Source organism: Diaphorobacter sp. B2A2W2 (genome assembly GCF_056730635.1).
This window is the reverse complement of record NZ_JBWZOR010000003.1, coordinates 1-110,131: the sequence shown is the minus strand read 5'-3', so window position 1 is coordinate 110,131 and position 110,131 is coordinate 1. Positions and strand designations below refer to the sequence as shown.

Here is a 110,131-nt window from a genome sequence, read left to right as displayed (position 1 = left end):
CACACACTGGCGCTGGCCGTCTGGGGCAACCATGGACCGACCATCGTGCACTGGGAGGAGGCACCACGCGCGCTCACGGCCAACCTGCGCCTGGGCGACGTGATGCCGCTGCTCAGCTCCGCCACGGGCCGCTGCTTTGCCGCTTACCTGCCACGCGAGAAGACCGCCGCGCTGATAGCCGAGGAGTTGGCCCTGGCCACCCGCCAGGGCCGCGCCGACCTGCCGCACGACGAGGCCGGCGTGCAGGCACTGCTGCGCGAAGTGCGCGAGCGCCGCTGCGCGCGGGTGCTGGACACGCTGCTGCCGGGCATCCACGCTTTCTGCGCACCCGTGTTCGACGCCGGCGGCCACCTGGCTCTGGCCATCACCACGCTGGGCCCCGCCGCTACGTTCGATGCCGCCTGGGGCGGTGCGATAGAGGCCCCGCTGCGCGCCGCGGCCGAGCAGCTCTCGCGCGACCTGGGTCACGCCGCCACACCCGGCTGAACGCATGCCGCGCCGCGCCCTGCTGCTGCTGACCGCCGTGGTACTGGCCCTGCACTGGCTGGTACTGGTCGGGTTGCCGCTGGGCGGCACGGACCAGGGCGCTCCGCAGCGGCTGGCCTTCCATACGCGGATGGTGGAGCCCCCGCCTCCACCGCCGCCTCCCCCGGAACCCCAGGCCGCGCCAGTGCCGCCGCCGGCCCCCAAGCCGCGCCCCCGTCCCGTGCGCAAGCCACCGCCGCCGCCCGTGGAGGCACCGCCCCCCACGCGGCACGCCGAGCCCGTACCTGTCATGGAAGCGCCTGCGCAAGCCGCACCCTCGCCCGCGGAGCCCCCTGCCGAGGTGCCGGCCGATTCCTCCACCCCAAACCCCGAAGTGTCGGCGGACGCCGCGGCGCCCCAGGCACCCTCCGCCCCCCTCTCCCCGGCCAGCGATCCGGCCATGCCCGCAATGGCCGAAGCCTCCAGCGCGTCCGCGCCAGCCGCCGCATCGCAGCCGGCGCAGGAAGCGCCCGCGTTGACCGCGGGCGTGGAAATCCTGCCCCCTGGCGCCGCGGGTGCCGTGGCCGGCACCGAACCGCCCCCGGTACGCCTGCCGCCCTCGGCGCGGCTGGCGTTCGACGTGACGGGCGAGGTGAAGAAGTTCCACTACAACGCCAGCGCCGAACTGCTGTGGCGCCAGGACGGTACGCAGTACGAGGCGCGCCAGCAGATCAAGGCCTTCCTGCTGGGAGCGCGCTCGCAAAGCAGCGTGGGCCAAATCACGCCGCAAGGACTGCGCCCCACGCGCTTCGGCGACAAGACGCGCAGCGAGCGCGCAGCGCATTTCGACTTCGAGCGCGGCGAGGTGATCTTCAGCGCCAACGCCCCGCGCGCGGCCATCGGCAGCGGCGCCCAGGACCGGCTGAGCGTGTTCATCCAGCTGGGCGCCCTGCTGGCCGCCGCTCCCGAACGCTATCCCCCCGGCACCCGGATCACGCTGACCACCGTGGGTGCGCGCAGCGCCGAGCGCTGGACCTTCACCGTGGAAGGGCCGCAAACGCTGGAGCTGCCCGCCGGCAGCACGCCCGCGCTCAAGCTGCAGCGCCTGCCCCGCCCCGACCAGCGCTACGACCAGAAGGCCGAACTCTGGCTGGGCACGGACATGGGCTATCTGCCGGTGCGCATCCGCCTCACGCAGGCCAACGGCGACTTCGCCGACCTGTCCCTGAGCCATCACGACACGCCCTGATGCCGGCATTTGCCGCGGGCGGCGGGCGCGTCCCGGCGTGGGACAAGGCCGCGACCGCGCACGAAGGCCGCCACGGCCCCTTTTCCGTGGAATACTGGTCACAGCAGCGGGGCGCGGGGGCTTGAACTCTGCCGATCCGCTGCAATCTGACAGGCATACCGATAGGGGGACACGCCATGAATATGCTCTACGACTCCGACTCCTTTGTGGTGGTCCACATGCTGGCAGACGCAACCCCCGACAGCGCCAGCGAAGCCGCCACGCCCGCCGTTCCACAACTGGTGCGCCACGGCTTCGAGATCGTGGACAAGCGCTCCGGCAAGGAGGTGTACCTGGATGGCTCCTGGGCCGAGATGTTCCAGCAGCAGATCCTGGCCTGGCAGCGCAACACGCCCACCCAGGAAGAGGTGGAGGACACGCTGGATGGCTACGTCGGGCTCGCGCAGAACCCGGTGATCGTGCACTGACGCGGCACCAGAGTTTCGGGGGCCAGGCCCCCGTTGCGGTCCGCCCCCGGCGGGTCGCCGCCCCGTGAGGGGCACAGCGCGCCGTGGCCTTGGCCACGGCGCCTTCTTTTGGGGGGGCCGCCCGCTGACGAACAGCGGCGCGCAGCCGCCCGTCAGATTCAGATGAAAAATGGCTCTATCGCTTATCCATCAAGCGGTAGAAGCTCATATTTCAATAGCAATCAACGCACGCCGCGGCGACGCGCCATCTCCTGCCCCATGGACTGCTGTGCGGGGTCGTCCAGCAGCGCGCGCGCGGCGGGATAGATGCGGTCGTCTTCATGGCGCAGGTGATCGTCGTAGCACTGCGCAAACCGGTCCAAGGCCGTCTCGTGCTGCGGCGTGAACGCCTGCACGGCCCCGTCGGCCAGCGCCTGCAACCCCACGCGCGCCGCAGCCCAGCGTTCGGCCATCAGCACATGGTCCCGCTGCAGCTGGCGCACCAGGTCCGTCAGCGCGTCGTCGCCACCGGCCAGCAGGGGCGGGAAGACGTGGAGTTCCTCGTCCTCGTGGTGCAGCGGGGCGGCGATGTCGAAATAGCGCAGCACATCGCACGCCGCCTGGCGGGCGGAGTCATCGCAGGCGTGCGTCTTGAGGTAGTCGCGCAGGCGCTGCAGCAGGTCCAGCGAGCGGCGGACGCGGTCATGGCAGGCGCCCAGCATCTCGAACGGCTCGTCAAAGCCCGCGCCTGGCGTGTGCAGACCGGGCAGGGACACACGGCTGGCCATGGCGTCAGCCCAGCCGCACGGGCTGGCCGTCGCGGTTGAAGGGCAGATAGGCGCTGAAAGCGCCCGTTTTCACGGCCTCCACCATGCGGCGCAGCACCTTGTCGGCGTCGTCGTCGGACGGCGCCTGCGCCGCCGTGCCCGACAGCGCCGCGGTGAACACCAGGCGCCAGGGCTGGCCCGGCTGCTCGAACTGCTGCGACTCGCGCACCAGCGCGTCAAACGACTCCAACTCCTCGGGCAGCTTGTCCACGCACATCAGCGGCACCAGCACCCCGCCCTCGCCCTGCGTGAAGCGCTCGCGCTGCTCCGGCGTGGCCTCGTCGGGCAGCTCTGCACCGGCAAACACGAACAGCAGGCGCTGGCGCTCGCGGTGGCTGCGCGCGGCGCGCAGCAGGTCGTCAAAACTGTTGATCTCGGTTTTCACTTGCATTCATTCCCCTTGTTGCGGCCAAGGCTGCACGCCCCGGCCGGGCACCAGCGTGCCCACATACTGCGCCGGCACGGGCCGCGCGCGCACGGGCTTGCGCGACACGACCGTTCCCACGCTCACGAAACACAGCGCGCGCTCGCCTTCGCTCAGCGCGAACAGCCCGCGCAGCGCCTGCGACTGCAGCGCCTTGCCGCTGGTGAGCGCGGAGCCAAAACCCAGCGCGGTCGCCATGAGCAGCAGGTTCTGCACCGCGCAACCCGCGGACACCAGCCGCTCACTGGGTGCGATCTCAGGATCGCCCCCGCATTCGTCCACCACCACCAGCAGCAACACGGGCGCGCGCAGGGCCTTCTCGCGCGCCTGCTCCTGCTGCTCGGGCGTGGCCTGCGCGTCGCGCTCGCGCAGCGCATCGGCAAACGCCTGGCCCAGCGCCGCGCGGGCCGCGTCGGGCACCACAACAAAACGCCAGGGCAGCAGACAGCCATGGTCCGGCGCATGCGCGGCCGCGGCCAAAATGGCCTGCAGCTGCGCGGCGTCCGGCCCCGGCGCGCCCAGCCGCTTGGGCAGGATGGTCTGGCGCGCCTGCAGCAGCGCGGCGGCCAGTTCCGCCGTGGCGGCTGCATTGTTCAAGGCCTGTGGAGGCACCGGTCTCTCCTGTTCCATGGCATTCACCCCGGCCGGCCATCGGCGCGCAGCCGGCCATACCAGCCGATGAGGCGCAGGCCCCATACCGCCATGATGCCAGCCCACAGCAGGGCCGCGACGGCCAACAGCACGGGCGACCAGGGCAATGGCGCGCTCGCCGCCAGCCGCACCACGGTCGCCAGTTGCAGCACCCAGAACAGCGTCCAGACCAGGCGGTCCGCCACCAGCGCGCGGCCGCCATGGCCACAGGACACGCGCGTGACCATGGCGAGCATGAGCGAGCCCAGGCACCCCATGGTGAGCGCATGCAGCGCGCCCAGTTCCCCGGCAGCGCTGCCGTAGAGACCCTGCACCCCGTGCGCCAGGCCGTGGCCCACGAAGGCCAGCCCCAGCCAGATGAAGCCGATGTGCAGCATGGCCAGCAGGCGCTGCGCCAAGCTCTGCAGCAGGCCCCAGCGGTAGGCCAGCCACAGCAGCACGGCCCCCACCGACAACTCCAGCGCGCCACGCACCAGCAGCCCGCCCGTGTCGAGCGCGGGCGCCCAGCCAAGCCACGGCAGCCAGACGGCGAGCGCCTCGGCCACCACCGCGGCAAGCATCAGCCACAGGACCCAGAAAGGGCGCCATGCCTGCACCATGGGCAGCACGGCCGAGGTGAAGAAAGGAATCATGCGGTGGGCCACCACCACGAAGACCGCGGCCACGAACCCCCACAGCCCGGTCAGCACCCAGGCACGCGCCAGGTCGCCACGGCCGCCGGCCAGGCTCAGCCCCAGCGCCGCGATGCACACGCAGCCCACCAGGCAGGCCGCGGCAATGGCGCGCGCATGCAAACGGTCCTGCAGCGTGCTGCGCTGGACCAGGCGGATGAAAAGCACTGTAATCCACCCCAACCCGAGGAATGCGGCAGCGCAGCCGGCGAGCGCAACCAATAGCCCCCAAGAACCGCCGGCGAGCCACACCAGCCAGCCGCCGGCCTGCAGCAGCAGGGGCGGCATGACGCGGGAAACCGGCCAGGGCTCGACATGCAGCCACTTGGGTCCCGCGGTGAAAAGAAAGCCGGCGAAAAACAGCGGCATGAAGCCAAACGTCATCACCGCCGCGTGCACCAGCGACGGCGCCACACCGTATGGCAATGCCAGCGCCCCGCTCACGCGGTCGATCTGCACCAGAGCCCACCACAGGCCCGAGGCCATGAGCAGCAGCATCGCCAGGACGAACCCCAGCCGGTGCGGCGCCAGCATGAGGTAGCGCGGCCGCCAGCGCCGGTCCAGCCGCGCCAGCGCCTCGGCTGAGGGCCGGCCCGGCGAGGCGGGCTCGCTGCGCAGGGGCACGGTGCGGCGCCGCGCTTCAGTCATGGGCGTGGGCCTCGCCCATGTGGCCAGCGTGCACCTCAGTCCACCAGCACTTGCCCATCATGTTCCACATACGGCGCATACGGGCCCGTGCCGCTGCTCTTGGCCTTGGACGCCGCCACGAAGCCGCCGGTGGCCACGTCGAACACGTGGACCTCGCCCTCCTCGATCACGTAGTGCCAGCCATGCAGCGCAATGCTGCCGTCCTCAACGCGGCGGCGCACCATGGGGTACTCCATGAGGCGTTCCAGTTGCAGCACCACGGCGCGCTGCTCGGTGCGGCGCAGGGCTTCGGGGCCGGGCTGCACGGGCAGCGCGGCCTCGCGGCCCAGGTCCAGCCAGCGCTGCAGGTTGCGCGCCTCGGGCGAGACCTCGCCATACAGCGCCTTGATGGCGCCGCAGTGGCTGTGGCCGCACACGACGATGCGGCTCACATGCAGTTCGAGCACCGCGAACTCGATGGCGGCGGCCGTGCCGTGGTGGCCGTAGGAGCCGTCGTAGGGCGGCACGAAGGCCCCCACGTTGCGCACCAGGAACAGCTCGCCCGGTCCTGCCCCCGTCAGCAGGTAGGGCAGCAGACGGGAATCCGAGCACCCGATGAACAGGGTCGTCGGGTGTTGCCCCTCGTCCACGAGCGTCTGGAATTGCTCGCGGTATTGGGGGAAGGCATCCAGATGGAAGCGGCGCAGCCGTTGCAGCAGCTCGTCGTCAGGCATGGGTGTCTCCCCTGCCTGGCGCTACTGCACCAGCGGCGTATCGGCCGCATCGAGGTGCACGCCCTCGACCTCGGCCTCGCCCGCCAGCAGCTGCAGGTACTGGCGCAATGCGTTGACCCAGGCCTGCTGGCGCAGCATGAGCGCCACGCTGGCGCGCACCTGCTCGAAGGGCAGCTCCTGGCCCGGCTGGCGCTCGCACACCTCGACCACGTGCAGGCCGAAGCGGCTGTGCACCAGGCGCGAGAGCACGCCCACTTCCTGCGTGCCGAACACCTCGCGCGCGAACTCGGGCGCGCAGTCCTCGGCCGACAGCCAGCCCAGATCGCCGCCCTCCTGCCCGCTGGGGCAGTTGGACCACTGGCCCGCCGCGGCGGCAAAGCGCGCGCCGTCATCGTCCGCGCAACGCAGGTCCAGCAACACGCCTTCGGCGCGCTGGCGCAGCAGCTTCACATCCACCCCCGGGGTGACCGCGAACAGCACGTGGCGCATCCGCACGCGCTCGCCCTGCCCGCCCAGCGTCGGGTGGGCGGCGTGGTAGCGGCGGCAGGCCTCTTCGGAGGGCTCGGGCACTTGCAGGGCCTGGTCGAGCAGGCGCTCGATGGCCTGCGATGCCTCGGCGCTGGTGGCGCCGTCCAGGCCCGGCGCGTCGTCTTGCGACAACAGCCCCTCGCGCTGCGCCTGCTGGCGCAGCAGCTCGGTGCAGGCGCGCTGGCGCAGTGCATCGGGCGGCAGGATCTCGCCGTCGGCGTGCAAAGGCACGCCATTGATGCGGGCCACCGGGGCGGCGTCTTCCTGTGGGAGGTTGTCGGTGCTGCCGGCGCAGCCGCAGCCGCCCGATCCGCAGGTGGTGTTGCTCATGGGGTTCTCCTGGAGGCTGGGAGGCCGAAAGCCGATTTCAAGCGAAATTGGCCTCCAGCCCGCTACCAGCAAGCGCTGGCAGCTATTTACTTCATAGCGCGTTGCGATTGCCCGGCTGGTTGTGGCCTGCGGGCAGGTTCATGCGGCGGGCGCGCACCAGTTGGTACGGGCGCGTGATGTAGGCCAGTGTGCCAAACCCGCTCCACACGTGCACCAGGCGGGTGAACGGGAAGATCAGGAACACGGTCATGCCCAGGAACATGTGCGCCTTGAATACCCAACCGGCATTGGCCAACAGTTCCACGGCGCCGCCGCGGAAGGTGACGATGCGTTGCGCCCATTCGGCCAGCAACATCATCATCGAGCCGTCCAGGTGCTGCGCCGACAGCGGAATGGTCGCCAGGCCCAGGGCCAACTGCACCCACAGCACCCACAGCAGCAGGATGTCGCTGGTCTTGGAGGTGGCGCGGATACGCGCATCCGTCAGGCGGCGGTGCAGCAGCAGCGTCACCCCGATGAAGCCCAGGGTGCCGGCGACGCCGCCCACAACCATGGCCATGATCTGCTTGGCGCCTGCGCTCATGAAGGGCTCGTACAGCGCGTGCGGCGTGAGCATGCCCACGAAGTGGCCGAAGAACAGGACCAGCACGCCCACGTGGAACAGGTTGCTGCCCCAGCGCAGGCTGCCGCGGCGCAGCAGCTGCGAGGAGTCGCTCTTCCATGTGTACTGGTCGCGGTCGAAGCGCGCCCAGCTGCCGATGAAGAAAACGGCCAGACAGATGTAGGGGTACAGGCCGAACAAGAGGTTGTCGATCCAGGCGGTCATACCGAGGCTCCTTGGGACGAGTTGGTGCGTGCGTTGCGCACGAAATGCAGGGGTTGGGGCCGGTCCGGGCGGTTCTGGCCGCGGGTGGCGCAGCCGTCGAATGCCTCGGGCTCAGCCCAGGCGTCGTCCAGGCCCGGCTCGGGCGCGATGGCGACGGCCTGCACGCGCTGGCCGGCGACTTCGAGCACCGCCGCGATCACGCAGGCGTAGGGGTTGCCCTTGCTGGTCAGCGCGGTGAACAGCGCATTGAGGATGTGCGCCATCTCGCCGAGGAATTCGCGCGCCACGGCCGGCGGCTGGGTGGAGGCGAACTCCAGCACCACCGCCAGATGGTCGGGCAGTTCCTGCGCGTCGAACTGCAGGCCGGCCTTCTCGTAGGTCTGCATCAGGTCGATGAGCGCGGGGCCGCGCTCGCGCGAGTCGCCGTGCACGTGCTCGAACAGGTGCAGCGAAGTCTGCCGGCCGCGGTCGAAGGTGTCGACGTAGCGCGCCTCGGCCTCGTAGGGCTCCATGGCACACAGTTGGCGGCACAGGGCTTCGATCTCCTGCATGCGCGCCTCGGGCAGGGCGCGCTCCAGCCGCAACGCGTCCAGCAGCGCCGGCGCGTTCGCACGCAGCGCGGCATCGGGATAGCCCAGCAGGTGCGCCAGCGCACGCAGCGTCAGGCGCAGGGATTCAGGCGTTTTCTGGAACATGGCAATTCTTCCTTTCGCCTCAGACCGTGGCCTTGATGGGGATGGTGCGTCGCTTCTTGCCACCGAACATGCTCACGTCCGTGGAGCCGTCGGAGCAGCCATTGCCGAACGAGAAGCCGCAGCCGCCGCGCAGGTCGAATGCGTTCTCGGCGTACTCGCGGTGCGCCGAGGGGATGACGAAGCGGTCTTCGTAATTGGCGATCGCCATGACCTGGTACATGTCTTCCACTTCATGCACCGTGAGCCCCACCTGCTGCAGCACGGCCAGGTTCTGCTGACGGTCCACATGCATGCCGCGCTGGTAGGCGCGCATGGCCAGCATGCGCTCCAGCGCCCGCACCACGGGGCCGGTGTCGCCGGCGGTGAGCAGGTTGGCCAGGTACTGCACGGGGATGCGCAGCTGCGACACGTCGGGAATCTCGCCATTCACGCCCAGGTGGCCGGCGTTGGCCGCCGAGGTGATCGGCGACAGCGGCGGCACATACCACACCATGGGCAGTGTGCGGTACTCGGGGTGCAGCGGCAGTGCGATCTTCCAGTCCACAGCCATCTTGTAGACGGGGCTGTTCTTGGCGGCTTCCAGCCAGGCGTCGGAGATGCCGTCGGCTTTGGCCTGGCGGATCACGTCCGGGTCGTTGGGGTCCAGGAAGATGTCCAGCTGCGCCTCGTACAGGTCGCGGTCGCGCTCCACGCTGGCGGCTTCCTGGATGCGGTCGGCGTCATACAGCAGCACACCCAGGTAGCGGATGCGGCCCACGCAGGTCTCGGAGCACACCGTGGGCTGGCCCGCCTCGATGCGCGGGTAGCAGAAGATGCACTTCTCGGCCTTGCCGGTCTGCCAGTTGTAGTAGATCTTCTTGTAGGGGCAGCCCGAGACGCACATGCGCCAGCCGCGGCACTTGTCCTGGTCGATCAGCACGATGCCGTCTTCCTCGCGCTTGTAGATCGAGCCCGAGGGGCACGATGCCACGCACGCCGGGTTCAGGCAGTGCTCGCACAGGCGCGGCAGGTACATCATGAAGGTGTTCTCGAACTGGCCGTACATGTCCTTCTGGACCTGCTCGAAGTTCACGTCGGCGCTGCGCTTGGAGAACTCGCCGCCCAGGATTTCCTCCCAGTTCGGGCCCCATTCGATCTTTTCCATGCGCTGGCCCGTGATCAGGCTGCGCGGGCGCGCCGTGGGCGCGGCCTTCATCTCGGGCGCCGACTGCAGGTGGTCGTAGTCGAAGGTGAAGGGCTCGTAGTAGTCGTCGATCTGCGGCAGGTTAGGGTTGGCGAAGATACGCATGAGCAGCTTCCACTTGCCGCCCTGGCGGGGGGCGATGGAGCCGTCCGGGTTGCGCACCCAGCCGCCGTTCCACTTGTCCTGGTTTTCCCATTCCTTGGGGTAGCCGATGCCGGGTTTGGTCTCGACGTTGTTGAACCAGGCGTATTCCACGCCGGGACGGCTGGTCCAGACGTTCTTGCAGGTGACGGAACAGGTGTGGCAACCAATGCACTTGTCCAGGTTCAGCACCATGCCGATTTGTGCGCGAATTTTCATCGTGTCTCTCCTTGTCGCTCAGGCGTGGGCGGCGCTGGTGGATGCCTCGTCGTCCATCCAGTCGACGCGGCGCATCTTGCGCACCAGCACGAACTCGTCGCGGTTGGTGCCGATGGTCCCGTAATAGTTGAAGCCGTAGCTGTACTGCGCGTACCCGCCGATCATGTGCGTGGGCTTCAGCACCACGCGCGTGACGGAGTTGTGGATGCCGCCGCGCGTGCCCGTGATCTCCGAGCCCGGGGTGTTGATGATCTTTTCCTGCGCGTGGTACATGAGCACCATGCCCGGGTTCACGCGCTGGCTGACCACCGCACGTGCCGCAATGGCGCCGTTGGCGTTGAACAGCTCCACCCAGTCGTTGTCCACGATGCCGCCGCGCTTGGCGTCGTCCTCGCTGAGCCAGATCACCGGGCCGCCGCGGTTGAGCGTGAGCATGTGCAGGTTGTCGCTGTACGTGCTGTGGATGCCCCACTTCTGGTGCGGCGTGATGAAGTTCAGCGCGATCTCGGGATTGCCGTTGGGCATCTTGCCCTCGACCTCGTGCAGTGCCTTCAGGTGCACCGGCGGACGGTAGCTCACGAAGCCCTCGCCAAAGTCGCGCATCCAGGGGTGGTCCTGGTAGAACTGCTGGCGACCGGTGAGGGTGCGCCATGGGATCAGCTCATGCACGTTGGTGTAGCCGGCGTTGTAGCTGACCTTCTCGCTCTCCAGCCCGCTCCAGGTGGGCGAGCTGATGATCTTGCGCGGCTGCGCCTGGATGTCGCGGAAACGGATCTTCTCGTCCTCGCGGTGCAGCGCCAGGTGCACGTGGTCGCGCCCGGTCTGCTTGCCCAGAGCCTCCCAGGCCTTGCAGGCCACGTGGCCGTTGGTCTCGGGGGCGAGCATCATCACCACTTCGGTGGCGTCAATATCGCTCACGATGCGCGGACGGCCCTGCGTGACGCCTTCCTCGCGCACGCGGCCGTTGAGGTCGCCCAGCTGCGCCACTTCGGTCTCGGTGTTCCAGGCAATGCCCTTGCCGCCGTTGCCGACCTTGTCCATCAGCGGGCCCAGGGCCGTGAAGCGCTTGTAGGTGTTGGGGTAGTCGCGCTCGACCACCGTCACCTGCGGAGCGGTCACGCCGGGGATCAGGTCGCACTCGCCGCGCTTCCAGTCCTTCACGCCGTAGGGCTGTGCCAGCTCGGCCGGGGTGTCGTGCATGATCGGCGTGAGTACGACTTCCTTTTCCACGCCCAGGTGGCCCACGCAGACTTCGCTGAAGGCCTTGGCGAAGCCCTTGTAGATCTCCCAGTCGCTGCGCGACTGCCACGCAGGGTCGACGGCTGCCGACAGCGGGTGGATGAAGGGGTGCATGTCGCTGGTGTTGAGGTCGTTCTTCTCGTACCACGTCGCCGTGGGCAGCACGATGTCCGAATACAGGCAAGTCGTGCTCATGCGGAAGTCCAACGTCACCAGCAGGTCCAGCTTGCCTTCGGGCGCCTGGGCATGCCACTTCACCTCGGTGGGCTTGGCCTCGTCCTTGCCCAGGTCCTTGCCCTGCACGCCGTTGGTGGTGCCCAGCAGGTGCTTGAGGAAGTACTCATGCCCCTTGCCCGACGAGCCCAGGATGTTGGAGCGCCACACAAACATGTTGCGCGGCCAGTTCATCGGGTTGTCGGGGTCCTCGCAGCTCAGCGTGAGCGAGCCGTTCTTGAGCGACTGCACCACGTAGTCCTTGGCGTCCAGCCCCTTGGCGGCGGCATCCCGCACCACTTGCAGCGGGTTGGTCTGCAGCTGCGGCGCGCTGGGCAACCAGCCCATGCGCTCGGAGCGCACGTTGAAATCAATCATCGAACCCTGGTAGGCCTTGGCATCCGCCAGGGGCGATAGCACTTCCTCGACGCCCAGTTTTTCGTAGCGCCACTGGTCGGTGTGGGCGTAGAAGAAGCTGGTGGAGTTCTGCTGGCGCGGCGGGCGGATCCAGTCCAGCGCGAAGGCCAGCGCGGTCCAGCCCGTCTGCGGCCGCAGCTTTTCCTGGCCCACGTAGTGCGACCAGCCGCCGCCGCTCTGGCCGATACAGCCGCACATCATCAGCATGTTGATGATGCCGCGGTAGTTCATGTCGCAGTGGTACCAGTGGTTCATGGCCGCGCCGATGATCACCATGGACTTGCCGTGGGTCTTGTCGGCGTTGTCGGCAAACTGGCGCGCGATGGCGATCACCTGGTCGCGCGGCACGCCGGTAATGCTCTCCTGCCACGCCGGGGTATAGGGGGCGTTGGCGTCATAGCCTCCGTCCTTCTCCTCGCCCTGCAGGCCGCGCAGGATGCCGTAGTTGGCCACCTGCAGGTCGAACACCGTGGCCACGGCCACGCGGCCCTGCACGCCCTCGCCCTGCAGGTCGAGGTGGGTGATGGGCACGCGGCGCACGATCACGTCGCCGCCCTGGTCGTTGGCCTCGAAGTTGGGTGTCTCGATGCCGCCGAAGTACGGGAAGGCGACATCGGTCACCTGGTGCTCTTGCGCCCCGTCTTCCAGCACCGACAGCTTCAGCTGCACGTCGTTGCCCGTGCGCGCCTCCTTGGACTCCAGGTTCCACAGGCCCTGGTCGTCACGGCCGTCCTTGCCCCAGCGGAAGCCGATGGAGCCATTGGGCAGCGCCACCTTGCCGTCGGTACCGTAGGCCACGGTCTTCCAGTCGGGGTGGTTGGTCTGGCCCAGCTTGTCGCCGAAGTCGCTGGCGCGCACATAGCGGTCGGGGACCATCACCGTGCGGCCATCCGGCAGCGTCTTCTCCTTGAGCACCACCAGCAGCGGCAGGTCGGTGTAGCGGCGCGCGTAGTCGTCGAAATACGCCGAGCGCTTGTCGAAGTAGAACTCCTTAAGGATCACGTGGCCCATGGCCATGGCCACGGCGGCGTCGGTGCCTTGCTTGGGGTGCAGCCACAGGTCCGCCAGCTTGGCCACCTCGGAGTAATCGGGCGTCACGGCCACGACCTTGGCGCCCTTGTAACGCACTTCGGTGAAGAAGTGCGCATCGGGTGTGCGCGTCTGGGGCACATTGGAACCCCAGGCGATGATGAAGTTGGAGTTGTACCAGTCGGCCGATTCGGGCACGTCGGTCTGCTCGCCCCACACCTGCGGGCTGGACGGCGGCAGGTCACAGTACCAGTCATAGAAGCTCATCGGCACGCCGCCGATCAGGTTCAGGTAGCGGCTGCCGGCAGCGTACGAGATCATAGACATGGCCGGGATCGGCGAGAAGCCGATGATGCGGTCCGGCCCGTGCTTCTTGATGGTGTAGACGTTCGCCGCAGCGATCATCTGGTTGACCTCGTCCCAGGTGCTGCGCACGAAGCCGCCCAGGCCGCGTTGCTTCTGCCATTCGCGGCGCGCGCTGTCGTTCTCGACGATGGCGGCCCAGGCGTCCACGGGGCTCTTGGCGATGGCCAGTGCGGCACGCCAGTGCTTGAGCAGGCGGCCACGCACCATGGGGTATTTCACGCGATTGGCGCTGTACAGGTACCAGCTGTAGCTGGCGCCGCGTGCGCAGCCGCGCGGCTCATGGTTGGGCAGATCGGGACGCGTGCGCGGGTAGTCGGTCTGCTGTGTTTCCCACGTGACGATGCCGCCCTTGACGTAGATCTTCCACGAGCAACTGCCCGTGCAGTTCACACCGTGGGTGGAGCGCACGATCTTGTCGTGCGCCCAGCGGTCGCGATAGGCGTCTTCCCATGTACGGTCTTCGCCGTTGGTCTGGCCGTGGCCCTGCGAGAAGGTTTCGCGCGGCTGCGCAAAGTACGAGAGACGGTCTAGGAAATGGCTCATCGTGGGACTCCTTGGAAATCGTTGTAGTGGCGTGGCTCAGCAGGGCATCTCTGCATGCTTGCGAGAGTAGTACCACCAAGTGATGATGATGCAGAGAACATAGAAAACGGCAAACATCCACAGCGCGAATTCGGGACCGCCCGTCGCGGCGATGGAGCTGCCATAGCTCTTGGGAATGAAAAAGCCCCCGTAGGCGCCCAGCGCTCCGGCGAAACCCACCGCGGCCGCGCCTTCGGTGTTGCCATCCTTGATGGCCTGGGCGCGCGATGCTTCGTCATCGGTGCGCAACTCGCGCAGCTTCTGGGCCAGAAAGATCACGGGGATCATGCGGAAGGTGGAGCCGTTGCCGATGCCGGTGGTGAAGAAGAGCACCAGGAACATCAGGAAGAAGCCCGTGAAGCTGCCTTCAGCCGGGCCAAAGGGCAGCGCAAAACCGCCCGAGCCCTTGGGCAGGAAAAACAGAACACCCACCACGGCCAGCGCCATGACGAGGAAGTTCCAGACCGTGACCCGGGCACCGCCCACCTTGTCGGCCAGCCAGCCGCCGAACGGACGCACCACGGCGCCCACCAGCGGACCCAGCCAGGCGTAGGCCAGGGGGTTGACTTCAGGGAAGAGCGCCTTGATCAGCAGCGGAAAGCCCGCGGCAAAACCGATGAACGAACCGAAGGTGCCCAGGTACAGCACGCACATGATCCAGTTGTGCTTGCGCTTGAAGATGGCCGCCTGCGCGGCGAAGCTGGCACGCGCATCGGCAATGTCGTTCATGCCGAACCAAGCCGCCACCGCGGCCAGTGCGATCCAGGGCACCCAGATGAAGGCGGCGTTCTGCGCCCACACCATTTGCTCCTGGCCATTCTTCACGATGGTCTGGGGCTCCCCGCCAAAGATACCGAAGATGCCTGCCGTAATGACCAGCGGGCTCAGGAACTGCACCACCGACACCCCCAGGTTGCCCAGGCCGGCATTCACACCCAGCGCGGAACCCTTGCGCTCCTTCGGGAAGAAGAAGCTGATGTTGGCCATGCTGGAGCTGAAGTTACCGCCGCCCAGGCCGCACAGCAGCGCCAACAAAAGCATGGTGGGGTAGCTGGTGGTGTTGTCCTGCACCGCATAGCCGATGCCGATGGCGGGGACCAGCAGCGACGCGGTGGACAGCGCAGTCCAGCGGCGGCCGCCGAAGATGGGCACCATGAAGGAATAGAAGATACGCAGCGTGGCGCCGGACAGCGCCGGGGCGGCAGCCAGCCAGAACAGCTGGTTGGTCGAATACTTGAAACCCAGTGCCGGCAAGTTCACGGCGACCACACTCCAGACCTGCCAGATGGCGAAGGCCAGGAACAGTGCGGGCACCGAGATCCAGAGATTGATCTTGGCGACAGCCTCGCCCTCTCGCGCCCAGAAGGACTTGTCCTCGGGGGTCCAGAGCGTGAGCACCCGGCCTTTGCGGCCGCTGCCTTGCGAAACGGTGTTGGTGGACATGTGGGATCTCCGGTGGGGATCAGTGGGCAGCCGGGGCGGCGTTGTGAGACTTCATCACGTCGGTGCGGCGCACCTCGGTGAAATACATCCAGATCAACGAAACCCATACCACGCCGTACATCAGCATGAAGGCACTGGAGCGGATGCCCGTCCAGTCCATGAGCATGCCGAACAGGATGGGCAGGATGAAGCCGCCCATGCCGCCCGCTAGGCCCACGATGCCGCTGATGGCGCCGATGTTCTTGGGGTAGTCGTCGCTGATGTACTTGAATACGCTGGCCTTGCCGAAAGCCCAGGCGATGCCCAGGACGAACATCAGCGCGGTGAACATGTATACGTTCAAGCCGACGTGCAGGGTGGTGGGTCCGTTGACGGTCTGGATGGTGAAGTCGGTCTGCGGGTAGGACAGCAGGAACAGGCAGATCCAGCTCACCCACATCACCCACCAGGTCACGGAGTGCGCCCCGAACTTGTCGGACAGCACGCCACCGATGGCGCGCAGCACGCCGCCCGGCAGCGAGAAGCAGGCCGCCAGCAGCGCCGCCACACGGATGTCAAGGCCGTACTCACCGACGTAGTACTGCACCATCCACAGGGAAAGCGCCACATAGCCACCGAACACGATGCTGTAGTACTGGCAGTACTTGAGCACCTTGGGGTCCTTCAGTGCCTTGAGCTGTTCGCCAAAGGACACGTTGCTGGGTACTAGGTGTGCCGGGTCGCTGTGGCTGAACAGCCAGAACAGCACCAGCGTACCGAGCATGATGGCGGCATACACATGCGGCACGGCCGCCCACCCGAAGGCCACCAGGATCACGGGCGCCACGAACTTGTTCACGGCCGCGCCCGAGTTGCCCGCGCCATACACGCCCATGGCCGTGCCCTGGCGGTGCTTAGGGAACCACCGGGCCACGTAGGGCGTACCGACCGAGAACGAACCGCCGGCCAAACCGACGAACAGGCCGATCACGAGGAAATGCCAGTATTCGGTGGCGTAACCCATCATCCAGATGGCGGGAACGGTGGCGGCCATGAGCAACGCCATCACGATGCGGCCGCCGTAGCGGTCGGTCCAGATACCCAGCGGCACGCGCACCAGCGAGCCCGTGAGCACGGGCATGGCCGTGAGCAGGCCGAACTGGGTGGAGCTGAGGTTCAGCATCTTCTTGATCGGGATCCCGATGACGCCGAACATCATCCAGACCATGAAGCAGACGGTGAAGGCGAGCGTGCTGACGATGAGCACTGACCAGGCTTTGCGGGTATGGCGTGGATCTTCGCCGACGGTTGAGGCGCTCGGCGCGGCGCGCTGGGGCAGTTGAGCCATTGCAGATGTCCTCTCTTGGGTACGGTGCAATGGTCCCGCAACTGGCCGTGCCTGCACATCCTTCGCTGGGACACCGCGGGCGGTGCAAAAGGACGAGGGCGGCCTATGCCGCCCTACTCCCTAAGAACTATGCCGGGCTCTGGGGGTTATTCCGTGAGGCGGTGGCGGTCCGAGGCGTAGACCGCCGCCTGCACGCGCGAGGACAGTCCCAGCTTGCGCAGAATGTGCTGCACATGGATCTTCACGGTGGTCTCGGCAATGTCGAGCGCACGTGCGATTTCCTTGTTGCTGAGACCGCGCGCAATCTCGCGCAACACGTCTTCTTCGCGCGGCGACAGCACCGACACGGGCTCTTCCTCTTCGGGCAGGGGCTCGGGCGTGGGCGCCCCCTGGGACTGGAACGCCGCCACCAGCTTGCCCATCATTTCGGGGCTGACCACCGGCTCGCCGCGTGCGGCCCGCCGTATCGCCTGCGCAAGCAGGTCACCGTCAATGGTCTTGAGCAGATACCCCTGCGCGCCGTTGCGCAAGGCGGCCGCCAGGTCCTGTCCATCCTCGCTCACCGTGAGCATCAACACGCGGCTGCCCTGCGACGCCTCGCGCAGGCCGGCGATGGCGTCCACGCCGCGCACACCGGGCAGGTGGTTGTCCAGCAGGATCACGTCGGGGCGCAGCGCAGGCAGCAGACGCAATGCCTCCGCGGCGTCCCCGGCCTCGCCCACCACGCGCAGGTCCGGCTGCTGGGACAGCAGCGCCACCAGTCCGCGGCGCAGCAAGGTGTGGTCATCGATCAGGAAAAGCGTGGTGGGAGCATTCATGCGGCGGCGGAAGAAACAAGGGAGAGGGGCAACGCAGGCTCCTCGCGGGTGGTTGGTGGCAGCTCCAGGATTACGCAGGTGCCACCGCCCCCGGGGCGCGAAACCAGCTCCAGATGCGCACCGATGCGCTGCGCGCGTTCACGCATGATGCCCAGGCCCACGTGCAGCGAATCGGGTGGCACGCTGTCCGGGTCGAACCCGCGGCCATCGTCCTGCACCTCGAAGCGCCAGCGGGGGTGGCGCTGCACCCGCAGCTCCACGCGGCGTGCATCGGCGTGCTTGCGCACGTTGGACAAGGCCTCCTGCAGGATGTGCAGCACCTGGATCTGCACGTCCTGCGCCAGCGGCAGGCCGTGCCCCGCCATGCTCAGCGCCGTGGCCGCGCCGGTCTGGTGTTCGAACTTCGAGAGCGTGGCGCGCAGCGCCGCTTCGATGTCCTCGTCCTGCGTGCGCGTGCGAAAGTGCACCAGCAGCTCACGCACGTCGGCATAGCATTCGCGCACACCGGTATCCAGCTCCGCCATGCTGCGGTCACGCGCCTCGGTGTTGCCCTTCGCCACCGCGTCGCGCAGCAGCTGGGTTTGGATCTTGAGAAAGGCCAGCGACTGCGCGATGGAGTCGTGCAATTCGCGCGCAATGAGGCTGCGCTCCTGCGCCACCGCTGCCTCGCGCTCCAGCGCCGAGGCGCGCAGGCTTTCCATGGAAGTGGCCAAGTGGTGCGCCATGGTGGACAGCAGTTCGCGCATCTCCGCCGACAGCTCCAGCGGACTGCGATACAGCAGCGTCACCTCGCCCAACAGGCGCTGGTGCATCTGCACCGGGATACTCACCACCGTCTCGAAGCCGGCCTCGCGGCAATGCGGCAACTGCAGGCCCCCGGCAGGCATGATCGGAATCACACGCATGCGCGCCTGGCCCTGCGCCTGTCCGCATTCGCAGGCGCCGGTGACCACGCAGTGCTCGTGTTCCACCAGCGACTGGGGCAGCCCGTCGGAGGCCAGCAGCACGTAGCGCTCGTTGGCTTCGTCCGACCAGCGCACGGCCGCCGCGTCGCACCCCGCCACGCGGCGGATCTGCTGCACGAAACCCTGGGTCAACTCTTCCAGGCTCCCCGCCTCCGCCGCAAGGGCGCTGACCGCATACAACGCCGCCAGGCGCTGGTTGCGCACTTCGATGGTGGCGGTCTTTTCGCGCACCTTGCGCTCCAGGTCCTCGTGCGAGGTCTGCAGCGCATGGGCCATGAGGTTGAAACCCGCCGTCAGCTGGCCGAACTCGTCGTCGGCTTCCACCTCCAGGCGCGTGCCCAGGTCGCCCTTGCGCAGCCGCGCCAGGGCCTGTTGCAGCCGCGTGACGGGGTTGAGTACGAGCAGGTAGCTCAACGCCATGAAGGCCACAGCCGAGCCGATGGCCAACGCCACCATGAACAGGTGGAACAGATGCAGCACCGCCGTGAGGCGCACGATCTGGATCTCGATGGCCTCGACGAAGCTGTCCAGGTCCAGCACGAAGGCATCGGCGCGCGCCACGGCCGCGGCGGTGCTTTCATAGCGCGCGGCGGCTTTCCAGTCGTTTTCGATGAGCAGCCACTGCCGCCGGATGTGTTCGTAGCGCTCGCGCGTGTCATCGCTCCAGGGCACGAACAGCGGCCGGGCGGGGTCACCCGTGCGCAGCAACTCCAGCCCTTCGTTGAAGCGCGTTTCCAGCCGCGCGAATTCCTGGGGCGACTCGTTCTGCTGGGCCAGCACCATGCGCAGCATGTTCATGCGCAGGCGACCCGCCTCGTTCACCGCAGCGGCGCCCCCCTCCAACTTCCAGGTCACCCACAGCGTGAAGCCGATGGATGCCAGCGCCACCAGCAGGAACACCGTGCCCATGGCCAGCAGCTTGGTGGACAGCGTGGACTTGTTGCGCATGGCGGCAGTGTAGGCACGCGCTTTTGAAATGTCTTGATGGAAGTCAAGTTTGCTCAAGCCTACGGCCGCGGCATACAAGCAAAACCATGCTTCCGCGCGCTACCATCAAGCGCAAACAGCTATCATATTGATAGTGAACGCCCTGATGTTGCCAGGGCGTTCCGGTCTGCTCAGCCGCAGCTGCCCAGGGCGCCGCACTGGGTGCAGTAGTCGCAGCCGTCCTTGCGGATCACGGCGTGGGCACCGCACTCATTGCACTTCTTGCCGGCCATGGCCGGAGGCATGCCGGTCGCGGGCGCTGCGGCGGGCTCGTCCAGCGGCAGCACCTGCTGCTGCGGCATGGCACGTTGGGCCAGGATGTTCTGCACGGCATACGCGATGGCGGCCACCTCGGAGTCGTGCCACAGCGGCACGTGGGTGCCGTCGGCCTTCTGGTGCGTGCCCAGGCGCACGGGGCCGCGGTCCCAGGCCACCTTGCGCATGTCGGACAGCGCGCGCTCCAGGAAGCCGCCGCGCGCGGCCAGCGACAGCAGGCGCATGCTGGAGGTGATCCACTGCTGCGATTCGCCGCTCTGCCCCACGGGCATGAAGAACTCGATGGCGCGGTCCACCGTGCCGCCGCGCCCGTCAGGCACGGGCAGGAAGGAGACGATCAGGTACAGCGTCTTGTGGCCTTCCTGCGTCCAGTACTCCAGCTTCTCCGCCACGGCCGACAGGCCGCCCGTGGGACGGCTCTCGATCATGGTGCGCATGGGGTCCACCACCGGGGCGGGCGCGGCCTCGGGTGCGGCGGCGGGGGCCGGCGCTGCGGCGGGCGTGACTTCCAGCACGGCGCCCAGGATGCTGTTGGGCCGGTAGGTGGCCAGGCCCTTCAGGCCCGAGTGCCAGGCCTGCATGTACAGGCCCTTGAAATCGGCGTAGGGGTAGTCCTCGGGCACGTTCACGGTCTTGGAGATCGCCGTGTCCACGAAGGGCTGCACGGCCTCCATCATGGCCACGTGGTCGGCGGCCGCCATGTCCATGGCGCTCACGAAGTACGCAGGCAGATGGTTCACGTCGCCGCCCAGCGTCTTGTACAGACGCCAGGCGTAGTCCTCCACCACGTACTCGCTCTTGCTGCCGTCGGCCTCGCGCTTGCGGCGCGTGTAGCTCCAGGAGAACGGCGGCTCGATGCCGTTGGAGGCGTTGTCGGCGAAAGCCAGACTCACCGTGCCCGTGGGCGCGATGGACAGCAGGTGGCTGTTGCGGATGCCGTGCTTGCGGATGGCCTTCTGGATGTCCGCGGGCAGGCGGCTGGCGAAGGTGCCCTTGGCCAGGTAGCCATCGGCATCGAACTTGGGGAATGCGCCCTTTTCCTTGGCCAGTTCCACCGACGCGCGGTAGGCCGCGTTGCGCATGCGCTCGGCGATCTGTACTGCCATGTCGCGCCCTTCCTGGCGGTCGTAGCGCTTGCACAGCATGGCGAGAGTGTTGCCCATGCCCGTGAAGCCCACGCCGATGCGGCGCTTGGCCGCCGACTCGGCCTGCTGCTGCGGCAGGGGCCAGAAGGTCACGTCCAGCACGTTGTCCAGCGCGCGCACCTGGGTGGCCACGGCCTGCTCGAAGGCATCGAAGTCGAACGACGCCTCGCCATGCAGCCCGAACGGGTTGCGCACGAAGCGTGTGAGGATGATCGGGCCCAGGTCGCAGCAGCCGTAGGGCGGCAGCGGCTGCTCGCCACACGGGTTGGTCGCCTGGATGGTCTCCGTGTAGTGCAGGTTGTTGTCGGTGTTGATCTGGTCCAGGAACAGGATGCCGGGCTCAGCGAAGTCGTAAGCCGACTTCATGATCGTGTCCCACAACTCGCGCGCGCGCACCGTGCGGTACACCCACTGGCCGTCGGCACGCTGGTGTGCGCCCTGGGCCTGCAACTCCGCACCGGGCGCGGCGCCATGCACCAGCTCCCAATCACGGTCCTGCTCCACCGCCTCCATGAAGGCATCGGGCACGCCCACGGACACATTGAAATTGTTCCAGCGGCCCGGCGTACGCTTGGCGGTGATGAAGTCCAGCACGTCCGGGTGGTCGATGCGCAGCACGCCCATCTGCGCGCCGCGGCGCGCGCCCGCACTCTCCACCGTGGAGCAGGACTGGTCGAAGACGTTGATGTAACTGCAGGGGCCCGAGGCCATGGAGGCCGTGCCCTTCACCAGCGCGCCGCGCGGGCGGATGCGCGAGAAGTCGTAGCCCACGCCGCCGCCGCGGCGCATGGTCTCGGCGGCCTCGCGCAAGGCCTCGTAGATGCCGGGGTAGCCCGCATCGTCCACGCCCTGGATGCAGTCGCCCACGGGCTGCACGAAGCAGTTGATGAGGGTGGCCTGGATGTCGGTGCCGGCAGCGCTCATGATGCGCCCCGCCCCGATGGCGCCGGCACGCAGGTTGTCCAGGAAGCGCGCCTCCAGGGCCTGGCGCATGTCCTCGCGCTCGACCGAGGCCAACGCCCGCGCCACGCGGCGGAACAGATCCTCGACATCGCTCTCGCCGTCTTTGAAGTATTTCTCCTTCAGCACATCCATGCTGATGGGTTGTGTAGACAGGGCGGGGGCAAGGTCGGTGATTTCACGCTGCATGGAAGGGGCTCCGAAAGGATCTAACTGACGTGCACGCCGCGACCCAAGCGCGGCGGCAATTCTCGATTTTCACACCGCGCGGGACGCTTCGCCGCGAACCTTACATGAAGACCCTGCGAAGTCGTTGTCGCCTCGGCGGTCACGCGGCCGTGCAGCCTAGTTGCGCTCTCCGTTTCCTGTAGCACGCCAGCCGCCCGTGGCGCGGCCCGCCGCAAATTACGGCCCAAAGCGCTCCTCATGCAAGTCACATTTACGCCCGGTTGCAATGCCGCCACGTCCTACCATTGGGCATGCCAATCCTACCGCTGTACCGCTTTCTGCTCGCCACGCTGGCTCTGGCATTCGCCGCCGGCTGTACCACACTTCTGGAGCAGTCGGCACCAACCACCGCGGGCAACGCCGCCTGGGACGCCCAACTGGAGCGCTGGCCGCCCGTGGACGCCCTGCTGCTGGGCGAGCAGCATGACGCCGCCGCCCACCAGCAGTGGCAGCGGCACACGGTCCAGTGGCTCGCCGCGCGCCAGCGCCTTGCGGCCCTGGTGTTGGAGATGGCGCCCGAAGGCGCGGGCACCGATGGCCTGCCGCCGGACGCGGACGCTGCCCAGGTGCGCGCCGCGCTGCAATGGGATGAACAGGCCTGGCCCTGGGACCGCTATGCGCCGGTGGTGATGGCTGCCGTGGCCGCGGGCGTGCCGGTGCGCGGCGGTAACCTGCCGCGCAGCCAGATGCCGCAAGCCATGCGCGACACCGCGCTGGACACGCACTTGCCTCCCGCCGCGCTGGCGCGCCAGCGCACCGCGATCGAGGAGGGCCACTGCGGCTTGGTGCCGGCGCAGCGGCTGATGCCCATGGTGCGCATTCAGTTGGCGCGGGACGCCCGCATGGCGCGCGCAGTGCAGGCCGCCCACCGCCCCGGCCGCACGGTATTGCTGGTGGCGGGCTTCGGCCATGTGCAGCGCAGCCTGGGCGTGCCCACGTGGCTGCCGAGTGATTTCACATCAAAAGTGGCAATAGCCCAAGCTGGACAAGCGCGAGTAGCTATTGAAAGTGAAGCGGATTACGTCCACCGCACACCGGCGCTGACGCCCCACGACCCGTGCGCGGAGCTGCGCGAGCGCTGGCCCGGCCCGCCGCCCGCGCCGTAGCGGACGCTGGCCCCAGCCCGCGCTCGCTCAGCCCGCCATGCCGTTGTGCGCCTTCAGCAGCCGGGCGAACTCCTCCGCCGGCAGGGGGCGGCTGCACAGGTGGCCCTGGTAGGCGTCGCAGCCGCGCTCGCGCAGGAACGCCAGCTGCTGCGGCGTCTCCACCCCCTCGGCCAGCACCGACAGCCCCAGGCTGTGCCCCATGGCAACGATGGCGGCGCTGATGGCCATGTCGTCGGCGCTGCGGGGAATGTCGCGGATGAAGCCCTGATCGATCTTGAGCACGTCGATGGGAAAGCGCTTGAGGTGCGCCAGGGACGAATAGCCGGTGCCGAAGTCGTCCACCGCCATGCGCACGCCCAGCTGCTGCAGGCGTTGCAGCACGGCGCGGATCTCGTCGGGCCGCTCGGCCAGCACGGACTCGGTCAGTTCCAGCTCCAGGCAGCGGGCCGGGAAGCCGCTGGCCTTGAGCGCCTCGGCGGCGCAGGCGGCCACGTCGGTCAACTGGAACTGGCGCGGCGAGAGGTTGATGGCCAGGCGGATCTCCGGCAGGCCGTCGGCGCGCCAGCGTTGGCCCTGCTCGCAGGCGGCGCGCATCACCCACTGGCCCAGCGGGCCGATCACGCCCGAGGTCTCGGCCACGGGGATGAAGCGCGCGGGCGAGATCATGCCCTCCTGCGGGTCCAGCCAGCGCACCAGCGCCTCGGCCCCCATGATCCGCCCGGTGGCGATGCATACCTGCGGCTGGTAGTACAGCCGCAGGTGCCCCTGCGCCAGGGCCACGCGCAGCCGCGCCTCGATCTCCAGGCGCTCGCGCGCGGCCTGAATCAGCGATTCGTCAAAGAAGCAATACGCGCCGCGCCCGCGGGCCTTGGCGCCGTACACCGAGGAATGCGCGCCCTGCAGCAGCGCCTCGGTGGTCCGCGCATGCCCAGGGAACATGCAGATGCCCACGCTCACGCCCACCACCACCTCAATGCCATCGGGCGTGCGCCAGGGCGTGCTGGCCGCGGCGATCAGGTGCCGCGCCACGGCTGCCGCGCCGTCCGCATGGCGCAGGTGGCGGGCCAGCACGGCGATCTCGTCGCCGGCCAGCCGCCCCAGCAGATCGCCCGGGCGCAGGCTCTGCTCCACCTGGCGGGTGATGTGCCTGAGCACCTCGTCGCCCACGGCGTGGCCGTAGCTGTCGTTCACGTCCTTGAAGCGGTCCAGGTTCAGGAGCAGCAGGGCCATCTGCTCGCCGCTGTCCTGGGCCTGGCGCACGGCGCTGTCGAGCTGCTCGCCGAACCAGGCGCGGTTGGGCAGGCCGGTCAGCGGGTCGCAGTGCGCCAGAAACTCCAGGCGCTGGTGCTGGGCCTTTTCCTCGGAGATGTCGGTGAACATGCACACGTAGTGCGTCACCGCGCCGTCCGCGCCGCGCACGGCCGAGAGCGACATGCGCTCCGGGAACACCTCGCCGTTCTTGCGCCGGTTCCAGATCTCCCCCTGCCAGTGGCCCGTCTGGCGCATGGTGTCCCACATGGCCTCGTAGAACACCGGTCCGTGCCGTCCCGACTTGAACACGCGCGGGTTCTGGCCCAGCAACTCTTCCTCGGTATAGCCCATGAGCCGCGTGACGGCCGGGTTGACCGAGAGGATGCGGCCGTCGGCATCGGTGACCACCACGCCTTCGATGGTGTTGTCCACCACCGTGGCCGCCAGGCGCCAGCGCTGCTCGCTGAGCGCCTGCGCGTCGCGCGCGGCATGCACTTCGCGCAGGGACTGCAGTACGCACACCAGGTGGTCGGGCTCGCTCTCCAGGGCCAGCACATGGCTCACGGTGCACAGCACGGGCAGCTGCGATCCATCGCGCTGGTTGCGGCACCAGCGCTCGCCCTGGTAATGGTCGATCTCGCCGGCGCGCAGCCGCTGCAGTTGCCGCTGTGCCCAATCGCTGTCGTGCGGGCGCACCAGCGTGCGGAAGTCGACCTGCGGCAGCGGCTCGTGCGGCGCCACGCCCAGCCATTCACGCAGGCGTTCATTGGCCCACACCAGGCGGCCGTCCATGCTCAGCCGCGCCATGCCGGCGGGCGCGTGGCGCAGCACCTGCTCCACCCGGCGCGCCAGGGTGCGCCGGCTCCCGCCCCGGCGCCAGCGCAGCAGGAGCCAGCCCAGCAGTGCGCCCGCCAGCACGGCGTCCAGCCCGCTCTTGTACTGCAGCAGGGTCTGCAGCGCCTGCGGCTCCAGGGGCAGGTACTGCAAGGCGGCCGCACCCGCCCAGGCCCAGGCCGCACCCATGGCAACAACGGCCAGCGCCAACATCCAGCGGCCCTGCAGGGGCCTCCACGAGGGCCTGCGGCCCGCGCCTTTACTCAGCAATCCACACTCCTGAAGGGGCCTCGCGTGCTGCGACAATCGCAGCATATGACCCATTCCTACATCCTGACACTGTCCTGCCCCGACCGGCTCGGGCTGGTGCACGCCGTCTCCGGCTTCCTGCTGGACCACGGCGGCAACATCGAGGAAGCCGCTCAGTACAACGACCAGGGCACCGGCCTTTTCTTCATGCGCGTGCAATTCGCATGCGAGTCCACCGACGAAGCCACCCTCAAGGCCGAACTGGCCACCTTTGCCGAAGAGCACAGCATGCGCTGGAGCCTGCATGCCACCAGCGCGGCCATGAAGACCGTGCTGATGGTCAGCAAGGAAGGCCACTGCCTCAACGACCTGCTGTTTCGCTACAAGAGCGGTCTGCTGCCCATCGACATCCGCGCCATCATCAGCAACCACCGCGACTTCTACCAGCTCGCGGCCAGCTACAACATCCCTTTCCACCACATCCCCGTCACCGCCGCCACCAAGGCGCAAGCCGAGGCCAAGCAGTACGAGATCATCCAGGCCGAGGGGGCCGAACTGGTGGTGCTGGCGCGCTACATGCAAGTGCTGTCCAACGACCTGTGCACCAAGCTATCGGGCCGCGCGATCAACATCCACCACAGCTTCCTGCCCAGCTTTAAGGGCGCCAAGCCCTATTACCAGGCGCATGACCGCGGGGTGAAGCTGATTGGCGCTACCGCCCACTACGTGACGGCCGACCTCGACGAGGGGCCGATTATCGAACAAGATGTTACAAGAGCAGATCACACGGATACCGTGGAAGATCTCACCGCCCGCGGGCGGGACACCGAAAGCCAGGTGTTGGCGCGCGCCGTGAAGTGGCACAGCGAGCACCGCGTGCTGCTCAACGGCCACAAGACCGTCGTCTTCCGCTGAACCCGCCCTGCCCCACACGCCGCCATGGCCACGCAATCCCTTTCCATCGCGGCCAAGGCGGCCCTGGACGCCGCCAGCCTGCGGCGCATCCCGCCCATCCAGTGCCTGCTGACCTTCGAGGCGCTGGCGCGCCTGCGCAGCGTGACGCAGACGGCCGATGAGCTGTGCGTCACCCCCAGCGCCGTAAGCCACCGCGTCAAGCAGCTGGAGCAGATCCTGGGCACGCGGCTGTTCGGGCGGGCCGACTTTTCCCTGACCACCGACGGCAGCGCCTATCTGGCCCATGTGCGCGAGGGGCTCACCGCGCTGCAGCGCTTCCCAGGCACGGCAGTGGCCCCGGGCAAGCGCCGGCTGAAGATCGCGGTCACCCCCACCTTCGCGCGCGCCTTGCTCATCCCGCGGCTGCGCCAGTTCACCGAAACCTACCCCGAGATCGACCTGGCCCTGCAGGTCTCCATCCCGCTGCTGGACGTGGTGGCGGAAGACGCGGACCTCGTCGTGCGCTACGGCCCCGGCCACTACGCCGACATGGAGCATGTGGAGATCGCACGTGACGTGCTCACGCCCCTGGCCTCGCCCGGCTTCGTGCGCGAGCACGGCCCCTTCGAGCGTCCCGAGGACCTGGAAGGCCTGCCCCTGCTGCGCAGCCCGCTGGAGCCCTGGCGCAGCTGGTTCGCAGCCGTGGGCCTGGCCTGGGCCGAACCCAACGAAGGCTCGCAATTCAACGACGTGGGCCTGATGTGCGACGCCGCCGCGGCGGGCATGGGCGTGGCCCCGGTACGGCTCAAGCTCGCCGCGCCCTGGCTGGACCAGGGCACGCTGGTACGCCTGTTCGACACCGACGCCCCCAGCCCCTACGCGCACTACCTGTGCTGGCGCACCGGCACCATGGACCGCTGGGAATGCGCGGCCTTCGCGGACTGGCTGCGCCGCACGCTGGGGTAACCCCGCAAGCGGCGCGGCCGTGCGCAAGCCAATTTCTACAAGCCAAATCAGGCTCTAGCGCTTATCCATCAAGCGCCAGTAGCTATTAATAACGCAGCAATTGGCGCAACACGGCTCACGCCCGCCTGCAAGAAAACTCACGCCGCGCGCGCACGCCATGGCCTACAGTCACGCCATGCCCAGCCCCACATCCACCGAACGCGCCCAGCGCCAGGCCGAGGTCGTGCAGGCCCTGTCGGCCTGCGTGCCACAGCATGCGCTGCTCTGGCAGCCCGAGGACACCACGCCTTACGAATGCGACGGCCTCACGGCCTACCGCCAGCGCCCGCTGGTCGTTTGCCTGCCCGAGACGGAAGGCGAAGTGCAGGCCGTGCTGAAGACCTGTCACCGCCTGGGCGTGCCCGTGGTGGCGCGCGGCGCTGGCACGGGCCTGTCGGGCGGCGCCATGCCGCATGCCATGGGCGTGACGCTGTCGCTGGCCAAGTTCAACCGCATCCTGGACCTGGACCCGGTCGCCCGCACGGCGCGCGTGCAGTGCGGCGTGCGCAACCTGGCCATCAGCGAGGCCGCCTCGCCCTACAACCTATATTACGCCCCTGACCCCAGCAGCCAGATCGCCTGCACCATCGGCGGCAACGTGGCCGAGAACTCCGGCGGCGTGCACTGCCTGAAGTACGGCCTGACGGTGCACAACGTGCTGCGCGTGCGCGGCTACACCATGGAGGGCGAGCCCATCACCTTCGGCAGCGAGGCGTTGGACGCACCCGGCTACGACCTGCTGGCCGCCGTGATCGGCAGCGAGGGCATGCTGGCCGTGGCATTGGAGGTCACCGTCAAGCTGGTGCCCAAGCCGCAGTTGGCGCGCTGCATCATGGCCAGCTTTGACGACGTGCGCAAAGCCGGCGACGCCGTGGCCGCGGTGATCGCCGCCGGCATCATCCCGGCCGGCCTGGAGATGATGGACAAGCCCATGACCGCCGCCGTGGAGGACTTCGTCAAGGCCGGCTACGACCTGACGGCCGAGGCCATCCTGCTGTGCGAGTCCGACGGCACGCCCGAGGAGGTGGAGGAAGAGATCGCGCGCATGAGCGAGGTGCTGCGCGGCTCGGGCGCCACGGCCATCTCGGTCAGCACCAGCGAGGAAGAGCGCATGCGCTTTTGGAGCGGGCGCAAGAACGCCTTCCCCGCCAGCGGCCGCATCAGTCCCGACTACATGTGCATGGACTCCACCATCCCACGCAAGCGCCTGGCGGACATCCTGCTCGCCATCCAGGAGATGGAGAAGAAATACCAGCTGCGCTGCTGCAACGTGTTCCACGCGGGCGACGGCAACCTGCACCCGCTGATCCTGTTCGATGCCAACGACCCCGACCAGCTGCACCGCTGCGAGCTGTTCGGCGCCGACATTCTGGAAACCAGCGTGGCCATGGGCGGCACCGTGACGGGTGAGCACGGCGTGGGGGTGGAAAAGCTCAACTCCATGTGCGCGCAGTTCACCGTGGAGGAGAACGCGCAGATGTTCGCGCTCAAGGAGGCGTTCGACCCGCAGGGCCTGCTCAACCCCGGCAAGGTGATCCCGACGCTGAACCGCTGCGCCGAGTACGGCAAGATGCTGGTGCGCAACGGCAAGATGAGCCACGCCAACCTGCCGCGCTTCTGACGGCCACCACGCGCGCTCGCGCCCTGGGCTGACAGCGCGGCGCGCAACGAGGTGCCAGCATGGCGCTTTTACCCCTGACAAGGAGGTGCGCCATGCCCGTGTTGTCCCCGCTCCCGTTTCGACTTCCCCGCCGTCTGGCGCCGCTGGGTCTGTGTGCCCTGCTGGCCAGCGGCGCCAGCGCCGTGCAGGCGCAGGCCGACAGCGCGCCCCGCCCGGCCGTGCTGCCGCCCGTGCAGACGGCCGGCGCGCTGCACTACCAGTGCGGCGGCATCGGCACCGACGAATCCACCGCCATGCGCGCAGCCATGAAGGACTACCCCCTGTCGCTGCTGTTCGCGCGTGCCGATGGCGCCTACGAGGCCAACGTCGACGTGCGCATCACCCCGCAAGGCGGGGGCGACGCGATGCAACTGCGCGCCGGCGGCCCCGTGTGCCTGCTGCAACTGCCTGCGGGCAGCTACCGTGTGGAGGTACAGGGCGCCGGCCAGAACCACAGCCGCACCGTGCAGGTGGGCCGGGCGCCGCAAACGCTGGATTTTCGGTTCTAAGCAAAATCGGGGATTAGCGCTTATCCAGAAAGCGCTAGCAGCTACTAATTAGATAGCATTCACAGCCCAGCCACCGCCGCCCACAACGCGCCCGCATGCGAGACGGCGAACAGCAGCAGCCCGATGCAGCCGCCCACCACGGTGCCGTTGATGCGGATGTACTGCAGGTCGCTGCCGATGTGCAGTTCCACCAGCCGCGCCATCTCCTGCGCGTCCCAGCGCTGCACCGTGGCGCGGATGTGTTCGGCCACCGACTGCGCCACATCGGGCGCAAAGGTGGCGGCCCACAGTTCCAGGCGCACGTTCAGGCGCACGCGCAGCGCCGCATCACCCGCGAGCGACAGCCCCAGCCACTGCCCCATGTCGGCCACGCGCGCGGACAATGCCGAGTCTTCGTTCATCAGATCGTCGCGCAGCTTCTGGCGCAGGTCGCTCCACAGATCGCGCACATAGCGGCCCAGCACCTCGTCGTTCTGCAGGTAGCCGCGCACCTCGTCGCCGCGGCGCGCCCAATCGGGGTCGGTCTGCAGGCGGGCGATGAGGCGCTGCACGGCGCCGTCCAACGCCTCGCGCAGCTCGTGCTGCGGGTCCTCGGCCACCGCCTTGAGCAGGGTGTCCACGGCGTGCGTGATGGCCGAGGCGCCCTTGCCCGAGAGCCAGTCGGTGGGCAGCACCTTCTGCTTGAGCGGATGCTCACGCTTGATCCACTGCAGCAGCGTGTCGGCCACGAAGGCGCGCGTGTCCTCCGACCGCACCATGCCGCCCAGGCGCTCCAGCAGGTCGTCCAGCAGCGCCTGGTGCCGGCCCTGGTAGGTGAGCGCGCCCAGCGCCGACGCCATGGAGCGCGACAGGTCGATCTTGCCCACCAGCGTGCGCGCGGCCTGGCTCAGGAAGGCCTGGATCTTCGCGTCCTCCACCGTGTCCAACGCGGTCAGCGCCAGCCTGGCCACCTGCCTGCCCAGCAGGCGCGCGTTGGCCGGTGCCGTGAGCCACTGCGCCAGCATGTTGGCCGGATCGTGGCGACGGATCATGGTCACGAGCGAAGGCGCGTCCAGGAATTTGTCGCGCACGAACACCGCCAGGTTGCCGCCGATGCGGTCCTTGTTGCGCGCAATGATGTCGGTGTGGCGCTGCACCAGCGGCAGCGGGATGCGCCGAAACAGCGCCGACACCGCAAACCAGTCGGCCAGGGCGCCCACCATGGCGGCCTCCGCCACGGCGCGCACGCAGGCCACGCCCAGACTGGGTGGAAAGAAATAGGTCAGCGCAAAGACGACGACCACTGCCAGCAGCAGGCCGGTGGCCTGGCGCTTGGCCCGGGACAGCTGGGAGGCACGGCCCGCGAGCGCGGCCGGCTCGGCCGAAGCCGCGGCCTGCGCACCAGGCTCCAGGGGGGAAGCATGCATGCGGGAAAGCATAGCCGCGCACCGCGGCCCACGCCACTCCGCGGTTGTAGGAGATGGACGCTTTTGCGCCGCCGGCCAGCAGTCAGCGCGCCGGCGCGACCTGGTCCAGCGCCGCGGCCAGGTGGCCCACCGTGCGGTCCACGTTGTGCCACTTCTCCAGGCCGAACAGGCCCAGGCGGAAGGTCTGGAAGTCCGCACCCTCGCCGCATTGCAGCGGCACGCCCGAGGCGGTCTGCAGCCCCGCCTCGGCGAACTTCTTGCCGCTCTGGATGCCGGGGTCGGTGGTGTAGCTCACCACCACGCCCGGTGCCTCGTAGCCCGCAGCCGCCACGCTGGGAAAGCCCCGCGCCTGCAGCAGCGCGCGCACCTTGGCGCCGAGTGCGATCTGCTCGTCGCGCACCTTGGCAAAGCCGTAGTCGCGCGTTTCCAGCATCACGTCGCGCAGGCGCACCAGCGCATCGGTGGGCATGGTGGTGTGGTAGGCGTGCTGGCCCTTCTCGTAGCCCTCGGCGATCTGCATCCACTTCTTGAGGTCGCACGAGAAGCTGGAGCTCTGCGTCTGCTCGATCGCCTCGCGCGCGCGGGCCGACAGCATCACCATGGCGCAGCAGGGCGATCCGCTCCAGCCCTTTTGCGGCGCAGAGATCAGCACGTCCACACCGGTCTTTTCCATGTCCACCCACATGGCACCGGAGGCCACACAGTCCAGCACGAACAGCGCGCCCACCTCGTGCGCGGCGTCGCTCACGGTGCGCAGGTAATCGTCGGGCAGCAGGATGCCACTGGCCGTCTCCACATGCGGGGCGAACACCACCTTCGGCCGCTCGGCGCGGATGGCGGCGGCCACCTCGCTCGCCGGGCAGGGCACCCAGGGCGCCTGTGGACCGTCGCCCTGGCGGCGCGCCTGGCAGACCACGGCACCACCGCCCAGCCCGCCGGCGTCGAAGATCTGGCTCCAGCGGTAGCTGAACCAGCCGTTGCGCACGATGAGCACCTTCTCGCGGTTGGCGAACTGGCGTGCCACGGCCTCCATGCCGAAGGTGCCGCTGCCGGGCACGAGCACCGCCGTGTGCGCGCGGTAGACCTCCTTGAGCGTCGCCAGGATGTCCTGCATTACGCCCACGAAGCGGCGCGACATGTGGTTGAGCGCACGGTCGGTATAGACCACCGAGAATTCGAGCAGGCCATCGGGATCGACATCGGGCAGCAAACCGGGCATGAGGGAATCTCCGTCAAAACTAGATGACGGCCAGCTTATCAGGCCGGGTAGTGGCGCGCACCGAAGATGCCGCTGCCCACGCGCACCATGGTGCTGCCGGCGCGCACCGCAGCCTCCAGGTCGCCGGTCATGCCCAGCGACAGGGTATCGACCGCCTCGAACCCCGGGCCGCCCTGCGCGCGCAGGGTGTCGAACACCTGGCGCACGCGCAGCAGCACGGCCAGTTGCGCGGCCTCGTCGGGCGCCGGGTCGGGGATGCTCATGACGCCGCGCAGCGTGAGCCGCGGCAGCGCTGCCACCGCCTGGGCCAGCGCCAATGCCTCCTCGGCCGGCACACCGGCCTTGGTGGCGCCACCATCCACGTTCACCTGGATACAGACCTGCAGCGCGGGCAGGTTGTCGGGACGTTGGTCGGACAGACGCTGCGCCGTCTTGGGGCGGTCCACCGTGTGCACCCAGTCGAAGTGCTGGGCCACCAGGCGGGTCTTGTTGCTCTGCACCGGGCCGATGCAGTGCCACTCCAGCGGCTGCGGCAGCCCGAGCGCCGCCACCAGAGCCATCTTTTCCACGGCTTCCTGAATGTAGTTTTCGCCAAACCGCCGCTGGCCCGCCAACGCCGCGTCACGCACGGCCTCGGGGCCGAAGGTCTTGGAAACCGCCAGCAGCGCCACGGCATCGGGTGGCCTGCCGGCCGCCGCGCAGGCGCACGCGATGCGCTCCCGCACATTCTGGAGGTTGCTGGCAATCGTCGTCATAATGTTCGCCCAAGCGTATCAAACGATAAGAGGGAATCCGTGGACATCACCCAATTGCTCGCCTTCAGCGTGAAGAACAAGGCGTCCGACCTGCACCTTTCCGCCGGCCTGCCGCCCATGATCCGGGTCCACGGGGACGTACGCCGCATCAACGTCGATGCACTGGACCACAAGACCGTCCACGCCATGGTGTACGACATCATGAGCGACGCCCAGCGCAAGACCTACGAAGAGTTCCTGGAAGTGGACTTTTCCTTCGAGATCGACGGCCTGGCGCGCTTTCGCGTCAACGCGTTCAACCAGAACCGCGGCGCGGCTGCGGTGTTCCGTACCATTCCGAGCAAGATCCTGACATTGGAGCAGCTCAACGCGCCCAAGATCTTTGCCGACCTGGCGCTCAAGCCGCGCGGCCTGGTGCTGGTGACGGGCCCCACAGGTTCGGGCAAGTCCACCACCCTGGCGGCCATGGTCAACTACCTCAACGAAAGCGAGTACGGCCACATCCTCACGGTGGAAGATCCGATCGAGTTCGTGCACGAATCCAAGAAGTGCCTGATCAACCAGCGTGAAGTCGGCCCGATGACGCTGTCGTTCGCGGCCGCGCTGAAGTCCGCCCTGCGCGAAGACCCGGACGCCATCCTGGTGGGCGAAATGCGCGACCTGGAAACCATCCGCCTGGCCATGACCGCCGCGGAAACGGGCCACTTGGTGTTCGGCACGCTGCACACGTCGAGCGCCGCCAAGACCATCGACCGGATCATCGACGTCTTCCCCGCCGAGGAAAAGGAAATGGTGCGCGCGATGTTGTCGGAGTCGCTGCAGGCGGTGATCTCGCAGACGCTGTGCAAGACCAAGGACGGTTCTGGCCGCGTGGCGGCGCACGAGATCATGCTGGGCACGAGCGCCATCCGCAACCTGATCCGCGAGGCCAAGGTGGCGCAGATGTACTCCACCATCCAGACCAGCAACAGCGTCGGCATGCAGACGCTGGACCAGAACCTCTCCGACCTGGTGCGCCGCAACATCATCAGCCCGGCCGAGGCGCGCAGCAAGGCCAAGATTCCCGAGAACTTCCCCGGCTGACCCCCCTCCAAGGCGGGCCCGCACACTTTTTCACTACCAGGCTCGTTGGTACACGAGCCCGCATCGGAGCCCCATCATGAAAGGCATTCTCGGCCTGCTCAAGTCCAAAAACCGCAAGTCCGGCGAGGAGAGCACCGACTCGGTGTTCTTCACCACCGCATTTGCCGGCCAGGGCGTGGAGCAATCACAACTGGTCCCCTGGGAGGCGCGCGCCGTCGAAGTCGATGCCAAGCGCCTGCCTCAAAGCCGTGGCGGCAGGCTGCTGCAATCGCTGTGGAGCAAGGACAAGTACATGGCGCACCTGGACCACGACGCCGTGGAACGCATGGAGCGCTTCTTCGAGTTCGCCTCCGTTGCGCCCAACCGCGACCTGATCCGCCAGGACGAATACGGCAACTTCATGGTCGTGCTGCTCACCGGCACCATCGCCGTGGACCGTGTCCAGCCCTGGGGAGAGCAACTGCGCCTGGCCGAGACGCGGCCCGGCGATATCCTGGGCGAGATGTCGCTGCTGGACAGCGGCATCCGTTTTTCGGCGTGCACCACGCTCACGGAATGCGAGATCGCGGTGCTCAGCGCCGAGGCGCTGGATGAGATGATGGCCCACGACCCGCAACTGGCCGCCAGCCTGGTGGCCCTGCTGGCGCGCAAGCTGTCGCAGCGCCTGCGCGTGGTGAGCGCGCGTCTGAGTGAAAATCAACGCTGAACAGCCCGGCACAACAACACAAGGCTGACGACCAAGGGGGTATGGGATGGAACGGGATCAGGCGAGTAAATTCATCAACGATCTGCTCAAACTGATGGTCAGCCGCGGGGGGAGCGACCTTTTCATCACGGCGGAGTTTCCGCCGGCGATCAAGGTCGACGGCAAGGTCACCAAGGTCTCTCCCCAGCCTCTGACGCCCAACCACACGCTCACGCTGGCGCGCGCCATCATGAGCGACAAGCAGGTGGCCGACTTCGAGCGCACCAAGGAGTGCAACTTTGCCATCTCGCCTGCGGGCGTGGGCCGGTTCCGCGTGAACGCCTTCGTGCAGCAGGGCCGCGTGGGCATGGTGCTGCGGACGATTCCGCTCACGCTGCCCACCATCGACGGCCTGGGCGTTCCGCAGGTGCTCAAGGAAGTCACCATGACCAAGCGCGGACTGTGCATCCTGGTCGGCGCGACGGGCTCGGGCAAGTCCACCACGCTGGCCGCCATGCTGGACTGGCGCAACGAGAACTCCTTCGGCCACATCATCACGGTGGAAGACCCGGTGGAATTCGTGCATCCGCACAAGAACTGCGTGATCACGCAGCGCGAGGTGGGCCTGGACACCGACAGCTGGGAGGCGGCCCTCAAGAACACCCTGCGCCAGGCGCCGGACGTGATCCTGATGGGCGAAATCCGCGACCGCGAGACCATGGAGCACGCCGTGGCGTTTGCCGAAACCGGCCACCTGTGCCTGGCCACGCTGCACGCCAACAGCGCCAACCAGGCGCTGGACCGGATCATCAACTTCTTCCCCGAGGAGCGGCGCGCCCAGTTGCTGATGGACCTGTCGCTGAACCTCAAGGCACTGATCTCGCAGCGCCTGATTCCCAAACAGGACGGCAAGGGGCGCGCGGCCGCCGTCGAGGTGATGCTGAACACGCCGCTGATCGCCGACCTCATCTTCAAGGGCGAGGTGGCCGAGATCAAGGAAATCATGAAGAAGAGCCGCAACCTGGGCATGCAGACCTTCGACCAGGCACTGTTCGACCTGTTCGAGGCCAACGTGATCAGCTATGAGGATGCCCTGCGCAACGCCGACTCGGTGAACGACCTGCGCCTGCAGATCAAGCTCAGCAGCCAGCGTGCCAAGACGACGGACCTGGCCTCGGGCACCGAGCATTTCGCCATCGTCTGATACCCACACACTCGCCCCCCCCGGCCCGCCCCTGCGGGCCTCTCTTTTTGACGGAGCCCAACCCATGAGCAGCAGCATCAATCCCCGCACCTACGATCCGGTCCCCGCACGCCGCGTGGCCTTCCTGGGCTTGGGCGTCATGGGCTACCCGATGGCGGGGCATTTGGCATCGGCGGGCCATACCGTGACGGTGTACAACCGTACCGCTACGAAATCAGAAGCATGGTGCGCTGAATTCAAGGGCGTTGCAACCGTAAAACATGCCAAGACGCCGCGCGAGGCCGCACAAGGCGCGGACATCGTGTTTTGCTGCGTGGGCAATGACGACGACCTGCGCTCCGTGGTGCTCGGGGCCGATGGCGCGTTCGCCGGCATGCAGCAGGGTGCGGTCTTCGTGGACCACACCACGGCATCCGCGGCGGTGGCGCGCGAACTCTATGGCGCCGCCCGCACGCTGGGCCTGCAGTTCATCGACGCGCCGGTCTCCGGCGGGCAGGCCGGCGCGCAAAACGGGCAACTGACCGTGATGTGCGGCGGCGACGCTGCAGCCTTCGATGCCGTACGCCCCACGGCGATGGCCTTCTCGCGCGCGTTCACCCGCATTGGCGACAGCGGCGCCGGCCAACTGGCCAAGATGGTCAACCAGATCTGCATTGCCGGCCTGGTGCAGGGTCTGTCCGAGGCGATCGCCTTCGGCCAGCACGCGGGCCTGGACATGCCGCTGGTGCTCGACGTGATCGGCAAGGGCGCTGCCCAGAGCTGGCAGATGGACAACCGCGGCAAGACCATGGTGGAGGGCCGTTTTGACTTCGGCTTTGCCGTGGACTGGATGCGCAAGGACCTGGGCCTGGTGCTCGACGAAGCCAAGCGCAACGGTGCGCGCCTGCCGGTCACGGCGCTGGTGGACCAGTTCTATGCCGACGTGCAGCGCGCCGGCGGCAACCGCTGGGACACGTCCAGCCTGATCACCCGCCTGGCGCCCAAAAAAGACTGAGGCCCCAGGCGCACTGCCCGCGCAGGGCGGGCAGTGGTTCAATCACCTGTCACAAGGCGCGGATGGTGCCGACTTGTTCGGCGCGAGCAGCCCGTGCTCAGGGCTTGACTGGCTGCGCCGCCGCGGCGGGGTCCTGCGAGACGGGCGCGGGCTGCTGCGCCGCGCCACCGCGGATCAGTTCCTCTTCGGAGATCACCTCGAACACGCGCACGACCTTGCGTACGCCATCCACGCCGCGCGCGATCTCCGCGGAGCGCTTGGCTTCGCGCTGCGTGACACGGCCCATCAGGTACACCACGTCGCGCTCGGTGACGACCTTGAACGCATTGGCAGACAGGTCCTTGGCGTCCACGAGGCTCGCGCGCACCTTGGTCGAGATGAAGGCGTCGCGCGAGCGCTGCGTCAGCGAGGACGCGGGCATCACGCCCAGGTCGTTGACCACCGAGCGCACGTTGTCCACGCCTTGCGCGATCTGCTCCACCTTCTGGCCGTCGGCGGCCGTGGGCACTTCGCCCGTCAGCAGCACCTGGCGGTTGTAGCTGGTCACGTTCACGTGCACGCGGTCGCCCAGGGTTTCACGGATGCGGCTGGCGGTGCGCATCTCGATGCCTTCGTCCTCCACCTGGGTGCCGGTGGTGCGCCGGTCGGTCGCCATCAGGGTGCCGACCACGGCACCGCCGCCGATGACCAGCGGCGCGCAGCCGGCGAGGCTGCCGGCCAGGGCCGCGGCCGCGAGCGCGGCGCTAGAAATTCGCAGCAGGGGAAATGTCATAGAGGAATCTCCTGTTCTCCAAGTAACTGAGCGTCCACGCCGTCGCACAGGCAGTGCAGCACCAGCGCATGCACCTCGCGTACACGGGCGGCTCGGTCGTGCGGCACGCAGATCTGGACATCGGTCTCGTGCAGCAGCGCGCCCAACGCCCCACCGTCGCGGCCACACAGGGCGACCACGGTCATGTCCCGCTCATGAGCGGCCTGCACGGCCTGCAGCAGGGCTGGCTCGTTGCCGCCGATGGTGATGACCAGCAGCAGATCTCCTGCCTGCCCCAGGGCACGCACCTGGCGCGCCAGCACGGCGCTGTCCGCTACGGCGCTGGTGCCGGTGGCCAGGGCATCGGGCACCAGGGCCAGCGCCGCCAGTTCGGGCCGATCGCGTTCGAAACCGGCCACGCAAAAGGCCGCGAACTGCAGGGCCTGCGCGGACGAAGGGCCGCTACCGCAGGCCAGCACCTTGGCGCCGTTGGTCACACAGGCCCAGATGGCCTGCACGGCTGCGCTGATGGGATGGCTGAGCGCCTGGGCCGACTGGTATTTCAGGTCGGCGCTGTCGATGAAATGCTGTTGGATGCGTTGCTCAAGCATGGGCCGTGAATGATACCTGCGGGTATCGCGGCGCCTGTAGCAAACGGTAGGCCGCGCGCTACGCGGCGTCGAATGCGCCGCGCAGCCACTGCAGCCGGTCGCCCTCGATGAGCACCGCATCGAAGCGGCACGGCGGCGGTGCGGGCCAGCGCAGCAGGTAGTGCTGCGCAGCAAAGACGATGCGCCGCTGCTTGGCCACGCCGATGCTGCCGCCCGCGCCGCCGTAGGCGCTGGCGCCGCGGCTGCGCACCTCCACGAACACCAGCGTGCCGTCGCGCTCGCGCAAGATCAGGTCGATCTCTCCGCCGCCGCGCCCCGGCGTCCGATAATTGCGCTCCACCAGCGCCAGGCCCGCCGCCGTGAGATGGGCCAGCGCGCGGTCTTCCCCCGCCTGCCCCGCGGCGCGCGTGGTGCGCGCGGGCGCACTGCCATTCACCTTCTTGCCGAGGAATCCCATTGAGCGCCTCTTTTGCCTCTGCCTTGAGCGCCGCGCGCGATGCGGCGGCCGCGCAGCATTATCCGCAGGGCGCCCTGTACGTGGTCGCCACGCCCATCGGCAACCTGGCCGACATCACACTGCGTGCGCTGCACGTGCTGCAACTGGCCGACACGCTGGCGTGCGAGGACACGCGCCACACCCAGTCGCTGCTGCGCGCCTACGGCATCGACAAGCCCTCCGACCGCCTGCTGGCGCTGCACCAGCACAACGAGGCGCAGGCCGCGCAGATGGTGGTGCAGCAACTGCAGGCCGGCCAGCGCGTGGCATACGTGAGCGACGCCGGCACGCCCGGGGTGAGTGATCCCGGCGCGCGCCTGGTGGCGGCCGTGCAGGCCGCGGGGCTGCGCTGCATTCCCTTGCCAGGGGCCAGCAGCGTGACGAGCGCGCTGAGCGTCGCGGGCGCGGTGGCCCCCACCGCCGACAGCGGCGGCTTCCTGTTCGCGGGCTTTCTTCCGCCCAAGGGCGCCGAACGCGCGGCCGCGGTGCAGCGCCTGGCGGCCGAGCCGCGCTGCGTGGTACTGCTGGAGGCGCCGCACCGCATCGCCGCGCTGGCCGACACGCTGGCGGACCTGGGCGAGCGGCCGGTGACGCTCGCACGCGAACTCACCAAACAGTTCGAGGAAGTCTCCACGCATCCCGCGCGGGAGCTGGCCGCCTGGCTGGCGGGCGCTCCCCAGCGGGTCAAGGGCGAGTTCGTGGTGCTGCTGCACCCGTTGGCGGCCACGCAGGGCGACGGCGCGGAGGCCGAGCGCGTGCTGCGCCTGCTGCTGGACGAGCTGCCGACCAAGACCGCTGTGAAACTGGCGGCCGACATCGCGCACGCCTCGCGCAACACGCTGTACGAGCGCGCGCTGCAGATCAAGCGGGACGCAGAGGCCGCGGGCGAACACGGCTGAATCGCGCCGGCGCCCCGGTGCCGGCAGCGCCAGCGCCCCATCCGACCGGCATGCACGGGCACGGCGCCGCTGCATGGTCGGCGCGGGCACGCCCTTCATTTCAAGCCCAATTGACCTCCAGCGCTTATCCATCAAGCGCAAGGTGCTATCAATTTGATAAAAGTACACCAATGATGGCCAGGCCATCGCGGGCCAGCGCCCGGGCCTACCGCCCCGCGCTGCGCGGCAGGCCGAACGCCAGCGCCCCCAGCGCGCCCTGCGCCAGGCCGTAGACGCCATAGACCACGCCCACGCCCACGGCGGCGGACGCGGCCACGCCGAAGGGGGCCAGCGCGGCCACGGCGGCCGCCTCGCGCGTGCCCCAGCCGCCCACGCTCACCGGCAGCGCCGCCATCAGGAACACGGGCGCGATCGCCCAGGCCCACACGCTGGCCGGCAGCGCCACACCCAGTGCCAGCCCGCCCCCCGCCAGCGCCGCGGCCGACAGCAGTTGCACCGCCGCCGATGCCCCGGCCTGCCAGACCAGTTGACGCGGGAAGTCGGGGCGCGTTGCGGCTTCACGCAGCGGCGCGAGCCAGCCGCCCGCAAACCGGCGGCTGCGCAGCAGCGCAGGCAGGCACCACGGCAGCGCCAGCCACAGCAGCGTGCCCACAAACATCAGCGCGATGAAAAGTCCCCTTGGCAACCGCAGCCAGGGCGCCAGCACGTCGGCACAGGTGGCAGCGCCCAGGCCGCCGATGGCGCACAGCATCCACAGGCCACTCAGCCGGTCCAGCACCACCGACCAACTGGAGGCCGCCGTGTCCTGACCGGTACCACGCAGTACCACGGCGCGGTACACGTCGCCCCCCACCACGGCCCCCGGCAGCAGCGCATTCAGGCCGATGGCCTGGAAGTACCAGCGGCAGGCATCGTGCGCGCTCGCGTTGGCGCCCAGCCACCGCGCCAATGCCCGCCAGCGCAGCGCCGAGACGAGGTTGGAAGCGATGCCCGCCAGCAGCCCCGCCAGCAGCCACACTGGCTGGGCCTGGCGCAGTTGGCCCCACACGCGGGACGGATCGGCCAGCGCCACCACCGCGCCCAGCAGGGCCAGGCCCACCAGGCCGCGCAGCAGGGCCTTGAACGGACGTTTCACGCTATCTTATTAGTAGCTGCTTGCGCTTGCTGGTCGAGCGCCGCAGGCATATTTACTCTTGAATCCGGCACATATTCCTGCGCATGGAACTGCGGTGCCCCGCCGGCCTCGTGGTAGATGCGCATCAGCAGCTCGCCGATCAGGCCCGCCACCACCATCTGCACGCCCATCAGCACCAGCATGACGCCGGCAAGCAGCAGCGGCCGGCCGCCGATGTCCTCGCCCAGCACTTTCTGCAGCAGCAGCCAGGCCAGGATCAGCACGCCCGGCGCAGCCAGCCACAGCCCCAGCCCGCCAAAGGCATGCAGCGGGCGCTGGCGGTAGCGCATGAAGAACACGATGAGGATCAGGTCCAGGATGACGCGGAAGGTGCGGTCGATGCCGTACTTGGACACGCCGCGCGTGCGCGCATGGTGGCGCACCGGCACTTCAGTGATGCGCGCGCCCGCCTCCTTGGCCAGCGACGGGATGAAGCGGTGCAGCTCACCGTAGAGGCGGATACGGTCGATGATGGGCCGGCGGTAGGCCTTGAGCGCGCAGCCGTAGTCGTGCAGGTGCACGCCCGTGGCGCTGGAGATCAGCCGGTTGGCGATGCGCGAGGGCAGCTTGCGCGACAGCTCCGCGTCCTGCCGGTCCTTGCGCCAGCCGCTGACCATGTCTACGCCGGGGTCGGTCTCCAGGCGCTCCAGCAGCAGCGGAATGTCGCCGGGTTCGTTCTGCAGGTCGGCATCCAGCGTCACCACATAGCGGCCGCGCACGCGATCGAAACCCGCCTGCAGGGCGCTCGACTGGCCGTAGTTGCGTGCCAGGAACACCGGGCGCAACCAGGGGCGCGTGGCCGCCAGTTCACGCAGCGTGTCGGCGCTGCCGTCGCGCGAGCCGTCGTCCACCGCCAGCAGTTCGAAGCTGAGCGGCTGTGCGGACATCGCCTGCGCGATGCGCTCCACGAGGTCGGGCAGGTTCTCGACCTCGTTGTAGATCGGCACCACGATGGAGACGTCGGGCGCTGGAGTAGGGGCGGTGTTCATCAAGGAAACAGTTGTAGCGGGATAATGGCTGCGATTGTGCCTCGCGCGCCCCGCGCGTTCGCGCCCGCCGGACGCACACAGTGCGCTACTTTCCCCTTGCCCCATGACCGCCTCCACCGCGCCCCGCGCGCTTTCGTCCCGCCTTCCCTGGACCCACCCGCTGTTCTGGTTCGCGGCCATCTCGCTGGCGCACGTGGCCATGCGCCTGCTTGCGTCGCCCGCGCTGAAGTGGGATGAGGCCGAGCAGATTCTGTGGACCCAGGAGCTGGCACTGGGCTACGGCCCGCAGCCGCCGCTGTACACCTGGCTGCAATGGGCGATGAACCAGGTGTTCGGCCCCAGCGTGCTGGCGCTGTCGCTGCTCAAGCATGGGCTGCTGGCACTAACGTATTCGCTCATGTACCTGGCCGGACGGGAACTGCTGGACGAGCGGGGGGCCTTCTGGGCGTCGGCCAGCATGGTGCTGATGCCCGCGCTGGGCTGGTATTCGGTCCGCGACCAGACCCATACCATCCTGGTCACGGCGATGGCCTGTGGCGCGTGGTGGCTGCTGCTGCGCATCGTGCAGCGCCCCCGGCCGCTGGACTTTGCCTTGCTGGGGCTGGTGTGCGGCTTCGGCATGCTGGGCAAGTACAGCTTCGCGCTGGTGGCGGGCGCCATGCTGCTGGCGGCACTGTCTGTACCCGAGGCGCGCCGCGCGCTGCTGTCGCGCGGCTGGTGGTGGGCACCCCTGGTGGGCCTGCTGGTCGTGCTGCCGCATGCGGCATGGCTGCTGTCACACCTCACCGAGGCGACGTCCGGCACCATTAGCAAGATGAACATCCAGCCTGAAAACGGGCTGGTCAAGGGCCTGCTGAGGCTGCTGGAGGGCGTGGTCCCCAGCACGCTGCTGTTGTGGGCGCTGTTCGCGTTGTGGGCTTTCCGTTCGGCCTGGTGGCAGCGGCCGCTGGCGCCGGTGTCGCCGCCGATGCACCGCGTGTTCGTGCGCTACCTAGGCCTGGTGTTGCTGGCGCTAGCCGGCATGGTGGTGTTTGCAGGCGTGAGCAACTTCAAGGGCCGCTGGATACTTCCACTACTGTGTATGGCACCCCTGGCCGCCTTCTCTGCGCGGCCCGAATTGCAACACCATCCGCGTGCACGGCGCTACACGATCGCCGTGGCCACGATGGCCGTCATCCTGCTGGTCGCTGCCGGCATACGCCCCTGGTTCAGCGGGCTGCGCGGCGAGGTGGATGAGCTGAACCACCCGTCCATCGAACTGGCGGACGCCCTGCGCGCCGCGGGCTATGACGGCACCAGCCCCATCGTCGCGTCCGACCATATGCTGGCCGGCATGCTGCGGGTGCGCTTTCCCGACGCGTTGGTGGACGCCTGTGCGCCGGGCGAAGACGAGATCCCGACCTGTGTCGCCGACCATTTGCGCCGCAGCGTGCAGCGGGGGCAAGGCCTGCTGTTGATTTCACGCACCGACTACGTTCCGTCGAGCTGGTGGGATCAGGCCCAGGCCCGCATCGCGCCGCGTGCGCTGCAGTCCATCCACCTGCCCTTCCACATGGTGCGCGCGGGCACACCCCAGGCCCATTACGAATACATCTGGAGCCCACGCGGCACACAACCATGAGCGTCACCCTGGTCACCGGCTGCGCCGGCTTCATCGGCATGCATTGCGCGCAGCGGCTGCTGGAGCGCGGCGAACGGGTGGTGGGCATCGATAACCTCAATGCCTACTATGACGTCGGCCTGAAGCACGCGCGCCTGGGCCGCTTGCACGGTCAGGGCGAATTCACTTTCGAGCAGATCGATGTCGCCGACCGCGACGCCATGCATGCGCTGTTTGCGCGGGTGCGTCCCCATCGGGTGTTGCATCTGGCGGCGCAGGCCGGCGTGCGCTACTCCATCGACCAACCCGACGATTACACCGACTCCAATCTGCTGGGCTTCGGCAACATCCTGCAGGGCTGCCGCGCACAGCAGGTGGAGCACCTGGTGTTTGCCAGCAGCTCCAGCGTGTACGGAGGCAACGCGAAGTTGCCGTTCTCCGAGCGCGACGCGGTGGACCATCCCGTCAGCTACTACGCGGCGACCAAGAAGGCCAATGAGGTCATGGCGCATGCCTACGCGCACCTGTACGGCATTCCGACCACGGGCCTGCGGTTTTTCACGGTGTATGGGCCATGGGGGCGGCCCGACATGGCGCTCTTCAAGTTCACCCGCGCCATGCTTGCGGGCGAGACGATCGACGTCTACGGCGAAGGTCAGTTGGTGCGTGACTTCACCTACATCGACGACATCGTCGAGGGCGTATTACGCGTACTCGACAAGCCCGCCACACCCGACGCCGCATTCGATCCACTGTCGCCGTCGCCCGGCTCGGGCCTCGCGCCCTACCGTATCTTCAATATCGGCAACAGCGCTCCTACGCTGCTCATGGACTACATCCATGCGCTGGAGGAGGCGTTGGGGATTGTCGCCCTCAAGCGCATGCTTCCACTACAACCCGGCGACATGCACAGCACGGCGGCCGACATGTCGGCGCTGGCTTCCTGGGTCGGCTTTGCCCCCCATACGCCCGTGCGGGACGGCGTGGCGCGCTTCGTCCACTGGTACAAGGACTTCTACCCATCATGAAAGTTACGGTTTTTGGCACTGGCTATGTCGGCCTGGTGCAGGGTGCAGTGCTGGCCGACGTCGGCCACGATGTGATCTGCGTGGACGTCGATGCCGCCAAGGTGGCTGCGCTGCAGGCGGGCCACATTCCCATCCACGAGCCGGGGCTGGAGCCCCTGGTGCGGGCCAACCAGGCGGCAGGCCGGCTGCGCTTCACTACTGACGCCGCTCAGGGCGTGGCCCATGGGGAGCTGATCTTTCTGGCCGTCGGCACCCCGCCCGATGAGGACGGCAGCGCTGATCTGCAGCATGTGTTGGCCGTCGCGCGCACCATCGCGACGCACATGACCGAGCCGAAGACCATCGTCAATAAATCCACCGTCCCCGTGGGCACGGCCGACAAGGTCGCCGATACCGTACGCAAGGTGCTGGAGACGCGGGGCGTGGCCTTGGCATTCGAGGTGGTGTCCAACCCCGAATTCCTCAAGGAAGGTGCTGCCGTCGCCGATTGCAAGCGGCCCGATCGTATCGTCATCGGTACACGCGCACCCCAGGCCGAGCGCCAATTGCGCGAGCTGTATGCGCCTTTCAATCGCAACCACGACCGCATCGTGATGATGGATGTGCGCAGCGCCGAACTGACGAAGTACGCCGCCAACGCCATGCTGGCCACCAAGATCAGCTTCATCAATGAAATGGCCAACCTGGCCGAGCAACTGGGTGCGGACATCGAAGACGTGCGCCGCGGGCTCGGAAGTGACCCGCGCATTGGCTACCACTTCATCTATCCCGGCGTGGGTTACGGCGGGAGCTGCTTTCCCAAGGACGTCAAGGCCCTCATCCACACGGCCCAGTCCATTGGCTTCACCCCCGATCTGCTGCTGGCGGTCGAAAGCCGCAATGACGCGCAGCGGCAGTTGCTGGCGCGGCGCATCATTGCGCACTACGGCGGCAACCTGCGCGGCAAGACCATCGCGGTCTGGGGGCTGGCCTTCAAGCCGGAAACCGATGACATGCGCGAAGCGCCCAGCCGTTACCTCCTGCAGAGCCTGTGGGCGGCAGGCGCCCAGGTGCGCGCCCACGACCCGGCCGCCATGGACGAGGCCCGGCGCATTTTCGGAGAGCGTGACGACCTGGTGCTGTGCGGCAGTCCCACCGAGGCATTGGAAGGAGCGGACGCGTTGGCCATCGTGACGGAATGGAAAATCTTCCGCGTGCCCGACTTTGCGCAGATGGCCCATGCGCTCCACGACCGTATGGTCTTTGACGGACGCAACCTCTATGACCCCGAGACCATTGCGCGCTTCGGCCTGGGGTACGTATCAATAGGACGCGCGCCAGTCGTCGGCATGTCCTGAAACACAACCACGTGGGGGCACTAAGACAACAGAGGGCCGTTTCCGTCCGCCCTCGGGTCCCGCGCGCCGCAGATTCAAGAAGCGGAGCAGCCTGAACAAAAACAAAAGGCCCACCGAAGTGGGCCTTTTTTTTGACTGCCAGAATTTGGTTGCGCGAGAAGGATTTGAACCTCCGACCTTTGGGTTATGAGCCCAAATCACTCCCCTCGCAAACAAACCAAAACATCAATCAAATCAACGGCTTACACTACCCTGCCCAACCTGATTTTACCCCGATATGCCGAACTAACTGCAGCAAAATTGCAGCACGATCTGCCCACAAGGGTAGCCGCTGGAAGAGACAAGTAAATTTGTTTCTCAAAAAAGCGCGTTTGTGCCTATACAAAATGCAGTCGCCTTGGCTGCGTTATTTCCACAAACGATGCAGCAACTTCTTGTGTCTCCAACAGAGCTCTCCAGGCTCCTGGGCCTAGCCCCTCAAACCATCTACAACCGCCTGTCTATCGGCGGTGACCTCCCTGCAGTAATACGCATAGGTCGCCTTCCTCGCTTCGCCATCGCGGACGTTCATGCTTGGCTGGATACAAAGCGGGCTGCCGCGACGCGCAAGCACCAGCTTGCCTTCTTCGTCCAGTCCGCCATAGCCAAACATCCTGGCCGACTCTGGCAAGTTGTCTTTGCTCTCACTCTTGCGCATGTACTTGAGCCACGCGGTCACTTTGCGACAGGCCTCTATCAATGTGCTTCCATGAGGCCACCAGCGCGCCAAATCGTCATGTTCCAGCCGATAACCGCGCGGCAGCCATAGGACAAGATGGTAGTGAAGGACGGAGGCGCGCTCCAATACCCAGATATAGCCCAACGAATGGCCCTGGCGCTTGAGCTTGGCACGCAGACAGTCGTTGAATCGCGTGATGTGCTTTTTCTCGAATTCGTCGCTTTCCGCGTAGGTGAGCGTAAGACACACGGCATAGAGCCACTTCGTCTTGCCCATTCTTCGCATCGCTTTTCCAATTTCTTTCATTTTTTTGGCTGCTATGCGCTTGCGCTTTTTGCGCTGCGTCGCACTTGTTCCGATCTTATTGACAAGCTCAGCTGGTTCATGGGGGGCCTTCAGTTCATGGACGGGGCGTTCGTCAATGAGAGGGCGGTGCTTGCGTTGCATTCAGTGCTCCAAGGAGCACTCGCTGCCGCGGGTCCAGTCTTACTGGTGATCGCCAGTTCCAAATTAATCTCTAGTCGCTGTATGCCTATAGGTCCAGCTCACGCCGGCTCAAAATCAGTTGCCCTGTCCTTGCTATTCCTCGTGCTGGCGGCCGTCAGAAACGACCTGCTTGCGAGTGCAGTGAGGGAATACGTCCACTTCCCGTGGAAGGGACGCGTTGAGGGGTCCGGCGGGAGCCAGACAGAAATCCATTGGCTTCCTGGCTGACCAGGAAAAGGGGGCGCTCAGGCAGCGCCTACGCCGCCTGTGGGCTGCGCTCCCACAGGTTGTAAAGCGTGGAACGCGAAACCCGGAACTGGCGGCAGATCTCGGTGACGCTCATGCTCTTGTCGTTCATGAGCGCAATAGCCGCCTTGATCTGCGAGGCGCTGAGAAGGGGCTTGCGCCCGCCCTGCCGTCCCCGTGCGCGTGCTGCGGCGATACCGGCGAACGTGCGCTCGCGCAGTAGCTCGCGCTCGAACTGTGCCAGCGCAGCAAAGAGGTGAAATACCAGCTTGCCGGAGGGCCCCTGCGTGTTGATCATTTCCGTGAGGGACTGGAAGGACACACCGCGTTCTTCCAGTTCCGACACGATGCGCACCAGGTCTCGCAGATTGCGTCCCAGCCGGTCCAGGCGCCAGACAACGAGCGTGTCGCCGGGTCGCAAGGCCTTGAGGCATTGCGTCAACTCCGGCCTATCGATTGTTCTGCCGCTGGCCTTGTCTTCGTAGACCTGCGCTACGTTTGCGCGCGCCAGTGCATCACGTTGCAGATCCAAGTTCTGCTCGTGCGTGCTGACCCGCGCGTACCCAATGTGTGCCATATCGAGACTCCTTTGTTGGACGTTGATAGTTGAATGGCTTGTTGCACATTTCGTATAGCGCGCGGAGGGCAAAAAGCGATCGCGCGAAGAGTGTCCAGAAATCCTAGGTTTTTTGGACTGTCCGGGTCCATTGATACAAAGAGGACAATTCACGAGCCAACGAATGGCTCATGCGGCGTACTATGGTACGCAGCCCCTCTATCGAGGAGGCTTCCCGGCAGGGGACTCACGCTGTGCGCACGAGCGCGACGAGTTCCTGTTCATTGGGGTTGTAGTACCGCATTGCCATTTGAATCGTCTTCCACCCCATGAGCTTCGCCAGGGTAGTCGCTGGCATACGCGGCGCGAAACGCGACGCTGCTTCGTGTCGAAGGTCATGAAAGTGCAGGTCTTCGATCTCTGCTCTTGCGCATGCCCGCACAAAGGCGGCACCCAGACCATTTGAATCATGGAACGAGAAAACTTTTCCATCGATGTTGCGCGGCAGCGCTCGTAGAGCAGCCTCGGCGGCCACCGACAACGGTACCATGCGCCTGCTACCGTTCTTGGTCAACTCCAGTCGCACAACCTTCGCAGCAAAGTCCACTTGCGTCCACGTAAGTCCGGCAATCTCACCACGCCGCATTCCCGTTTCAATTGCCAGCACCACCGAGCATTCGAGGCCGACGCTCTTGCTCGCCCTGCAAGCGACCAGCAGCCTTGCCTCCTCGTCAGCAGTCGGGCGCCGCTCCCGATGCTGGCCCGGAGCAGGTTTGCGCACATGCTGAACCCAGTTTTCGACCGGAATTGACCAATCTTTTCGTGCCGTGTTCAGTACGGCAGAGAGCAACAGCAACTCTTCACGTACTGTTTTGCCCGCCGCGTTTTCATCAAGGCGCTCATCACGGTACATGGAGAAATCCGCCGCGCAAAGCGATGCAAGACGCCGTAGCGCAAGTGGATGCGCCATCAAACGCCTTAGTCGGGATTCTTCAGGGCCACATCCCCGCTTCGTCGGCGTGACCTCATCCATGTACCGCATCAGTAGCTCGAGGAGCTCCATTCTCTGCAGATCGGAGCAGTCGATGAACAGTCCACGCCTCATCTCGGACTCAACGGTCATCGACCAGTCCGCTGCATCCCGCTTGCACTCAAACGTGCGCGTCTGGGTCGGGAAGCCGACTCTGCGAACAATGGCCTGCCACTGGAAGGGGCCACGCTTAGTGATTGATGCCATACCTTGCTACTCCAAGAAAGTTGAGACAAGGCGTATAGGCACAACTGCAGCAAAACTGCAGCAAAAACCCCCGCTAAAACGAAAAAAGGGTTACGACAACGTCGTAACCCTTTGATTTGATTGGTTGCGCGAGAAGGATTTGAACCTCCGACCTTTGGGTTATGAGCCCAACGAGCTACCAGACTGCTCCATCGCGCGGTAGACAGAAATTATAACCTATATTTAAGCTTCCGTGGAAGAAACTTCAGGCGTCTCAGCACGATCCACCAGTTCGACGTACGCCATAGGCGCGTTGTCGCCCACCCGGAAGCCCATCTTCAGAATGCGGGTGTAGCCGCCGGGGCGCGTCTTGAAACGCGGACCCAAATCGTTGAACAGCTTCGTCACGCTGTCACGATCACGCAGGCGATTGAAAGCCAGGCGGCGATTCGCAACGGAATCTTCCTTGGCCAGGGTGATCATGGGTTCGATCACGCGGCGCAGTTCCTTGGCCTTGGGCAATGTGGTCTTGATGGCCTCATGCTCGATGAGCGAGTTCATCATGTTCTGCAGCATCGCGAGGCGGTGCGAGCTGGTGCGATTGAGTTTACGGAGACCGTGTCCGTGGCGCATGGTGCTTTCCTTTGATGTAATTAAATCGGGCAGCCGTATCAGGTACTGCCCGAGGCACTGGCTCTTTTCAGAGAGCCTAAGATTATAACTTAACGCTTGTCGAGCCCTGCCGGAGGCCAGTTCTCGAGCTTCATACCGAGGGTCAGGCCGCGCGAAGCGAGCACTTCCTTGATCTCGTTGAGCGACTTGCGACCCAGGTTCGGCGTCTTCAGCAGTTCATTCTCGGTTCGCTGAATCAGATCACCGATGTAATAGATGTTCTCCGCCTTGAGGCAGTTGGCGGAGCGAACGGTGAGTTCCAGTTCGTCCACAGGACGCAGCAGGATCGGATCGAAGGTCGCAGCGCCGCGAGAGCTTGCCGGCGCATCGAAAGCTGCCAACTCACCGCCTTCCAGCTGCGCGAATACTGCCAACTGTTCCACCAGAATCTTGGCGGAAGCGCGGACCGCGTCCTCGGCAGTAATGGCGCCGTTGGTTTCGATCTCGACGACGAGCTTGTCCAGGTCCGTGCGCTGTTCCACACGCGCGCTCTCAACGGTGTAGCTCACGCGTTTCACCGGCGAGAAGGAAGCATCCAGCACGATACGGCCAATGGACTTCGTCGCCTCGTCCGCGTAGCGGCGCAGGTTGCCGGGCACGTAGCCGCGGCCCTTTTCCACCTTGATCTGCATGTCCAGCTTGCCGCCCGCAGACAGCGTGGCAATGACGTGCTCAGGGTTCACGATTTCAACGTCGTGCGGTGTCTGGATGTCGCGCGCCGTGACGACGCCTTCGCCATCCTTGCGCAGGCTCAGCGTGACTTCGTCACGGTTGTGCAGCTTGAACACCACCCCCTTGAGGTTCAGCAGGATGTTGACCACATCCTCCTGAACGCCGTCAATGGACGAGTATTCGTGCAAGACACCGGCAATCGTCACCTCCGTTGCTGCGTAACCCACCATGGAAGAGAGCAGTACACGGCGAATGGCATTGCCCAGCGTGTGCCCGTAACCGCGCTCAAAAGGCTCCAACGCCACCTTGGCACGGTTGGGGCCAAGTTGCTCGACATTGATTGCCTTGGGTTTCAGCAAATTGGTTTGCATGCAGACTTCCTCTCAATACCCCCAGCTCGTTACACCGGTAAGGCTGGTGAAGCGCCTAAACCGCGATGCCTCGCGGTTCAGGGACGATTTCGGCTAACTTAAAGCTATGGTTTAACGCGAGTACAACTCAACGATCAGGGATTCGTTGATGTCTGCACCGAATTCATCGCGATCCGGGACCTTCTTGAAAGTACCTTCTACCTTGTCGGCATTCACTTCGACCCAAACGGGCATGCCCACCTGCTGCGCCAATTGCAAGGCTTCAACAATACGTGCCTGCTTCTTGGATTTTTCGCGTACCGCAACCACGTCGCCGGCCTTGACCAGATAGGATGCGATGTTGACGCTTTGACCATTCACCGTGATGGCCTTGTGGGACACGAGCTGACGCGCTTCGGCACGGGTAGAGCCGAAGCCCATGCGGTAAACCACGTTATCCAGGCGGCACTCGAGCAGGCCGAGCAAATTAGCGCCCGTATTGCCCTTGAGGCGTTCAGCGGCCTCGAAATAGCGGCGGAACTGCTTTTCCAGCACGCCATACATGCGCTTGACTTTCTGCTTTTCGCGCAGTTGCAGACCATAGTCTGACGTACGCGCACCGGAAGTACGGCCATGCTGGCCTGGCTTCGAATCAAACTTGGCCTTGTCCGCGATAGAGCGGCGTGCGCTCTTCAGGAACAGGTCGGTGCCTTCGCGGCGGGAGAGTTTGGCCTTGGGGCCGAGATAACGTGCCACTTTTTATATCCTTGAATCGACTGCCGCAGCGGACTGCGGGAGCCACCATCGCACCAGGCGATCGGTGGCGGTGGGCTTATGAAACCAATTAAATACGGCGGCGTTTCTGAGGACGGCAACCGTTGTGGGGCACAGGCGTCACATCCGAGATAGAGGTGATGCGGATGCCGAGAGCGCCCAGCGCGCGCACCGAGGATTCGCGGCCAGGACCGGGACCCTTGATTTCGACATCGAGGTTCTTAATGCCTTGTTCAATGGCTGCGCGACCGGCCACTTCCGATGCCACCTGAGCAGCAAAAGGAGTCGACTTGCGCGAACCCTTGAAACCCTGGCCACCAGAAGAAGCCCAGGACAGAGCGTTGCCTTGGCGATCGGTGATCGTAATGATCGTGTTGTTGAAGGAGGCGTGCACGTGGGCGATGCCGTCCGAAATGTTCTTGCGAACCTTCTTGCGCACACGTTGCGCGGCATTATTGGCGGGAGATTTAGCCATAGTGATCTTTCAGAATCTTACTTCTTGAGTGCCGCTGCACCCTTGCGCGGGCCCTTGCGGGTGCGTGCGTTGGTGCGCGTGCGCTGACCACGCATCGGCAGACCGCGACGATGGCGGAAACCGCGATAGCAACCAATGTCCATCAGTCGCTTGATGTTCATCGTGGTCTCACGGCGCAGGTCACCTTCGATGGTGAACTGAGCGATCTGGTCGCGAATCTTCTCCAGATCGGCATCGGTCAATTCCTTGACCTTCTTGGAATAAGCAATTCCGCATGCCTCGCAAATCTTGCGAGCACGGGTACGCCCGATCCCGTAGATGGCCGTCAGGCCAATCTCGGTGTGCTGATGGGGCGGGATATTGATACCAGCAATACGTGCCATGTTCGTCCTCTAATACTTCCCAATCAACCTTGGCGCTGCTTGTGGCGCTGATCCGTGCAGATCACGCGCACAACGCCCTTGCGGCGGATGATTTTGCAGTTACGGCAAATTTTCTTGACCGAAGCCGAAACCCTCATTGCATTCTCCTAAACTTGTCCAATCGTTCCGGCCCAGTGCGCGGAACACAAAATAAGTGCCCGCGATGGATCGAAGGGCATCAATAAGCCGTTGCTTCTTGGCGAACCCGCGACTATAGCGCATTCGCCAAAGGCACACGGACATCAGGTACCTAATGTCGTCTTGAAGTTAGCCTTCTTCAGCAGCGATTCGTACTGCTGCGACATCATGTAGTTCTGTACCTGAGCCATGAAGTCCATCGTCACGACAACGATGATCAGCAACGACGTACCACCAAAATAGAACGGCACGTTGTACTTCAGGATCAGGAACTCGGGCAGCAAACACACGAATGTGATGTAAACAGCCCCGGCCAGCGTCAGCCGCACCAGGATCTTGTCGATGTAGCGCGCGGTATGTTCACCCGGGCGGATGCCTGGAATGAATGCTCCGCTCTTCTTCAGGTTGTCTGCCGTTTCGCGGCTGTTGAAAACCAGAGCCGTGTAGAAGAAACAGAAGAAGATGATCGCCGCGGCGTAGAACATCACATAAACCGGCTGGCCAGGCGTCAGTGCCGCAGAAATATCACGCAACCACCGCATCGACTCTCCCGCGCTGAACCAATTCACAATGGTTGCAGGCAGCAGGATGATGGACGATGCAAAGATTGGAGGAATCACACCGGCCATGTTGAGCTTCAAAGGCAGATGGGAGGATTGCCCACCATAGACCTTGTTGCCCACCTGGCGCCGCGCATAGTTCACCAGTATCTTGCGCTGACCACGTTCGACGAAGACGACGAAGTACGTCACCAGTCCCACGACGATCACGATGAAGATGGCTGCCAGGATGCTCATCGCCCCCGTGCGCACCAGCTCCAACAGACCACCGATAGAACTGGGCAGACCCGCGGCGATACCGGCAAAAATCAGGATCGAAATACCGTTGCCCAGGCCGCGCTCAGTGATCTGTTCACCCAGCCACATCAGGAACATCGTGCCGGCGGTCAGGCTGACCACTGCCGTGAGCCGGAAGCCGAAGCCCGGACTCAACACGAGACCTGCGGAGCTCTCCAGAGCCACCGCAATACCCAGCGATTGGAAAATCGCCAAGCCCAACGTTCCATAACGGGTGTACTGCGTGATCTTGCGGCGCCCGGCCTCCCCTTCCTTCTTCAACTGCTCGAATGTGGGCACCACATAGGTCATCAGCTGCATGATGATCGATGCCGAGATGTACGGCATGATCCCCAGCGCGAAGACCGTGAAGCGCGAGAGCGCTCCACCCGAAAACATATTGAAAAGGTTGAGAATGCCGCCCTGCTGGCCACTGAACAACTGCTGCAGCTGCGCCGGGTCAATCCCAGGAACGGGAATGTGCGCGCCGATGCGGTACACAACCAACGCGAGCAGCAGAAAGACCAGACGCCGGCGTAGATCGCCAAACTTACCGGTTTTTGCCAGTTGAGCTGCGTTAGTAGCCACAGATGCCTTTCGTCAGAACCAGATCAGGCCAGGCTACCGCCGGCCGCTTCGATGGCAGCCTTGGCGCCAGCAGTTGCGGTGATTCCCGACAGCTTCACAGCCTTGGAAATCTCGCCACTCTTGATCACCTTGACCACCTTGGCCAGCTCGCCCACCAGTCCTGCGTTCTTCAACGCCAGCACATCCACCTCAGCCAACCCCAGGTTTTCCAGGGCGGTCAAGGAGATTTCCGCATTGAACTTCAGCAGGTGCGATTTGAAGCCGCGCTTGGGCAGACGGCGCTGCAAAGGCATTTGACCGCCTTCGAAGCCCACCTTGTGGTACCCCCCGGAGCGGGACTTTTGTCCCTTGTGGCCACGGCCAGCGGTCTTGCCCAGGCCGGAACCAATGCCGCGACCAACGCGGCGCGCGGCGTGCTTGGCACCATCTGCGGGCTTGATGCTATTGAGTTCCATCATCAACCTCTCAGAGGACTTTGACCAGATAGCTGATCTTGTTAATCATGCCGCGCACTTCAGGCGTGTCCTTGAGTTCGCTGATGCTGTTGAGCTTGCGAAGACCCAGGCCACGAACGGTAGCGCGGTGCGATTCTTTGGTGCCAATCGGGCTGCGCACCAGTTGAATCTTGATGGTTTGTTGCGTTGTCATTGCACGCCTCCCTATCAGGCAGCGAAGAGGTCTTCGACCGTCTTACCGCGCTTAGCGGCCACTTCGGCCGGCGTAGTGGAATTGGTCAGGGCGTCAAACGTGGCGCGAACCATGTTGTAAGGGTTGGACGAACCGTGGCTCTTGGCCACGATATCGGTAATGCCCATCACCTCGAACACGGCGCGCATCGGGCCGCCAGCGATGATGCCGGTACCCTTGGGGGCCGGAGCCATCATCACCACGGCTGCGCCGTGGTGGCCCGTCACGTTGTGGTGAATGGTGCCGTTCTTCAGCGACACCTTCACCATGTTGCGACGTGCCTCTTCCATGGCCTTTTGCACGGCGGCGGGCACTTCCTTGGACTTGCCCTTACCCATGCCCACGCGGCCGTCACCATCGCCAACCACTGTCAGCGCAGCGAAGCCCAGAATGCGGCCACCCTTCACGACTTTGGTCACGCGGTTGACCGCGATCATTTTTTCGCGCAGACCGTCGTCCTGACCTTCGCTCTGTACCTTGGGTTGAAATTTAGCCATTTTGTATTCCGCTCCGCTTAGAACTGCAGGCCGGCTTCACGGGCTGCATCGGCCAGGGCCTTCACGCGGCCGTGGTATGCAAAACCTGCACGATCAAATGCAACCTTCTCGACACCGGCCGCCTTCGCCTTCTCGGCGATGCGCTTGCCGATGATCTGGGCTGCAGCGGCGTTGCCACCCTTGCCCGAGCCACCGAGCGACTTGCGCACATCGGCTTCGGCCGTGGATGCGCTGGCCAGCACCTTGCTGCCATCGCCGGAGATCACACTGGCGTAGATATGGAGATTCGTACGATTGACCGTCAGACGCGCGACACCTTGCTGGGCAATGCGGATGCGGGTCTGGCGGGCACGACGAAGACGCTGCTCTTTTTTGGTCAACATGCTGCAGCTCCTTACTTCTTCTTGGTCTCTTTGATCGTGACTTTTTCGTCCGCGTAGCGGATACCCTTGCCCTTATAGGGCTCGGGCGGACGAACGGCACGGATCTCGGCGGCCAGCTGGCCCACCACTTGGCGGTCAGCACCCTTGATCACGATTTCGGTGGGCGTCGGCGTGGCAACGGTGATGCCGGTGGGCATCTCGAAGTTCACGGGATGCGAAAAACCGATGGCCAGGTTCAGCTTGTTGCCGGAGGCTGCTGCCTTGAAGCCCACGCCAATCAGCGTCAACTTCTTCTCAAAGCCCTTGCTCACACCGACCACCATGTTGTTCACCAACTGGCGCACGGTGCCGCTCATGGCATTGGCTTCACGGGAGTCGTTGACCGGCTCAAAGCTCAGCTTGCCTTCGTTGTTAGACACCTTCACCAGCGCGTTCTGCGCCAGCGACAGCACGCCACCAGCACCCTTGACACTGATCTGGTCGTCCTTGATGGACACATCCACGCCTGCGGGGATGCTTACCGGGGATTTACCTACACGGGACATTTCAGTCTTCTCCTCAATGCCACGTTAAGCGACGTAGCAAAGCACCTCGCCACCGACACCGGTAGCGCGCGCCTTGCGGTCGGTCATCACACCCTTGGGCGTCGTGACAATTGCCACACCCAGGCCGTTCATGACTTGCGGAATGGAACCACAGCCCTTGTACACGCGCAGGCCGGGACGGCTCACGCGCTCGATGCGCTCGATCACCGGGCGACCGGCGTAGTACTTCAGGGTGATTTCGAGTTCAGTCTTGCCGCTCTCGGACTTCACTTCGAAGCCGTCGATATAACCCTCGTCCTTCAGCACCTGGGCGATGGCAACCTTCACTTTGGAAGAAGGCACCGACACGGTGGCCTTGGACACCATTTGTGCGTTGCGGATGCGGGTCAGCAAGTCAGCGATGGGATCACTCATGCTCATGTTGTATCTCTCCTGCCTGCTTACCAGCTGGCCTTGGTGACACCGGGGATGTCACCGGCAAATGCCAGTTCACGGATCTTTGCGCGACCCAGACCGAATTGACGGAAAGTGCCACGGGGACGACCGGTGATTTCGCAGCGGTTACGCTGGCGCGTGGGGTTGGCGTTGCGAGGCAGTTTCTGCAGGCCCAGGCGGGCCGCTTCGCGCTCTTCGTCGCTGCGCTTGGCATCGCCGGCAATCGCCTTCAGTTCCGCGTACTTGGCGGCGTACTTGGCGGCCAGTTTTTCGCGCTTCAGTTCGCGCTGGATCAAAGCTACTTTAGCCATACGCTGCCTTTAGTTCTTGAACGGGAAACGGAAAGCCGTGAGAAGCGCCTTGGCTTCTTCGTCGGTCTTGGCCGTCGTGGTGATGCTGATGTTGAGGCCGCGCAAGGCATCCACCTTGTCGTACTCGATCTCAGGGAAAATGATCTGCTCTTTGACGCCGATGTTGTAGTTGCCGCGGCCGTCGAATGCGCGACCGGAGATACCACGGAAGTCACGCACGCGGGGCAGCGCGATCGTCACGAAGCGATCCAGGAATTCGTACATCTGCGCACCGCGCAGCGTCACCATGCAGCCAATGGCCTGGCCTTCGCGGATCTTGAAACCGGCGATAGCCTTCTTAGCCTTGGTCACCACGGGCTTCTGACCAGCGATCTTGGTCAGGTCCGCCACGGCGTTGTCCATGATCTTCTTATCCGCCACGGCCTCGCTCACGCCCATGTTGAGCGTGATCTTGGTCAGACGGGGAACCTGCATGGGCGAGGTGTAACCGAACTGCTTGACCAGTTCGGGGGCGATCTTGTCGCGGTAGATTTCTTGCAGTCGTGCCATGTGGACTCCTTAGGCAGCCTTGATTTCGGCGCCGCTGGACTTGAACACGCGAACACGCGTGCCGTCGGCCTGCACCTTGATGCCCACGCGGTCAGCCTTGCCGGTAGCGGCATTGAAAATAGCCACGTTGGATTGGTGGATGGGCATGGCCTTTTCCACGATGCCGCCAGTCGTACCCTTCATGGGGTTCGGCTTGACATGCTTCTTGACCAGGTTAATGCCTTCGATGACCAGATGAGAGTCATCCTTGCGCAGCGACACCGTGCCGCGCTTACCCTTGTCGCGCCCGGTGAGCACGATGACTTCGTCGCCCTTGCGGATCTTGTTCATGGCGCGTCCTTTAGAGAACTTCGGGAGCCAGGGACACGATCTTCATGAAGCGCTCGGTACGCAGTTCACGCGTCACGGGGCCGAAGATGCGGGTGCCGATGGGCTCCAGCTTGGAATTGAGCAACACTGCTGCATTGCCGTCGAACTTCACGAGCGAACCGTCGCCGCGGCGGATACCCTTCGCCGTACGCACAACCACTGCGCTGTAGACCTCGCCCTTCTTGACGCGGCCACGCGGAGCAGCTTCCTTCACGCTCACCTTGATGATGTCGCCAACGCTGGCATAGCGACGCTTGGAACCGCCCAGCACCTTGATGCACAGGACGGACTTCGCGCCGGTATTGTCGGCAACGTCTAACCGAGATTCTGTTTGGATCATTTCAATATTCCCAACTTGCACCAGCGGTCGAATGCCCCGAAGCCTTTCAAGGCGGCCGACCTGCCAGTCAGTCTTGGGCCCGTCGTCCACGCCGCAAACCATTTGCGGCGCTTCCCGCTGGGCAGAAACCTCGCGCACTTAACGCGAAGCCCGGCAGTATCGCAAACTTAAAACCGGACGTCAAGCGCTTTTTATACCGGCGCCGTGGCGTAGTGTGCGGCCAACTCTAGGAACGCGGGCAGCTGCGGGTCCTGGCCGGGGATTTCCTCGCGCAGGATGTCCGCCACGCGCGGCGCCAGCGCGGCCGCCAGGCGCGCATCGAGAAACAGCACGCGCGAGCGCCGTGCGAGCACGTCCTCCACGGTGCGTGCGTACTCATGGCGCGCAGCAAAGCGCACCATGGCCTCGCTGAGCCCTTCGGCCAGTTGCACCTGCGAACCCGGAAGGGCTTGCACCCGCGCGGCCTCGTCACCGTAGGAATGCAGACCCTGGGGCGCGTTCATTCCCTGTCGCTCCCGGGTGGCACCGGCTCCTACCAGAGGCAGCGCAACGGTGATCCCGCCCGGGCGGCGCGGCAGCAGGTGTTCGTCCATGCACTTGAGTAGTACATCCTCGGCCATGGCGCGGTAGGTGGTCCACTTGCCGCCAGTCACGGTGACCAGCCCGCTGCGGCTGGCCAGCACGGTGTGTTCCCGGCTGATGCTCTTGGTGGCGGCGGCGTCTTCGTCCGAGGGCTTGACCAAGGGACGCAGGCCCACCCAGATGCTGCGCACATCGCTCGCCTGGGGGGCGCGCCGCAGGTAGCGCGCCGATTCCCCCAGGATGAAGGCCACTTCCTCCCGCATGGCCTGGGGTTCGCGCGCCAGATCCTGGCGTGGGCTGTCGGTCGTGCCCAAAATCACCTTGCCCAGCCAGGGCACCGCAAACAGCACCCGCCCGTCGGCCGTCTTGGGCACCATCAGCGCATGGTCGGAGGGCAAGAACTCGCGGTCCACCACGATGTGCACCCCCTGGCTGGGCGCCACCATGGGCTTGGCGGGCTGGCCGCTCACATCGCCATCGCGCTGGCGCAGGGCGTCCACCCACACGCCGGTGGCGTTGACCACGCAGCGCGCGCGCACCTCGTAGCGCTGCCCGGTCTCGGCATCCTGGCAAACCACGCCCGCCACCTTCCCCCCGTCGTACAACAGGTCGTCCACGGGGCAGTAGTTGAGAAGCAGAGCCCCCCGCTGCGCGGCGGTACGCGCCAGGGCCAGGGCCAGTCGGGCGTCGTCGAACTGCCCGTCCCAATACTTCACGCCGCCCTTGAGCCCGTCGGCCATGGCCGTGGGCAGGCAGCGCAGGGTCTCCATGCGCCCAAGGAATTCGGTAGGCCCCAGGCCCGCCTTGCCGGCCAGGGCGTCGTACATCTTCAGGCCCACACCGTAGAACGGCGTTTCCCACACCTTGTAAGAAGGCATGACGAATGCCAACGGCTGCGCCAGATGGGGGGCGTTGCGCAACAGCGTGGTGCGCTCGTGCAGCGCCTCGCGCACCAGGGCGATGTTGCCCTGCGCGAGGTAGCGCACGCCGCCGTGTACCAGCTTGGTGGCACGCGAGGAGGTGCCCTTGGCGAAGTCGTGCGATTCCAGCAGCACGACGGAAAAGCCGCGCGCCGCCGCATCCAGCGCCACCCCCAGGCCCGTCGCCCCACCTCCGACGACCGCCAGGTCGTAGGTCACGGGTTGAGCCAGGCGGGCCAGCAGGTCGGCCCGTACGGTTGCCAAAGGGGTGGAGGTGTCGCTAGTCATAAGGGGAATGGTCCGTAACCCTGGCAGAAAAATCAGGGTTTACCCTGAATTGTGACCGGATCCGCGGGGATGGGCCCGGCAAAGGGCCCATCCGCTGCGGCATCAACGCACCTTGCCGTCCTTCCAGGCCTGCAGCAGGGTGTTGTAGTTGATGGTTTCGCCCTTGGGCTTTTCATTGGCGAGCTTCTTCCAGGGCGCATGCTTATCGCTCAGCCACTTGGCTGGGTCACCCTTGGCGTTCAGCTTGGGCGCGCAGCGCTCCATGCCGGCGCGCTGCAGGCGGGCCATCACCTGGTCCATCTCGTCGGCCAGTGTGTCCATGGCGGCCTGCGGGGTCTTCTCACCCGTGACGGCCTGGGCCACGTTCTTCCACCACAGCTGCGCCAGCTTGGGGTAGTCGGGCACGTTGGTGCCGGTGGGAGACCAGGCCACGCGCGCAGGGCTGCGGTAGAACTCGACCAGGCCGCCCAGCTTGGGCGCCATGTCAGTCATGGCCTTGGAGCGGATGTCGGACTCGCGGATCGGCGTCAGGCCGACGACGGTCTTCTTCAGCGACGTGCTCTTGGCCGTCACGAACTGAGCGTAGAGCCACGCGGCGGCCAGGCGGTCGGGGTTGTGGTCCTTGAAGAAGGTCCAGCTGCCCACGTCCTGGTAGCCGTTCTGCATGCCTTGCTTCCAGTACGGGCCGTTGGGACCGGGGGCCATGCGCCACTTGGGCGTGCCGTCGGCATTCACCACGGGCAGGCCGGGTTTGGTCATGTCGGCGGTGAAGGCGGTGTACCAGAAGATCTGCTGGGCGATCTGGCCCTGGGCGGGCACGGGGCCGGCCTCGCCGAAGGTCATGCCCATGGCTTCCTTGGGCGCGTACTTCTTCATCCAGTCCACGTACTTGGTGAGCGCGTAGACGGCGGCCGGCGAGTTGGTCGCGCCGCCACGGGCCACGCTGGCGCCCACGGGGGTGCACTTGTCGTCGGCCACGCGAATGCCCCATTCGTCGATGGGCAGGCCGTTGGGCGTGCCGATGTCGGCGCTGCCGGCCATGGACAGCCAGGCGTCGGTGAAGCGCCAGCCCAGCGACGGGTCTTTCTTGCCGTAGTCCATGTGGCCGTAGATGGGCTTGCCGTCGATGTTTTTCACGTCGTTGGTGAAGAACTCGGCGATGTCCTCATAGGCGCTCCAGTTCAGCGGCACGCCCAGGTCGTAGCCGTACTTGGCCTTGAACTTGTCCTTCAAGTCCTTGCGGTCGAACAGGTCGGCGCGGAACCAGTACAGGTTGGCGAACTGCTGGTCGGGCAGCTGGTACAGCTTGCCGTCCGGGGCGGTGGTGAACTTGGTGCCGATGAAGTCCTGCAGGTCCAGGCCGGGGTTGGTGTAGTCCTTGCCCGGGCCGGCCATGTAGTCGGACAGGTTCAGGATCTTGCCGTAGCGGTAGTGGGTGCCGATGAGGTCGGAGTCGCTGATCCAGCCGTCATAGATGGACTTGCCCGACTGCATGGAGGTCTGCAGCTTCTCGACCACGTCGCCTTCCTGGATCAGGTCGTGCTTGACCTGGATGCCCGTGATCTCGCTGAACGCCTTGGCCAGGGTCTTGGACTCGTACTCGTGCGTGGTGATGGTCTCGGAGACCACCGCGATCTCCTTCACGCCCTTGGCCTGCAGCTTCTTGGCCGCGTCGATGAACCACTTCATCTCGGCCATCTGCTGGTCTTTGCTCAGCGTGGAGGGCTGGAACTCGCTGTCGATCCACTTCTTGGCCTCGGCCTCGCCGGCCCAGGCTGCCTGCCCCAGCGCCAGCGCCGCGGCGGCGAACGCGATCGCCTTGAACTGCATCTTCATTGCTGTCTCCTCACAAGAACGCTCCCCGGGGGTTGGATGGGCGCCGGTGCCGGGGGAGAGTCGGCTGGCCCCTTTTATAAAAATGTGAGCTACTGGCGCTTGTTGTTATTAGATTTCAGATAGTTTTCTATCTCAAACCTCCGTAGATCACTCGCAAGCAGCTATCTTTTTTGACTACCCTTTGCGCAGCACCAGCGCCAGCACCAGCATGGACAGCACGAAGCTGATCCACACCGAGGGCTCGGCCTCCAGCGAGAACCACTGGGCCATCTTCTCGCCCAGGCCCACCCAGGCCAGGTTGATGTACGCGGCGGTGAGCAGGCCGATGAACAGCCGGTCGCCGCGCGTGGTGGTCATGGGCAGGAAGCCCTTGCGCTCCACCGTGGGGGATTGGATTTCCCACACCGTCATGCCGATCAGCATGAGCACGATGCAGGTGAAGAACACCGCCACCGGGGTGGTCCAGGCCATCCAGTCGAACATTGCCCGCCCTCCTCAAACACGGCCCATCGCGAACCCCTTCGCGATGTAGTGGCGCACGAACCAGATCACGATGGCGCCCGGCACGATGGTCAGCACCCCCGCAGCGGCCAGCGTCGCCCAGTCCATGCCGCTGGCACTCACGGTGCGCGTCATGGTGGCCACGATGGGCTTGGCATTCACGCTGGTGAGCGTGCGTGCCAAGAGCAATTCCACCCACGAAAACATGAAGCAGAAGAACGCTGCCACGCCCACGCCCGCCTTGATCAGCGGCAGGAAGATGGTGAGGAAAAAGCGCGGAAAGCTGTAGCCATCGATGTACGCCGTCTCGTCGATCTCGCGCGGGATGCCGCTCATGAACCCTTCCAGGATCCACACCGCCAGCGGCACGTTGAACAGCAGGTGCGCCAGCGCCACGGCGATGTGCGTGTCCATCAGCCCCACGGTGGTGTAGAGCTGGAAGAACGGCAGCAGGAACACGGCCGGCGGCGTCATGCGGTTGGTCAACAGCCAGAAGAACACGTGCTTGTCGCCCAGGAACTGGTAGCGGCTGAACGCATAGGCCGCGGGCAGCGCCACGGTGAGCGAGATCACCGTGTTGATGGCCACGTAGATCAGGCTGTTGATGTAGCCCGAGTACCAGCTCTCGTCGGTGAAGATGGTCTGGTAGTTGGCCCAGGTGAAGTGCTGGGGCCACAGCGAGAAGCTGGACAGGATCTCCTCGTTGGTCTTGAAGCTCATGTTGACCATCCAGTAGATGGGCAGCACGGCGAACACCAGGTAGGCGATCAGGAACAGCGTGCGTTTCTGGAAGCGGGGCTCATTCATGGCCGGCACCCTCCTTCGGCGTGGTGCCCACGCGCTGCATCCAGTTGTAGAGGATGAAGCACAGCAGCAGGATGATGAGGAAGTAGATCAGCGAGAACGCCGCCGCAGGCCCCAAGTCAAACTGACCCACGGCCTTTTGCGTGAGGTACTGGCTGAGGAAGGTGGTCGCGTTGCCCGGCCCGCCGCCCGTGAGCACGAAGGGCTCGGTGTAGATCATGAAGCTGTCCATGAAGCGCAGCAGCACGGCGATCATCAGCACGCCGCGCATCTTGGGCAGCTGGATGTAGCGGAACACGGCGAACTTGCTCGCGCCGTCGATGCGCGCGGCCTGGTAGTACGCGTCGGGAATGCTGCGCAGCCCCGCGAAGCACAGGAGCGCCACCAGCGGAGTCCAGTGCCACACGTCCATGGCCAGCACGGTGAGCCAGGCGTGGGTGGCGTTGCCGGTGTAGCTGTAGTCGAAGCCGATGGCCTCGAACGCCGCGCCCAGCAGGCCGATGTCCGAGCGGCCAAAGATCTGCCAGATGGTGCCCACCACGTTCCACGGGATCAAGAGCGACAGCGCCACGATGACCAGCACCGCCGACGACTTCCAGCCCTGCGCGGGCATGCTGAGAGCCAGCAGGATGCCCAGCGGAATCTCCACCAACAGCACCGCCAGTGAGAACGTGAGCTGGCGCAGCAGCGCGCCGTGCAGTTCCTCGTCGCGCAGCACGGCGGCGAACCATTCCGTGCCCACGAACACGCGGCGCTCGGGGCTGATGATGTCTTGCACCGAGTAGTTCACCACCGTCATCAAGGGCAGGATGGCCGAGAAGGCCACGCACAGGATCACCGGCAGCACCAGGAACCAGGCCTTCTGGTTCACGGGTTTGGTCGTACTACTCATGGCAGTGCTCCAGGGCGTGGGCATTGCCTGCGACGCGCACCACTGGTGCGGCGCAGACGGCGGAGCGCCCAGCAAGGGCCGCTCCGCAGCAAAGGGCGCCGTCCCCCATCCAGGGGGAAGCCGCGCAGCGGCTCAGGGGGTAGCCATTCATGGCAGCAGCTCCTCGTTCTTGTAGAAGCAGGTGTGCTCGCCCAGCACCTGCAGCCAGACCGCCTCGCCCGGCGCGGGCAGCGCCTGCTCGGGCGCGAAGCGGGCCTTGAGGGACTGACCCTCCACGGTGGCCGTGAGCATCTGGTGCGTACCCACGTCCTGCACGCGCGCCACGGTGCAGCGCAACGCACCGGGCGCATGCGCGTCGGCCAGGGCCAGGTATTCGGGGCGCACGCCCAGTTGCACGGCGCCCTCCGGCAGCGCACGCGGCAGAGCCCAGCGCTGCGCGGCCACGGTGATCTCGCCGCCCTGCACCTGCGCGGGCAGGAAGTTCATGCCCGGCGAGCCGATGAAGTGGCCCACGAAGGCGTGCTGCGGGCGCTCGAACAGATCGCCCGGCGTGCCCATCTGCACCACGCGCCCGCGCGTCATCACCACCACCTGGTCGGCGAAGGTGAGTGCCTCCACCTGGTCGTGCGTCACGTAGATCAGCGTGAGCTTGAGCTCATGGTGGATCTGCTTGAGCTTGCGGCGCAGTTGCCACTTGAGGTGCGGGTCGATCACCGTGAGCGGCTCGTCGAACAGCACGGCCGCGACGTCTTCGCGCACCAGGCCGCGGCCCAGCGAGATCTTCTGCTTGGCGTCGGCCGACAGGCCGGCCGCGCGCTGGTCGAGCTGGCCGCTCATCTCCAGCATCTCGGCGATTTTCCCCACGCGCTGGCGGATGTGCGCCTCAGGCACCTTGCGGTTCTTCAGCGGGAAGGCCAGGTTCTCGGCCACCGTCATGGTGTCGTAGATCACCGGGAACTGGAACACCTGGGCGATGTTGCGCTCCTGCGGGCTCGCGCGCGTGACGTCGCGGCCGTCAAACCGCACCTGCCCCTGCGAGGGCACGAGCAGGCCGGACATGATGTTCAGCATGGTGGTCTTGCCGCAGCCCGAGGGGCCCAGCAGCGCGTAGGCGCCGCCGTCGTCGAAGACCATGTCCAGCGGCAGCAGCGCGTAGTCGCTGTCCTGCTGCGGGCGGGGTTTGTAGGAATGCGCCAGGTTGAGCTCGATGCGCGCCATGTCAGTGCCCTCCCTGCGCGCGTTCCGAGGCGCGTACGGGCGCCAGGGCCAGCGCGCCATCGGCGCCGAACACATAGGCCTGGGCCGGATCGAGGTACAGCGTGACGGCGCTGCCCAGTTCCAGATAGTGCACGCCCGTGACCTGCGCCACCAGCGCGCCCCAGGGCGTGGCGGCGTGCACGAAGGTGTCGGAGCCGGAGATCTCCGCCAGCTCCACCACGCCCTGCACCGCCACATCGCCCGCGCGCTGGGCCAGCCGCAGAGCACTGGCGCGCAGGCCCACCGTGAGCGTGCCGCCCGCAGGGGCCTGCAGCGGCTGGCGCAGGGCCAGCACGCTGCCGCCCGCCAGCTGCACGCCGCCGGGCACGGGCTGCGCGGGCAGCAGGTTCATGGGCGGATCGCTGAAGGCGCGTGCCACGCGCAGCGAGCGCGGCGCGTGGAACACCTCGGCCGTGGGGCCGTACTGCAGCAGCTCGCCCTCGTGCAGCACAGCGGTGTAGCCGCCCAGCAGCAGCGCCTCGCCCGGTTCGGTGGTGGCGTAGACCACGGTGGAGCCACCGGCGGCGAACAGCTGCGACAGTTCCTCGCGCAACTCCTCGCGCAGCTTGTAGTCCAGGTTGACCAGGGGCTCGTCCAGCAGCATCAGCGGGGCGCCCTTGGCCAGTGCGCGCGCCAGCGCCACGCGCTGCTGCTGCCCGCCCGACAGCTCGGACGGCAGTCGATCGAGGAAAGGCGTGATGTGCAGCCGCTCGGCCAGTTCGTGCACGCGCGCGGCCACGTTCTTGTCGCCGCGCAGCTTGAGCGGCGAGGCGATGTTGTCCGCCACCGTGAGCGACGGGTAGTTGATGAACTGCTGGTACACCATGGCCACGTTGCGCTCACGCACGGGCACGCCGGTGACGTCCACGCCGTCCACACGCACGCGGCCCTCGGTGGGCCGGTCCAGCCCGGCCATGATGCGCATCAGGCTGGTCTTGCCCGCCTGCGTGGCCCCCAGCAGCACGGTCACGGCGTCGCTGTGCAGCCGCAGGTCCATGCCATGCAGCCACACCTGCGGGCCGACCCGCTTGGTGATGCCGTCCAAAATCAGCTCCATGCGCGCTCCTCGCCTCCCCTGTGGCAGCGGGGTGCCAGGCGTCCGCACGCCTGCCACTCCCGACAAAATCTTCGTATTCATTCATTTTTGTTCTTTTGTGATCGAAACGAATCAAGGTTTACCCTTGTTCGATTCCTTTTTGTTCGTTTTAAAGTGCATCCCGCCCCACTGACATGCCCGCCCCAGCGCCGCCCGTGAACACTAACCCCCGCCAACTCCAGTTGCTCGATGAAGTACGCCTGCGCAAGTCGCTGAGCGTGGAGCAGTTGGCCGACATCCTGGGCGTGACGCTGCAGACCGTGCGCCGCGACGTGCAGCGCCTGGCCGAACTGGGCCTGGTCAGCCGCTTTCATGGCGGGGTGCGCATGCCCAGCTCCACCGTGGAGAACCTGGCCTACACCCAGCGCGAGGCGCTGAACTCCACGGGCAAGGCGCGCATCGCGCGCGCCGTGGCCGCGCAGGTGCCCGACAACTGCTCGCTGATCCTGAACATCGGCACCACCACCGAAGCCATTGCCAAGGCGCTGCTGCACCACAAGGGCCTGCGCGTGCTGACCAACAACCTGAACGTGGCCGCCATCCTGTGCGCCAACCCCGACTGCGAAGTGATCGTGGCCGGGGGCGTGGTGCGCAAGCGCGACCGCGCCATCGTGGGCGAGGCGGCGGTGGACTTCATCCGCCAGTTCCGCGTGGACATCGCGCTCATCGGCATCTCCGGCATCGAGCCCGACGGCTCGCTGCGCGACTACGACATGCGCGAGGTGAAGGTCGCGCAGACCATCATCGAACACGCGCGCGAGGTCTGGCTGGCCGCCGACCACACCAAGTTCAACCGTCCGGCCATGGTGCAGCTGGCGCAGCTCGCGCAGATCGACCGGCTGTTCACCGACGCGCCGCCGCCCGAGCCCTTCCCGGCCCTGCTGCACGAGGCCGGCGTGCAATGCACCGTGGCTGCCGCATGAGAGGCCCTCCCGGCGACTGAACAGCGCCCCAACACGTTACGCTCCGCCCATGACCTACCTGCTCGCACTCGACCAAGGCACCTCCAGCTCCCGCAGCATCGTGTTCGACGAACGTGGCCGCATCGTGGCCCAGGCGCAGCGCGAGCTGCCGCAGATCTATCCCCGCCCCGGCTGGGTGGAACATGACCCGCGCGAGATCTGGCGCACGCAGCTCGCCACTGCGCAGGACGCGCTGCGCGAGGCGCGCATCACCGCGCAGGACGTGCGCGCCCTGGGCATCACCAACCAGCGCGAGACCACCGTGCTGTGGAACCGCCGCACCGGCGAGCCCGTGCACCACGCCATCGTCTGGCAGGACCGGCGCGCCGAGCCCGCCTGCGCGCAACTGCGCGAACAGGGCCACGCGGCCGCCATCCAGGCCAAGACGGGCCTGCTGATCGACGCCTACTTCTCCGGCACCAAACTGCAGTGGCTGCTGGACCACGTGCCCGGCGCGCGCGATGCGGCCGAGGCCGGCGAGCTGGCCTTCGGCACCGTGGACAGCTGGCTCATCTGGCAGCTCACCGGCGGCAAGCGCCATGTCACCGACGTGAGCAACGCCAGCCGCACCATGCTGTTCAACGTGCACACCAACCAGTGGGACGATGAGCTGCTGCAGCTTTTGCGCATCCCGCGCGCGCTGATGCCCGAGGTGCTGCCATCGGCCAGCGACTTCGGCGCCACCGACGCGGCGCTGCTGGGCGGCCCGATCGCCATTGGCGGCGTGGCGGGGGACCAGCAAAGCGCGCTCTTCGGCCAGGCGTGCTTCACGGCCGGCATGGCCAAGAACACCTACGGCACGGGCTGTTTCATGCTCATGCACACCGGCAGCCGCTTTCAGAAAAGCGAGAACGGCCTGCTCACCACCAGCGCGGCGCAGGCCGGCCGATCGCCCGAGTACGCCATGGAAGGCAGCGTGTTCGTGGGCGGCGCCGTGGTGCAGTGGTTGCGCGACGGGCTGCGCGCCATCTCGGCCAGCTCCGAGGTGCAGGCGCTGGCCGAAAGCGTGCCCGACTCGGGCGGCGTGATGATGGTGCCCGCCTTCACCGGCCTGGGCGCGCCCTACTGGAAGCCCGACGCGCGCGGCACCATTACCGGCCTCACGCGCGGCACCACCATCGCGCACATCGCGCGCGCCGCGCTCGAATCCATTGCCTACCAGAGCGCCGCGCTGCTGGCCGCCATGAGCCGCGACGCCGTGGCCGCAGGCGGCGCCCCGGTGAGCGAGCTGCGCGTGGACGGCGGCGCCTGCGTGAACGACCTGCTGATGCAGTTCCAGGCCGACCTGCTGGGCATTCCCGTGGTGCGCCCCGCCGTGGTGGAGACCACCGCCCTGGGCGCCGCCTACCTGGCGGGCCTGGCGAGCGGCGTGTATGCCAGCACCGACGAACTGTCTGCCCTGTGGCAGGCCGAGCGGCGCTTCACCCCCACCCTGCCGCGCAGCCAGGCCGAGGCGTTGATGGCGCGTTGGGAGCACGCCGTCGCGCAGGCCGTGCTACCCGGTTGACGTAAAAACCATAGCTGCTGGCGCTTGCTGCAACCCATTTTCAGATACAAAACACTCTGAACCTCCCGCGTAGCAAGCGCGAGCAGCTCCTGTTTTTGAATCACTCTGAATGATGCTGGACGGCGCACAATGCCGCCTGACCTCATCGCTTCCCCGCCCAATCCCATGACAGCCAGCGCATCCCCCCTTCCCCCCATTGCCTTCATCGGCGGCGGCAACATGGCCAGCGCCATCATCGGCGGCCTGCTGCAGCGCGGCCTGCCGGCCGGCCAGATCGAGGTGGTCGAACCCTTCGAGCCCGCGCGCGCCGCGCTGCAGGAAAAATTCGGCATCACCGCGCAGCCCGCGGCTGGCGATGCGCTCGCGCGCGCCGCGCTGGTCGTCTGGGCCGTCAAGCCCCAGACCTTCAAGGAAGCCGCCGCCGCCACCCGCGCCCACACCGCCACCGCCCTGCACCTGAGCGTGGCCGCCGGCATTCCCACCGACAGCATCGCGCGCTGGCTGGACACGCAGCACATCGTGCGCGCCATGCCCAACACCCCCGCGCTGGTGGGCAAGGGCATCACCGGCCTGTTCGCCCGCCCGCAAGTGGACCCGCAGGGCAAGGCGCTGGTGGAACGCGTGATCGCCACCACCGGCCAGTTCGTCTGGGTGGAGGCCGAGGAGCAGCTCGACGCGGTCACCGCGCTGTCGGGCTCCGGCCCGGCCTATGTGTTTCTGTTCCTCGAAGCCATGACCCAGGCCGGCGTGGACATGGGCCTGCCCCCCGCGCAGGCCTACCAGCTGGCCGTGGCCACGTTCCAGGGCGCATCGGAGCTGGCCGCGCGCTCGCCCGAGAGCGCCGAGGTGCTGCGCCAGCGCGTGACCAGCAAGGGCGGCACCACGCACGCCGCCATCACGCACCTGCAGGCTGCACAGGTGCCCGCGCACTTCATCGCCGCCATGCGCGCGGCAGAGGCCCGTGCCAAGGAACTGGCGGCCGAGTTCGGCGCCTGATTCAAGCGTCAAAAATAGCTCCAGCGGTTGACAGTCAAGCGCTGGCAGCTATCACTAGCGTAGCAAATACCCTAGCGCCACGCCGGCAAAGATCGCCGCGCCGATCCAGTGGCTCTTGCTGAAGGCGGTAAAGCACCCCTCGCGCGTGCGGTCCTTGATCAGCGTGAAGTGCCATGCCACCTGCGCCGCCGCCACGCCCAGCCCCAGCCACAGCGGCCAGCCCAGGCCGTAGGGCGCGAGCACCCACGCCGTGAGCCCCAGGCACAGCACGAAGAAGCCCATGATGGCCGCCACGTCGAAGCGCCCCAGCGTGATGGCCGAGGTCTTCATGCCAATCTTCAGATCGTCGTCGCGGTCCACCATGGCGTACTCGGTGTCGTAGGCCAGCACCAGGAACAGGTTGGCCAGCCACAGCACCCAGGCCGTGGCCGGCACCCGGCCCTGCACGGCCGCAAAGGCGATCACGATGCCGAAGTTGAACGCAATGCCCAGGAACGCCTGCGGCATGGCGAAGAACCGCTTGGTGAACGGGTACAGGATGGTGAACAACACCGCGGGCACCGACCAGGCCACCGCCTCCCAGCGCGTGGTGAGCACCAGCACGAAAGCCGCCAGCGTGAGCACCACGCCCACCAGCGCGGCCTCTTTCACGCCCAGCTGGCCGCTGGTGATGGGGCGCTGCGTGGTGCGCTTCACATGGCGGTCGAAGTCGCGGTCGGCAATGTCGTTGATGGTGCAACCCGCACTGCGCATGAGCACCGTGCCGGCCACGAAAACCGCCAGCAGGTGCCAGCCGGGAAAGCCGTCCGCCGCCACCCACAGCGCCGCCAGCGTGGGCCACACCAGCACCAGCCAGCCCGCGGGGCGGTTCCAGCGGATCAGGTCGAGGTACAGGGACAGGCGGGAGCGCGGGGCGACAGCGGACATGGAGGCAAGGGAAAAGACAGGTTGCGCAGGGCGCCACGGGGCGGACACGGACACCGAAGGCACAAGGCCCGCGGACGACGCAGCACACGGGGACGGGTGCCCGCCAGCGTGCGCCAAAGCCCGCTTTTATACGCCATGGTGGCCGGCGCGCCCGCGTGGTCGCACGGCACTGCCCGTGAGCGGAAGACTGCCGTTCAACGGCGCGCGGCGTCCCGCAGGGGATCCCAGCCGCGCCCCAGCGCGGCCCCGCGCAGGAAAGCAACCACGGCGGCATCGCCCCCGCAGACAGCCACCAGAGCGGCGGCCCGCGCCCAGTCGCGCTGCGCGCCCAGGCGCTCCTGCCACTGCTCGGCCGCGCCCCGGTGGCGGCCCATGCGACGGGGCAGCAGCGGCGCCAGCGACGTGCTGCCGTAGCGCAACCGCTTGGCGAGAATGCGGGCATGGTGCAGGCCTTCGTCATCGCCCGCCGTTTTGAGCGCCGCGCCCAGGCGCCGCACCAGCCGCTGGACGCGCTTGCGCACCCAGTGCCGCGCCGGCGCGCCGGCCAGGGCATCGCTGGCACAGGCGTCCACGCCGCACTCCCCCTGCGCGGCCAGCGCCCAGCCATGCAACCAGTCCTGCCAGGCCAGCAGCGCGGCGCCCACGGCGGGGCGCTGGAGTGCGGCGCGCGTTTGCGCGCGGGCCTGGTCTGCGGCGGCATCCAGCGCGGCCTGCGCTGCCGCCCAGGCGGCGGCCTGCCGCGCGCCGCCCTGCGCGTAGTGCGCGGCCAACGCAGGCAGCGTCTGGGTGCGCGCCACATCCAGGTCGCGTAAATGTCCCAGGGACTGCAGCAGCGGCGCCAGCGCTGCGGCGGCGGGGGCCGGCCGCGCGGCACAGGCCGGGGCGAAGAGGCGCGCCAGGCTGCGCAGCCGGCGCCAGCCCACGCGGGCCTGGTGCACCACCTCGGGCGCGTCGCTGCCCTGCTGCAGCGCAAACAGGTTGGCGCAGAACTGGTGGAAAGGCTCCTGCAGCACGCGTTCGGCGACCTGCGCAACCGTCATGCCGCGCTTCAGCGCGGGCGGCTGGGCCTCCACGGCCGGGCTGGCCGGCGGTTGCAGCAGCGCGTAGCCGCGTGCGGCCTTGCTCGCGGCCAGCGGCAGCACCGGCACGTGCCGCGCGATGCGCCGCGCCAGCGCCAGCAGTGCCTCAGGGGGCCCCTGCAGCAATTCCAGCTCCAGTTCGCACAGCGGCGTGGCATGCGCCGCGCCGTCCACCGTGGCGGTCACGGCGCCCACGTCCAGCGCCACCTCCACCACGGCGCCGCCGCGCGCCCGCACACGCCAGCGGGTGCGCACGAAGTCGGTGGTAAAGCACGGTTGCAGCGCGGCGGCCAGCACGCCATCGGGGTCCATGGCGGGCCAGGGCGTGCCCTCCAACCGGTGCAGCTCCAGCGCCGGGCCGGCCACGGGCATTTCCCACTCGCCGCGCTGGCTCAGCGCGGACGTGGTGTCGCCCGCGGTCTTGAGAGTCTGCAGCCAGCGGGCACCCGCGCCCTCAGGCCCCTCGCGGCGCAGGCGCAGGGCGACGCGCTGGCGCAGCAGGTCCTGCGCAGGCGTGTCGTGGTAGAGGCTGACCAGGTGCTCACGCACCGGCGTGGCGCGTGCCAGCGCCGGCTCGCGCATGAGGCGCACCGCCAGCGCCGCCGCATCACGCGGGGGCAGCGCCAGCTTGAGCTCTGTCTCGGTGGCGGACATGGCCCGGCCCGCGTGCACAGTTGCGCTCAGTCCTCCAGCAGCGAGCGCAGCATCCAGGCCGTTTGCTCGTGCACCGTGAGGCGCTGGGTCAGCAGGTCGGCCGTGGGCTCGTCGCTGGCCTTGTCGGCCAGGGGAAACAGCTCGCGCGCAGTGCGGGCCACGGCCTCATGGCCTTCCACCAGGATGCGGATCATCTCGGTCGCCTTGGGCGGCTGGGCCGGCACGTCGGGCAGGCTGGTGAGCTGGCCGAACTGCGCGTAGGAGCCCGGCGCCACATGGCCCAGCGAGCGTATGCGCTCGGCCACCGGGTCCACGGCGTTCCACAGCTCGGTGTACTGCGCCATGAACATGGTGTGCAGCGTGTTGAACATCGGGCCCGTCACGTTCCAGTGGAAGTTGTGGGTCGTGAGGTACAGCGTGTAGGTGTCGGCCAGCAGGCGCGACAAGCCCTGCGCGATGGCGGCCCGGTCCTTGTCGCTGATGCCGATGTTGATGCGCGGTGCGCCGCTCTTGGTGCTGACGGATTTGCTGCTGGGCTTGGCCATGGTGCGTCCTTTCTGGGTGGTTGGGATGACTCTGCCATGACTGTACCAACTGCCGCGCCGCGCAGCATCGCCCTGCGTCAAGACAAGCGCGTGACGCCGGGCAACTCGCAGGCGTAGACAGCGTTGCGCAGCGCGGCGATCGCCTCGTAGCGCGTGAAGCTGCGCCGCCAGGCCAGCACCACGCGGCGCATGGGCGGCGGGCTGCCGTCGCTCTCCTTGATGGGCAGGTAGCGGATGTGCGTGTCGTCGCTCTTGCGCCGGCGTGCACCCGTGTGCAGCGCATCCCGCGGCACCGACAGGCGTGGCACCAGCGTCACGCCCATGCCGGCGGAGACCATGTGCTTGATGGTCTCCAGCGACGAGCCTTCGAACGTGCGGCGAATGCCTTCGGCATTGCTCGCGTAGCGCGCGAACTCGGGGCACACCTCCAGCACGTGGTCGCGAAAGCAGTGGCCCGCGCCCAGCAGCAGCATGGTTTCGTTCTTGAGTTCCGACGCCGAGACCGCATCGCGCTCGGCCAGCGGGTGGCTGCTGGGCACGGCCGCCAGGAAGGGTTCGTCATACAGCGGCGCGATGGCCAGGCCGGTGTCGGGGAACGGCTCGGCCATGATGGCGCAGTCGATCTCCCCGGTGCGCAGCATCTCCAGCAGCTTCACGGTGAAGTTCTCCTGCAGCATCAGCGGCATCTGCGGCGTGCGCGCGATGGCATGGCGCACCAGCTCGGGCAGCAGGTAGGGGCCGATGGTGTAGATCACGCCCAGCGTGAGGGCGCCGGCCAGCGGGTCCTTGCCGCGCTTGGCGATCTCCTTGATGGCGGCGGCCTGCTCCAGCACGCTCTGCGCCTGGCGCACGATTTCCTCGCCCAGCGGCGTGACGGAGACATCGCCCGCGCTGCGCTCGAAGAGCTTGACCTCCAGCTCGTCCTCGAGCTTCTTCACCGCTACCGACAGCGTGGGCTGCGAGACATAGCAGGCTTCAGCGGCGCGGCCGAAGTGTTTTTCACGCGCAACGGCGACGATGTATTTGAGTTCGGTAAGAGTCATGGCGAATCCGGCCGGCAGAATCGGCCATTGTGCAACGCCCGCCGCGCTGTGCGGCCGCGGGCGGCCCATCAGGCTTTGAGATAGTCCGATTTTCCGCCAAGCCAGCGCTGGATGTGGCGCTCGGCCAGCAGCGGGTGGCGGTCCAGCATCTGCGGCGCCGTCTCGCGCGCCCATTCCAGCAGCAGCGTATCGGTGGCCAGGTCGGCAAAGCGCAGCAGTGCGTCGCCCGACTGGCGAGCGCCCAGGAACTCGCCAGGCCCGCGGATCTCCAGGTCGCGCCGCGCGATCTCGAAACCGTCGGTGGTCTCGGCCATGGCCTTCAGGCGGTCGCGCGCGGTCTCGCCCAGGCGGCCCGAATCGCCCGTGGAGTACAGCAGCACGCAGGCCGAAGCCGCCGCGCCGCGCCCCACGCGCCCGCGCAGCTGGTGCAGCTGCGACAGGCCGAAGCGCTCGGCATGCTCGATGACCATGAGCGAGGCGTTGGGCACGTCCACGCCCACTTCGATCACGGTGGTGGACACCAGCACGCCCATTTGCCCGCCCTTGAACAGGTCCATCACGGCCTTCTTCTCGGCGGCGGGCATGCGCGAGTGCAGCAGGCCCACCATCACCGGCGCGCGCCCGTGCGCCGCGTCGCCCTGCAACGCCTCGCTCAACTCGGCGTGCGTGGCGGTGGCGTTGGACAGGTCCAGCGCCTCGCTCTCCTCGATCAGCGGGCACACCCAGTACACCTGCCGGCCCGCCGCCACCTGCGCACCGATGCGCTCGACCACCTCATCCTTGCGGCTGTCCGCGATCAGCTTGGTGACGATGGGCGTGCGCCCGGGCGGCAGCTCGTCGATGGTGGACACGTCCAGATCGGCGTAGTAACTCATGGCCAGCGTGCGCGGGATGGGCGTGGCACTCATCATCAGCAGGTGCGGCTCCATGCCGGCGTGCTGCAGCTTTTTTCGCAGCGCCAGGCGTTGTGCCACGCCGAAGCGGTGCTGCTCGTCGATCACCGCCAGCGCCAGGTTCTTGAAACGCACCTGCTCCTGGATGACGGCGTGCGTGCCCACGACCAGCGCGGCCTCGCCGCTTTCGATGCGCGCGAGCATCTCGGCGCGCTCCTTCTTCTTCTGCCCGCCCACCAGCCACGCCACCTGGCGCCCGCGCGCGGCCAGCAGCGGCTGCAGCCAGCCGATGAGCTTGGCGAAGTGCTGCTCGGCCAGGATCTCGGTGGGCGCCATCAGCGCGCACTGCCAGCCCGCGTCCATGCACACCGTGGCGGCCAGCGCAGCCACCACGGTCTTGCCCGAGCCCACATCACCCTGCAGCAAACGGTGCATGGGAACCGGCCGGGCCAGATCGCGCGCGATCTCCTCACCCACGCGGCGCTGCGCGGCCGTCAGGCTGAAGGGCAACACGCCCAGCAATTGTTCGTGCAGCGGCGTGCTTCCCGCCTGCGCCTGCGGGCGCAGGGCCGGGGCACGCAGGCGGGCGCGCTCGCGCTTGGCGGTGAGTTGCGACAGCTGCTGCGCCAGCAGTTCCTCGGCCTTCAGGCGCTGCCACGCCGGGTGGCTGTGGTCCTGCAGCGTGGCCAGCGCCACATCGGGCGTGGGGTGATGCAAAAAAAGGAGCGCCTCGCGCAGGCTCCATGGGCGCTGGAGGCCATTTTGGCCATTCCCCCGCACCCACGAGGGAACCGCGGGGGGCTCCAGCCCCGGCGGCAGCGTCTCGGGCAATTCCACGCGCGTGAGGGCGCTCGCCACGGCGCGGCGCAGGTACGCCTGAGGCAGCTGCGCCACCGTGGGATAGACGGGGGTCAGCGCCGCGGGCAAGTCCCCTTCGGCCTTGCGGAACGCCGGGTGCAGCATCTGGCGGCCCCAGAAGCCGCCCTTGATTTCGCCGCGCACGCGCAGGCGCGCGCCCACGGCCATGGTCTTCTGGTGCGAAGGGTAGAAGCTGAAGAAGCGCAGCTCGCAGCTGCCGGTGCCGTCCTCCACGGTCACCACCAGTTGCCGGCGCGGGCGCATCTGCACCTCGCTGGCGGTCACCGTGGCCTCGATCTGCACCGTGTCGCCATCGCGTGCGCTGCGGATCGGCGTAATGCGCGTCTCGTCCTCGTAGCGCAGGGGCAGGTGCAGGGCCAGGTCGATGTCGCGCACCAGCCCCAGCTTGACGAGGGCCTGCTGTGCGGGGCTGGGGGCGGGCTTCGCGGAGGACGAGGCGGACGTGGAAGAACGTGTGGGTCTGGGCACGGCAAAAAGGCTACCATGCCCGCAGTTACCACACGTTACCGTCTCGTCGTCTCCCGTCATGCTCAAGCGCATCGAAGTCAAGCATCTCACCCTGGGCATGTACCTGCATGAGTTCTGCGGCTCCTGGATGGAGCACCCCTTCTGGCGCTCGCGCTTTCTGCTGCAGGACCCGCAAGACCTGGCGCGCATCCGCGCCACGGAGATCCACGAGGTCTGGATCGACACATCCAAGGGCCTGGACATCGCGCCCGGCACGGCCTGCGTGTCCCGCGCCGAAGCCGACGCGCAACTGGAAAGCGACTTCCAGCACCTGGAGGACCTGCCGACCCAGCCCACGCCTGCCCCGGCCGTGACGCCCCAGCCGGCAGGCATGGACCAGGAGCTGCGCCGCGCCGCGGCCATCTGCTCGCAGGCCAAGCAGGCCGTGGTCACGATGTTCGGCCAGGCACGCCTGGGCCGCGCCATCGATACCGCCGTGGCGCAGGAGATGGTCGACGAGATCACCGACTCGGTCACGCGCAACCCCGGCGCGCTCATCAGCCTGGCACGGCTCAAGACGGCCGACGAGTACACCTACATGCACTCGGTCGCCGTGTCCGCGCTGATGGTGGCGCTGGCCCGGCAGATCGGCATGGACGATGGCGCCACGCGCATGGCCGGGCTGGCCGGGATGCTGCACGACATCGGCAAGGCGGCCGTGCCGCTGGAAGTGCTCAACAAGCCCGGCAAGCTGACCGACGACGAGTTCACCGTGGTGCGCAGCCACCCCGTGGCCGGCTACGACTTGCTGCAGGGCACCGACCTGCCCGAGCCCGTGCTGGACGCGTGCCTGCACCACCACGAGAAGATGGACGGCACGGGCTACCCCCACCGCCTCACGGGCGAGCAGATCAGCACGCTGGCGCGCATGACTGCCATCTGCGACGTGTACGACGCCGTCACCTCCGACCGGCCCTACAAGCGCGGCTGGGACCCCTCAGAGTCGCTGCGCCGCATGGCGGAATGGACCCGCGACCACTTTGACAGCCGGCTGTTCCAGGCCTTCGTCAAGAGCATCGGCATCTACCCCGTGGGCTCGCTGGTGCGCCTCGCCTCGGGCCGCCTGGGCGTCGTGACAGAGCAGTCGCCAGGCAAGCTGATCGCGCCGCGCGTGAGGGTCTTCTACTCCACCCGATCCGATCTGCGCATCCTCCCCGAGGTGGTGGACTTGTCCGAGCCCGACTGCCGCGACAAGATCATCGCGCGCGAGGACCCGGCGCGCTGGCAGTTCCCCGACCTCGCGCAACTCTGGTCCGACCTGCCCGATCCTCGCTGGTAGCGCCCGAGGTGCACCAACGCGCTGCACGGCGGCGGCATCTTTGCGAGAATCGCGGGCTTGTCTTTCTGCCTTGGAACGGGCCCGTCCGGCCCTCAAGCCCCGCATGTCCTCTGCTTCCACTGCACCCCGCACCTTCACCCTGAGCGACTTCGACTTCGAGCTGCCCGAGCTGCTCATCGCCCAGCACCCGGCCCCCCAGCGCAGCGGCTCGCGCCTGCTGGACGGGCGCACCGCCCCGCCCACCGACCGCATCTTCCGCGAACTGCCCGACCTGCTGCAGCCGGGCGACCTGCTGGTGTTCAACGACACGCGCGTGGTCAAGGCCCGCGTGTTCGGCGAGAAGGCCAGCGGCGGCAAGCTGGAACTGCTGATCGAGCGCGTGCTCACCGGCAACGAGGTCGTGGCGCACATGAAGGTCAGCAAGAAGCCGCTGCCCGGCGCCACGCTCCACCTGGCCGGCGGCGCGGCCGCGGGCGGGTTCGACGCCACGCTGCTCGGCCGCTACCCGGATGCGGACGGCCCGCTGTTTCGCCTGGCCCTGCGCGGCCCCGCGGGCGAGAGCCCCTGGGAGCTCATGGAGCGCCACGGCCACCTGCCGCTGCCGCCCTACATCGAGCGCCAGCAGGCCGGCGGCAACGACCCCCATGCCGGCGAGGACAGCGAGCGCTACCAGACCGTGTTCGCGCGCGCGCCCGGCGCGGTGGCCGCGCCCACCGCCGCGCTGCACTTCGACGATGCCGTACTCGCCCGTCTGGCCGAGCGCGGCATCGAGCGCGCCAGCGTCACGCTGCACGTGGGCGCGGGCACCTTCCAGCCCGTGAAGACCGAGAACCTGGCCGAGCACCGCATGCACAGCGAGTGGTACGAGGTGCCGCTGGCCACACTGGCGGCGCTGGAGCGCTGCCGCCAGCGCGGCGGCCGCGTGGTGGCCGTAGGCACGACCACGGTGCGCACGCTGGAATCCTGGGCCGCGAGCGGCCAGGCTGCGGGCGACACCAGCATCTTCATTACGCCCGGCTTTCCATTCCAGGTGGTCGACCTGCTGCTCACCAACTTCCACCTGCCCAAGAGCACGCTGATGATGCTGGTGAGCGCCTTTGCGGGCTACGAGCACATCATGCAGCTGTACCGCCACGCGGTCGCGCAGCGCTACCGCTTCTTCAGCTACGGCGACTGCATGCTGCTGGAGCGGCCCCGCGCATGAGCGCCGCGCCGGCCGGGCACAGCCCCCGCACCGCCCTGGCCGGCATCGCGCTCACGGTGGGCGCCTGCGCCTCGTTCGCACTGCTGGACACCGCCACCAAGCTGGTGAGCGCCACCACGCCGCTGCTGCTGGCGCTGTGGCTGCGCTATGTGTTCCAGTCGCTGGTCACCAGCGCCTATGTGCTGCCACGCAGCGGCTGGCGCCCGCCGCGCACGGACCACCCGCGCTATCAGCTGTTGCGCGCGGTGCTGTTCGCGGCCACCAGCCTGTTCGGCATCTTCAGCATCCGCGCCATGCCGCTGGCGGAGTTCACCGCCATCGTGGCCGCCACGCCGCTGTGCGTGACGCTCGTGGCCGCATTGTGGCTGCGCCAGCCGGTCAGCGCACTGCGCTGGCTGCTGGTGGCCACGGGGCTGGCCAGCGTGCTGCTGATCCTGCGCCCGGGCGGCCAGTCCTTCAGCGGGGTATTGATGCTGCCGCTGGGCATGCTGGCCTGCGGCACGGGGTACCAGATCTTGAGCAGCCGCATGGCCGGGCAGGAGGCGCCCACGACCACGCAGTTCTATACCAGCTGGATTGCCGCCGGGCTGATGACGCTGGCCGCGCCCTTCGTGTGGACCACCATCACCAACGCCTGGGTATGGCTGGGGCTGGTGGTCATGGGACTGTCGAGCGCGCTGGGCCATCTGTTGCTGCTGCGGGCCTACGCCTGCGCAGCGCCCGCCACGATCGCGCCGTTTCTCTACACCCAGATCGCCTTTGCCATGCTGGCCGGCTGGGCGGTGTACGGCCACATGCCGGACCGCTGGTCGCTGCTGGGCATCTGCCTGATCGCCGCCAGCGGCGCCGCGAGCGCGTGGCTGACGGTGCGCGAGCGGCGCTGATCAATACCCGTGCTGCTGGCGGAACGCCCGCGCCTGGCCGAAGTGGCCGTTGCCGATGAACGGCACGGGCGGGCGCAGCGCCGACAACGGCGAGGGATGGTTGGAGGTAAGCACCAGGTGCCCCCGGTCCTGCGGAATGAAGGCGCGCTTGGACTGCGCATGGTTGCCCCAGAGCATGAACACCACGGGGCGCGGCCCTTCGGCCACCTCGCGGATGACGGCATCGGTCAACTGCTCCCAGCCCTTGCCCGCGTGGCTCGCGGCCTGGCCCTCTTCCACCGTGAGGCAGGTGTTGAGCAGCAGCACACCGTTCTGTGCCCACTTCACCAGGCTGCCGCCCGGGTTGGGAAACGGTGGGAAGGGTACGCCCATGTCGCGCTGCATTTCCTTGAAGATGTTCTGCAGCGAGGGCGGCAGGCGCACGCCCGGCGCGACCGAAAAGGCCAGCCCCTCGGCTTGGCCACGGCCGTGGTACGGGTCCTGCCCCAGGATGACCACGCGCGTATCCTCGGGGGCGGTGAGCTGCAGCGCCCGCAGCGGCTGCGGCGGGAAGATGGCGGCTCCGGCCTCCAGCCGCGCCTGCAGGAAGGCCAGCAACTGCCGCCCGCGCGCGCTGGCAAAGAACGTGTCGACCAGCGGCTGCCAGCCCGGCGCGACAGGCCAGTCGGCGGGGTCGGCACTTTGCAGTTGCGTGGCGGCGGGAGTATTTAGCATCAAATCATGCTCCAAGGCTTATCCATTCTGCGCTACAAGCTATATTTACGATAGCTAATCCATTCCATCATGCACCCGGTTGCGGCCTGCCGCCTTGGCGCGGTACAGGTTCGCATCCGCGCGCGCCAGCAACTGTTCGGGGGTGTCTTCGGCGCCGGGCACCACACAGGCCACCCCGGCACTCACCGTGACCACGGGCGCAATCGGCGAGCCGCGGTGTTCCATCTGCCGCGCATGCACGGCCCGGCACAGCGCCTGCGCCTTGGCGCGCGCGCCGTCCAGGTCGCACTCGGGCAGCAGGCAGACGAACTCTTCACCGCCGTAGCGGGCCACGAGGTCGTGCGACCGCCCCAGGCCGCCGCGCAGCGCGGCGGCCACGGCGCGCAGGCAATCGTCGCCCTGCTGGTGACCATACAGGTCGTTGAACTGCTTGAAATGGTCGATGTCCACCATCACCACGGACAGGGGCTGGCCGCTGCGCCGGCAGCGCCGCCATTCGGCCTTGAGGGTGCGGTCCAACTGGCGGCGGTTGGCCAGGCCCGTGAGCCCGTCCATGAAGGCCAGCTTGCGCAGCAGTTCATGTTGCGCGCGCTGCTCGGTCACGTCCACGAAGGTGGCCATGCAATGGTCGCCAAAAGCCAGCCCGCCGATGGTCATCGTATGCAGCCTGCCGTCGCGGTCGGTGACGCGGTATTCCCTGTCCGCGATCTCGCCCCCCTGCGCGCCTGCCTGCGCCAGGTCTGCGTTCCACGCGGCGATGACCTGTTCGCGGTAGTGCGGATCGGGATAGGCGCGCGGCCACCACTGCCCCAGCGTGGGCACCTCGGCCTCGGTGTAGCCGAACAGGTCCATGAAGCGCCGGTTGCGAAAGTAGATCACGCCCGCGGCATCGATCATGCACAGCCCGATGGGCATTTCCTGCATCAGATGCCTGAGCAGGCGCTCGGTCTCCTGCAGCTGCAGCGCCTGCTGCTTGGCCAGCGTCACGTCATGGATATAGCCATGCCACAGCACCGCACCCGAGGCCGTGCGCGCGGGCCGCGCCTGGCCGCTGACCCAGCGCTCGCGCTCGCCCGGCACGAGCACACGGTATTCGGTGCGCCACAGCTCCAGGGTCTGCGCGGATGCCAGCACGCTCTCGCGCAGCGCCTGCAGGTCGTCGGGGTGGATGCGCGCGAAGACCTGCTCCGCGTCCACGCACAGGGCCTGCGGGGGAAGCCCGTAGATGTCCTGCACCCCGGGGCTGGCGTACGGGAAGTGGCTGCGTCCGTCGGGCTCGCGCTGGTATTGGTACAGCGCGCCGGGCACGTTCTCGGCCAGGCGGTCCAGCGTCTCCTGGTGCTGGCGCTGCGCGGTCACGTCCGTGTGGGTGCCGATGAGGCGGGTGGGTCGGCCGCTGGCGTCGCGCGCGGTCACCTGGCCGCGGTCCTGCACCCATTTGTAGCTGCCGTCCTTGCAGCGCATGCGGTGCACGTTTTCATAGACCGCCGTTTCACCCGCCAGGTGGCGCGCCACGTCGGCGTGCACGCGCGCCAGATCGTCGGGATGCACGCGGCTTTCCCATTCCTGCAGGCTGTCGCCGATGTCGCCTTCTGCGTAGCCGAGCATGGTCTTCCATACCGGCGAGAAATACACCGTGTCCGCGGCCACGTCCCAGTCCCACACGCCCTGCTGGGTGGCGTGCAGCACCGCCTGCCAGCGGGCCTGCAGCGCGGCCTCCTGGGCGGCCAGCGCCTGCTCGCGGCGCCACAGCTGGCGGCGCCGGCGCTGCATGAAAACCAGGCCCAGCCCAATGGCAACCCCCGTCAGCAGCCATGCCACGCCCAGCGTCCAGGCCCGCGCGCGCCAGGCGGCGAACACCTGGCTCCAGTCCCGCGCAACGGCCGCAACCAACGGCTTGTCCATGTGCAGGTGGGCCGGAAAGATGGTGTGCAGCGCCACCAGCCGCTCGGTCGGGTCCGGCTCCATCGCGCCGACGAAGAGGCTTTCCATCCGCCCGCTGTCCAGGTGCGCCTGAAAGAGCGTGCCGGGCTGCGCCAGCGTGGCGCCCAGCAGCCCCGCCCGTTCGGGCACGCGCAGGAAGCGCACGCCGTCGCCGTGCACCAGGGTGCTCTCCACGTCGGGGGCGTAGCGCACGGAATCCAGCAAGGTCTTGAACTCGTCGGGGTCCAGCGTCGCCGCGACCACGCCGCCGGGCAGCCCATCTTCCGCCACCACCGGGCGCGACAACGTGATGGCCCAGATACCCAACACCGTGCGCATGGGCGCACTGACGATCAGCGAGGGCTGCTCGCGGCTTGCCAGTCGGCGCGCCGACTGGAAGTAATCGCGGTAGGCAAAGTTCTCCCCGAGCAGTTCGGCGCGGCTGGAGGCGACCACCGTACCCTCGGCGTCCAGCACGGTCAGCGTGCGCACGCCGGTCATGGCGTCGCTGAAGGCCCGCAGCCGCTCGTTGAATGGCAAGGCGCCTTCAGGGCGCGCGCGCCACTGCGCCAGGTTCGCAACAATATCCCCCAGCGCCTGGTTCACGGCGTGCAGTTGGCGCTCCAGGTTCTCATGGACGATATGCACCTGGTGCGCGACCTGCTGGCGCTCGCGTTCCTCGGTGTCGCGCCGCTCCAGGATCAGCACGACCGCGATCAGCGCCCCCAGCGCCAGCCACAGGCCCGCCAGCAACCACCACTCCCTGCGAAAACGCTCGGCCTGCGTATCCGGTCTCTCGCGCAAGGCAACTCCTCCATGCGGGCACGATAAGAATGGCCGGGTAACCGCCTCAGGCAAGGCTCATCGACGCGGCCCGATGACTTTCATGGGCCCAGTATGCCGCCACCGCCCCAACCCCGGGGGACGCCCGGCCTACGGCCGTCAGGCGAACAGCTGGGCCAGCGCCCGCCCCGGGTCGGGCGCGCGCATGAAGGCCTCGCCCACCAGGAACGCATTCACGCCGGCATCGCGCAGCGTGTGCACATCCACCGGCGCAAGGATGCCGGACTCGGCCACCAGCAGGCGGTCGGCAGGCACTTCCTTCTTCAGGTCCAGCGTGGTCTGCAGGCTGACCTCGAAGGTGCGCAGGTTGCGGTTGTTGATGCCCACGAGCGGCGTCTGCAGGCGCAGCGCGCGCTCCAGCTCGGCGCCGTCGTGCACCTCCACCAGCACGGCCATGTCCAGGCTGCGGGCGATCTGCTCCATCTCGGCCATCAGGCCATCCTCAAGGCAGGCGGCGATCAGCAGCACACAGTCGGCGCCCATGGCGCGCGACTCGTAGATCTGGTACGGATCGATCATGAAGTCCTTGCGCAGCACCGGCAGCGGGCAACTGGCGCGTGCCTGCTTCAGGTAATCGGGCTGGCCCTGGAAGAACTGGCGGTCGGTCAGCACCGACAGGCAGGCCGCGCTGACCTTGCCGTCGCCCTCGGCGTAGCTTTGCGCGATGTCGGCCGGGATGAAATCCTCGCGGATCACGCCCTTGCTGGGGCTGGCCTTCTTGATTTCGGCGATCACGCCGGCCTGGCCCTGGTCGATCTTGGCGCGCAGCGCGCCCACGAAGTCGCGCGTGAGCACGCGGCTCTCGGCGTCGCGGCGCATGTCGGCGAAGGACACGCGCTTTTGCGCGGCGGCCACTTCCTCGACCTTCACGTCGCAGATTTTCTTCAGGATGTCGGACATGCTTGCTTCCTTGCTCCCCGCAGGGAGCGTCAATGGTGACGGCGCGCACTGGCGCCAGCGCCCGTCCCGCTCATTCGCGCGGAGGTACCGGGCCCTCGTGGCCTTGCGTGGGCGGTGCCGGGCCGCGCACCACCTTCATGATGATGCGGTGCATCACGATGCCCACGACGATGAACAGCAGCGACACGCCCAGCACGATCCACGTCGCGGGGTCGTTCCAGATGGGAGCGTCCAGCAGACTCATCGCCGTGCGCTCAGGCCGCGAGCTTCTGGGTGTAGGCGACCAGCTGCTGCAGCTTGGCCAGGGCCGCGCCGCTGGCCAGGGCCTGCTGGGCGCGGCGCAGGCCGTCTTCCAGCGAGTCGGCCACATTGGCAGCATACAAGGCGGCACCGGCATTCAGGCAGACGATGTCGCGCGCCGGGCCTTCGTCGCCCTGCAGCACGCCCATCAGCATGGCCTTGGATTCGGTCGGGTTCTCCACGCGCAGCGCCCGCGTGCCTGCCATGCGCAGGCCGAAGTCCTCGGGGTGGATCTCGTACTCGCGCACCGCGCCGTCTTTCAATTCGCCCACCAGCGTGCCCGCGCCCAGGCTGATTTCGTCCAGCCCGTCACGGCCGTAGACCACCAGCGCGTGCTCGGCGCCCAGGCGTTGCAGCGCACGCACCTGGATGCCCACCAGGTCTTCGTGGAACACGCCCATGAGGATGTTGGGCGCACCTGCCGGGTTGGTCAGCGGCCCCAGGATGTTGAAAATGGTGCGCACGCCCAGCTCCTTGCGCACCGGCGCCACGTTCTTCATGGCGGGGTGGTGGTTGGGCGCGAACATGAAGCCGATGCCCACGTCGCCAATGCACTGCGCGATCTGCGCAGGCTGCAGGTTGATGTGCACGCCCAGCGCCTCCATGGCGTCGGCGCTGCCGCTCTTGCTGCTGACGCTGCGCCCGCCATGCTTGCTGACCTTGGCGCCCGCGGCGGCGATCACGAAGGTGGCGCAGGTGGAGATGTTGAAGGTGTTGGCGCCGTCGCCGCCCGTGCCCACGATGTCCACGAGGTGCTTGGTGTCGTGCACCTGCACCTTGTGGGAAAACTCGCGCATCACCTGCGCGGCGGCGGTGATCTCGCCGATGGTTTCCTTCTTCACGCGCAGGCCGGTGGTGATGGCCGCGGTCATGACGGGCGAGAGTTCGCCGCTCATGATCATGCGCATGAGGTGCAGCATCTCGTCGTGGAAGATCTCGCGGTGCTCGATGGTGCGCTGCAGCGCTTCCTGGGGGGTGATGGGGGTCATGGAAGTACCTCTATTTTGATAGCTGCTTGCGCCTGCTACATAAGCCATTCAAGCATCTTTCGCATTGAAATCGTTTACAGACAAGCGCTGGCAGCTCTTATTTTTGATCCAGAAAGTTCTTGAGCATCGCGTGGCCGTGCTCGGTGAGGATGCTCTCGGGGTGGAACTGCACGCCCTCGATGGCCAGCTCGCGGTGGCGGATTCCCATGATCTCGCCGTCGTCCGTCCAGGCCGTCACCTCCAGCACCTCGGGGCAGCTCGCGCGCTCGATGGACAGCGAGTGGTAGCGGTTCACCGTGAACTGCTTGGGCAGCCCGGCGAACACGCCCGTCTGCGTGGTGGTGATGACGCTGGTCTTGCCATGCATGAGCTGCTGCGCCCGGATGATCTTGCCGCCGAAGGCCGCGCCAATGCTCTGGTGGCCCAGGCACACGCCCAAGATGGGGAGCTTGCCCGCGAAGTGCTGGATCGCCGCCACCGAGATACCCGCCTCGGCCGGCGAGCAGGGCCCGGGCGAGATCACCAGCCGGTCGGGCGCACGCGAGGCAATGCCCTCCAGCGTGATCTCGTCGTTGCGGAACACCTCGACTTCGGCGCCCAGCTCGCCGAAGTACTGCACGATGTTGTAGGTGAAGCTGTCGTAGTTGTCGACCATCAGGAGTCTCATGATTCTAAGTCCTTGATTTCATTAATGTTTTCCATTACACACAACCTCCATTACCCACTTTATTACACACATCGACAGTTGATTGCGATGGACGAAGCGCGAGCATGTGCTGGCTCAAGGTAGCAAGGGCTCCTGAGAGATGTCTTGGCGTGCGCCAGTGCGGTGTACTGACGCAGCGACGGCGCCCGCATGCCAGGGCCAAGTGCTGAGACTGGGCGGACAGACCTACCCCTCGCGGCGACACAGCGCGCGGGGCATCAGTTCTACGACGGGGCTGGGGTGCCAAGGGCATCGGGCAATCTCCTCAAATCTTGGAGCCGCCGTGCCGGGGAGCCTTCTTGAAACCTTGCCTGCCGGTACGGCGGCAAGGTGCGGTCAAGACCGCAACGACATGCCGCTTCCTATTGGAAGCGCCACCACAGAGCGATGTTGGTCGAAGCGGTACGGGTCATGGACAGACCAAAGTGTTGAATTTAAAAGCCAGAACTCGGCCCGAGTACACCCGAACGGAATTCCAAAGTAAGCCTGGGGAATTTTACCATGAGCATGTTAGGCAAAGCCACTTCCTGGAATGCCAGGGCATTCATCACCCCGCCCATCTACCTCGGACCGGACGACAACACTTCCAGTCTCGAAACCAGAGAGCAAGTAGACCAACTGCTACGGACTTGTGAGCATCGAATCTCAGGTTGGCAGTCATCTGGACCTGCGCGGGTGATGCTATATCGCTATATCAGCATCCGGGGCAGATATGACACCGCCGGATTTTCTCTGCCGACCCTAGGTCCCGGAGAACAGAAGCCGTTGATCGCAGCTTCTGAAACCATCGCCGTATCAGACCATACCAAATCGGTTTTGCGGGGAACAGCGCAGCGCATGACGCTGGTACCGTGAGCGCCAATATCGAGCTTTCGTCCTCATCGCTCGATGGGCCGGCAACCGATCGATTCTTGCACAACGAGCAAGACGAGGCCACCTACAGCGGACGCCAAACCAATCACCTCGCCCGTCTACGTTCAGGGCATCTTCCCAGGCACCCGCGGAAGGTCATAACGACACAGCAGCCCTTGGCAGGGCAAGAAAGGAGCCGGTGATGTAGCGCTTCCGAAAGGAGACGAAGACATGCACAAGGACATTCCAACATCGAAGGTGTTCTATCGTCCCATCGAGGCTGCCATACGGTGGGCCGGGTTGCTGCGGTACCTGCCGATGATCCTGGCTGCGATCGCGTCACCGCGCTTCCTGCCTCCATCGTTGAATTGCCCGCGATGGAATGAGTGCCGGCTGTACTCGGAGCGTATCTATGACGGCATCCTCAACGGGGAGCTGCCCTACGGCCAGAACGGCATCACGCTCAATGATCCGAAGCTGCTGCAGTCGCCGGATCTGACCGTTCGCCATGTCGATCTGAAGCGCTGGATGCGCAACCACTATCCCGAGCACCGGCCAGGATTCCTGTTCAGCCGTGGCGAACGCATGGCGCATCCTTTTATCACCTTGGAAACAGGACAGGCGATCCTGATCGAGCGACTGGCCCTTCAGGCGGCCCTGGAGCATGCGCGTCGCCAGATGCAGGAATTGCAGGAGCAGCGCGACACCTTGCTCAAGCAGTCCACCGCGCTGCTGGCTTCCAAGCAATGCGAGATCAGCGAGCGAGCGGAGACGACGTATCTCAACATCATCGGCGGGATGCTGACGCTGATGCTGGGCCAGTCCCCTTCGGGTGTGCCCTATTCCAGCTTCAAAACACAGGAGGCACTCGTCTCGGCATTGGTCGCCCACTTCGGCGGCACCATGGGCATCACGGAGCGAACCTTGAACGGCAAGTTCGCCAACGCCAGGAAGTACGTCCGTAGCGCAAGCGCATGAGGTTTTTCCAGCTTGTATGTGCAACCGCGGAGATTGCATTTGCAATGTCTTTCCGCAGCCAGGTCTATTGAATAAAGGTCACGCCAACAAACGCCACCGAGCGTTCAGGAGTGACCGCCATGTCGCAGCCCCCTGTACTCCCGCCGAACGAGCGCCGCATCCTGCGGCTCGATGAAGTCGAAGCCAAGTCCGGCTTCAAACGCGCCCACATTTACAACCTGATGAAGAAGCGCCAGTTTCCCCAGGCGCTGCGCCTGGGCGTGCGCGCCGTCGGCTGGGATTCGATCGAAATCGACCAGTGGATCGCCGAGCGCCTCAACCACCGGACCTGACCCGTTCTCCCGCGGACTTCCCATTCCCAGCCGGAGAGCGCCATGCAGGTCGTATCCATCATTTCAACGAAGGGCGGCGTCGGCAAGACCACGACGGCCGCCAACCTGGGCGGGCTCGCCGCGGACGCGGGCCTGCGCGTGCTGCTGCTCGATCTCGACGTGCAGCCCACCTTGTCCTCCTACTACGAACTGACCCAGCGCGCGCCGGGCGGCATCTATGAGCTGTTGGCCTTCAACGAGCGCGACCTTGGCCAGCTCGTGTCCCGCACGATCATCGCGGGCCTGGACCTGGTGCTGTCCAACGACCACCGGGGCGAGCTGAACACCTTATTGCTGCATGCGCCGGATGGCCGCCTGCGGCTGCGGCATCTGCTGCCAGCACTTGCTCCCCTCTACGACCTGGTGCTGATCGACACCCAGGGCGCGCGTTCCGTGCTGCTGGAGATGGCGGTGCTCGCCTCCGACCTTGCGCTGTCGCCCGTCACGCCGGAAATCCTCGCGGCCCGGGAGCTTCGACGCGGCACCATGCAGTTGCTCGAAGACATCGCGCCGTACCGGCACCTGGGCATCGAACCGCCGCCGCTGCACCTGCTCATCAACCGCGTCCACCCGGTGTCGGCGAACGCCCGACTGATCCAGCAGGCCCTGCGCGACCTGTTCCAAGACCATGCCGGCATCCGCGTGCTCGCCACCGACGTGCCAGCCATCGAAGCCTATCCGCGCGCCGCGACGCGCGGCCTGCCGGTGCATCGGGTCGAGCACCGCCAGCCGCCCGGCAGGGTCGCGCCGGCCTCGCTCGACACGATGCGCGCGCTCGCAAGCGAGCTGTTCCCGCAATGGCAGGACAGATTTGCCGCAATGTCCGGTCGCCCGCCACGTCCTCTTGATGCCGGGAGGTCCCATGGCGAACGCACATGAACTGGCCCGCGGCCACAAGCGGCTGCGCGCGCTGATCGAGTTCGCGGTCGGTGAAGGCTGGCACGTCAAGCGCACGCCGGGCGGGCACCTCAAGTTCACCAAGGCCGGCTGCGCGGCGATCTACACCAGTTCGACCGCGAGCGACCACCGGGCCGAATTGAACGCCCGTGCGCAGATCCGCCGCGCCGAGCGAGAGGCCCGCATGGCGCCGGCCGGCGGTCGTGGGGACTGCGAGGGGTGCGGCCATGGCTGACATGACCTCGCAGGACATGGCCGGCAAGCTGCTCGCGGCCGGCTTCGAGCGCAGCGGCCCAGCGGCTACGGCCTTGAGCGACCCGATCGCGGACACGCCCATGGTCGTGACGCTGGACCAGCTGCGGCCCTACGACCATGACCCGCGCATGAAGCGCAACCCCGCCTACGAGGAAATCAAGGCGTCCATCCGCGAGCGCGGCCTGGACGCGGCGCCAGCCATCACCCGCCGGCCCGGCGAGGACCACTACATCATCCGCAACGGCGGCAACACGCGGCTGGCGATCCTGCGCGAACTCTGGTCGGAGACCAAGGACGAACGCTTCTTCCGCATATCGTGCCTGTTTCGGCCATGGCCGGAGCGCGGTGAAATCGTCGCGCTGACCGGGCATCTTGCCGAGAACGAACTGCGCGGTGGCCTCACGTTCATCGAGCGCGCGCTCGGCGTCGAGAAAGCACGCGAGTTCTACGAGCAGGAGAGTAGCGCCGCCCTGAGCCAGTCGGAACTGGCCCGCCGCCTGGCGGCCGATGGGTTCCCCGTCCAGCGGTCGCACATCACCCGCATGGCCGACGCGGTGCGCTACCTGCTGCCCGCCATTCCCACTGTGCTCTATGGCGGCCTGGGGCGCCACCAGGTCGAGCGGCTGTCGGTCATGCGGACGGCCTGCAAGCGCACCTGGGAGCACTATGCCAAGGACCGCACGCTGCCGCTGGACTTCGACAGCTTCTTTCAGGAGGTGCTGGCGCAGTTCGACACGCAGGGCGACGAGTTCGCGCCGCAGCGCGTGCAGGACGAGCTGATCGGCCAGATGTCCGAGCTGCTGGGCATCGGCTACGACGTGTTGGCGCTGGACCTGACCGAATCGGAAAGCCGCCACCGGGCGCTGGTCAGTGACCCGACGCCACCTGCGGCGCCGCCGGCGTTGCCTTCGCCCACCGCCGGCACGCCGCCTCCCCCGGGCGTAGCATCGTCCATCGCCAAGCCTGCAGCGGCGGCCAGTCCTCCACCCGCCAGCCCTCCGGCGTCCGAGCCCACCTTGCGCGAGGATACGGCCCGAGAGACGACAACGGAAAGCCCCACGGCCGCACCAGGCGATCTGCTTCTCGAGCACATCGTCTCGCCGGCACCGACGACCGAACGGCTGCAGTCGATCCAGCGCATGGTTGCCGACCAGTTGGGCGATGCGCTGCCGCCCGACTTCTCGGCGAGCGTGCTGCAGTCCATCCCGGTGCAAGCCGGCGGGCTCTATCCGATCTCCGACGTCTGGTACATCGACGCCGGCCTGGACACGCCCGATCGGCTGCGCATCCACATCGCGCAGTTCGCGCGCGAGATCGCCGGGGAGGCAGCCCTGGACGAGTGCATCGAGGATCGCTCCGATGGCATCGGCTTCGTTTGCTGCGCGCCCGCCCATGCACCATCGCCGCTCGGCCGGGCGGTGCTGGCGCTGCTCATCACTCTGACGGGTCAGCCCACTGCTGAAGCGGGCGTGGATGGCGCGCAGCTCGCCGCCGACTTGCCAGCACTGCTGCACGGCCAGGGTCAACACCACGGCGACTGCACAAGGCGCTTGAGCGACACGGCGTTGGTCAAGCTATTTCGGCTGCTCCGCCTGGCCCGGCGTCTGCTGGACCTGGAAGCCGGCACCACGGCGCCCGGGACGTGAGCGAGGGAGGCCGCATGTCCACATCGCATCCGCTCAACCAGGCCGTGATTGCCCAGGCGCTGTATGACCTTCGCAACGGCCAACTGCGCCGCTGCAAGGCCATGGGCTTCGGCGAGGCCGAGCTGGATGCGCTCAAGCACCCCGCGCTGATCAGCGTGCTGGCCAACGCCAGCGTCTCGTGGTGCTCGGTCACGGTCAACCGCGAAGTGCTGCAGCGCCTGCTCAACCAGGCACAGGACGTGGAGAAGGAAATCGCCACGGTCGATCGCATGCTGCGGCTGGGGGCCAGCACGGAGATGGTCAGCCGCTTCTATGGCCTGACCCATCAGGAAGTCGCCCTGCGGCGGGAGATCCTCGGCCTGCCCAAGCGCAAGGGGCGCCACCCCGTCCTGGACGAGACCCAGGACACCGAACTTTGGCGGCAATGGAAAGCCGTGACCAGCAGCAGGAACGTCGATCTGGAGGATGAGACCTCGATTCTCGATGCGGCCATGGACCTGGCCGAGGGCATGTCACTGCCGCTCTCGGTGGTCTGGGCCGCGATCAGGAACTGGGTCGATCAGGGATTGGACTAGGCCATGGCCGTGGACGACACCGCCCCACGAGCCCCGCGTCAAGGCCCCATCGCACTCGCCGACCTGTTCGACGCTGCGCTGAAGGACCTCACGCCCAATCCAAATCCCCGCGCGCCAGCGCCCATGGCAGTGCCCACGCCTGCGGCGTCCGGCGACGCCTTCCTATTCAGTGGCAATCGGCACGAGAGCGTGCCGCGGCGGCTGTTCGTCGACCGCCGCCTGACACCGCTGGAGCGCAACGCCTGGCAGGTGTTCCGGCTGATGCTCAACGACGACGGCGTCACGACGTTCCCGACCTATGAGCAGTTGCGCCCATGGCTGGCGTCCATGCCCTGCGCGGGACAAGCCTCCCACGAGACCGTCGCGCGGGCGCTGACGCTGCTGCGCCTGACGCGCTGGCTGAGCCTCGTGCGACGACGGCGCGACCCCAAGACCGGCCGCATCCTCGGAAACCTCTACGTCCTGCACGACGAACCCCTGACACTGTTCGAGGCCATGCAGCTCGACGCCGACTACCTGGCCCTGGTCAGCCAGTCGCTGGGGCATTCCGCCAAGGCCGTCCAGGTGGTGGGACTCAACACCCTCCAGGAGATCGCGGACGACCCGATGTTGTCCGGACGCACCTTGCCGTCGCGGCTGCAAGTGCTCGCCGAGCGCCTGGCCGACCAGGGCATCACCGCCACCGCAAGTTATCCACAGGAGGATGCGATCCACGATTCCGAAGAAGGGCCCGCCAGCCTTCTTCGGAATGGCGAACGCCCTTCTTCGGAATCCGAAGCAGGGCCGAAACCCGCGCCAGACGGCGCTCTTCGGAATCCGAAGCAGGACCGTACAGTACGTAGTAGTCGTATTGATGAAGTACGTACTACCGCGCAGGCGCGCGCGCTGGGCGACCTGCAATGGCCCAAGCGTTTCGCGGAACTGAAGGCGGAACAGCAAGCCGGCGCCAGGATGGCGTTGCAGCAAGTGGACGCTGCCCTGCGGCAGGCTGTGCTGGACGAGTGGGCCGCACGGTGCGGCAAGCATGGCATCCGCAACCCCGCCGGGTACCTGTTCGGCATCATCCAGCGCGCCATGCGCGGCGAGTTCAATGCGTGGGCCAAGCAGACCAGCCCGGCAGCGCCAACACCATCGGCGGCGCGAGCGCCACCGCCCGAGCCGCCGCGCAACGTCGTGCCGCCCGCGGTGGCCCGGCAGCACATCGAGCGCCTGCGCGATCTGCTGCGCAAATCCTGAGCGCAGGGCCTGGCAAGGCCATGAAGCAGACCTCCTTGGCGGTCGGCAGAAACGGTCCCCAGGGGACGGCTGTGTGGTGAAACGCCGGACGACGGCGCGACATGCTGCGCAAAACCTGAGTAGAGCGCCTGCAAGACCATGAAGCAGACCTCCATGGCGCTCAACGGAACGGTCCACTGGGGACGGCTGCGCGGCGAAGGATCGTGTCGAACGGCAGCGCGACGTGCGGTGCAGTACGCATACCGTCAACGACCGAGGCACGGAGCGCCAACGTGAATGCTCCGGCCTCCAAGGGACCGTTGCGCGCTGCGCCGCCAGCGCGCATAGAACCGGGGGCCGGCTCATTTCGGTTTGTTGACTGACTGCCTTCCGCTGCATGCGGATGCTGGCGGCTCCCTGTCCAACTGCGAGCGCTCACCATGGCAACCAGCAACGAACCATTGCAACTCAACCTCGGCTCCCTGCGCAGCGCGATGTCGCTGACGCTGCACACGCATCACGCTTCCCGCATCTGGCACGGCCGCGCCGCCGCCGAAGGGCGACCCGGCATCGTCGGCCTGAACGGCTACATCGCGGTGATGAATAAGATGAAGCGCGGCTCGGAGCAGGACGACCCCTACAGCGACTGGTGGATGCTGCGCATCGAGGACAAGCTCGACCAGACCAGGACCACGCTGCAGACCTTGCGCAAACAAGTGGACCAGGCACTGGCGGGCGTGCCTGCGGCATTGAGCCTGGGCGAGAACCTCAACGTGCAGCCCGTCAAGCTGCCGCTGTTCGTCAATGCGCAGTTGGGCTTTGCCGCCGTCTATCTCCTGGCCGACTACGACGACATCGCGCGCAAGCTGATCCTCGCCCACCACACCGCGCTGATCGACCGCAGCACTTTGGAGCGCTGGCTCAACGAGGGCGCGCACGCGCTGCGCAGCCTGTTCTCGCTGGCCCAGCAGTACCGCTACTCGGGCTGCACCCGCGACGATTTCGCGGCGAAGAATGCCGCAGCGCGGGTCGCGCTGGAGAAGTTCGGCGAGTTGCCGCAGGACGTCCTCGAAGGCACGCGCCGCTCGACGTTTGCGCCACCCATGGTGCGCCGTGGTCTGCAACAGCGCGGTGAGAATCCTGCCGCAGCCGCTACCAGCGTCGATGGTGATGCGGCCGCTGCTGCCGACCCGTCCGAAGGCGCAGCCACTGCCGGCGAGGACGAATCCGCATGAGCGATCTGAACCAGCCGACCCGCTACTTCCGGGGCCTGCAACAGGGAGCCTTCATGCGCCTGGAACACGCGGCCTCTCTAAAAGGCCTTTTAAAGCCTTTTAAAGGTAAAGGGGACTTGGAGGCCTGGGCCAGCCAGTGCTTCGCCATGCGCGACGAGTTGATCGGCCTGGCGCAGCGACAAGTGCTGCAACAGGCCGGTGGGCATCCCTTCCATCTGCTGCCCGTGGAACTGGCCCAGCAGACCACTGGCGCGGGAACGACGTTCCTGCGCTGGCGCAGGAACGACCGCTCGGCCATGGGCGTGGCCCTGTGGCAGGAGCTGATGGCGAGCACCAGCACGCCGGTCAACCTGCTGGCCGACCTGCACGCGATCGAGCTGCAGCGCATCACGCTGAACATGCAGATCAGCCTGTTGCACACCCTGGGTAGGCAGGCCCAGGAGTGCGCCAGCAAGGCCGCCGAGGCGGAAGACGCCTACCTGCGCCGGCTCGCGTCCATACCCCCCGGAGTGCGCGATCGGTGATCGCGTCGGGCACCCCAGCACGCGCCCGACGCCGACATGGCACGGGTATTTCAACCACCAAGGAGATTGCACCATGAGCACGCATTTTTCGGGCGAAGGCAACATCGGCTCGCCCCCCGAGTACCGGGAGTTCCCCAACGGCAACGACGAACCGCGGCGCTTGTTGCGGCTGAACGTGTATTTCGACAACCCCGTTCCCACCAAGGGCGGTGACTTCGAGGACCGCGGCGGCTTCTGGGCGCCGGTGGAAATCTGGCACCGCGACGCCGCACACTGGAAGGACCTTTACCAGAAGGGCATGCGCGTGCTGGTCGTCGGCCGCATGGAGCGCGAACCCTGGACCGACAACGAGGATCAGCCGCGCGAGACCTGGCAGATCAACGCGCGCAGCGTCGGCATCCTGCCGTTCCGCATCGAGTCCGTCGTTCTGAGCCCCAAATCGCAGGAGACCGCACAGGACGCGCAGCCCAAGCCCCAGGCCGCCCAGGAACCGGCAGCGTCGAAGGAGCCCAAGCGCAGGAAGTGATCCGGCGTGGGGGCGGCCGCAGTACGTTGCCGCCCCCCATGTCCTCGCGAGCTATCCCCAGGGGATAGCTCCATCAGCGTCCACCGGCTTCCGCGCGCTCCCGAACATCGCGGCTCCCGGCTCGCACACCGCCGGCCGCACGCCATCCCGCCCAAGCCGTTCCATCGGCGTGAAAGCGGTCGCTGCCGCATGCAGCTTGTTTGCTGCTGCCCCAACAGGCGCTCGGCATCCTCGATCCCAGCAACTCCATGAACAACGGGAAGCGGATGGACGGACATGCGGCTGTTTCTGTGCGAGAAGCCCTCCCAGGGCAAAGACATCGGCCGGATTCTCGGCGCCACGCAGCGCGGTGAAGGCTGCCTCAACGCCTCCGGTGTCACGGTCACCTGGTGCATCGGCCATCTCGTCGAAGCGGCAGCACCCGAGGTCTATGACGCGGCGCTCAAGCGCTGGTCGCTGGAACAGCTGCCCATCATTCCCCAGCAGTGGCGGGTCGAGGTCAAGCCGAAGACCGCCACGCAATTCAAGGTCGTCAAAGCGCTTCTGGCGAAGGCGACCCAGCTTGTCATCGCCACTGACGCCGACCGCGAAGGCGAACTGATCGCACGCGAGATCATCGACCTGTGCGGCTACCGCGGTCCCATCGAACGCCTGTGGCTGTCGGCGCTCAACGATGCGTCCATCCGCACCGCGCTCGCCAAGCTGCGGCCCTCGGCCGAGACGCTGCCGATGTATTACTCGGCGCTGGCGCGCTCGCGCGCCGACTGGCTCGTGGGCATGAACCTCAGCCGGCTGTTCACCGTGCTCGGGCGGCAGGCCGGCTACGATGGCGTGCTGTCGGTCGGGCGTGTACAGACCCCGACGCTCAAACTCGTGGTGGACCGCGACCGAGAGATCGCGGCCTTCGTGTCCGTGCCGTACTGGGCCATCGACGTGTCGCTGTCCGCAGGCGGTCAGACGTTCACCGCGCAGTGGGTGGCACCCGATGCCAGCACCGACGACGCCGGCCGCTGCCTGCGGCAGCCCGTCGCACAGCAGGCCGCGCAGCAGATCCGCGCCGCGGGCAGTGCCCAGGTGGTGTCGGTCGAGACCGAGCGCGTGCGCGAAGGCCCGCCGCTGCTGTTCGACCTGGGCACCTTGCAGGAAGTCTGTTCCAAGCAGCTTGGGCTGGACGTGCAGGAAACCTTGGAGATCGCCCAGGCCCTGTACGAGACGCACAAGGCCACGACGTACCCGCGCTCGGATTCGGGCTACCTGCCCGAAAGCATGTTCGCCGAAGTGCCCACGGTCCTGGACAGCCTGCTCAAGACCGATCCCACGCTGGCCCAGATCATGGGCCAGCTCGACCGCACCCAGCGCTCGCGCGCCTGGAACGACGGCAAGGTGACGGCGCACCACGGCATCATCCCGACGCTCGAACCCGCGAATCTCTCCGCCATGAGCGAGAAGGAACGGGCGTTGTACCGGCTGATCCGGGCACATTACCTGGCCCAGTTCCTCCCGCACCACGAGTTCGACCGCACCGTGGCGGATCTCTCCTGCGGCCAGCAGAAGCTGGTGGCTACGGGCAAGCAGGTCGTCGCCCGCGGCTGGCGCCTGGTGCTGGCCGAGTCCGAACGTGAAGGCAGCGCCGATGAGGATGGCGACGCCCCCGTGCGCACCCAGGTGCTGCCTGCGCTGCGTGACGGGATGGCATGCCAGGTCGCCGGGGCCGACATCAAGGCCCTCAAGACGATGCCGCCCAAGCCCTATACCCAGGGCGAACTGGTCAAGGCGATGAAGGGCGTTGCGCGTTTCGTGACCGACCCGCGCCTGAAGCAGAAGCTCAAGGACACGACGGGCATCGGCACCGAGGCGACGCGGGCCAACATCATCAGCGGGCTGATCGCCCGCGGCTATATCGTGAAGAAGGGGCGCTCCATCCGCGCATCGGATGCGGCGTTCACGCTGATCGACGCCGTGCCCGCGGCGATTGCCGACCCCGGCACCACCGCCGTCTGGGAACAGGCGCTGGACATGATCGAGGGCGGACAACTCACCCTGGATGTGTTCATCGGCAAGCAGGCCGCCTGGATTTCGCAGTTGATCGCGCAATACGGCAGCACGTCCCTGTCCATCAAGGTTCCCCAAGGACCGGCTTGTCCGCAGTGCGGCGCACCCACGCGCCAGCGAACCGGCAAGAGCGGCCCGTTCTGGTCGTGCAGTCGCTACCCCGACTGCAAAGGCACGCTGCCGGTGGCAACCGGCACGTCCAGGCGTGGTGCCTCGCGTCCACGCCGTACCAGTGGCGGTGGCCGCAAAGGCGCCTGACCGCCCCCGTTCCCCGTGAGCCATGCCCGCCATCGGCGGCGTGGCCCGTGTCCCGCATGCCCTGCGGGACGCCCCAGCGCGCAACGCCTTCTTGCTCCGTGTGCGCGTCCCGTCCGGCCGGCCCCGGCCGCGGGACCTGAAGGTGGCTTCTCCGCGAACCGCACCCCGCGCGTTCTCCTCGTCTGCATTCCTTCCGCCGCTGCGAAGGGTCCCCCGATGGCTTGCCTGTGCGAGCCATCCGGAGACCCTTCGCGGTCAGCGGTATTCGGTGCCGGTGCCCGCCGGCGCAAAAACGGGCTCCCTTTGTGCGCGGATGTGCGCCAGACGATGCCGGCCCCAGCCACGACATGGGCCGGGTGTGATTGCTGGATGAGCAGACGGTTCTAGCGACGACCGGGCCTGCCAATCAGCCCACGGGTGGTTCTTCTTTCCTCCCGAGCCGAAGGCCCCTGGGGCCTTCGGCGCCTTTCTCCTGCCTTTCAACGCCCCGGCCAGGGCGATGGCCCTGCGCCACACGAACGGGAGACCCACATGACCGCCAACATTGCAATCCGCCTCACTACGCACCGCCGATGCACCGAACTGCAAGGCGATCGGCAATTCCATGGCCGTGCTGTGCGTCGCGTGGCTGGGGACGCCGGCTGGTGCAGTACCTGCACAAGACGGGATCGATCGCTTCGGATTGATGCAAGACGCGGCCGGCGGGTCGCGCGATCCTCCCTCCTGCATTGCCGACGCATCGGCAACAGCCAGCAGCCAGGGTGTCCAGACTGCCGTGGGTTCCGCCCACGCCACCCGCCAGTTCGCCCCGGCATCTCTCCGGCGAACGCTGCCCACCGGGCATCGATGCCACCTTCCTCCAACCCACGGGATGTATGCCGCGTCCCGTCAGGGGCGTGTCGTCAACCCGGTCGATATCAGGACTTCCCATGGACACCATCACCCGACAAGACCGCATCACCCTCAAGAACCTCAAGGTCGCGGATTTCGCGAGCGAGGAAACGCTGTGCTTCACCGCCACCGTCATGTTCGACGGCAGGCCCATCGCCGAAGCCCGCAACGACGGACACGGCGGCTCGACGTTCGTGCGCGCGTTGCAAGGCCAGGCCGCGCTGCTGGCCCAGGCCGAGGAATTCGCCAAGAGCCTGCCGCCGGCATCGCTCGACGTCGAACGCGAAGACGACGAGCCGCTTCTCATCGACATGACGCTCGACTTCCTAGTGGACCAATTGGCCGATGCCATGCACGCGGAGCGCAAGCTGCGCACCGCGTTCAACCGCGACATCGGCAACAAGGTGCTGTTCATCAAGGACGGCAGGCTGCTGTTCCTCAAGGGCATCAAGCTCAAGGCCATTGCCGACCGCGCAGCGTATTTCGCAAAGCTGCGCAGCCGACAGGACCAGCCCATCGTCATCCTGGCCGAGCTGCCAGCGGACGAGGCATTCGCCATCTGGAAGCAGCATGTCCTGGGCGACAAGCCCCGCTGATCCAGCCTCACCGCACCGTCATGACCGCCCCGCACTTGCTGCGGGGCTTTTCTTTGTCTCTGCGTACATCAATCGGGGCTGGACCAGATGCCGATTTCCAACTGACGTGGCGCGCCCCCCCCACGAAGCTGCCCGCATGCTCGCTGATTCGTCAGCACATGCCAGCAGCCAGGGTTTCAGGCTGCCGCGGGGTTCTCCCCGCGCAACCCACCAGTCCGCATCGCATCCATTGCGCGGACGCGCGTCGCCAAGACGCTGATGCTTTTTTTCAACCGCGTGCGGGAGCTGCCATCCCGTGAGGGACAGGGCCCCGCTTTTCCAAGGAGCCCATCCATGTCCCAGCAAGCCTCTTTCGGCCGATTCGGTCAATTGGCCTTGACCTACTGCGGCAAGTTCCTGCCGCTCGAAGTCCTGCACAGCGCCGCCGGCCACTACATCGGCACGCGCGATACCGAAGGTCCCGTTTCGCGGGAATCTCGTGAGTACTTCCGCAGCCATGCCGCGGCTCAACGTGCCCTCGAAAGAGGCGGCTGGTCCCAGCTCGCCGTTCCCTGATCCAACTGGAGGAATCACGTCATGAACCAGCTACTGCCGCAGGAAGTCGTCGATCAGATCGTTCGGGAAGAACGGCATTTCAGCGCCGCGCCCCAAGCCTTTTTCGAGGCATGGAAGCGTGGTGTCGAGATCGCCGGCCCGCAATGGTTTGGCGATGGCACCCGTGAAGGTCTGAACCAGGCCAAGAGCAAGTGGGATCTGCGCCCCGACATGCTGCGCCTCAACGACGCCCTCGGCGTCCTGAGCAGCGGGGAACGCATGTTCCTGTCCGCGATGGTCAGCTTCTACAACGCGCGCGAGGGCGGTGCCATGCTCAAGCGCTGCCACTTCAACGGGTTGTCGGACTTCGACGGCCTCGATCTGCCTCGTCGCCAGGTGATCGCCGACCTCCTGCTGAACTACAGCGGTTGGTGAGCCGGTCCCCGGCACACCTTCATCACTGCGTTCACGCGACCCCATGAGGGACATGCGCCTCGCCCGAGGCCATGTCCCTCGCGTTTCTCCCCGCCCAGTGCCATCCGGCATCAGGCGGTTCCCCTGCGGATGCCATCGTCCGCAAGGGCTGGCTCCGTTCATTCATCGAAAGGAGCCTTCATGGCCAACAATTACTACGAAGCCACCGGCGTTCTCGTGCTCGACCGTGTGACGCCCGTCATCCAGGCGCTGTTCGGCGCCTTCGCGCTGGACGAGAGCCATCCCGGCAACGGGCAGGCCTACATCGCCCAGATCGCCGAGACCACCAATCCGCAATGGCCGGACGTGCTCGATGGCCTGGAAGACCTGGCCACGCAACTCGGCATTCCGATGCCGGACGACGAAGGGCTTTCGATCCCGCCGCTGCTCGAACTGCTCGCCGTGCACTTCGGTGCCGATGAGGACGAAGAGCTGGGGAACTTGATCGAGCGTCATTCGTTCGAGGACACCGCCGATCTCGACGCATTGTTTCTGATCGCCACCCGATTCGATGACGGCCACCACCTGACCGCCATCCAGTTCGAGGGATGCTGGTATTGCAGCAAGCCGCGGCTGTTCGAGTTCGGCGGCAACGGCTGCTACCTGAGCCGCGAGGTCCGCGTCATCAGTTCCTCCTCGCAGGCCCTCCAGCTCGGCGACCAACTGCGCAAGGCCATTGTGGCCGCCGACATCGAAGAGGCCTCGGCCCTGATTGCGCTGGAGACCATCAATCTGCTGGCGGGCGTCAGCGACGAGCCATTCCGCATGAATTTGCGCCGACGCGTCGCCGAGCGATTGGCCCAAACGCCAACGATCAGCGTCACCTGACGCTGTTTCCTTTCTTTCCACCCACCGGGGTCAATTCCCGGTGGCGGGGATTGGCTCCATCATTATTCTGTTGGAGAAATCCCATGTCCCAGAATCCCAATCCCTTTCTACGCGGCTACTGGAATCTGAAAATCGTCCGCACGCTGTCCATCAGCCACGAGGACGGAAGCCCGCATGTCTGGCGAAACATCCACCAGAGCCAAGAACACCTCTCCGATGAGGAGCTGGTTTCAGCATCCTGCATCGTCACCAGCGATTTCGCCGTAGTCAGCAATGGCCCAGACTCCGTGAGTGCCGAGGTGCTGGCCGAACGCGATGCCGGTGAAGGCGCCTACGGCGTGGTGGGTGCCGTGGTGTACGCGATCCACGGCGACGACTTCGACGGCCTCCCCGTCCACATTGGCGACACTTATTCGGCCGAGGCCGCACGGGAAGTCGTGCAGCGGTTGAGCTTCGAGACCGGCTACTACAGCCGGTGCTGGGAAATCAGCAGCGCGCACATCAGCCACGAAACCGGCCAGTACCTGGCCAACCTGGCTGACCTCGCGACGCCGGAAGCCTTTTTGTTCATTGCGTTCCGGGTTCCCTACAGCCCGGCGATCGGCGTCAAGCTGATTTCCACGCCCTGGACGGGCCAGCACCTGCAGGACGTCGAGGAGATCTCCGCCGAGCAGCTTCGGCAGGAGCACTGCAGCAAGGGCATGCCGGACGACCTGGCACAGATCCTTGCACTGGCCGGCCAGGCCGATGTGCGCATCCTCATTCTCGATGCCGACGCACCCGTGTTGCCGGGCCTGCCGTTGGCCGGCGAATAACTGCCAGACACATCCCCAGCCTACCTTTTCCTCACCGCATGCCGGCCCGTCTCCCGCCAGGGAGCCGGGCCGGTTCACTTTCATAGGAGCGATCCCATGTTCCCCGATCTCATCTCGCCCGTATCGGACTTCGAGCACCAGCTTGGAGCCTGCTTCAATGCCATGAGCCAGGACGATGCCATCGGCCAGATCCTGGTAGTCGAGCGCATGAGCGGCATGCTGCACATGCGCCATATCGCCAGCGCCGACCTGATGGACACCGACGTGGACGACTACGAAATGGTCATCTTCGACGGTGGCAACACAAGCGGGGACACGTGGAAGCACGTGTTCTTTCCGCGTCAGCGCGAGCACTACTTCGTGTACCAAGCCTGACCCCTCCGGCCCCTTTCGAGGGGCTTTTTCTTGTACGCAGCACAGGAATGCGGGCATGTTGCGGTGCCGTTTCCTGCGGGCAGGCCGACCACCCCGGGGCCATGCTTACCCCATGTCCGTCGGCGCTGCCGACACATGCCCAGGCAGTCGAGACCTTCGAGGCTGCAAGCACGGGAAACCGTGCTGGTCGTTTCTTCCTACGGACCTACCGCGTCCATCCACGCCACCCACAAGGGACCTCTCCCTTGCGGGCGGGGAATCCCTTGTTATTTCTCAAGGAGTTTCCCCATGGACCGTTCCCTCATCAAATCCATGATGCCTTCGCTGGTCGCAGGCCATGTGCCCCGTAACGTGCGATCGTTCAAGTACCGCGTGTTCGATGATCAGCCGCTGTCCTCAACGCTGGGCTTTGCCATCGACCCCCAACCCTTCGACGGCAAGGTGGTCGCTGCGACCGACGATGCCATCGTCGTCAAGCTCAAGCCTTCCGAGTTCGCGGTGCTCGATCCCAGCCTGGTGACCACGGTTCCTGCCGAAGGCGCCAAGGTGCATGTCCAACCCTATGCCCGTCGTCGCTTCGACGGACTGCGCGCGGACACGCCGGAGGTCATCACCGAGAAGACTTCGGACGGCACGCCGTACACCATCACGAGGCACATCCTCGGCTCGGCGCCGGCCAAGCTGCCCATTCCCACGCCGCAGTGCATGGAGTTGGGCCAGCTCATCGAGCAGTTGGAAGAGATGCCGGCCCCCGATCGCTTCCGGCGCATCACCCACATGCTGGTGGATGCCGGTGCCCGCGACTTCACCTGGGTCGATCCCACGCCCTCCAAGATCATCGAGACCCCGCCGGCGATCAGCTTCACGGTCTCGACCGCGAAGTTCGAGGGCCGGGTGACGATCCTCTACGACCGCGGCGGAGACACCTACGTGGTGGAACTGCACCGTCAGAACGGTGAATCGGTCGAACTGGTCGATCGGCACGACGAGGTGTATTTCGACATGCTCGGCGAAGTGCTGGAGCGGCTCATCGACGACGGGCGCTGGCGCCAGATCGACGTGAGCATCCTCGACGCGAAGGCGGCCCGTAAGCGCCAAGCCGTCCCGGCATGACGCCCCTCGGCTGACCCGAGGCACCCGCCACGGCGTTCCAGCCATTCCGGCCGCGTGACCTACAGGCCCTTCATCCCATCGGGTGGAGGGCCTTTCTCTTTTTTTAACACAGGAGATTTCATCCATGTCACTGCGATTCAAAGGCGCCGACCTGCGCCCCGTGCTGACCGAAGCCATCGCCAATCAGTGCCGCATCGTCCTGGTCAAGGACCAGGGCGTGTACTTCCTCGCCGAGCGTGGGGAGCGTCGCCCGGATGGACGCCAGCAACTGCTCGCCTACGCCGTCGGCTGCAACCCGGACACCGACCCGTTCGATGACTGGTGGCACCTCGCCGGCCGCGAGCTGGGTGGCGACGATTTTGCGGAGTATTTCGACCCGAAGGACGGCCTGTTCACGCGCCTCCTGCACTCGGCGGACGATCTCGTGCTGTCCGCCACCGCCACGCACCTGTCCTTGGCCGTGGTGCCTCCCGCCTGAAGCGGCAACCGCCGCGCAGCCCTCGCAGCCCCCGCACCGGGGGCTTTCTTTTGTTCGCACCGCGGCCATCGCCGCGCATGCGCGTTCGTCTCCAGCCGCCAAGGCACGCCCCGCGGGCCACAGCGCCGGCATGCCACCGGAGACGACCGCATGAACACATCATCGACCTCGCCGAGGCTGCACCTGCTGCCGGTGTCGCTGCGCACGGCCAACGTCTTCGTGCTGGCACACCATCACCGTCCGGTCCAGGCTGCGAAGTTCGCCCTGGCCGTCACGCTGGTCGACAGCGACCTGATCCGCGGCGTGGCCATCGTCGGCCGGCCGGTCGCGCGGCACCTGGACGATGGCTGGACGCGGGAAGTCACACGGCTGTGCACCGACAGCACACCCAACGCCTGCAGCAAGCTATACGGCGCGGCCTGGCAGGCGGCAAAGTCGCTGGGCTACATCCGCCTGATCACCTACACCTTACCCGACGAAGGCGGCGCCAGCCCGCGCGCCGCCGGCTGGCGGCTGATTGGCGCGCGCGGCGGCGGCGCCTGGAGCCGTCCCAGCCGCCCCCTCGCCGATACCCCGAGCACCTGCGCCGCCCCAAATGCCTGTGGCAGGCGCCGGGCGGCGCGGACAAAGGGAAGCACCCGGATGCCGATTGATTGCTGCCGCGCGCGCGAGGCCCGGCCATGCTGACCCCATGCCTGCTGACGTTGTCAGCGACATGCCAGGCAACCATCGGTCTTCGAGGTTGCGGCGCAGTTCCCACTGCGTGACCGAGCCAGCTCGCACCGCATCCATCCGCGAGCGGCCACCAGCCTCTGGTGGCGGATGCTTTCGCCTTATCAACCCACCGCGGGGTTACGCACCTTCCCCGCATGCGTGGGCCGGTGTGTCTCCGCTTCATCCCAATGGAGATTCACCATGAACACCACGTCCAACGAGAAATCGTATTTCGACCTCCACACCTCGGGCATCGGCTACGTCCAGCGTGTCCGTGAAGTGCCCGTCCGGGGCGGCCGCCGTGCGCAGCCTTTCCTTGCTTGCACCATCGCCGCGCTGGTCGGCCCCGCCCGGGACCCCAGCTACCGCTACTTCGACGTCAAGGTCTCGGGTGCCGAGGCCAAGAAGCTCGTTCAGCGCTACATCGGCGTTGACGATCCCAAGCAGCGCCCGCTGGTGCGATTTCGCCTCGGTGACCTGTGGGGCGATGCGTACATCCGCGACAAGGGTGAGCAGAAGGGTCAGGCCGCCGCGTCCCTCAAGGCGCGACTGCTCAAGGCCGAACTGATCGACCGGGCCGAACTGGCTTCGATCGAGCAGCACGAGCTGATCACCCGCGGCATCGGCTATCTCAATCGTGTGAAGGACGTCACCCCAAAGGCTGGCGACTCGTTCCTCTCTTGCACCGTCGCAGCACTGGCCGGGCCTGTCGATGAACCGGAGTATCGGTACTTCGACACCATCGTCGCCACCCCGGAAGCCGAGCATCTGGTTCGCCGGTGCGTTCAGGCCATCGAGGGTGACCGCAAGGTGCTGATCGCCTTCCGTCTGAACGACATGAAGATCGATCCGTACATCCGCACCAAGGGCGAGCACGCCGGGGAACCGGCCGCAAGCCTGGAATCGACGCTGGTCCACATCGGTCTGATCAAGATCGACGGCACCCAGGTCTATCCGACGAGCCAGGCGCAACCCGAGGCGCCGCCGGCCGAAGACGCATCCGCGTCCGAAGCCGACGACGCCATCGACACGGCCACCGAGCCCGCCGAGCGCGAGCCCGAGGCGCAAGTCGAGGAGCAGGAGCCGGCATTGGCTGCTTCGTTCTGATACGGCATGGCCCCTCACGGGGCCTTGTCGCTTCTCTTCCCGCATCCGCCGCGTCCCCATGACGCGCGCTTGCGCATTTCATCCCCCGAGTTCCGCGTGGTCTCACCGCCGCGCGGTTACCGCATTTCTCAAAGGAGATCAGCCATGTCTCTGGCATCCCGTTTTGCTCCGCAATCCCCGATCCTGCGCTCCGATCGTCCACTCTCGGACGACCGCATTCGTGCCGTCGTTCCGTCGATCTTCGCCGACGCTCCGCATGGGAGCCGGTCCGATCGGTATGCCTACATACCGACCTCGACCGTGCTGACCAAGCTGCGCCAGGAGGGCTTCGAGCCCTTCATGGTGTGCCAGACACGCGTGCGCAACGAAGACCGGCGCGAGTACACGAAGCACCTCATCCGACTTCGCCATGCGAGCCAGATCAACGGCGACGAGGCGAACGAGATCATCCTGCTCAACAGCCACGACGGCACGAGCAGCTATCAGATGCTCGCCGGCATGTTCCGGTTCGTCTGCCACAACGGCCTGGTTTGCGGTGACACCACCGCCGACATCCGCGTTCCCCACAAGGGCGACGTGGCCAGCCAGGTGATCGAAGGTGCCTACGGAGTCCTCGAAGGCTTCGAGCGCGTGCAGAACGCGCGCGATGCGATGCGCACCATCACCCTCGATGAGGGCGAAGCGGAGGTCTTTGCAAACTCCGCGCTCGCACTCAAGTACGACGATCCAGCCAAGTCCACGCCTGTCACGGAGAGCCAACTGCTGGCACCCCGGCGATGGGACGACCGCAAGAACGACTTGTGGGCCGTCTTCAACCGCGTCCAGGAGAACCTCGTCAAAGGGGGCCTGAACGGACGCACGGCCAACGGCCGCAATCAGCGCACCCGTCCGGTGCAAGGCATCGACCAGAACCTGCGCCTGAACCGGGCGTTGTGGCTGCTGGCCGAAGGCATGCGCCAGCTCAAGGCGTGATGCCACGCGGACCTCGCCCACCTCGGGCGAGGCCATTTCCTCTCATCCACCGGGTGCCGTCGGCGGCCCGTCATTCATCATCAGGAGAACCATCATGGCAACCCCATCGGCTTCCGAGAAATCGGTTGCGCCCATCGTCGTCCCCGGCCAGCTCACGCTGCGTACCATCCGCGGCAAGAACGGCCCGTTCACGGTTGGCCGCCTCGCCACGCACCTCGGTACTTTCGAGGTCAAAGACCCGGAGCTGGAGCAGTACCCCGAAGGCAAGTACGACGGGGAATTCATCATCAGGTACATCTTCCCGAAGTCCTATCCGGTCGGCGGCGGCATGCGGTTCGAGATCCGTGCCAGCCTCGACGGCATGACGCTCAACGGCATCGACAAACTCAGCCGCGACGAAGCCCGCAGCTTCGCCACCCAGGACGTCGATCCGCTCGATGAAGAGCAAGGGGCGCAGCCTGCGACAACGCCGGCCAAGCCGACCAAAGCGTCCAGGCCCGCCAAGCCCGCACCCGTGCAGGCGTCCGCGGACCCGATGGTCGATACCACGCCCTTTGGCGTGGATGCGCCGCCACCTGCTGAGGCTGCTGCCCCCGGCAGCACCCAAGACGGTGACCCCGCGCTCTTCGGCCTGCTGTGGCCGCTGGGCGAGTCCGTGAAACTGGATTCGACCATCGACCGCCGCGCTTTGCGTGCACAGATCGCCCGCCTGGGCGAGCTGGGCTACGCGCTGGACTTCAAGACGCAGGAGTGGAGCCGCCAGGCCGAACTGCAACCTGCGTGATCGTAGACGCCGCATGCGCGGTGTTCTTCATCCACCCGCCGGGGTTCCTTCCCCATGCGGGGGAGGCCCTGGCCATCTTCTGGAGGTCTTCATCATGTCCACCATCGCTTGCGATATCCCCCGCTCCGCGCTGGATGAACCCGCGTGGCGGGCTCTCTGCGAGACGGCAGCCGCACAAGCCACCAAGGGTTGCGGACTGTCTCACGACTACTACGTCGAACGCTTCAGTTCGGCGATCGACGCGCAACTCGGTCGATTGCCGGAAGAACAGCGCGCACAGGCGCTGAAGATCGCACAGGAATGGGACTACGCAACACCGGCCGAACGGCAGGAAACCCAGGACTGGAATGCGGAGCATGGCTATTGCTCGCATGGGATCGAGTTCGGCTGCTGTCCGGCCGGTTGTGATCGCGACGATGACGACTGGGACTAAGGGTAAGGCATAGGTTTTCCTTCGCTGCACCTGCGGCATTCCATCACCCACTGGGGGTTCTTCCCCACGGGGAGGCCTCCAGCTCAACTTTTCGAGGAGGCCTCTCATGGGCTGGTATTTCTCTCCCCAATCGCGGTCTGAACTGATCGCGGAACTGATCGCACCACAGCAGACCGAGCGCGTCAGCGCGAAGGTTATCGCTCACGCATTGCGCGGCAACGTGCTGTGGTCAGTGGTCGAACTGACCGCCAAGGTCGAAGGTGTGCATCGTGATCTCGCGCCGGGCCAGTCCTTGCGCTACATCCGCTGCGATCTGCTGGAACGCAGCGGCAACCAGTGGGGCTACAAGCCGTTGGAAGAGTCCATGCACCCGTACTACTACTCGTGCCCGCTGTCCTATCTGGACCTCGCACCGGAGCAGTCCGCCGACTGGCGTGCAGGCGTTCGCGCCTACCACGCACGGCGGCGCACACCCACGGCTGTCACGGCTCCCGCCGCGACGCTGATGGCCTGAGCCAGGAGGAACCAACATGGACCCGATCCTGGCTGCGCTCTCACCCTCGCTGCTGGCACTCGTTGAAGGAAGTTTGTCCAACGACGAAGTGTCCTCCGACGAGGAGATGCTGGAGTACTTCATCAGCAACGGCCTCACCGAGGAACAGGCACGGCAGGCACTGACCTACCGCGATCAGTACCTCAACAACATCTACCTGGACGGCTTCACGCCGATCACGGCGGTGGACGAGGCGCTTCACTTCAACCCGCACACCCGGCAATTCGAGCCGGACTGAGCGTTTTTCTTCCACCCCCTGGGGCAGTACTTGCCCCAGCGGGCGGTGCTGTTCCCGTTAATCCGAGGACACCACCATGCTCGCAAACACTTCTTCCACCACGCTGTACCGCATCGACGAATGCCCGGACGTGATGGCCGACGCTTGCGTCGGCGATGACCAGGGCAACCTGATCTTCCTGTCCATCTGGGCGCGCGACACCGCCGTCCAGCAGTTCCTGGCTCGCCTGACCCTCGGGCGCGACGAGCAGGGACTGGACCAGTTCCACATCATCACCGACCAGGGCGGCAGCGTCCCGGTGTTCATCGGCAACGTCGATCGCCTGGAAAAGCGCGTCACGCGCGCCTATCGGCGAACGCTGTTCGGTTCGCTGTCCAACGTGTGGCTGTTCGACCGCCGCTGCGTCAAGCCCGACAAGGCCAACGCCAGCGCACTGGCACTGCTGCCGCGCGACAGCGCCCACCGGCTCGACCGCCTGTGGATGCTGGTGCGGGACACCTGCCCATTGCCGCTGCTCGACCACTGGCGCGAGACCGTGCTGGAACTGCTGCAAAGCCGCGAGATGCTGGCCCGCCTTCCGTTCGCCCTCGGGCCGCTGGAAGGCCATCGGCTAGCCATCGACGTGCCGGCGCTGACCTTGGCGCTGGGTTCGCTGATCCGCAGTGATGTGCTCACCGCCTATCCATACCCGGCCAAGATCTGGACGCCGGAAGTGGTAGCGGCCTGACCCACCCACGGAGGCACGCCTTGGCGTGCTTCCGTGTTTCCTCCCCGCCAACCAGGAGACTTCCATGGCCCTCATGTTCCCGCGGCTCGCCCGCAATTTCGCTAAGAACGGTTACTACCCGACTGACGAACCCACGCTCGAAAGAGCCCTCAACGCACTGATGCCCAGCGACGGGCCCATGTGCATCCTCGATCCCTGCGCCGGCGAAGGCGTGGCGATCGCCGAAGCCGCCCATGCCCTCGGGCGCGAGCAGGCCAAGGCGTTCGCGGTCGAGTTCGACGCGGAGCGGGCACGCCATGCCCGCGGCCTGGTCGATCACTGCCTGCACGCGGACCTGATGGACACGATGGTCTCCAAGCAGTCGTTCGGGCTGCTCTGGCTCAACCCGCCGTATGGCGACTTGTCCAAGGACGTCAACGGCAACATCGGCTATCAGGGCCAGGGCCGTGCCCGCCTCGAAAAGCTGTTCTATCAGCGTTCGCTGTCGCTGTTGCAGTACGGCGGCGTGCTGGTCTTCATCGTCCCCGCCTACGTGCTCGATGCGGAGCTGGTCGGCTGGCTGACACGCCACTACACGGACCTGCGCATCTACCGAGCGGTGGAGACGCAGTTCAAGCAGGTGGTGATCTTCGGCCGAAGGGTGCGACAGCGTGAACAGGCTCCCGATGGCGTCAAGGCCGTGCGCAATCTGCTGCTGCAGGTTACCATTGGTTGGATCCCGGTCCGTCAGGATCACATGGGGAATGTTGAGTCCTTCAGGGCCCAGTAGCTTCACATACGGGGTGAAGTTAGTCCCCCCCACCGAGCACACAGTGATTCCAAGCATATCGAGGGGAATATCGAGTACCTCGGCAAACGCGGGAACGATGAAGCGCTCGGCGTCGCCTTCGACCAGAATCACCCCCCGAGAAAAGAAAATCTCGCCGCGAGTGACGTCAATGTAACGTTGAAGATCCTCTTCATCCCGCTGCGTGAAAGGTGCGTTTGCTGTCGAGACCGCGACAGTCTTGCCTTCCGCTGTGTCATGGCGCAGCAGAACAATAGATCTGATCGGCGCAACGCTTGCGATATGTGGCGAGTGGGTTGTGAGGATTGTCGTAAGCGGTGGCTGTTCCTCACCATCTTCCGCCCCCGTGCCAAGGAAGTAACGATAGATTAGACGCTGCACGTGCGGGTGCAGGTGCGCTTCG

The 110,131-nt window shown here is 66.6% G+C and carries 112 protein-coding genes, 1 tRNA gene and 3 pseudogenes (1 of these 116 cut by a window edge); 52 read left to right on the top strand and 64 right to left on the bottom strand.

Features of this window, described 5'->3' with window-relative positions; all coding sequences use genetic code 11:
- The 3 genes from AC1PPL_RS06605 to AC1PPL_RS06595 form a co-directional block, all read left to right on the top strand.
- Nucleotides 1–486: the 3' portion of an IclR family transcriptional regulator gene (locus tag AC1PPL_RS06605; protein WP_479972929.1), read on the top strand. The gene continues 303 nt to the left of window position 1, outside the view; only the last 486 of its 789 coding nucleotides appear in the window; its start codon lies off the left edge, out of view; it ends in the stop codon at nucleotides 484–486.
- Between the two features lie 4 nt (nucleotides 487–490).
- A complete protein-coding gene (locus AC1PPL_RS06600; RefSeq protein ID WP_479972928.1) occupies nucleotides 491–1,714 on the top strand; it encodes a DUF3108 domain-containing protein in 1,224 nt (407 codons plus the stop codon).
- Between the two features lie 176 nt (nucleotides 1,715–1,890).
- Nucleotides 1,891–2,181 (top strand): BTH_I0359 family protein, encoded by a 291-nt coding sequence (locus AC1PPL_RS06595; RefSeq protein ID WP_012655478.1) that lies wholly within the window; start codon nucleotides 1,891–1,893, stop codon nucleotides 2,179–2,181.
- A gap of 221 nt (nucleotides 2,182–2,402) precedes the next feature.
- Here the strand turns inward: AC1PPL_RS06595 and AC1PPL_RS06590 are convergent, their stop codons facing one another.
- The 15 genes from AC1PPL_RS06590 to AC1PPL_RS06520 all read right to left on the bottom strand — a co-directional run bounded on the left by AC1PPL_RS06590 (nucleotide 2,403) and on the right by AC1PPL_RS06520 (nucleotide 21,972).
- Nucleotides 2,403–2,948: a hemerythrin domain-containing protein gene (locus tag AC1PPL_RS06590; protein ID WP_479972927.1), complete on the bottom strand. Its 546-nt coding sequence runs from the start codon at nucleotides 2,946–2,948 to the stop codon at nucleotides 2,403–2,405.
- Nucleotides 2,949–2,952: 4 nt separating this feature from the next.
- On the bottom strand, nucleotides 2,953–3,378 hold the full coding sequence (locus tag AC1PPL_RS06585) for a ribonucleotide reductase subunit alpha (protein ID WP_479972926.1): 426 nt from the start codon (nucleotides 3,376–3,378) through the stop codon (nucleotides 2,953–2,955).
- Nucleotides 3,379–4,041: a nitroreductase family protein gene (locus tag AC1PPL_RS06580; protein WP_479972925.1), complete on the bottom strand. Its 663-nt coding sequence runs from the start codon at nucleotides 4,039–4,041 to the stop codon at nucleotides 3,379–3,381.
- 5 nt (nucleotides 4,042–4,046) lie between these two features.
- Nucleotides 4,047–5,381, bottom strand: a complete 1,335-nt coding sequence (locus AC1PPL_RS06575) for an NnrS family protein (RefSeq protein WP_479972924.1) — start codon at nucleotides 5,379–5,381, stop codon at nucleotides 4,047–4,049.
- A 35-nt stretch (nucleotides 5,382–5,416) separates the two neighbouring features.
- On the bottom strand, nucleotides 5,417–6,094 hold the full coding sequence (locus AC1PPL_RS06570) for a carbonic anhydrase (protein WP_011803901.1): 678 nt from the start codon (nucleotides 6,092–6,094) through the stop codon (nucleotides 5,417–5,419).
- A gap of 21 nt (nucleotides 6,095–6,115) precedes the next feature.
- A complete protein-coding gene (locus AC1PPL_RS06565) occupies nucleotides 6,116–6,952 on the bottom strand; it encodes a peptidylprolyl isomerase (protein WP_172205677.1) in 837 nt (278 codons plus the stop codon).
- 91 nt (nucleotides 6,953–7,043) lie between these two features.
- Complete coding sequence (gene narI, locus AC1PPL_RS06560) at nucleotides 7,044–7,778, bottom strand: respiratory nitrate reductase subunit gamma (RefSeq protein WP_012655473.1); 735 nt, start codon at nucleotides 7,776–7,778, stop codon at nucleotides 7,044–7,046.
- Nucleotides 7,775–8,473, bottom strand: a complete 699-nt coding sequence (gene narJ, locus AC1PPL_RS06555) for a nitrate reductase molybdenum cofactor assembly chaperone (RefSeq protein WP_479972923.1) — start codon at nucleotides 8,471–8,473, stop codon at nucleotides 7,775–7,777. The genes narI and narJ overlap by 4 nt, the downstream gene beginning before the upstream one ends.
- Nucleotides 8,474–8,492: 19 nt before the next feature.
- On the bottom strand, nucleotides 8,493–10,016 hold the full coding sequence (gene narH / locus AC1PPL_RS06550) for a nitrate reductase subunit beta (protein WP_012655471.1): 1,524 nt from the start codon (nucleotides 10,014–10,016) through the stop codon (nucleotides 8,493–8,495).
- 18 nt (nucleotides 10,017–10,034) lie between these two features.
- Nucleotides 10,035–13,823 (bottom strand): nitrate reductase subunit alpha, encoded by a 3,789-nt coding sequence (locus AC1PPL_RS06545; protein WP_454536146.1) that lies wholly within the window; start codon nucleotides 13,821–13,823, stop codon nucleotides 10,035–10,037.
- Nucleotides 13,824–13,859: 36 nt separating this feature from the next.
- Nucleotides 13,860–15,305, bottom strand: coding sequence for a NarK family nitrate/nitrite MFS transporter (locus tag AC1PPL_RS06540; RefSeq protein WP_012655469.1), 1,446 nt, complete (start codon nucleotides 15,303–15,305; stop codon nucleotides 13,860–13,862).
- Nucleotides 15,306–15,324: 19 nt separating this feature from the next.
- The gene (locus AC1PPL_RS06535; protein WP_123674875.1) at nucleotides 15,325–16,632 is read right to left on the bottom strand and encodes an MFS transporter; all 1,308 of its coding nucleotides are present in this window, start codon (nucleotides 16,630–16,632) and stop codon (nucleotides 15,325–15,327) included.
- A gap of 146 nt (nucleotides 16,633–16,778) precedes the next feature.
- Nucleotides 16,779–17,450, bottom strand: coding sequence for a response regulator (locus AC1PPL_RS06530; protein ID WP_123674874.1), 672 nt, complete (start codon nucleotides 17,448–17,450; stop codon nucleotides 16,779–16,781).
- Complete coding sequence (locus tag AC1PPL_RS06525) at nucleotides 17,447–19,363, bottom strand: type IV pili methyl-accepting chemotaxis transducer N-terminal domain-containing protein (protein WP_479972922.1); 1,917 nt, start codon at nucleotides 19,361–19,363, stop codon at nucleotides 17,447–17,449. Before AC1PPL_RS06525 ends, AC1PPL_RS06530 begins: the two co-directional genes overlap by 4 nt.
- Before the next feature lie 170 nt (nucleotides 19,364–19,533).
- Entirely contained in the window at nucleotides 19,534–21,972 is a 2,439-nt protein-coding gene (locus tag AC1PPL_RS06520; RefSeq protein ID WP_288012293.1) for an adenosylcobalamin-dependent ribonucleoside-diphosphate reductase, read from the bottom strand.
- A 290-nt stretch (nucleotides 21,973–22,262) separates the two neighbouring features.
- Here AC1PPL_RS06520 and AC1PPL_RS06515 point away from each other — a divergent pair, with 290 nt between their 5' ends.
- Nucleotides 22,263–23,117 (top strand): ChaN family lipoprotein, encoded by an 855-nt coding sequence (locus AC1PPL_RS06515; protein WP_479972921.1) that lies wholly within the window; start codon nucleotides 22,263–22,265, stop codon nucleotides 23,115–23,117.
- 27 nt (nucleotides 23,118–23,144) lie between these two features.
- Here the strand turns inward: AC1PPL_RS06515 and AC1PPL_RS06510 are convergent, their stop codons facing one another.
- Nucleotides 23,145–25,517, bottom strand: a complete 2,373-nt coding sequence (locus tag AC1PPL_RS06510; RefSeq protein ID WP_479972920.1) for a putative bifunctional diguanylate cyclase/phosphodiesterase — start codon at nucleotides 25,515–25,517, stop codon at nucleotides 23,145–23,147.
- Here AC1PPL_RS06510 and purU point away from each other — a divergent pair, their 5' ends adjacent.
- From purU to AC1PPL_RS06490, 4 genes are all read left to right on the top strand, one after another.
- Complete coding sequence (purU, locus tag AC1PPL_RS06505) at nucleotides 25,518–26,366, top strand: formyltetrahydrofolate deformylase (protein WP_011803889.1); 849 nt, start codon at nucleotides 25,518–25,520, stop codon at nucleotides 26,364–26,366. It begins immediately after the preceding gene.
- A gap of 24 nt (nucleotides 26,367–26,390) precedes the next feature.
- A complete protein-coding gene (locus AC1PPL_RS06500) occupies nucleotides 26,391–27,311 on the top strand; it encodes a LysR substrate-binding domain-containing protein (RefSeq protein WP_012655462.1) in 921 nt (306 codons plus the stop codon).
- Nucleotides 27,312–27,486: 175 nt separating this feature from the next.
- Nucleotides 27,487–28,971 (top strand): FAD-linked oxidase C-terminal domain-containing protein, encoded by a 1,485-nt coding sequence (locus AC1PPL_RS06495; protein WP_479972919.1) that lies wholly within the window; start codon nucleotides 27,487–27,489, stop codon nucleotides 28,969–28,971.
- 92 nt (nucleotides 28,972–29,063) lie between these two features.
- On the top strand, nucleotides 29,064–29,519 hold the full coding sequence (locus tag AC1PPL_RS06490) for a carboxypeptidase regulatory-like domain-containing protein (RefSeq protein WP_287741459.1): 456 nt from the start codon (nucleotides 29,064–29,066) through the stop codon (nucleotides 29,517–29,519).
- Between the two features lie 59 nt (nucleotides 29,520–29,578).
- On the opposite strand, the gene AC1PPL_RS06485 is transcribed toward AC1PPL_RS06490, so the two are convergent.
- From AC1PPL_RS06485 to AC1PPL_RS06475, 3 genes are all read right to left on the bottom strand, one after another.
- Nucleotides 29,579–30,925 (bottom strand): DUF445 domain-containing protein, encoded by a 1,347-nt coding sequence (locus AC1PPL_RS06485; RefSeq protein ID WP_371814840.1) that lies wholly within the window; start codon nucleotides 30,923–30,925, stop codon nucleotides 29,579–29,581.
- Nucleotides 30,926–31,007: 82 nt separating this feature from the next.
- Nucleotides 31,008–32,144, bottom strand: coding sequence for an aminotransferase class V-fold PLP-dependent enzyme (locus AC1PPL_RS06480; protein WP_012655458.1), 1,137 nt, complete (start codon nucleotides 32,142–32,144; stop codon nucleotides 31,008–31,010).
- Nucleotides 32,145–32,182: 38 nt separating this feature from the next.
- The gene (locus tag AC1PPL_RS06475) at nucleotides 32,183–32,899 is read right to left on the bottom strand and encodes a YggS family pyridoxal phosphate-dependent enzyme (protein ID WP_088887771.1); all 717 of its coding nucleotides are present in this window, start codon (nucleotides 32,897–32,899) and stop codon (nucleotides 32,183–32,185) included.
- Nucleotides 32,900–32,938: 39 nt separating this feature from the next.
- Here AC1PPL_RS06475 and AC1PPL_RS06470 point away from each other — a divergent pair, with 39 nt between their 5' ends.
- From AC1PPL_RS06470 to AC1PPL_RS06455, 4 genes are all read left to right on the top strand, one after another.
- On the top strand, nucleotides 32,939–33,982 hold the full coding sequence (locus AC1PPL_RS06470) for a type IV pilus twitching motility protein PilT (protein ID WP_011803881.1): 1,044 nt from the start codon (nucleotides 32,939–32,941) through the stop codon (nucleotides 33,980–33,982).
- A 76-nt stretch (nucleotides 33,983–34,058) separates the two neighbouring features.
- A complete protein-coding gene (locus tag AC1PPL_RS06465) occupies nucleotides 34,059–34,688 on the top strand; it encodes a Crp/Fnr family transcriptional regulator (protein ID WP_047350275.1) in 630 nt (209 codons plus the stop codon).
- Between the two features lie 46 nt (nucleotides 34,689–34,734).
- Entirely contained in the window at nucleotides 34,735–35,871 is a 1,137-nt protein-coding gene (locus tag AC1PPL_RS06460) for a PilT/PilU family type 4a pilus ATPase (RefSeq protein WP_012655455.1), read from the top strand.
- A 64-nt stretch (nucleotides 35,872–35,935) separates the two neighbouring features.
- Nucleotides 35,936–36,865 carry an NAD(P)-dependent oxidoreductase gene (locus AC1PPL_RS06455; RefSeq protein ID WP_012655454.1) on the top strand — a complete coding sequence of 310 codons (930 nt, stop codon included), beginning with the start codon at nucleotides 35,936–35,938 and terminating at the stop codon, nucleotides 36,863–36,865.
- 97 nt (nucleotides 36,866–36,962) lie between these two features.
- On the opposite strand, the gene AC1PPL_RS06450 is transcribed toward AC1PPL_RS06455, so the two are convergent.
- The 3 genes from AC1PPL_RS06450 to AC1PPL_RS06440 are packed head-to-tail and all read right to left on the bottom strand — an operon-like array spanning nucleotide 36,963 to nucleotide 38,684.
- Nucleotides 36,963–37,637: a BON domain-containing protein gene (locus tag AC1PPL_RS06450; protein ID WP_012655453.1), complete on the bottom strand. Its 675-nt coding sequence runs from the start codon at nucleotides 37,635–37,637 to the stop codon at nucleotides 36,963–36,965.
- A complete protein-coding gene (locus AC1PPL_RS06445) occupies nucleotides 37,634–38,227 on the bottom strand; it encodes an SIS domain-containing protein (RefSeq protein WP_012655452.1) in 594 nt (197 codons plus the stop codon). The genes AC1PPL_RS06450 and AC1PPL_RS06445 overlap by 4 nt, the downstream gene beginning before the upstream one ends.
- Nucleotides 38,228–38,285: 58 nt before the next feature.
- Nucleotides 38,286–38,684, bottom strand: a complete 399-nt coding sequence (locus AC1PPL_RS06440) for a YraN family protein (protein WP_011803875.1) — start codon at nucleotides 38,682–38,684, stop codon at nucleotides 38,286–38,288.
- Here AC1PPL_RS06440 and rsmI point away from each other — a divergent pair.
- Complete coding sequence (rsmI, locus tag AC1PPL_RS06435) at nucleotides 38,684–39,622, top strand: 16S rRNA (cytidine(1402)-2'-O)-methyltransferase (protein ID WP_041838778.1); 939 nt, start codon at nucleotides 38,684–38,686, stop codon at nucleotides 39,620–39,622. The two genes, AC1PPL_RS06440 and rsmI, sit on opposite strands and share 1 nt — an antisense overlap.
- Nucleotides 39,623–39,827: 205 nt before the next feature.
- Here rsmI and AC1PPL_RS06430 read toward each other — a convergent pair whose 3' ends face one another.
- Together AC1PPL_RS06430 and AC1PPL_RS06425 are read right to left on the bottom strand one after the other, a co-directional pair.
- On the bottom strand, nucleotides 39,828–40,757 hold the full coding sequence (locus AC1PPL_RS06430; protein ID WP_479972918.1) for a lysylphosphatidylglycerol synthase transmembrane domain-containing protein: 930 nt from the start codon (nucleotides 40,755–40,757) through the stop codon (nucleotides 39,828–39,830).
- Nucleotides 40,754–41,785 (bottom strand): glycosyltransferase family 2 protein, encoded by a 1,032-nt coding sequence (locus tag AC1PPL_RS06425; protein WP_479972917.1) that lies wholly within the window; start codon nucleotides 41,783–41,785, stop codon nucleotides 40,754–40,756. The genes AC1PPL_RS06430 and AC1PPL_RS06425 overlap by 4 nt, the downstream gene beginning before the upstream one ends.
- 103 nt (nucleotides 41,786–41,888) lie before the next feature.
- Here AC1PPL_RS06425 and AC1PPL_RS06420 point away from each other — a divergent pair, with 103 nt between their 5' ends.
- From AC1PPL_RS06420 to AC1PPL_RS06405, 4 genes are all read left to right on the top strand, one after another.
- Nucleotides 41,889–43,406: a glycosyltransferase family 39 protein gene (locus AC1PPL_RS06420; protein WP_479972916.1), complete on the top strand. Its 1,518-nt coding sequence runs from the start codon at nucleotides 41,889–41,891 to the stop codon at nucleotides 43,404–43,406.
- Nucleotides 43,403–44,413, top strand: coding sequence for an NAD-dependent epimerase (locus tag AC1PPL_RS06415; RefSeq protein WP_479972915.1), 1,011 nt, complete (start codon nucleotides 43,403–43,405; stop codon nucleotides 44,411–44,413). Before AC1PPL_RS06420 ends, AC1PPL_RS06415 begins: the two co-directional genes overlap by 4 nt.
- Nucleotides 44,410–45,750, top strand: coding sequence for a UDP-glucose dehydrogenase family protein (locus AC1PPL_RS06410; RefSeq protein WP_479972914.1), 1,341 nt, complete (start codon nucleotides 44,410–44,412; stop codon nucleotides 45,748–45,750). Before AC1PPL_RS06415 ends, AC1PPL_RS06410 begins: the two co-directional genes overlap by 4 nt.
- A 421-nt stretch (nucleotides 45,751–46,171) precedes the next feature.
- On the top strand, nucleotides 46,172–46,558 hold the full coding sequence (locus tag AC1PPL_RS06405; protein ID WP_479973080.1) for a helix-turn-helix transcriptional regulator: 387 nt from the start codon (nucleotides 46,172–46,174) through the stop codon (nucleotides 46,556–46,558).
- Here AC1PPL_RS06405 and AC1PPL_RS06400 read toward each other — a convergent pair.
- From AC1PPL_RS06400 to AC1PPL_RS06265, 28 genes and pseudogenes are all read right to left on the bottom strand, one after another.
- Nucleotides 46,448–46,744, bottom strand: a pseudogene (locus AC1PPL_RS06400) (rolling circle replication-associated protein); the annotation flags it as partial. The gene AC1PPL_RS06405 and the pseudogene AC1PPL_RS06400 overlap by 111 nt on opposite strands.
- Nucleotides 46,745–47,210: 466 nt before the next feature.
- A complete protein-coding gene (locus AC1PPL_RS06395) occupies nucleotides 47,211–47,777 on the bottom strand; it encodes a recombinase family protein (protein ID WP_479972913.1) in 567 nt (188 codons plus the stop codon).
- 226 nt (nucleotides 47,778–48,003) lie between these two features.
- Nucleotides 48,004–48,993: a site-specific integrase gene (locus tag AC1PPL_RS06390; protein ID WP_479972912.1), complete on the bottom strand. Its 990-nt coding sequence runs from the start codon at nucleotides 48,991–48,993 to the stop codon at nucleotides 48,004–48,006.
- 121 nt (nucleotides 48,994–49,114) lie between these two features.
- Nucleotides 49,115–49,191, bottom strand: a tRNA-Met gene (locus tag AC1PPL_RS06385).
- Between the two features lie 24 nt (nucleotides 49,192–49,215).
- A complete protein-coding gene (gene rplQ, locus AC1PPL_RS06380) occupies nucleotides 49,216–49,605 on the bottom strand; it encodes a 50S ribosomal protein L17 (protein WP_011803868.1) in 390 nt (129 codons plus the stop codon).
- Nucleotides 49,606–49,694: 89 nt separating this feature from the next.
- Entirely contained in the window at nucleotides 49,695–50,687 is a 993-nt protein-coding gene (locus tag AC1PPL_RS06375; RefSeq protein ID WP_011803867.1) for a DNA-directed RNA polymerase subunit alpha, read from the bottom strand.
- 111 nt (nucleotides 50,688–50,798) lie between these two features.
- A complete protein-coding gene (gene rpsD / locus AC1PPL_RS06370; protein ID WP_012655444.1) occupies nucleotides 50,799–51,422 on the bottom strand; it encodes a 30S ribosomal protein S4 in 624 nt (207 codons plus the stop codon).
- 88 nt (nucleotides 51,423–51,510) lie between these two features.
- On the bottom strand, nucleotides 51,511–51,915 hold the full coding sequence (gene rpsK / locus AC1PPL_RS06365) for a 30S ribosomal protein S11 (protein WP_011803865.1): 405 nt from the start codon (nucleotides 51,913–51,915) through the stop codon (nucleotides 51,511–51,513).
- Between the two features lie 17 nt (nucleotides 51,916–51,932).
- Complete coding sequence (gene rpsM, locus AC1PPL_RS06360) at nucleotides 51,933–52,298, bottom strand: 30S ribosomal protein S13 (protein WP_011803864.1); 366 nt, start codon at nucleotides 52,296–52,298, stop codon at nucleotides 51,933–51,935.
- Between the two features lie 23 nt (nucleotides 52,299–52,321).
- Nucleotides 52,322–52,435: a 50S ribosomal protein L36 gene (gene rpmJ / locus AC1PPL_RS06355; RefSeq protein WP_003050535.1), complete on the bottom strand. Its 114-nt coding sequence runs from the start codon at nucleotides 52,433–52,435 to the stop codon at nucleotides 52,322–52,324.
- A 144-nt stretch (nucleotides 52,436–52,579) separates the two neighbouring features.
- Nucleotides 52,580–53,899: a preprotein translocase subunit SecY gene (gene secY, locus AC1PPL_RS06350; protein WP_011803863.1), complete on the bottom strand. Its 1,320-nt coding sequence runs from the start codon at nucleotides 53,897–53,899 to the stop codon at nucleotides 52,580–52,582.
- Nucleotides 53,900–53,922: 23 nt separating this feature from the next.
- Nucleotides 53,923–54,354, bottom strand: a complete 432-nt coding sequence (gene rplO / locus AC1PPL_RS06345) for a 50S ribosomal protein L15 (RefSeq protein WP_011803862.1) — start codon at nucleotides 54,352–54,354, stop codon at nucleotides 53,923–53,925.
- A 10-nt stretch (nucleotides 54,355–54,364) separates the two neighbouring features.
- Entirely contained in the window at nucleotides 54,365–54,547 is a 183-nt protein-coding gene (rpmD, locus tag AC1PPL_RS06340; protein WP_012655443.1) for a 50S ribosomal protein L30, read from the bottom strand.
- Nucleotides 54,548–54,561: 14 nt separating this feature from the next.
- Nucleotides 54,562–55,083, bottom strand: a complete 522-nt coding sequence (gene rpsE / locus AC1PPL_RS06335) for a 30S ribosomal protein S5 (RefSeq protein WP_011803860.1) — start codon at nucleotides 55,081–55,083, stop codon at nucleotides 54,562–54,564.
- Between the two features lie 17 nt (nucleotides 55,084–55,100).
- Nucleotides 55,101–55,466: a 50S ribosomal protein L18 gene (gene rplR, locus AC1PPL_RS06330; RefSeq protein ID WP_011803859.1), complete on the bottom strand. Its 366-nt coding sequence runs from the start codon at nucleotides 55,464–55,466 to the stop codon at nucleotides 55,101–55,103.
- An 11-nt stretch (nucleotides 55,467–55,477) separates the two neighbouring features.
- Nucleotides 55,478–56,011 (bottom strand): 50S ribosomal protein L6, encoded by a 534-nt coding sequence (gene rplF, locus AC1PPL_RS06325; RefSeq protein ID WP_011803858.1) that lies wholly within the window; start codon nucleotides 56,009–56,011, stop codon nucleotides 55,478–55,480.
- A 24-nt stretch (nucleotides 56,012–56,035) separates the two neighbouring features.
- Nucleotides 56,036–56,431: a 30S ribosomal protein S8 gene (rpsH, locus tag AC1PPL_RS06320; protein ID WP_011803857.1), complete on the bottom strand. Its 396-nt coding sequence runs from the start codon at nucleotides 56,429–56,431 to the stop codon at nucleotides 56,036–56,038.
- A 20-nt stretch (nucleotides 56,432–56,451) separates the two neighbouring features.
- Nucleotides 56,452–56,757 (bottom strand): 30S ribosomal protein S14, encoded by a 306-nt coding sequence (gene rpsN, locus AC1PPL_RS06315; protein ID WP_011803856.1) that lies wholly within the window; start codon nucleotides 56,755–56,757, stop codon nucleotides 56,452–56,454.
- A gap of 9 nt (nucleotides 56,758–56,766) precedes the next feature.
- Complete coding sequence (rplE, locus tag AC1PPL_RS06310) at nucleotides 56,767–57,306, bottom strand: 50S ribosomal protein L5 (RefSeq protein ID WP_011803855.1); 540 nt, start codon at nucleotides 57,304–57,306, stop codon at nucleotides 56,767–56,769.
- Nucleotides 57,307–57,315: 9 nt separating this feature from the next.
- Nucleotides 57,316–57,636 (bottom strand): 50S ribosomal protein L24, encoded by a 321-nt coding sequence (rplX, locus tag AC1PPL_RS06305; RefSeq protein ID WP_011803854.1) that lies wholly within the window; start codon nucleotides 57,634–57,636, stop codon nucleotides 57,316–57,318.
- A 10-nt stretch (nucleotides 57,637–57,646) separates the two neighbouring features.
- Nucleotides 57,647–58,015: a 50S ribosomal protein L14 gene (rplN, locus tag AC1PPL_RS06300; RefSeq protein WP_011803853.1), complete on the bottom strand. Its 369-nt coding sequence runs from the start codon at nucleotides 58,013–58,015 to the stop codon at nucleotides 57,647–57,649.
- Nucleotides 58,016–58,206: 191 nt separating this feature from the next.
- Nucleotides 58,207–59,805, bottom strand: a complete 1,599-nt coding sequence (locus tag AC1PPL_RS06295) for a glycerol-3-phosphate dehydrogenase/oxidase (protein WP_479972911.1) — start codon at nucleotides 59,803–59,805, stop codon at nucleotides 58,207–58,209.
- A 102-nt stretch (nucleotides 59,806–59,907) separates the two neighbouring features.
- Nucleotides 59,908–61,641, bottom strand: coding sequence for an ABC transporter substrate-binding protein (locus tag AC1PPL_RS06290; protein ID WP_288012271.1), 1,734 nt, complete (start codon nucleotides 61,639–61,641; stop codon nucleotides 59,908–59,910).
- A gap of 174 nt (nucleotides 61,642–61,815) precedes the next feature.
- Entirely contained in the window at nucleotides 61,816–62,124 is a 309-nt protein-coding gene (locus tag AC1PPL_RS06285; protein WP_011803850.1) for a DUF2160 domain-containing protein, read from the bottom strand.
- Nucleotides 62,125–62,136: 12 nt separating this feature from the next.
- Nucleotides 62,137–62,949, bottom strand: a complete 813-nt coding sequence (locus AC1PPL_RS06280; protein WP_012655440.1) for a carbohydrate ABC transporter permease — start codon at nucleotides 62,947–62,949, stop codon at nucleotides 62,137–62,139.
- Nucleotides 62,942–63,838 (bottom strand): carbohydrate ABC transporter permease, encoded by an 897-nt coding sequence (locus AC1PPL_RS06275; protein ID WP_123674859.1) that lies wholly within the window; start codon nucleotides 63,836–63,838, stop codon nucleotides 62,942–62,944. Before AC1PPL_RS06275 ends, AC1PPL_RS06280 begins: the two co-directional genes overlap by 8 nt.
- Before the next feature lie 147 nt (nucleotides 63,839–63,985).
- Nucleotides 63,986–65,056 carry an ABC transporter ATP-binding protein gene (locus tag AC1PPL_RS06270; protein WP_012655437.1) on the bottom strand — a complete coding sequence of 357 codons (1,071 nt, stop codon included), beginning with the start codon at nucleotides 65,054–65,056 and terminating at the stop codon, nucleotides 63,986–63,988.
- A gap of 1 nt (nucleotide 65,057) precedes the next feature.
- Nucleotides 65,058–66,152, bottom strand: coding sequence for an ABC transporter ATP-binding protein (locus tag AC1PPL_RS06265; RefSeq protein ID WP_479972910.1), 1,095 nt, complete (start codon nucleotides 66,150–66,152; stop codon nucleotides 65,058–65,060).
- A 194-nt stretch (nucleotides 66,153–66,346) separates the two neighbouring features.
- On the opposite strand from AC1PPL_RS06265, the gene AC1PPL_RS06260 reads away from it, so the two are divergent.
- From AC1PPL_RS06260 to proC, 3 genes are all read left to right on the top strand, one after another.
- Nucleotides 66,347–67,114, top strand: a complete 768-nt coding sequence (locus tag AC1PPL_RS06260; RefSeq protein WP_041838933.1) for a DeoR/GlpR family DNA-binding transcription regulator — start codon at nucleotides 66,347–66,349, stop codon at nucleotides 67,112–67,114.
- 49 nt (nucleotides 67,115–67,163) lie between these two features.
- Nucleotides 67,164–68,660 carry a glycerol kinase GlpK gene (glpK, locus tag AC1PPL_RS06255; RefSeq protein WP_088887784.1) on the top strand — a complete coding sequence of 499 codons (1,497 nt, stop codon included), beginning with the start codon at nucleotides 67,164–67,166 and terminating at the stop codon, nucleotides 68,658–68,660.
- Nucleotides 68,661–68,825: 165 nt separating this feature from the next.
- Nucleotides 68,826–69,656, top strand: coding sequence for a pyrroline-5-carboxylate reductase (proC, locus tag AC1PPL_RS06250; protein WP_047350288.1), 831 nt, complete (start codon nucleotides 68,826–68,828; stop codon nucleotides 69,654–69,656).
- Nucleotides 69,657–69,710: 54 nt separating this feature from the next.
- Here the strand turns inward: proC and ubiA are convergent, their stop codons facing one another.
- The 5 genes from ubiA to recG form a co-directional block, all read right to left on the bottom strand.
- Nucleotides 69,711–70,583 (bottom strand): 4-hydroxybenzoate octaprenyltransferase, encoded by an 873-nt coding sequence (gene ubiA, locus AC1PPL_RS06245; RefSeq protein WP_252101793.1) that lies wholly within the window; start codon nucleotides 70,581–70,583, stop codon nucleotides 69,711–69,713.
- A gap of 194 nt (nucleotides 70,584–70,777) precedes the next feature.
- Complete coding sequence (locus AC1PPL_RS06240) at nucleotides 70,778–72,316, bottom strand: CYTH and CHAD domain-containing protein (protein ID WP_479972909.1); 1,539 nt, start codon at nucleotides 72,314–72,316, stop codon at nucleotides 70,778–70,780.
- Between the two features lie 26 nt (nucleotides 72,317–72,342).
- Nucleotides 72,343–72,861 carry a Dps family protein gene (locus AC1PPL_RS06235; protein ID WP_011803840.1) on the bottom strand — a complete coding sequence of 173 codons (519 nt, stop codon included), beginning with the start codon at nucleotides 72,859–72,861 and terminating at the stop codon, nucleotides 72,343–72,345.
- 77 nt (nucleotides 72,862–72,938) lie between these two features.
- Nucleotides 72,939–73,904, bottom strand: a complete 966-nt coding sequence (locus AC1PPL_RS06230; protein ID WP_012655431.1) for a LysR substrate-binding domain-containing protein — start codon at nucleotides 73,902–73,904, stop codon at nucleotides 72,939–72,941.
- Between the two features lie 68 nt (nucleotides 73,905–73,972).
- Nucleotides 73,973–76,144, bottom strand: a complete 2,172-nt coding sequence (gene recG, locus AC1PPL_RS06225) for an ATP-dependent DNA helicase RecG (RefSeq protein ID WP_479972908.1) — start codon at nucleotides 76,142–76,144, stop codon at nucleotides 73,973–73,975.
- Between the two features lie 58 nt (nucleotides 76,145–76,202).
- Between recG and AC1PPL_RS06220 the strand changes: the two genes are divergently transcribed.
- The 3 genes from AC1PPL_RS06220 (at nucleotide 76,203) to AC1PPL_RS06210 (ending at nucleotide 79,550) form a co-directional block, all read left to right on the top strand.
- Nucleotides 76,203–77,462, top strand: a complete 1,260-nt coding sequence (locus AC1PPL_RS06220) for a cyclic di-GMP phosphodiesterase (protein WP_479972907.1) — start codon at nucleotides 76,203–76,205, stop codon at nucleotides 77,460–77,462.
- A gap of 103 nt (nucleotides 77,463–77,565) precedes the next feature.
- Entirely contained in the window at nucleotides 77,566–78,666 is a 1,101-nt protein-coding gene (queA, locus tag AC1PPL_RS06215; RefSeq protein WP_454536129.1) for a tRNA preQ1(34) S-adenosylmethionine ribosyltransferase-isomerase QueA, read from the top strand.
- On the top strand, nucleotides 78,663–79,550 hold the full coding sequence (locus AC1PPL_RS06210; protein WP_479972906.1) for a DMT family transporter: 888 nt from the start codon (nucleotides 78,663–78,665) through the stop codon (nucleotides 79,548–79,550). The genes queA and AC1PPL_RS06210 overlap by 4 nt, the downstream gene beginning before the upstream one ends.
- Here AC1PPL_RS06210 and AC1PPL_RS06205 read toward each other — a convergent pair whose 3' ends face one another.
- The 6 genes from AC1PPL_RS06205 to AC1PPL_RS06180 form a co-directional block, all read right to left on the bottom strand.
- Nucleotides 79,551–80,264 (bottom strand): uracil-DNA glycosylase, encoded by a 714-nt coding sequence (locus AC1PPL_RS06205; RefSeq protein ID WP_312300500.1) that lies wholly within the window; start codon nucleotides 80,262–80,264, stop codon nucleotides 79,551–79,553.
- A gap of 54 nt (nucleotides 80,265–80,318) precedes the next feature.
- Complete coding sequence (locus tag AC1PPL_RS06200; RefSeq protein ID WP_479972905.1) at nucleotides 80,319–82,991, bottom strand: diguanylate cyclase; 2,673 nt, start codon at nucleotides 82,989–82,991, stop codon at nucleotides 80,319–80,321.
- Nucleotides 82,992–83,129: 138 nt separating this feature from the next.
- On the bottom strand, nucleotides 83,130–83,930 hold the full coding sequence (trpC, locus tag AC1PPL_RS06195; protein WP_088887793.1) for an indole-3-glycerol phosphate synthase TrpC: 801 nt from the start codon (nucleotides 83,928–83,930) through the stop codon (nucleotides 83,130–83,132).
- Nucleotides 83,931–84,000: 70 nt separating this feature from the next.
- The gene (locus AC1PPL_RS06190) at nucleotides 84,001–84,174 is read right to left on the bottom strand and encodes a hypothetical protein (RefSeq protein WP_162844513.1); all 174 of its coding nucleotides are present in this window, start codon (nucleotides 84,172–84,174) and stop codon (nucleotides 84,001–84,003) included.
- A 10-nt stretch (nucleotides 84,175–84,184) separates the two neighbouring features.
- Nucleotides 84,185–85,219 (bottom strand): anthranilate phosphoribosyltransferase, encoded by a 1,035-nt coding sequence (trpD, locus tag AC1PPL_RS06185; protein ID WP_011803832.1) that lies wholly within the window; start codon nucleotides 85,217–85,219, stop codon nucleotides 84,185–84,187.
- Between the two features lie 97 nt (nucleotides 85,220–85,316).
- The gene (locus AC1PPL_RS06180; RefSeq protein ID WP_479972904.1) at nucleotides 85,317–85,886 is read right to left on the bottom strand and encodes an aminodeoxychorismate/anthranilate synthase component II; all 570 of its coding nucleotides are present in this window, start codon (nucleotides 85,884–85,886) and stop codon (nucleotides 85,317–85,319) included.
- Nucleotides 85,887–86,426: 540 nt separating this feature from the next.
- Here AC1PPL_RS06180 and AC1PPL_RS06175 point away from each other — a divergent pair.
- From AC1PPL_RS06175 to AC1PPL_RS06035, 29 genes and pseudogenes are all read left to right on the top strand, one after another.
- A complete protein-coding gene (locus tag AC1PPL_RS06175; RefSeq protein WP_128457255.1) occupies nucleotides 86,427–86,780 on the top strand; it encodes a hypothetical protein in 354 nt (117 codons plus the stop codon).
- Between the two features lie 228 nt (nucleotides 86,781–87,008).
- The gene (locus AC1PPL_RS06170; protein ID WP_003050429.1) at nucleotides 87,009–87,755 is read left to right on the top strand and encodes a hypothetical protein; all 747 of its coding nucleotides are present in this window, start codon (nucleotides 87,009–87,011) and stop codon (nucleotides 87,753–87,755) included.
- Between the two features lie 119 nt (nucleotides 87,756–87,874).
- Nucleotides 87,875–88,087 carry an AlpA family transcriptional regulator gene (locus AC1PPL_RS06165; protein WP_003050427.1) on the top strand — a complete coding sequence of 71 codons (213 nt, stop codon included), beginning with the start codon at nucleotides 87,875–87,877 and terminating at the stop codon, nucleotides 88,085–88,087.
- 42 nt (nucleotides 88,088–88,129) lie between these two features.
- Complete coding sequence (locus AC1PPL_RS06160) at nucleotides 88,130–89,005, top strand: ParA family protein (RefSeq protein WP_003050424.1); 876 nt, start codon at nucleotides 88,130–88,132, stop codon at nucleotides 89,003–89,005.
- Complete coding sequence (locus tag AC1PPL_RS06155) at nucleotides 88,989–89,258, top strand: hypothetical protein (protein ID WP_003050422.1); 270 nt, start codon at nucleotides 88,989–88,991, stop codon at nucleotides 89,256–89,258. The genes AC1PPL_RS06160 and AC1PPL_RS06155 overlap by 17 nt, the downstream gene beginning before the upstream one ends.
- Nucleotides 89,251–90,924, top strand: coding sequence for a ParB family protein (locus AC1PPL_RS06150; RefSeq protein WP_003050404.1), 1,674 nt, complete (start codon nucleotides 89,251–89,253; stop codon nucleotides 90,922–90,924). The genes AC1PPL_RS06155 and AC1PPL_RS06150 overlap by 8 nt, the downstream gene beginning before the upstream one ends.
- A 14-nt stretch (nucleotides 90,925–90,938) precedes the next feature.
- The gene (locus tag AC1PPL_RS06145) at nucleotides 90,939–91,499 is read left to right on the top strand and encodes a DUF2857 domain-containing protein (RefSeq protein ID WP_003050401.1); all 561 of its coding nucleotides are present in this window, start codon (nucleotides 90,939–90,941) and stop codon (nucleotides 91,497–91,499) included.
- Nucleotides 91,500–91,502: 3 nt separating this feature from the next.
- Nucleotides 91,503–92,735: an STY4528 family pathogenicity island replication protein gene (locus AC1PPL_RS06140; protein WP_003050398.1), complete on the top strand. Its 1,233-nt coding sequence runs from the start codon at nucleotides 91,503–91,505 to the stop codon at nucleotides 92,733–92,735.
- A gap of 419 nt (nucleotides 92,736–93,154) precedes the next feature.
- A complete protein-coding gene (locus AC1PPL_RS06135; protein WP_003050396.1) occupies nucleotides 93,155–93,949 on the top strand; it encodes a PFL_4669 family integrating conjugative element protein in 795 nt (264 codons plus the stop codon).
- Nucleotides 93,946–94,473, top strand: coding sequence for a DUF3158 family protein (locus AC1PPL_RS06130; RefSeq protein ID WP_003050393.1), 528 nt, complete (start codon nucleotides 93,946–93,948; stop codon nucleotides 94,471–94,473). The genes AC1PPL_RS06135 and AC1PPL_RS06130 overlap by 4 nt, the downstream gene beginning before the upstream one ends.
- A gap of 73 nt (nucleotides 94,474–94,546) precedes the next feature.
- Complete coding sequence (locus tag AC1PPL_RS06125) at nucleotides 94,547–94,999, top strand: single-stranded DNA-binding protein (protein ID WP_003050391.1); 453 nt, start codon at nucleotides 94,547–94,549, stop codon at nucleotides 94,997–94,999.
- A 276-nt stretch (nucleotides 95,000–95,275) separates the two neighbouring features.
- On the top strand, nucleotides 95,276–97,309 hold the full coding sequence (locus AC1PPL_RS06120; protein WP_003050384.1) for a DNA topoisomerase III: 2,034 nt from the start codon (nucleotides 95,276–95,278) through the stop codon (nucleotides 97,307–97,309).
- Nucleotides 97,310–98,238: 929 nt separating this feature from the next.
- A complete protein-coding gene (locus tag AC1PPL_RS06115; RefSeq protein ID WP_003050381.1) occupies nucleotides 98,239–98,796 on the top strand; it encodes a hypothetical protein in 558 nt (185 codons plus the stop codon).
- A gap of 333 nt (nucleotides 98,797–99,129) precedes the next feature.
- The gene (locus AC1PPL_RS06110) at nucleotides 99,130–99,351 is read left to right on the top strand and encodes a hypothetical protein (RefSeq protein WP_003050378.1); all 222 of its coding nucleotides are present in this window, start codon (nucleotides 99,130–99,132) and stop codon (nucleotides 99,349–99,351) included.
- A gap of 21 nt (nucleotides 99,352–99,372) precedes the next feature.
- On the top strand, nucleotides 99,373–99,765 hold the full coding sequence (locus tag AC1PPL_RS06105) for a hypothetical protein (RefSeq protein ID WP_003050375.1): 393 nt from the start codon (nucleotides 99,373–99,375) through the stop codon (nucleotides 99,763–99,765).
- A 180-nt stretch (nucleotides 99,766–99,945) separates the two neighbouring features.
- Complete coding sequence (locus AC1PPL_RS06100) at nucleotides 99,946–100,632, top strand: hypothetical protein (RefSeq protein ID WP_003050366.1); 687 nt, start codon at nucleotides 99,946–99,948, stop codon at nucleotides 100,630–100,632.
- Nucleotides 100,633–100,715: 83 nt separating this feature from the next.
- Nucleotides 100,716–101,447 (top strand): DUF5983 family protein, encoded by a 732-nt coding sequence (locus AC1PPL_RS06095; protein WP_003050363.1) that lies wholly within the window; start codon nucleotides 100,716–100,718, stop codon nucleotides 101,445–101,447.
- Between the two features lie 96 nt (nucleotides 101,448–101,543).
- Nucleotides 101,544–101,822: a hypothetical protein gene (locus AC1PPL_RS06090; RefSeq protein WP_003050361.1), complete on the top strand. Its 279-nt coding sequence runs from the start codon at nucleotides 101,544–101,546 to the stop codon at nucleotides 101,820–101,822.
- 288 nt (nucleotides 101,823–102,110) lie between these two features.
- On the top strand, nucleotides 102,111–102,935 hold the full coding sequence (locus tag AC1PPL_RS06085; RefSeq protein ID WP_003050359.1) for a hypothetical protein: 825 nt from the start codon (nucleotides 102,111–102,113) through the stop codon (nucleotides 102,933–102,935).
- Nucleotides 102,936–103,059: 124 nt separating this feature from the next.
- Nucleotides 103,060–103,413 (top strand): DUF3085 domain-containing protein, encoded by a 354-nt coding sequence (locus AC1PPL_RS06080; protein WP_003050357.1) that lies wholly within the window; start codon nucleotides 103,060–103,062, stop codon nucleotides 103,411–103,413.
- A 150-nt stretch (nucleotides 103,414–103,563) separates the two neighbouring features.
- Complete coding sequence (locus tag AC1PPL_RS06075; protein ID WP_003050355.1) at nucleotides 103,564–104,100, top strand: XF1762 family protein; 537 nt, start codon at nucleotides 103,564–103,566, stop codon at nucleotides 104,098–104,100.
- A gap of 228 nt (nucleotides 104,101–104,328) precedes the next feature.
- Nucleotides 104,329–105,234, top strand: a complete 906-nt coding sequence (locus tag AC1PPL_RS06070; RefSeq protein ID WP_003050351.1) for a DUF3577 domain-containing protein — start codon at nucleotides 104,329–104,331, stop codon at nucleotides 105,232–105,234.
- 144 nt (nucleotides 105,235–105,378) lie between these two features.
- The gene (locus AC1PPL_RS06065) at nucleotides 105,379–106,206 is read left to right on the top strand and encodes a DUF932 domain-containing protein (protein ID WP_003050347.1); all 828 of its coding nucleotides are present in this window, start codon (nucleotides 105,379–105,381) and stop codon (nucleotides 106,204–106,206) included.
- A gap of 94 nt (nucleotides 106,207–106,300) precedes the next feature.
- A complete protein-coding gene (locus AC1PPL_RS06060) occupies nucleotides 106,301–106,990 on the top strand; it encodes a DUF3275 family protein (RefSeq protein ID WP_003050344.1) in 690 nt (229 codons plus the stop codon).
- 94 nt (nucleotides 106,991–107,084) lie between these two features.
- On the top strand, nucleotides 107,085–107,423 hold the full coding sequence (locus AC1PPL_RS06055) for a hypothetical protein (protein WP_003050341.1): 339 nt from the start codon (nucleotides 107,085–107,087) through the stop codon (nucleotides 107,421–107,423).
- 106 nt (nucleotides 107,424–107,529) lie between these two features.
- Entirely contained in the window at nucleotides 107,530–107,937 is a 408-nt protein-coding gene (locus AC1PPL_RS06050) for a hypothetical protein (protein ID WP_003050329.1), read from the top strand.
- Nucleotides 107,938–107,953: 16 nt separating this feature from the next.
- Complete coding sequence (locus AC1PPL_RS06045) at nucleotides 107,954–108,214, top strand: hypothetical protein (protein WP_003050326.1); 261 nt, start codon at nucleotides 107,954–107,956, stop codon at nucleotides 108,212–108,214.
- 76 nt (nucleotides 108,215–108,290) lie between these two features.
- Nucleotides 108,291–108,941, top strand: a complete 651-nt coding sequence (locus AC1PPL_RS06040) for a hypothetical protein (RefSeq protein ID WP_003050322.1) — start codon at nucleotides 108,291–108,293, stop codon at nucleotides 108,939–108,941.
- Between the two features lie 25 nt (nucleotides 108,942–108,966).
- Nucleotides 108,967–109,671 (top strand): annotated as a pseudogene (locus tag AC1PPL_RS06035) (DUF6094 domain-containing protein); the annotation flags it as partial.
- Nucleotides 109,672–109,716: 45 nt separating this feature from the next.
- Here AC1PPL_RS06035 and AC1PPL_RS06030 read toward each other — a convergent pair.
- Nucleotides 109,717–109,842 (bottom strand): annotated as a pseudogene (locus AC1PPL_RS06030) (ATP-dependent endonuclease); the annotation flags it as partial.
- Between the last annotated feature and the right edge of the window lie 289 nt (nucleotides 109,843–110,131).

Excerpts from the sequence above, each read along its gene's own strand:
- AC1PPL_RS06055 (WP_003050341.1), top strand. The coding sequence starts at position 107,085 with ATGTCCACCATCGCTTGCGATATCCCCCGCTCCGCGCTGGATGAACCC.
- AC1PPL_RS06265 (WP_479972910.1), bottom strand. The coding sequence starts at position 66,152 with ATGGAGCTGATTTTGGACGGCATCACCAAGCGGGTCGGCCCGCAGGTG.
- AC1PPL_RS06600 (WP_479972928.1), top strand. The coding sequence starts at position 491 with ATGCCGCGCCGCGCCCTGCTGCTGCTGACCGCCGTGGTACTGGCCCTG.
- narI (WP_012655473.1), bottom strand. The coding sequence starts at position 7,778 with ATGACCGCCTGGATCGACAACCTCTTGTTCGGCCTGTACCCCTACATC.
- AC1PPL_RS06480 (WP_012655458.1), bottom strand. The coding sequence starts at position 32,144 with ATGCCCGGTTTGCTGCCCGATGTCGATCCCGATGGCCTGCTCGAATTC.
- rplN (WP_011803853.1), bottom strand. The coding sequence starts at position 58,015 with ATGATCCAAACAGAATCTCGGTTAGACGTTGCCGACAATACCGGCGCG.
- AC1PPL_RS06045 (WP_003050326.1), top strand. The coding sequence starts at position 107,954 with ATGGACCCGATCCTGGCTGCGCTCTCACCCTCGCTGCTGGCACTCGTT.
- AC1PPL_RS06180 (WP_479972904.1), bottom strand. The coding sequence starts at position 85,886 with ATGAGACTCCTGATGGTCGACAACTACGACAGCTTCACCTACAACATC.
- rplQ (WP_011803868.1), bottom strand. The coding sequence starts at position 49,605 with ATGCGCCACGGACACGGTCTCCGTAAACTCAATCGCACCAGCTCGCAC.
- AC1PPL_RS06210 (WP_479972906.1), top strand. The coding sequence starts at position 78,663 with ATGAGCGCCGCGCCGGCCGGGCACAGCCCCCGCACCGCCCTGGCCGGC.
- AC1PPL_RS06485 (WP_371814840.1), bottom strand. The coding sequence starts at position 30,925 with ATGCATGCTTCCCCCCTGGAGCCTGGTGCGCAGGCCGCGGCTTCGGCC.
- AC1PPL_RS06080 (WP_003050357.1), top strand. The coding sequence starts at position 103,060 with ATGTCACTGCGATTCAAAGGCGCCGACCTGCGCCCCGTGCTGACCGAA.
- AC1PPL_RS06420 (WP_479972916.1), top strand. The coding sequence starts at position 41,889 with ATGACCGCCTCCACCGCGCCCCGCGCGCTTTCGTCCCGCCTTCCCTGG.
- AC1PPL_RS06460 (WP_012655455.1), top strand. The coding sequence starts at position 34,735 with ATGGAACGGGATCAGGCGAGTAAATTCATCAACGATCTGCTCAAACTG.
- narJ (WP_479972923.1), bottom strand. The coding sequence starts at position 8,473 with ATGTTCCAGAAAACGCCTGAATCCCTGCGCCTGACGCTGCGTGCGCTG.
- AC1PPL_RS06270 (WP_012655437.1), bottom strand. The coding sequence starts at position 65,056 with ATGGCGCGCATCGAGCTCAACCTGGCGCATTCCTACAAACCCCGCCCG.
- AC1PPL_RS06500 (WP_012655462.1), top strand. The coding sequence starts at position 26,391 with ATGGCCACGCAATCCCTTTCCATCGCGGCCAAGGCGGCCCTGGACGCC.
- AC1PPL_RS06240 (WP_479972909.1), bottom strand. The coding sequence starts at position 72,316 with ATGTCCGCCACCGAGACAGAGCTCAAGCTGGCGCTGCCCCCGCGTGAT.
- AC1PPL_RS06415 (WP_479972915.1), top strand. The coding sequence starts at position 43,403 with ATGAGCGTCACCCTGGTCACCGGCTGCGCCGGCTTCATCGGCATGCAT.
- rplR (WP_011803859.1), bottom strand. The coding sequence starts at position 55,466 with ATGTTGACCAAAAAAGAGCAGCGTCTTCGTCGTGCCCGCCAGACCCGC.
- AC1PPL_RS06280 (WP_012655440.1), bottom strand. The coding sequence starts at position 62,949 with ATGAATGAGCCCCGCTTCCAGAAACGCACGCTGTTCCTGATCGCCTAC.
- AC1PPL_RS06575 (WP_479972924.1), bottom strand. The coding sequence starts at position 5,381 with ATGACTGAAGCGCGGCGCCGCACCGTGCCCCTGCGCAGCGAGCCCGCC.
- AC1PPL_RS06565 (WP_172205677.1), bottom strand. The coding sequence starts at position 6,952 with ATGAGCAACACCACCTGCGGATCGGGCGGCTGCGGCTGCGCCGGCAGC.
- rplE (WP_011803855.1), bottom strand. The coding sequence starts at position 57,306 with ATGGCACGACTGCAAGAAATCTACCGCGACAAGATCGCCCCCGAACTG.
- AC1PPL_RS06375 (WP_011803867.1), bottom strand. The coding sequence starts at position 50,687 with ATGCAAACCAATTTGCTGAAACCCAAGGCAATCAATGTCGAGCAACTT.
- rpsM (WP_011803864.1), bottom strand. The coding sequence starts at position 52,298 with ATGGCACGTATTGCTGGTATCAATATCCCGCCCCATCAGCACACCGAG.
- AC1PPL_RS06450 (WP_012655453.1), bottom strand. The coding sequence starts at position 37,637 with ATGACATTTCCCCTGCTGCGAATTTCTAGCGCCGCGCTCGCGGCCGCG.
- AC1PPL_RS06175 (WP_128457255.1), top strand. The coding sequence starts at position 86,427 with ATGAGCATGTTAGGCAAAGCCACTTCCTGGAATGCCAGGGCATTCATC.
- AC1PPL_RS06440 (WP_011803875.1), bottom strand. The coding sequence starts at position 38,684 with ATGGGATTCCTCGGCAAGAAGGTGAATGGCAGTGCGCCCGCGCGCACC.
- AC1PPL_RS06295 (WP_479972911.1), bottom strand. The coding sequence starts at position 59,805 with ATGACTAGCGACACCTCCACCCCTTTGGCAACCGTACGGGCCGACCTG.
- rpmD (WP_012655443.1), bottom strand. The coding sequence starts at position 54,547 with ATGACAACGCAACAAACCATCAAGATTCAACTGGTGCGCAGCCCGATT.
- AC1PPL_RS06520 (WP_288012293.1), bottom strand. The coding sequence starts at position 21,972 with ATGCAGCGTGAAATCACCGACCTTGCCCCCGCCCTGTCTACACAACCC.
- AC1PPL_RS06515 (WP_479972921.1), top strand. The coding sequence starts at position 22,263 with ATGCCAATCCTACCGCTGTACCGCTTTCTGCTCGCCACGCTGGCTCTG.
- AC1PPL_RS06160 (WP_003050424.1), top strand. The coding sequence starts at position 88,130 with ATGCAGGTCGTATCCATCATTTCAACGAAGGGCGGCGTCGGCAAGACC.
- AC1PPL_RS06275 (WP_123674859.1), bottom strand. The coding sequence starts at position 63,838 with ATGAGTAGTACGACCAAACCCGTGAACCAGAAGGCCTGGTTCCTGGTG.
- AC1PPL_RS06570 (WP_011803901.1), bottom strand. The coding sequence starts at position 6,094 with ATGCCTGACGACGAGCTGCTGCAACGGCTGCGCCGCTTCCATCTGGAT.
- AC1PPL_RS06095 (WP_003050363.1), top strand. The coding sequence starts at position 100,716 with ATGTCCCAGAATCCCAATCCCTTTCTACGCGGCTACTGGAATCTGAAA.
- AC1PPL_RS06535 (WP_123674875.1), bottom strand. The coding sequence starts at position 16,632 with ATGGCTCAACTGCCCCAGCGCGCCGCGCCGAGCGCCTCAACCGTCGGC.
- AC1PPL_RS06425 (WP_479972917.1), bottom strand. The coding sequence starts at position 41,785 with ATGAACACCGCCCCTACTCCAGCGCCCGACGTCTCCATCGTGGTGCCG.
- proC (WP_047350288.1), top strand. The coding sequence starts at position 68,826 with ATGACAGCCAGCGCATCCCCCCTTCCCCCCATTGCCTTCATCGGCGGC.
- AC1PPL_RS06170 (WP_003050429.1), top strand. The coding sequence starts at position 87,009 with ATGCACAAGGACATTCCAACATCGAAGGTGTTCTATCGTCCCATCGAG.
- AC1PPL_RS06590 (WP_479972927.1), bottom strand. The coding sequence starts at position 2,948 with ATGGCCAGCCGTGTGTCCCTGCCCGGTCTGCACACGCCAGGCGCGGGC.
- rpsH (WP_011803857.1), bottom strand. The coding sequence starts at position 56,431 with ATGAGCATGAGTGATCCCATCGCTGACTTGCTGACCCGCATCCGCAAC.
- AC1PPL_RS06220 (WP_479972907.1), top strand. The coding sequence starts at position 76,203 with ATGCTCAAGCGCATCGAAGTCAAGCATCTCACCCTGGGCATGTACCTG.
- AC1PPL_RS06595 (WP_012655478.1), top strand. The coding sequence starts at position 1,891 with ATGAATATGCTCTACGACTCCGACTCCTTTGTGGTGGTCCACATGCTG.
- AC1PPL_RS06165 (WP_003050427.1), top strand. The coding sequence starts at position 87,875 with ATGTCGCAGCCCCCTGTACTCCCGCCGAACGAGCGCCGCATCCTGCGG.
- AC1PPL_RS06510 (WP_479972920.1), bottom strand. The coding sequence starts at position 25,517 with ATGCTGCGATTGTCGCAGCACGCGAGGCCCCTTCAGGAGTGTGGATTG.
- AC1PPL_RS06545 (WP_454536146.1), bottom strand. The coding sequence starts at position 13,823 with ATGAGCCATTTCCTAGACCGTCTCTCGTACTTTGCGCAGCCGCGCGAA.
- ubiA (WP_252101793.1), bottom strand. The coding sequence starts at position 70,583 with ATGTCCGCTGTCGCCCCGCGCTCCCGCCTGTCCCTGTACCTCGACCTG.
- AC1PPL_RS06540 (WP_012655469.1), bottom strand. The coding sequence starts at position 15,305 with ATGTCCACCAACACCGTTTCGCAAGGCAGCGGCCGCAAAGGCCGGGTG.
- glpK (WP_088887784.1), top strand. The coding sequence starts at position 67,164 with ATGACCTACCTGCTCGCACTCGACCAAGGCACCTCCAGCTCCCGCAGC.
- narH (WP_012655471.1), bottom strand. The coding sequence starts at position 10,016 with ATGAAAATTCGCGCACAAATCGGCATGGTGCTGAACCTGGACAAGTGC.
- AC1PPL_RS06105 (WP_003050375.1), top strand. The coding sequence starts at position 99,373 with ATGAACCAGCTACTGCCGCAGGAAGTCGTCGATCAGATCGTTCGGGAA.
- AC1PPL_RS06290 (WP_288012271.1), bottom strand. The coding sequence starts at position 61,641 with ATGAAGATGCAGTTCAAGGCGATCGCGTTCGCCGCCGCGGCGCTGGCG.
- AC1PPL_RS06100 (WP_003050366.1), top strand. The coding sequence starts at position 99,946 with ATGGCCAACAATTACTACGAAGCCACCGGCGTTCTCGTGCTCGACCGT.
- AC1PPL_RS06390 (WP_479972912.1), bottom strand. The coding sequence starts at position 48,993 with ATGGCATCAATCACTAAGCGTGGCCCCTTCCAGTGGCAGGCCATTGTT.
- rplX (WP_011803854.1), bottom strand. The coding sequence starts at position 57,636 with ATGAACAAGATCCGCAAGGGCGACGAAGTCATCGTGCTCACCGGGCGC.
- AC1PPL_RS06135 (WP_003050396.1), top strand. The coding sequence starts at position 93,155 with ATGGCAACCAGCAACGAACCATTGCAACTCAACCTCGGCTCCCTGCGC.
- AC1PPL_RS06395 (WP_479972913.1), bottom strand. The coding sequence starts at position 47,777 with ATGGCACACATTGGGTACGCGCGGGTCAGCACGCACGAGCAGAACTTG.
- AC1PPL_RS06065 (WP_003050347.1), top strand. The coding sequence starts at position 105,379 with ATGTCTCTGGCATCCCGTTTTGCTCCGCAATCCCCGATCCTGCGCTCC.
- AC1PPL_RS06050 (WP_003050329.1), top strand. The coding sequence starts at position 107,530 with ATGGGCTGGTATTTCTCTCCCCAATCGCGGTCTGAACTGATCGCGGAA.
- AC1PPL_RS06410 (WP_479972914.1), top strand. The coding sequence starts at position 44,410 with ATGAAAGTTACGGTTTTTGGCACTGGCTATGTCGGCCTGGTGCAGGGT.
- AC1PPL_RS06070 (WP_003050351.1), top strand. The coding sequence starts at position 104,329 with ATGAACACCACGTCCAACGAGAAATCGTATTTCGACCTCCACACCTCG.
- AC1PPL_RS06525 (WP_479972922.1), bottom strand. The coding sequence starts at position 19,363 with ATGCGCAACAAGTCCACGCTGTCCACCAAGCTGCTGGCCATGGGCACG.
- AC1PPL_RS06060 (WP_003050344.1), top strand. The coding sequence starts at position 106,301 with ATGGCAACCCCATCGGCTTCCGAGAAATCGGTTGCGCCCATCGTCGTC.
- AC1PPL_RS06140 (WP_003050398.1), top strand. The coding sequence starts at position 91,503 with ATGGCCGTGGACGACACCGCCCCACGAGCCCCGCGTCAAGGCCCCATC.
- AC1PPL_RS06490 (WP_287741459.1), top strand. The coding sequence starts at position 29,064 with ATGCCCGTGTTGTCCCCGCTCCCGTTTCGACTTCCCCGCCGTCTGGCG.
- AC1PPL_RS06120 (WP_003050384.1), top strand. The coding sequence starts at position 95,276 with ATGCGGCTGTTTCTGTGCGAGAAGCCCTCCCAGGGCAAAGACATCGGC.
- rpsE (WP_011803860.1), bottom strand. The coding sequence starts at position 55,083 with ATGGCTAAATTTCAACCCAAGGTACAGAGCGAAGGTCAGGACGACGGT.
- AC1PPL_RS06110 (WP_003050378.1), top strand. The coding sequence starts at position 99,130 with ATGTCCCAGCAAGCCTCTTTCGGCCGATTCGGTCAATTGGCCTTGACC.
- AC1PPL_RS06090 (WP_003050361.1), top strand. The coding sequence starts at position 101,544 with ATGTTCCCCGATCTCATCTCGCCCGTATCGGACTTCGAGCACCAGCTT.
- AC1PPL_RS06190 (WP_162844513.1), bottom strand. The coding sequence starts at position 84,174 with ATGAGTCTGCTGGACGCTCCCATCTGGAACGACCCCGCGACGTGGATC.
- rplO (WP_011803862.1), bottom strand. The coding sequence starts at position 54,354 with ATGGAACTCAATAGCATCAAGCCCGCAGATGGTGCCAAGCACGCCGCG.
- AC1PPL_RS06205 (WP_312300500.1), bottom strand. The coding sequence starts at position 80,264 with ATGCTAAATACTCCCGCCGCCACGCAACTGCAAAGTGCCGACCCCGCC.
- AC1PPL_RS06125 (WP_003050391.1), top strand. The coding sequence starts at position 94,547 with ATGAGCACGCATTTTTCGGGCGAAGGCAACATCGGCTCGCCCCCCGAG.
- AC1PPL_RS06230 (WP_012655431.1), bottom strand. The coding sequence starts at position 73,904 with ATGACTCTTACCGAACTCAAATACATCGTCGCCGTTGCGCGTGAAAAA.
- AC1PPL_RS06115 (WP_003050381.1), top strand. The coding sequence starts at position 98,239 with ATGGACACCATCACCCGACAAGACCGCATCACCCTCAAGAACCTCAAG.
- AC1PPL_RS06455 (WP_012655454.1), top strand. The coding sequence starts at position 35,936 with ATGAGCAGCAGCATCAATCCCCGCACCTACGATCCGGTCCCCGCACGC.
- trpD (WP_011803832.1), bottom strand. The coding sequence starts at position 85,219 with ATGACCCCCATCACCCCCCAGGAAGCGCTGCAGCGCACCATCGAGCAC.
- AC1PPL_RS06075 (WP_003050355.1), top strand. The coding sequence starts at position 103,564 with ATGAACACATCATCGACCTCGCCGAGGCTGCACCTGCTGCCGGTGTCG.
- AC1PPL_RS06445 (WP_012655452.1), bottom strand. The coding sequence starts at position 38,227 with ATGCTTGAGCAACGCATCCAACAGCATTTCATCGACAGCGCCGACCTG.
- AC1PPL_RS06155 (WP_003050422.1), top strand. The coding sequence starts at position 88,989 with ATGGCGAACGCACATGAACTGGCCCGCGGCCACAAGCGGCTGCGCGCG.
- AC1PPL_RS06580 (WP_479972925.1), bottom strand. The coding sequence starts at position 4,041 with ATGGAACAGGAGAGACCGGTGCCTCCACAGGCCTTGAACAATGCAGCC.
- AC1PPL_RS06085 (WP_003050359.1), top strand. The coding sequence starts at position 102,111 with ATGGACCGTTCCCTCATCAAATCCATGATGCCTTCGCTGGTCGCAGGC.
- AC1PPL_RS06475 (WP_088887771.1), bottom strand. The coding sequence starts at position 32,899 with ATGACGACGATTGCCAGCAACCTCCAGAATGTGCGGGAGCGCATCGCG.
- AC1PPL_RS06040 (WP_003050322.1), top strand. The coding sequence starts at position 108,291 with ATGCTCGCAAACACTTCTTCCACCACGCTGTACCGCATCGACGAATGC.
- AC1PPL_RS06285 (WP_011803850.1), bottom strand. The coding sequence starts at position 62,124 with ATGTTCGACTGGATGGCCTGGACCACCCCGGTGGCGGTGTTCTTCACC.
- rpsK (WP_011803865.1), bottom strand. The coding sequence starts at position 51,915 with ATGGCTAAATCTCCCGCCAATAATGCCGCGCAACGTGTGCGCAAGAAG.
- rplF (WP_011803858.1), bottom strand. The coding sequence starts at position 56,011 with ATGTCCCGTGTAGGTAAATCCCCGGTAAGCATCCCCGCAGGCGTGGAT.
- rpsN (WP_011803856.1), bottom strand. The coding sequence starts at position 56,757 with ATGGCTAAAGTAGCTTTGATCCAGCGCGAACTGAAGCGCGAAAAACTG.
- trpC (WP_088887793.1), bottom strand. The coding sequence starts at position 83,930 with ATGTCCGACATCCTGAAGAAAATCTGCGACGTGAAGGTCGAGGAAGTG.
- purU (WP_011803889.1), top strand. The coding sequence starts at position 25,518 with ATGACCCATTCCTACATCCTGACACTGTCCTGCCCCGACCGGCTCGGG.
- AC1PPL_RS06405 (WP_479973080.1), top strand. The coding sequence starts at position 46,172 with ATGCAGCAACTTCTTGTGTCTCCAACAGAGCTCTCCAGGCTCCTGGGC.
- AC1PPL_RS06530 (WP_123674874.1), bottom strand. The coding sequence starts at position 17,450 with ATGAATGCTCCCACCACGCTTTTCCTGATCGATGACCACACCTTGCTG.
- queA (WP_454536129.1), top strand. The coding sequence starts at position 77,566 with ATGTCCTCTGCTTCCACTGCACCCCGCACCTTCACCCTGAGCGACTTC.
- rpmJ (WP_003050535.1), bottom strand. The coding sequence starts at position 52,435 with ATGAGGGTTTCGGCTTCGGTCAAGAAAATTTGCCGTAACTGCAAAATC.
- AC1PPL_RS06585 (WP_479972926.1), bottom strand. The coding sequence starts at position 3,378 with ATGCAAGTGAAAACCGAGATCAACAGTTTTGACGACCTGCTGCGCGCC.
- AC1PPL_RS06145 (WP_003050401.1), top strand. The coding sequence starts at position 90,939 with ATGTCCACATCGCATCCGCTCAACCAGGCCGTGATTGCCCAGGCGCTG.
- AC1PPL_RS06130 (WP_003050393.1), top strand. The coding sequence starts at position 93,946 with ATGAGCGATCTGAACCAGCCGACCCGCTACTTCCGGGGCCTGCAACAG.
- AC1PPL_RS06465 (WP_047350275.1), top strand. The coding sequence starts at position 34,059 with ATGAAAGGCATTCTCGGCCTGCTCAAGTCCAAAAACCGCAAGTCCGGC.
- AC1PPL_RS06235 (WP_011803840.1), bottom strand. The coding sequence starts at position 72,861 with ATGGCCAAGCCCAGCAGCAAATCCGTCAGCACCAAGAGCGGCGCACCG.
- AC1PPL_RS06150 (WP_003050404.1), top strand. The coding sequence starts at position 89,251 with ATGGCTGACATGACCTCGCAGGACATGGCCGGCAAGCTGCTCGCGGCC.
- AC1PPL_RS06495 (WP_479972919.1), top strand. The coding sequence starts at position 27,487 with ATGCCCAGCCCCACATCCACCGAACGCGCCCAGCGCCAGGCCGAGGTC.